Consider the following 114684-nt stretch of genomic DNA (forward strand, 5'->3'; position numbering starts at 1 on the left):
AGGTCCAGATAGTCGGCGGCGCTGGCCGGCTGGCCCTTGACAATGCGCACCAGCACGCGCGGATCGTATTGCTCGCGGTGTTTCTCGAGCAAAGGACGATGCCACGCATACGCTTCGATCGGCGAAAAGCCGAAGCGGTTGATGTCCGGCAGACGGTCGAGCGGTGCAAAGCGCACTTCGCTGACAATCGCTCCGGCCGCTTCGAGGTGCTTGAGCGCGGTGTCGACGGCCGCGGCGACCTCGGGCTCGACGCCGTCGGTCACGTAGTTGGTCAGCACGCCGAGGCGCACGCCTTCGAGCGGGCGCGCGGCCGGCACGCGCGGTTCGAGCCCGGCGAGCATCCGGTCCACCAGCGCGCAGCACGCCACCGACACGCCGATGGGGCCGAACGAATCGAGCGTCGGCGAAAGCGGCACGCCGCCTTGCTTCGGGATGCGCGCGGCGGTCGGCTTGAAGCCGGTCAAGCCGCACAGCGCGGACGGAATGCGAATCGAGCCGCCGGTGTCGGTGCCGAGCGCGACGGCGGCCATGCCGTCCGCGACGGAAGCCGCCGCGCCCGACGACGAGCCACCCGAGATCCGCTCGTCGCCCTTTACATCGCGCCGGTAGGGCGACAGCGGGTTGCCGTAGTGCGGATTGAGCCCGAGCCCGGAAAACGCGAATTCGCTCATATTGGTTCGTCCGACGATCACCGCGCCCGCCCGCTTCAGGCGCGCGACGGCGACGGCGTCTTCCCTGGCGGCGGGCGCGTCAGCAAGCACGGTCGAACCGGCGCGGGTCGGCTGGCCCTCGATGTCGAACAGGTCCTTCACCGAGACCGGAATGCCGGCAAGCGGCGAGAGTACCGTGCCGGCGGCGCGCAAACGGTCATGCGCGTCGGCGGCCTGGCGTGCGCCGTCTGCGTCGACGTGCATGAAGGCGACCGCGCCCTGGCCGGCAGGATCGGCGATCCGTTCGAGCGCGGTTTCGACGAGCGCGCGGCTCGTGGTGCGCCCCGCGGCGAGGTCGGCGGCGAGTTGGGCAAGCGGCGGGAAGGGCGTGAATTCAGTGGCCATGATGTCGTTCGATCCGGTTGGTCTGCGTGAAGCCGCTTACGTAACGGTTTTAAATGCGGTTGAAAAGCGTCGCGCGGAATGCCTCGATATGTTTCTGCACCGAGCGTTTCGCGCCTTCGGTGTCGCGCTCGCGCAGCAGGCGGAACAGTTCGAGGTGTTCTTCGTGCACGTCTTCGAGATGATGCGGCTCGGAGAGTGAAATGAACCAGAAGCGCAACGAGCGCTCATGCAGTCCGCGCAGGATGTCGGCGAGCACCGCGTTGCGCGAGGCGGCCGAAATGGCCAGATGGAACTCGCGGTCAATGTCCATCATGCCTTCTATGTCGTGCGCGGCGACGCACACGGCTGAGCGCTCCAGCAGCGCCTGCATCGCGTCGTAGTCGTGCTGCTGCGCGTGGCGCGCAGCCAGCTCGACGCAGTAGCTTTCGTTGACGAGGCGCACGTCGATGATCGCAAGCACGTCGTCGAGCGAAACCGGGCGCACCATGATGCCCTTGCGCGGCATGATGGTCAGCATCCCTTCGTGCACGAGCCGGTGCAGCGCCTGATGCACCGGCGTCCTGCCGATGCCGGTCAGCGCCATCAGCTCCGCTTCGTTGAGCACCTCGCTCGGCCGCAAACGCATCGTGATGATCTCGCGCTTGACGAACGCATAAGCCTGCTCGGCGAGACTCGCGTTGGCGGTCGCTCGGGTGGGCCGTGGAGGGCGGGCGGTCTGCAAAAGCGTCATGTGAAGAAGGAGCGGACTATGTCGTCCGCGCATTGTAGAGCAAGGTCGGGCGAGGTTTTCGCGGGCGCGTGGGCGAGGGCTTTGGTCCGATACGAGGTGTGTGAGCCTTGCTTGTCAAGGTGGCACGAGCCGCTGGACACGCCTCAGTGCGCTGAGGACGCTCAAGCCGCACGAGCCGCTCAAGCCAGCCAAGGCCACCCCAACTATTGATACCTCACGCACTCCCCGCCACCGCTGTCGCAGCGTGCTGGACCTTGACGCGCGGCATCATCAGCGTGACGAGGCCGCCCACGATCAGCGCGCCTGCTATCAGCACGAGCCCGAACGTCACGCTATGCGTCGCGTCTTTCACGATACCAAGCACATATGGGCTGACATAGCCGGCCAGGTTGGCGATCGAATTGATCACCGCAATGCCGGCGACCGCAGCGGTGCCTTGCAGGAAGCTCGTCGACATCGACCAGAAGATGCCGAAGCCCGCGAGAATGCCGATATACGCAATCGACAAACCGGTGACGGCAAGCGGAATCGAGTTCGTAACCGACGCGCTGCCGAGCAGGCCTGCCGCGCCGATGAAACAGCACACGGCGTAGTGCCAGCGGCGCTCGCCGGTCACATCCGACGAACGGCCGATCAGAATCATGCCGATACCGGCAGCCAGATACGGAATCGCGGTGACGAAGCCATTGGTCACGAGATTCGTCACGCCGAGGTCCTTGACGATCTGCGGCAGCCAGAACGAGAAACCCGCATTGCCGGTGACGAGGCAGAAGTAAATCAGCGTGAGCAGCCAGAAGCGGCCCGAACGCAACGCGACCGAGAGGCTATGTTCGGCGCCTTCTGCCGCAGCCGCGGCATTCTCGCCTGAGATGCGGGCGAGGATGACGCGTTTTTCGTCGTCGCTGAGCCACGGGGCCTCGGCGGGCGTGTTGCGCAACACGGCGAGCGCCCAGAACCCGGCGAGAATCGACGGAATGCCTTCGATCAGGAACATCCACTGCCAGCCGCGCAAACCGTGCGCTTCGTGCAGCGCCGACATCAGGAAACCCGACAACGGCGCGCCGATGATGCCCGCTACCGGAATCGCAGCCATGAACACGGCGACCATGCGCGCGCGGCGGTCGGACGGGAACCAGAACGTCAGATACAGCACGACGCCCGGCACCAGTCCCGCTTCAGCGACGCCGAGGAAAAAGCGCAGCAAATAGAACATGGTCTCGCTGCGCACGAACATCATCAGACACGACAGCAGGCCCCACAGCATCGTGATGCGGGCGATGGTGGCGCGCGCGCCGAACTTCTTCAATAGCAGATTGCTCGGCACCTCGAACACGAAATAGCCGAAGAAGAATATCCCCGCGCCGAGTCCGTACGCCGCGTTGGAAAGGCCGAGGTCGCCGGTGAACTGCAGCTTCGCATAACCGATGTTGACGCGATCCAGATACGACAGCACGTAGACGAGGAACAGGAACGGCATGATGCGCCATGTGATCTTGCGGATGGCGGCGGCTTCGAGCCAGGCGTCCGAGGACGCGCCGGCAGCGGATGGCGATTGGGTGCTCATGAATGCCTCATTCGACAATAGCTCATTCGACAATAGGTAAAGCCCGCACGCGATAGGCGCGGCGCAGCGTGCGGTTCAGGATAGGGTCGTGCAATTCGAGTTCGAGCGCGTCGCCGTCGTCCATGCCGACAATGCCGCCTTGCACCGGGAGCGTGCCGCAGAACATGGCCGCTCCTTGTGCGAGCGGTGCGCGCGCAAGCAGATCGGCGGCGGGGAGCAGAGAGGCGACGCTGCCTTGCTGATACACGCGGCGCTCGCCGTTCGCGACCGCATAGGCGCGCAGTTCGAGCTGATCCCAATGGTCGGCGACGTCCTCGAATCGCCACGCGTCGCGCGCGACCGGTTTCGGGCACACCTGTTTGGAGACGGTCACGCCGTAGGCTTCGACTTCGCGGTCGGTGTGATCGGAGCCCACGGTGACGAGCAGCCCCGCATTGGATTGCACCAGCACGCATTCCGCTTCGCCGCTCGACTTCGTGCCGACCACGTCGATCTGTTCGGCTTGCGTCAGCAGTTCGGAGCCGAGACGGTAAAAGCACGGCGTAGTGGACGGGCGCTTCACGCCGAGTTCGGCAAGCTCGGCAATGTGGTGTTCGATGGCGGCCTGGTCGCGGCCGGCCCAGCCGGCGATCGTGAGGCGGTTCACATCGATTGAAATGGCGCGCGCGGCGCCGGAACGGTCTACAACCTGAAAAGACACCTGCTGCATCTGGGGACTCCGAGAAAATATGCAGCAAATATTATTGTGATATTTCACAGGCGTCCAGCGTGTCAAAAACATTCCTACGAGGGGCGGGACCCGCGCCCGGCCGCGGCGCCGGGGACGGTTTGTTACACTGCGCCTCCTGGATATTACTTTTTGTAAGGGAAGGGCGCATGCACGAAGGCATCGGCTTCATTCAGGATCTGGCGGTCGTGATGGCGCTCGCCGGCGTCGTTACCGTGCTGTTCCATCGCCTGAAGCAGCCGGTGGTGCTCGGCTATATCGCCGCCGGCGTGATCATTGGGCCGTACACGCCGCCGTTTCAGCTGATCCACGACGAGCAGACCATCAAGACGCTGGGCGAACTGGGCGTTGTGTTCCTGATGTTTTCGCTCGGTCTCGAATTCAGTTTGCGAAAACTTTTCAAGGTGGGCGCGACGGCGATCGTCGCGGCGCTCTCCGAAATCGTGCTGATGTTGTGGCTAGGCTATGAGATTGGCAGCGCGTTCGGCTGGAGCCCGATGGATTCGTTATTCCTCGGCGCGATACTCGCCATTTCGTCGACGACCATCATCGTCAAGGCGTTGTCAGAGCTTGGCCTGAAGCGCGAGAGTTTCGCGCAGCTCGTATTCGGCATTCTGATCGTCGAAGACATTCTCGCCATCGCGATGCTCGTGCTGCTTTCCGGCATCGCGCAGACAGGGCAGTTGAGCGCGGGCGTTGCGGTTGTCACGCTGGGCAAGCTGTTGCTGTTCATGACGGTGTCGCTGGTGGTCGGCATTCTGGTCGTGCCGCGCGCGCTGAACTACGTGGCGCGTGCGCGCAGCGACGAGATGTTGCTCGTCGCCGTGCTCGGGTTCTGTTTCGGCTTCTGTCTGCTGGTGCTCAAGCTCGACTACAGCATTGCGCTCGGCGCGTTCCTGATCGGCGCGATCATGGCCGAATCGCGTCATCTGCATCGAATCGAGCATTTGATCGCACCGTTGCGCGACGCGTTTTCGGCGATCTTTTTCGTCACCATCGGCTTGATGCTGAATCCCGCGGTGCTCGTCGACTATGCATGGCCGATCGCGGTAATCACGGTCGCGGTAATCGTCGGCAAGATCGTCTCGTGCGGACTCGGCACCTTTCTCGCAGGCAAGGACGGCCGCACGGCGATGCGCGTCGGCATGACGGTTTCACAGATCGGCGAGTTCTCGTTCATCATCGCGTCGCTCGGTTTGACGCTGAAGGTGACGAGCGCGTTTCTCTATCCGATTGCGGTGGCCGTATCGGCTTTGACGACGCTCTTCACCCCTTATCTGATCCGCGCCGCCGATCCGCTCACGCGGCGTTTCGCCGACGCGATGCCGCGCACGCTCGTCAATGTGTTCGGCATGTATAGCCAGTGGTTGAGCAGCCTGAGCACAGGCAGCGGCGAGCCCACGCTTTTCAGCATGACGCGGCGAATCGTTCTGCAGATCGCGGTGAATCTTGCGTTGGTCGCCGCGATCTTTCTGATCGTGTCCTACGGCGCGCCTTACATCAGTACGGTGCTGACGCGCTGGGTCAGTTCCGAGCCGATGCAGCGCGTCGTGCTGTGGAGCGTAGCGTTGCTCGTGTCGATGCCGTTTCTGGTGGCGGTTTATCGCAAGACCAAGTCGCTCGCGTTGCTGCTCGCCGAGGTGAGCGTGCAGCCGGCGACGGCAGGGCGCTTCACGAGTGCGCTGCGTTATGCGATCTCCGATCTCGTGCCGGTGGTCTGCATGGTCGGCGTGTTCCTGCTCGTCGCGGCACTATCGGGCGGTATCCTGCCGCCGACCGGCCTGCTCGCCGCGGTGCTCATCTGCGCGGCGCTGCTGCTCGCGCTCGTATGGCGCTGGTGCGTGAAGATTCACGCGGCAATGCAGATTGCGCTGCGCGAAACTTTTGACGAACAGCCGGATCCCTAAGTTAGACGGAACTGCGCGGGGCGGCCCGACAATGTGAGCAATTGTGTGCTCGTTTGCCGGGTCAGGCACGCTGGCGGATAATCAGGGCATATTCATTCGTTCGCGTGAAAGGCGCCTGTCCAACAGTCATGAGCGAAAACAAACCCGAAAACGCCGGCCAACCCGGCAGTCCAACGCCGCCTGCGGCATCGCCGGAAATTTCCGGCCAAGCTCCGGCCGAACCGACCGCATCCATACCCCTCTCGCATGAAGATGCCATTCAGTCGCCCGTGAAGGATCCGGTCACGTCGACGGCGGCGCCGTCGTCCGGGGCATCGACGGCGACGGGAGCGTCTCTTCCGTCCGGGTCGTCCGTGCCGGTCACCGCATCGGTCTCGGCGCCGGCCGCTTCGTCGGAGGCGGCTGCGAGGTCGTCGACTGACGACCCCGAAAGCGCGTCCACTGTGACGCCAGTCGTCAAGCGCACGACCCAGCAACGCGACGCGGCCGAGGCGCGCAGTTCCGCCGCGGCTTCCACCGCGAAGCAGGTGGCCGCGGTCCATGAGCGCGACGCGCGCTCGGTTCGCGGGCGCGAAGTCCCGTCCGCGCCGTCTGCATCCTCCTCACGGACCCATAGCGCGACGCCGCTTACGAGTGAACCGATTCAAGGCGAACTCATCACTTCGGCCGACGACGCTCTCGCCGGCGAAGACGCCGCTGCCTCCACCGCGCGTCCTGCGGGTTCGCCGCCGCCGGGCTTCGGCGCCGCGCCCGATTTCACCGCGACCAACCCGCCGCCGCCGAATGCGTTGCCGCCGTCGCCACCGCGCTATCTGAAGCAGACGGACTCGGCGTGGTCCGTGTTTGGCCGGATCGTCGCGGCGCGCGCGCGCCAACTATTCGATCGTGCCGGTCAGCGGATCACGCAGCGCACGCTGCGCATCGGCGTATCGGCGCGAATCTTCCACCCGGAGCCGGGCGCGAAAGGGCTGCGCGGCAAGACGCTGCAATATCTCGAGGAGTCGATTGCGCACTGGGTGATGTCGCGCGACGTGCTCGTCTTCATGATTCCGACGGTCGGACATCAGGGCATGCTGCATCCGAGCAACATCCGTTTGCGCGACTATGCGAAGCATCTCGACGGCCTGTTGCTGCAAGGCGGCGCCGACGTTTCGCCGCAATCGTATGCGGAGGCGGCGACGAGGCCCGAATGGCCCGGCGACCGCGTGCGCGACATGTACGAGCTCGAGCTACTGCATGAATTCATCGAGTCCGGCAAGCCGGTGCTCGGCGTGTGCCGCGGTTGCCAGCTGATCAACGTGGCGTTCGGCGGGACCTTGTATCAGGATATCGCCACCGACGTGCCGACCGCCGGCGCGCACGTCAACGAAGATTACGATCAGCACCGGCACGCCATCCATTTCCCGGACGGCTCTACGCTCGCCAACATGTTCCCCGCCCGGCGCGATGCGATCGTCAACTCGATTCACCATCAGGCGGTCAAGACGCTCGGCCGCGATCTGAATATCGAGGCGGTGTCGGCGTCGGACGGCATCATCGAAGCCGTGCGCTACCGGCGCGCGCCTTTCGTGATGGGTGTGCAATGGCATCCCGAGTTCCACCGCGCGGGCGGTCCGGAGTTGCTCGATTGCACGCCGCTGCTCGATACATTCCTGCGAGTGGCGCGCGAAACGCGCTTCTAGGCAAGGGGTGGCGGGAGTTCGGGCTTGCGCGTTGATGGCGCGGCCCTGGCCAGAAAAAAGTGATTCGTTAGAGGCGCCACTATGTAAGTGGCGCCTCGTTTTTTTTTGCGCTCGTCGTTCTTCCTTGCGCGTGGTGTCCTGGTATTGTCTTCTCGATCGACGCCATATGACTTGCTGCGTTTCCGGCCTTATACAGATATGTTTCATTTCGCGATAGGCGGCCGTGTCGTGTATTTCGCATAACGTAGTTTTATCTCGATTTAATGTCCGTTTTTGCGACGCTTCAATGCTTCGCTTAAGCGCTAATCCGCGCGATAATCCAAGGCTGTTTTCTGTATTCGCATGGAGCATGCACGTATGAAGCATCCCTTATTTGTACGGCGCGCCATGCTGCTCGCGACTTCGTGTGCGCTGTTGCAGCATGGCGGGTTCGTGCTGGCCGCGCAAGGCGAAGAAGCCGCACCCATGGTCGGCACGCGGCCGGCCATGAATACTCTCACGCCGCAGCCTGTCGTCGCCGCGCTGCGCGACGCGGCGTCGGCGTCGGCGTCGTCCGCTCCCTCGCCTGCGTCGCTTTCGTTAGGTTCGTTACCTCCGTCAGCTTCGTCGTCCGAGTCACCAACTGCTGGCGAAGCGCAAGGCACCGTGGCCGAGTTGATGCAAATGATTCAGGACACGAAGCTCAACGAACTGCGCACCACTTACAACGGCAGTTATGGCGCGAGCCTTTTCTTCTATCCGCGCGAGATGACGTACTACGTCGCGTTGTTTCAGGACAAGCACTTCTGGCGTGTAATCAAGTCGGCGGACGCGGGCCGGGCTGAAGCGATCTACGCGGGCTTCGTGCAGCAAACCGCGCAACTGGCCGAGGTGGAGATTCACCGAACGCAGCTGCAGGCGCAGAAGGCGTATATCGAGGACATTATCGCGTTATCCGAAGACCGTGCGAAGCGCCTGCAAGCCGACCTCGAAGTCGCCCGCACCCAGCAGGCCAAGGTCAACGACTACCAGCGGCAAACGCAAAACGAAGCTGCCGCGTTACGCGAGGATAAGGAACGGGCGCAGGCACAACTGCGGCAGGTGCAAGGTCAGGTCATGCAGTTGCAACGGCAGACCGAAATGGGCTTGCCAAGGCAGAAGTAAAAGCGCTTGGAATACGGAGGAAGCCCGGCTTTGGTGCCGGGCTTTTTTTATGCCGCTGTTCGCGCGGCTACCTGATGAATTGATCCGGCACTTCCGTCACACGCCGGTGTGTGAGCCGGGTACTCCAATGTTGCCCGGCACTCGCGGACAGATTCAAGGATGATGCCGGCTGCGTCTGCTGCTGCGTCGCCTGCGTCTGCTGCATCTGCTGCGCCGGGCGCATCCCGCTGCCTTGGCGAGTGCTCGCGGACATGTCGACAAACGTGTAATCGCCCGTGCCTGGCTGCGTCGGCGCGGGCGGCGAGTATGAGCCCGCAACCGACGGTTTGGCGAACCTCCGCGTTACAGGCGGTGGCGTGGCGATGGTCGACGCGCCGTCGGCTGCATGCTGCCGATAGCTCACAGCGGCGGCTCTCGGGGAATGTCCATAGATGGTCCGGTGACCGTCGCTATTTCTCACGGCAAGCGGCGTGCGTGTGCGGACGATGGCCGCTGAGCGGTGCGGTTCAATCGACGCGGTTATCGGCGGGTGCAACGTTAAGCCGCCCTCAGCAACGGTCCGGGCAGTGCCGGACACCGGCGTGGCTTGCGCTTGCTGCGGCGCAGATACCGCGCTTGCCTGGTTCAGGCTTGTCGTTTCGGCGACCTTGTTCGACACACTAGAGGTATCGCGCTGCGGATTCTGCACGGCCGGCGCCTCGCGCTCGGCGACGGCTACATCAGCGCGCTTCGTGGGGTTGCCATTGCGCGGACCACGGACGTCGACATGACCGAACGCCGTCCATGCGAGCAGTGCGGCGCCACTCAACGCGCAGGCGCCGCCCGCCAGCGCCCACCGCGGCACGAGGGGTACGCGGGGCATGGGTCCGGCGACCTGCGCTTTCACTGGCGCAAAGGCATCCTGAAAAGGGCAGTCCTCAGTTGCAGCCGGATCGTCCGCCAAAGCGGAATCCGCCGAAGCCACGCCGCCCCGAAGTTGTAACGTCTCAGCCTCACGCTCGCCCATTGTGTGCGGCATCCTCGCGCCCGTCGCCGAGCCCATAATCGGCGCCGCGGTTGCGTCGGCAACCCGATGGTCCGGCGCCACCCATCGACAGAACGAGCGAATAGGCTGATCGCTTAAGTTCAACGTCTTGAGGACCGCGCCATAAAGCCCATGCGGCTCATTATTCAGGTGGTGGCTTGGCGCGAGCAATGCCCACCCGCGGCCGAAGGGCGCCGGCACATCATTGAGCGGGCGGGAGCGGGGCAACGCCATCGCGCCGTCAACTATGGTTAAAGGTGTGGTGGACATCGGTCTCTTCCAGCGCCTCGGGGACGGACGCCGCCTGGCGTCACGTAGGTCGGTGAGACGAAGGCCGGGGAGCAGTACGCGGGAAAACGCCTCACGCGCGTCCAGGCGCAAAAAGCGCAGGGGCGCGTATGAGCGCCCATGGATGCGTCAGCGCCTCAGCTGGAAAGCCATCGTCGGGAAGAAGCCATGATGCGCCCGAACGAAAGCTGCAACGCTCAGACGCTTCGCAACGTGGGTGCAGATGTGTCCTGGAGTGCAGCGCCCGGGACGCAGATCAAGCGCCCGACTTGTCCAGCCGGTAGACATAGCGCAGCGCAGTGATATCCACGCCGCCCATGTGGTCGGGTTCCGCGCCGACATACTGCCAGCCTTGCCGTTCATAGAAACCGATAGCCGGCAGATTGCCCTCCAGAGCGTACAGATAGAGTTGCGTCTCGCCCTGCGCGCGAGCCCAGTCTTCGGCTGCGCGCATCAGCAGCTTGCCTACGCCAATGCCCTGATACTCCGGCAGCGCATGAAGGTTATCCAGCAGCACGCCCCACGCGGAGTCCGGCTGACGCTCCACGCATACGAAGCCGATCGGCTCGCCGCCCAGTTCCGCAATCGCCACCATGCGACGCTCGCCGCCTGGCGCGCTCATGCGGGCTTCCCAATAGGCAGCGCGCTCCTGCGTGACTTCGCCGTCCAGAAAGGCGTCGGGCAACAGACCGCGATAAGCGGCGCGCCAACTCGTGCTGTGAATAGACGCAATAAGCGCTGCGTCGGCGACGGTGGCGGGGCGCAGCGAAGGGACAGAAGCGGTTGGCATGGGAGGGGCATCGACGGGAATGGCGAGTCGCAATTTTATCGGTCGCGAGCGGTGCAGCCGGTTGTAATGAAAATGTAGGGAATACGCAACAGCACTATCAACGGTAACATTATGCGGCGCGGCTTCCGGCGGACCCCGGCGTTTACCCTGATACCGCTTAGGTGCATTCAGCTGCAGAATGCAGCGCCCCCGGCGCGGCTCTCCCTTGCGGCCTACCGCGTTCTCACCGAGGGCGGATCGTTTCAACTGCCAGATCGCTGCCGGCTTGCGCGGCGTGGGCTTATCAGAGAATGTCATGTCAACAGCGTCACACGCTATCTCCTCGTCGCAAGAATCCAAATTCAAGACCGTGTTCCGCGTGGTCAGCGGCAACTTTCTTGAGATGTACGACTTCATGGTCTACGGCTACTACGCGTCCGCGATTGCCAAGACCTATTTTCCGAGCGGCAGCGAGTTTGCGTCGCTGATGCTTTCGCTGTCCGTGTTCGGCGCGGGCTTCCTGATGCGGCCGCTCGGCGCGATTGTCCTCGGCGCCTATATCGACCATCACGGCCGCCGCAAGGGCCTTATCCTCACCTTGGGCCTGATGGCGCTCGGCACGCTTACCGTGGCGTCCATTCCCGGATACGCGACGATCGGCCTGCTTGCGCCGGTGCTCGTGCTGCTGGGCCGCCTGTTGCAAGGTTTTTCCGCAGGCGTGGAACTGGGCGGCGTGTCGGTGTATCTGTCAGAGATCGCCACCAAGGGACACAAAGGCTTCTATTGCGCGTGGCAGTCAGGCAGCCAGCAGGTTGCCGTGGTGTTTGCCGCGCTGCTCGGCGTGATGCTCAACAAGATGCTGCCCGCCGACCAGATGAGCGCATGGGGCTGGCGCGTGCCGTTCCTGATCGGCTGCCTGATCGTGCCGTTTCTGTTCATGATTCGCCGCTCGTTGAAGGAAACCGAGGAGTTTTCGGCGCGCAAGCATCATCCGGGAATGGGCGAGATCATGAAGACCATGGCCGCGAACTGGGGCACCGTGCTGGGCGGCATGGGCATGGTGATCATGACCACCGTGTCCTTCTACATGATCACGGCCTACACGCCGACCTTCGGCAAGGAAGTGCTGAAGCTGTCGTCGATCGATACGCTTGTCGTTACCGTCTGCATCGGCCTGTCGAACCTGATGTGGCTGCCGCTCGCGGGTGCGCTGTCGGACCGCATCGGCCGTCGTCCGGTGCTGCTCGCTTTTACGGCGCTCACCATCGTCACCGCGTATCCGGCGCTGCAATGGCTCGTCGCCGAGCCGTCGTTTGCGCGCCTGCTCGCTGTCGAATTGTGGCTGTCGTTCCTGTACGGCAGCTATAACGGCGCGATGGTCGTGGCGCTGACCGAAGTCATGCCGGTCGAAGTGCGTACGGCAGGCTTCTCACTCGCATACAGCCTTGCCACGACGATCGGCGGTTTCACGCCGGCCATCTCCACGCTCCTGATTCATTCCACGGGCAACAAGGCGGCGCCGGGCCTCTTCCTCGGCGTGGCGGCGATCTGCGGGCTGATTGCGACGCTCGTGTTGTACCGCACGCCTGAATCGCGCGATCAATACAAAGCCGCGTGATTGGCAGCGCGTGCTGACGCCGCTCACGCGGCCAGTGCAACAAAAAAACCCCGCGCTCGGCAGACCGCGGGGTTTTTTGTTGCCGTAGCACCGACATGACCGAGCGGCTAGCCTCGGCGCAATTCGTTTGCGACCGCCTGCACGACCTCGCGCCATGCATCTGGCCGCGGCTGACGTACCAGGGTAGCGCTGGCGTACCAGGGGCTGCGCGTGTCGCCGGGACACCATCGCCAATCGGGCGCGAACGGCAGCATCAGCCAGAGCGGCTTGCGCAACGCGCCGGCGAGGTGGGCGATCGATGTATCGATCGACACCACCGCGTCGAGCCGCTCGATGATCGCCGCCGTATCCGCGAAGTCGCCGATACGCTTGTCGAACCGATGAATCGACCCGGCTCGCGGATGCGCGTTCAGCGCGGCGCATTCATCGGCACTGAGGTTGGGCTGCAACACGATCCAGTCGATGCCTTCGATCGCGAAAAGCGGGTCGAGCTCGGCGAGCGGCATGGAACGCGTTTCGTTCTGATGGATGCGCCCCGACCACGCGAGCCCGATCTTGCGCTTCGCCTGGCCGCCCAGCGAGCCGCGCCATTTTCGCCGGTACGCGGGCGGCACGCTCAGATAGGGCGTGCGCTCCGGAATAGTGTCCAACGTCGTGCCGAGCGCGAGCGGCAAGCTCAGCAACGGACATTGGAGATCGGCGGCGGGGCGCGGTGCGCCTCTCGGGATGAGCGTCACACGCCACGCCTGCGCGGCCGGCTCGAGCAGCAGCAGCAACTGCGGCTGCACTTCGAGCACCACACGCGCCGCGCGCTGTGCGGCCAGCGGGACGAAGCGCACGAATTGCAGCGTATCGCCGAAACCCTGTTCGGCGTGTATCAGCAGCGTGCGCTGTGAGACCGGCTCGCCGTGCCAGCGCGGCAAGGTTTCGATGGCCGGCTCGGCGACGGTTTGCAGACGCCATTCGTATTCGGGCAGCCCACGCGCGAAGTCGCCCAGCGCGAGCCACGCGAGCGCGCGGTTCATATGCGCGGACGCGAGATCCGGCTGCACGCGCAACGCCTGGTCGAATGCGCGTACGGCGGTGGCGTGCGCGCCGAGCGCCTGGTGCGCGGTGCCAAGGCTCAGCCACGCGAGCGCGAATTGCGGATCCAGTCCGACCGAGCGTTCGAGATACGGTATGGCCTGGGCGTGACGCCCGAGCGCAGCCAGCGCGTTGCCCATGCCGAAGATGACGGGCGGCAGGTTCGGCTGCAATGCGAGCGCCGCCTCGAACGAGGCGACGGCTTCCGCGTGACGGCCGGTGGCGTCGAACGTATTGGCGAGGTTGAAATGCGCGGCGACGAAGCGCGGCTCGGCGGCGAGTGCCGCCTGGAAGCATGGGATCGCTTCGCCGGCGCGGCCGAGCGCATTGAGCGACATGCCCATGTTGTTGAGCGCCCCGGCGTGGCCTGGCCGCAACTCGAGCGTGCGCCGGAACGAGGCGATCGCGTCCTCGTGACGCCCGAGCGCGTGCAATGCATTGCCCAGATTGTTATGCGACGAGGCGTCGTCCGGCTGCAGGCGCAACGAGCGGCGGAATGCGTCCGCGGCGTCTTCGTGACGACCTGCCGCGGTGTACGCGTTGCCGAGGTTGTAGTGCGCCATTGGGAACGACGGCGCAAGCGTAAGAGCGTTGCGGAACTGGTCGATGGCCTCGTCGATCTGGCCGAGCGCCTTCAGCGCATTGCCGAGGTTCAGTTGCAGCGCGGCGTCTTGCGGGCGCAGGTCTACCGCGCGCCGCACCAGTTCGGCGGCTTCGGCGTGCTGGCCCTGCTGGTGGCGCAGCACGCCCAGCAGGTGCAGCGCATCGACGTGCACGGGGTTGCCGTCGAGCGTCGCGCGATAGCCGCGTTCGGCGTCGTCGAGCCGGCCGTCACGATGCGCCGCGAAAGCGCGGTCAAATACAGGTTGCATGACGGGGATGGTAGTCGGGTGAGGCAAAGGCCGCATTTTCCCACACTCGCCGACCAGCACCCCGGTTTGACCCAGTGCGCCGGTGTAGCTAACATGTGAACACCTGTTCATATATGTGCCGCCCATGATTCCCGCTACGGCTTCGCCGCCATCGCCACCATCGCCGTCGAGTTTCGAACCGCGCCCGGCGGACACGATTGCGCCGCTCGCCGACCTGTTTCGCCTGCTAGGCGACCCGACGCGCTTGCGCATCGTCCTGGCTTGCGTCGACGAACGCCGCGCGGTGGGTGCGATCGCCGAGGAACTGAATTTGTCGCCGTCGCTCGTGAGCCATCATTTGCGGCTGCTGCGCGCGGCGCGAATCGTGCGGGCGCAGCGGCAGGGCAAGCAGGTGTTTTATCTCGCCGCCGACCGCCACATCAGCACGATGCTGGCCGGCATGCTGGAACACGTGGCCGAGCCCGCCCGTGATGACGCATTGGATCTGCCATGAAGAAAATCGAAGAAAGGGAAGACGAACACGCGCCCGTGTGGCTCGACGCGTCGGATAGCAACGACCTTGCGGACGAGCAAAGTCGCTTTGCCGGCGCGCATGTCCATGAGGACAGTGATCGCGCGGGTCAAGCGGGGGAGCGTTCCGCTCGTGAGCTTGAACAGGGTGGCGTTGCGGACAGTCGCGACATCGAGTTGGATGACGGAGTGAGCCAAGGGCGGGGGAAAGGCGAGCGCGAAGGCCAGGGCGGCGGCCATGGGCGAGCCCAGCTTCATGACCGCAACCTGGACCACGACCGCGCAGGTCAGCACCATGACGTGGATCACAGCCGCACTGGCCACGACCGCGATGGCGGCCATAGCCACGCCGGTCACGTCGACGGCGGCGGGCGTACCCACAGCCACAGCGACGGCGGCGATCACAGTCATGCCCCCGGCCACAGCGGCAGCGACGCCCACGAGCACAGCGACAACCGCGCCCACGGCCACACCAACGGCCACACCAACGGCCACACCAACGGCCACACCCACGACCACACCAACGGCCACGACCACACCCACGACCACACCCACGACCACAGTCACGCAGGTCACCACCACCACCATCACGCGCCCGTCGCGGGCCACGGCTTCGCGTTCGCGCTGGCTGTTGCGCTGAACGTCGCGATCGTCGTCATTCAGGCGCTGTATGGCGTGCTCGCGCACTCGACCGCGCTGCTCGCCGACGCCGGTCACAACCTGTCCGACGTACTCGGCCTGCTGCTCGCCTGGGGCGCGGCGTGGCTCACGACGCGCCGTCCTTCCGGACGCTACACGTTCGGCTACGGCAGCTCGTCGATTCTCGCGTCGCTGGCCAATGCGGCGCTCCTGCTGTTCGCGTGCGGCGTGATCGTCGCCGAGGCGATTGGCCGCCTGATGAATCCGGCGCCGGTCGCAGGGCTCGCCGTATTCGTCGTTGCGACCGTGGGCGTGGTCGTCAACGGGATTTCCGCGTGGCTCTTCATGCGCGGCCAGAAGGACGACCTCAACATCCGCGGCGCCTTTTTGCATATGGCAGCCGACGCCAGCGTGTCCGCTGCGGTGGCCATAAGCGGCCTCGTGATTCTCTACACCAACTGGACGTGGCTTGACCCGCTAATGAGCCTGCTGGTGGTCGCGGTCGTCGTTTACGGGACCTGGGGTTTGCTGCGCGATTCTGTGCGGCTCGCGCTCAATGCCGTGCCGTCAGGCGTCGATCTGCAAAGCATTCGGGACTATCTCGCCGATCAGCCCGGCGTCGAGGGCGTGCACGATCTGCATGTGTGGGCACTATCGACCACCGGCAACGCGCTCAGCGTGCACCTCGTGATGCCCGCCGGGCATCCTGGCGACGAGCGGCTCGACGGCATCGTGCTCGTGCTGCGCGAACGCTTTTCGATGCAACACGCGACGCTGCAAGTCGACCTCGGCACGACCGATCATCGTTGCGCGATGGATCACCCGGCAAAAGCGCACTGACACCTGCCGACGCACAGCCCGTTGACGCACTGACGCGCTCACAGCAACGCCTTGGAGCCGGTCTACGCCAAGCCCGGCTCTGTGCGCGATACACCTCGCAATTGATGCGCCGCGCCGTTCAGCCCGGGGGCTCGGGGGGTACACTAGTGCGCACTGTGCTCTGCGGAGTTTCGCATGGACGCTGCTGCAAATAATGCGTCGCCGGTTCTGATCGTCGGAGCGGGTCCGACCGGGCTCGCCGCTGCCATGAGCCTCGCGCGCGCTCATATTCCCGTGCGTCTGATCGACCGCGCGATGCAGCCGAACCCTTATTCGCGGGCAATCGGCATTCAGGCGCGCACACTCGAACTGCTGGAGCAGCATCGGCTCGTCGAGCGGTTTCTGGAACTGGGACATCGCGCCCGCGTCGCCAATCTGTTTTCGAACGGCATGCGCCTCGCGCAGCTCGACTTCGATCCGCTGCACACGCGCTATCCGTATCTGCTGTTTCTCGATCAGTCGGTGACCGAGCGTCTGCTGACCGAGCATCTGGCGACGCTCGGCGTCACGGTCGAGCGGGGCGTCGAACTCACGATGTTTACGCAAGGCTCGGCCGGCATTCAGGCGACGCTGAGGCGCGCCGACGGTCACACGCAAACTCTGCGTCCGTCTTACATGATCGCCGCCGACGGCGCGCACAGCATGATCCGCCATGGCCTCGGCCTGAGCTTCGAGGGCAAGACACTCGAGCAGACGTTCCTGCTAGCCGATCTGCACGCCGAAACGGATTGGGCCGAGGACGAGTTCCACATCTTCGCTTCGGGCGAGGGGCTCGTCGCGCTGTTTCCAATGGGTCACGGCCGGCATCGGCTGATCGCGGATCACGCAGTCGAGCCGGTCGCCGAAGCCGCGCCGCTGTCGCCGGTGGTGCTCGGCGAACCGCCGCTCAGTCGCGTGCCCGCACCGTCGCTCGACGAATGCAAGGCGCTGCTCGCAAGGCGCGTGCATGAACGTGTCGATGTGTCGGAGCTTGCGTGGTCCTCGTATTTTCACCTGAACAGCCGGATGGTCGAGCGGCTGCGCGTGGGGCGCGTCTTCCTTGCCGGCGACGCCGCTCACGTGCACAGTCCGGCCGGCGCCCAGGGAATGAACACCGGCATCCAGGAAGCGTTCAATCTCGGGTGGAAGCTCGCGCGCGTTTTGAAGGGCGCGGCGCCCGATCGCCTGCTCGACACCTACCATCTCGAGCGGCATCCCATAGAGCGCGACGTGCTGCGGCAAACCGGCTTTATCACGCAGATGGCCGAGGCGGATCATGGGCCGCTCAAGCTGCTGCGCGAGCGCGTGATGCCGGTTCTCGCCGCGCTCGGTCCGTTGCGCGACGCCGCGCGGCTCACGATCAGCGAGTTGTCGGTGCAATACCGGCGCAGTCCGCTCACGCTCGAACGCGTGCTCGACGGCGGCCCGCGTGCGGGCGAGCGCGCGCCGGATGCGGTGGTGCACGTGGTCGACGGTCCGCTCGGGCGCGCGCCCGGCATCGGCTGCATTTTCGATCTGCACGACCCCGCGTTCTTTTCGCTGTTTGTGCTCGTGCCGCCATTGCCCGTCGACGAAAAGCCGCTCGATCCCGATGCAAAGCACGAGCCGCCTCGCGACGCCGAGTTCGAGCGTCTCGTTGCCGACATGGAGAGATTGTTGCCAGGCGCGGTGCGTATCTGGCGCGTGACTGATACGACCGGCGACGGCGGTCCGTCGCTAGCCGAATCGTACGGACGAACGCGGCCGTCGTTCTATCTGCTGCGGCCCGACGGGTACATCAGCGCGCGCGGGCGCACCGGCTCGGACCTGAACGGCCTGTTGCGGCACTGCGAAGCGTGGTTCACCGTTGGCGGACAGATACCCGAGCAGACGGCCGTGTAAAGCTGCGGCAGGCGGCGCTCGCAGTTGGAGCCGCCGCCTGGCCGGTGCAGACCGTTCCGTTACATGTCGCCTCAGGCGATTGAGGGCTCCGCGGGCGTCAGGCGTTCGCGGTGTTTGACGAGCGCTTCCCTGACGATCGCCGACATCGCGATGCCGCTTGCGTCCGGGGCATCGAGCGACGCGAGCAACGCACGCCGCATGCGCGGCTCCCAGAAACGGCGGATATGGTCGGCGACGCCCGTAACCGCTTCTTCGCGATCCGGCATCGAATCGAAAAAGTCGCCGATGCGGTTCGCCATGTCGATCAGATTCTGTGTGTCCATGGCTTGCCTCACTTGCCCGCGGTCGCGTTGGTCAGCTCGCGCTGCTTCAGCAGTTCGAGTTGCTCCGCATTGAAGCGCGAATACTCTTTCTGCCATTGCGACGGCTGTTCGACCGGCATCACCTGCACCGCCGTCACCTTGTATTCCGGACAGTTGGTCGCCCAGTCCGAGCTATCGGTCGTGATCACGTTCGCGCCCGATTCGGGGAAATGGAACGTCGTATAGACGACGCCCGGCTGCATCCGCTCGGTGACCTTCGCACGCAGTACGGTCTGTCCCGCGCGCGATTCGATGCCGACCCAGTCGCCTGTCTTGATGCCGCGTTCTTCTGCGTCGTGCGGATGCAGTTCGAGGCGGTCCTCGTCGTGCCAGCGCGAGTTCTCGGTGCGGCGCGTTTGTGCGCCCACGTTGTACTGCGACAGGATGCGCCCGGTGGTGAGCAGCAGCGGAAATTTGCGTGTGACTTTTTCCGGCGACGCGATGAACTTCGTAATCACGAACTTGCCCTTGCCGCGCACGAACGTGTCGATGTGCATGGTCGGCGTGCCGTCGGGCGCCTCTTCGTTGCAAGGCCACTGAATACTGCCGAGCTCGTCGATCTTTTTGTACGACACACCGTGGAAGGTCGGCGTGAGACGCGCGATTTCGTCCATGATCTCGGACGGATGCGCGTAGTCCATTTCATAGCCGAGTGCGCGCGAGAGCAGCAGCGTGACTTCCCAGTCGGCGTAGCCCGGCACCGGCGGCATGACCTTGCGCACGCGCGAGATGCGGCGCTCCGCGTTCGTGAAGGTGCCGTCCTTTTCGAGGAAGGTCGAGCCGGGCAGCAGCACATGTGCATACTTCGCGGTCTCGTTCAGGAAAATATCCTGTACGACGATGCATTCCATCGACGACAACGCAGCGGCCACATGGTGCGTGTTCGGGTCCGACTGTACGATGTCCTCGCCCTGGCAATACAGGCCCATGAAGCTGCCGTCGAGTGCTGCGTCGAACATGTTCGGAATGCGCAAGCCCGGCTCGGTTTGCAGCGTGACATTCCACGCGTCCTCGAACTGCGAGCGCACGATCGTATCGCTGATGTGCCGATAGCCCGGCAGTTCGTGAGGGAACGAGCCCATGTCGCACGAACCCTGCACGTTGTTCTGGCCGCGCAGCGGATTGACGCCGACGCCTTCGCGGCCGATGTTGCCGGTGGCCATCGCGAGGTTCGCAATGCCCATCACCATCGTCGAGCCCTGCGCGTGTTCGGTGACGCCGAGGCCGTAGTAGATCGCGGCATTGCCGCCCGTCGCATAGATGCGCGCGGCTTCGCGCACGTCCTTGGCCGGCACGCCGGTCATCGCTTCCGTTGCTTCCGGCGCATTCTCCGGCAGCGCGACGAAATCGCGCCATTGCTCGAACGCGCGTCCCTCGCAGCGCTCCGCGATGAACGCTTCGTTCAGCAGCCCTTCGGTCACGATGACATGAGCGAGCGCATTGACTATCGCTACATTGGTGCCCGGGCGCAATTGCAGATGATGCGACGCCCTTACGTGCGGCGTATCGACGATGTCGATGCGCCGCGGATCGACGACGATCAGCTTCGCGCCTTCGCGCACGCGGCGCTTCAGACGCGAGCCGAACACCGGATGGCCGTCGGTCGGATTCGCGCCGATCACCATGATCACCTCGGCCTTATCGACCGAGGCGAAGGTCTGCGTGCCCGCCGATTCGCCGAGCGTCGTCTTCAGGCCATAGCCGGTCGGCGAATGGCACACGCGTGCGCAGGTGTCGACGTTGTTGTTGCCGAACGCGGCGCGCACGAGCTTCTGCACGAGATACGTTTCTTCGTTCGTACAACGCGACGAGGTAATCCCGCCGATCGAATCGCGCCCGTGCTTCGCCTGGATGCGGCGGAATTCGGAAGCTGCGTAATTGATCGCTTCTTCCCAGCTCACTTCGCGCCACGGGTCGGTGATCTTCGCGCGGATCATCGGCTTGGTGATGCGGTCCTTGTGCGTCGCATAGCCCCATGCAAAGCGGCCCTTCACGCATGCGTGGCCTTCATTCGCCTGACCGTTCTTGAACGGCACCATGCGTACGACCTGGTTGCCCTTCATCTCGGCCTTGAACGAGCAGCCGACGCCGCAATACGCGCAGGTGGTGACGACCGAATGTTCGGCCTGGCCGAGCATGACCACGGTCTTTTCCTGCAGCGTCGCGGTGGGGCACGCGGAGACGCACGCGCCACACGACACGCACTCCGATTCCATGAACGGCTGGTTTTCGCTGGCTGCCACGCGCGATTCGAAACCGCGCCCCGCGATGGTCAGCGCGAACGTACCTTGGGTTTCTTCGCATGCGCGCACGCAGCGATTGCACACGATGCATTTCGCCGGATCGTACGTGAAGTACGGATTCGATTCGTCCTTCTTGTCTTGCAGGTGATTTGCACCGTCGATCCCGTAGCGCACTTCGCGCAGTCCGGTGACCCCCGCCATGTCCTGCAACTCGCAGTCGCCGTTCGCGGGGCAGGTCAGGCAATCGAGCGGGTGATCGGAGATATACAGTTCCATCACGTTGCGGCGCAGCGATTGCAAACGATCGCTTTGCGTGCGCACCTTCATGCCGGCTTCGACCGGCGTCGTGCACGAGGCCGGATAGCCGCGCTTGCCTTCGATCTCGACGAGACACAAGCGGCACGAGCCGAACGGTTCGAGCGAATCGGTCGCGCAGAGCTTCGGCACATTCACGCCGGCTTCGATAGCGGCGCGCATCACCGATGTGCCGGCCGGCACCGTTATCGCCTGGCCGTCGATTTCCAGCGTCACGTCGACGTCGGAGTGACGCTCGGGCGTGCCGTAATCCGTGTCGTCGAAGTAGGAGCGCGGGGCGCGCGATTGTGCTTGCGCCTGTGATTTGCACGCGCAGTTGCCGGAGCCGCAGCCGCCGGCAGGAGTATTGAGCATGTCTGACATGGTTGGGCTCCTCGTTCAGGCCGCGGCTTTCGGTGCGTCGGCGCGAGCGTCGGCGAGACCGAAGTCTTCAGGAAAATGGTCGAGTGCGGACAGCACGGGGTAGGGTGTCATGCCGCCCATCGCACACAGTGAGCCGGACACCATCGTGTCGCAAAGATCGCGCAGCAACTGCACTTGCCGCGTGGACGTGTCGCCGTTACGGATCCGTGCGATCACTTCGACGCCGCGTGTGGAACCGATGCGGCACGGCGTGCACTTGCCGCACGATTCGAGCGCGCAGAAGTGCATCGCGTATTGCGCGAGTTCGGCCAGATTCGACGTGTCGTCGTGTACGACGAGACCGCCGTGACCGACCACGGCGCCGACCGCCGCATACGCTTCGTAATCCATCGGGATGTCCCACTGGCTTTCCGGCAGATAGGTGCCGAGCGGGCCGCCAACTTGCACGGCGCGCGCGGGCCGGCCGCTTGCCGTGCCGCCGCCGTAGTCGTGGATCAGTTCACGCAGTGTCACGCCGAATGCAAGTTCGACGAGGCCGCCTTGCTTGACGTTGCCTGCCAACTGGAACGGCAGCGTGCCGCGCGAACGGCCCATGCCGAAGTCTTTGTAGAACGCCGCGCCGCGCGCGAAGATGATCGGCACCGTGGCCAGCGTGATGACGTTGTTGATCACCGTCGGCTGGCCGTACAGGCCGACCAGCGCGGGCACCGGCGGCTTCGCGCGGACGATGCCGCGCTTGCCTTCGAGCGATTCGAGCAGCGCGGTTTCTTCGCCGCACACGTACGAGCCGGCGCCCTTCGCGACGAACAGCTCGAAGCGATGCGCGGAGCCGAGCACGCTGTCGCCGAGCCAGCCGGCGGCGCGCGCCTTTGCGATTGCGGCTTCGAGCGTCGCGATCGAATGCGGATATTCGCTGCGCACGTAGATATAGCCGGCCGTTGCGCCGGTCACGACGCCCGCGATGATCATGCCTTCGATCAGCACATAGGGGTCGCTTTCCATCACGAGGCGATCGGAGAACGTGCCGGAGTCGCCTTCGTCCGCATTGCAGACGATGTACTTTTGCGCTGCCTTTGCCGCGCGCACGGTGCGCCATTTGATGCCGGCGGGAAACGCCGCGCCGCCGCGTCCGCGCAAGCCCGATTCGATCAGCGCTTCGCATGCGGCGTCGCCGTCGGTTTGCAAAGCCTGGCGTAAGCCTTCGAGACCGCCGTGCGCGATGTAGTCGTCGGTGGAAAGCGGGTCGGTGATGCCGATGCGCGCGAACGTCAGGCGCTGTTGCTTCTTCAGATACGGAATCTCGTCGACCGCGCCGACACGGCGAGCATGCTCGCCACCGTCGATGAAGCCTGCGTCGAAGAGCGCGCCTACGTCACTTTCCTCGACGTTCGCGTAACCGACGCGGCCTTCGGCCGTTTGCACTTCGACGAGCGGTTCGAGCCACAGCAAGCCGCGCGAGCCGTTGCGGATCAACTCTATCGCGATGCCGCGGCGTGCGGCCTCGGCTTTGATCGCGTCGGCCAGCGCATCGGCGCCGAGTGCGAGCGCCGACGAATCGCGGGGAACATAGATGCGCGTCATGCCGTCACCTCCACGCATTTGCTGGCGGCCGCGAAAATCGCGTCGAATTTCTGCGGCGTAACCTTGGCATGCAGCGTGCCGTTCACCATCATCGCCGGCGACAGCGCGCATTGGCCAAGGCAGTACACCGACTCGAGTTCCACCGCGTCGCCGGTTTCATGCGCGGCATCGAAGCGGCAGCCCGTATGCGACTCGATGTGCTGCGCAAGCGCCTCGGTGCCCATGCTGCGGCAGGCTTCCGCGCGGCACAGTTGCACCGTGACGGGCGCCGCCGGCCGGGTGCGGAAATGGTGGTAGTAGGTGATGACGCCGTGCACTTCCGCGCGCGACAGGTTCATCACGCGAGCGAGCGATGGGACCGTGGCGGGCGGTACGTACCCGAGTTCGTCCTGAATCGCATGCAGCACCGCTATCAGCGACATGCCGGGCTGCGCGTGACGCTCTACGAGCTGTTCCGGCGCGAAGGCGATGAGATCGTCCAAGTGGGGGCTCCTCCAAAGTCATATATGCACTTGTTATTCCTAATGTGTGCACTTATGCTTCGTTTATTCAATATGGGATAGCCGAACGATAGGCGGGCGAAACGGCCTATGCAATAGGAGAAACCTGTACATATATGATCAGGATCGAGTGCCGCGCGCAACTGGTGTTGAAGGGCCCGGACGGTCGGGAGGCAAGCCTGTCGGACGTCGTGCCGTTGCTCGCTCTCGTGAACGAGTCGGGCAGCATTGCGCAGGCGGCGACGCTTAAGGGTTTGTCCTACCGTCACGCGTGGGGTTTGTTGCGTGGAATCGAGGAGCGCCTGGGTGGGCCGCTGATTGCGAAGGAGCGCGGCCGGGGTTCGGTGCTCTCGGAACTCGGGCACGCGGTGCTGCGTGCCCAGCGTTTATGCGGCGAGCGGCTCGACGGCAATATGCAGGCGCTGGCGAGCGAGGTGGCAAGCGACCTGAATCGTTGGCTCGCGCCGCCCGTCGATCACGTGCGCATTCATGCATCGCATGGCTATGCCGTGGCGGCGCTCGTGACCGCGCTCGTCGCCAATGAGTTGCCCGTCGAAATCAAATACCGCGACGGTGCCGACGCCGTGAGTGCGCTCGCGCGCGGCGAATGCGAACTGGCCGGCTTCCATTTGCCGCTCGGCGAGTTCCGCGAGGCGTGCGCCGATACCTACCGGCGCTGGCTCGATCCGCAACGCCATGTGCTCGTGCATCTGACGCGGCGCAAGCAGGGGCTTTTTCTCGGCAAGGGCAACCCCAAGACCATCGGCGGCTTGAGCGACCTCGCGCGCGACGACATTCGCTTCGTCAATCGTCAGCATGGCTCCGGCACGCGCATGCTGCTGGACCTGGCGCTTACAAAGCTCGGCATCGATCCGGATCGCGTGAATGGCTATGCGTCGGCCGAGCTTACGCATTCGGCGATCGCCGCATTCGTTGCAAGCGGCATGGCAGACGTGGGATTTGGCGTAGAACCGGCGGCGCATCATTTCGGTCTCGACTTCATTCCTGCCGTCGACGAGGACTATTACTTCGCATGCGACCGCGCGCGGCTCGATCGCGAACCGCTGTCCACGGTGATAGAGCTGTTGCGCGGCAGCGCGTTTCATCAGAGCGTCGATCAATTGCAGGGCTACGATCCGCGCGAGTGCGGCAAACTCGTGGACCTCGAAGCAGGATTGAGCGGAGCAGGCGCGTAAGCGGCCGTAAACATCGTGGGGCCTTCGACGCTGCGTATGGCTTTCGTTTGGGATACTCTCTAAGCTTCCGCTTTTGCCCAACCGCGCGGCCAGGCCGCGCCACGAATCGATATGAAAGTTCTTCTACATGCATGCGCCGCCGCAGCGTCGGCCGGCTTGCTCCTCGCGACTATTCCGGTCGCTTTCGCGCAGAACTCGCCCGGCGTGCCGGGCGGCATTCTGCAGGAGCAGTTTCGGCTCGCTGAACATCCGCAAATGCCGTTCGCGGCTTCTGCGCCGTCGGACAAATATCAGTCGGACAAGAAGTCGGCCATGCGCAAGCGCGGCGACCTGGGCGACCCGAACGGCTGCAATTTGCGGTGTCCGAAAGACGAGTAGGTTGCTGCTTCGTGCATTTCTTCTGATTGAGACGCCGGCGCCTTGCCGGCGTTTTTCGTTGGTTTTGCGCTTCGGCGCCGGTTACGGCTTCGCCGTGTGCCAGACGTCCTTGAAGCCGTCTCCTTTTGCGTCCCCCGCTTGCTTGTCCGCCGCGTAGCGATAGAGCGGATGACCTTTGTACGCCCATTGCTGCTTGCCGTCCGCCGACGGAATCAGTGTCCAGTCGCCGGACGGCTTGTCGGAGGGGCCCGCCACGGCAGCCGGCCAATAGCTCATGCAGCCGCCCGTGCAGGCGCTGACACCTGGCGTGGTGTCCTTGTCGAAGGTGTAGAGCGTCATGCCGTCCGCGGTAACGAAGCGGCCGTCCATCACCTTCGGAGGTTCGGCAAAAGCGGCCTGTTGCAGTGTCAGCAGGGCGAGGCAGAAGAGGGTTTTGCGCATGATGTCGGCTCCTGTTGTTTGTGATCGTATGAGTTAGCGCGCAAGGCGGCTCGCGTCCGCGCGTGAGGTATCAACGAACCAGCCGGTGGGTTTATTCCGGGCTTGTCGGATGTGTTTTCTATTCGCTTGCGGCCCAGCGGACTGAGACTACGCATGCCGCTTGCACTGTCAGAGTAGGCGACCTGTCGCGTTTAGCAAGCCGCCCTGAAAGAGCAAAAGGCGAGGGCGTGAATTAATTGCCGCTTCATCGAATTGAGCCAATTCCTATTCGACCTTAGGAGTATTTCTCGATGCATGTAGTATTAATAAATCATCCCGGTGAATGATTTGCAGATAAATCCGGTTGTGAATGAGGAATGGTTGAATAGTGTTTTTTGAGCATGTGTGCACATACCGGCGCTTAGACATGGAGTCAATCGATAACGACGACTGCCGGGGTTAATAGCGTAGGCAGGCTGGCCATGTGCTTTGCCGAGTAAACGTCATTCGGAATTTTCGGAGATTTAACAAAGAAAAACCCGACGAATCAGCATAATTGAAAAATTGCGTCAAGATTGCGTTTTGGGAAAATATCGGATGCTAGAATCGGCGCCGCTCGATGAGTAAAAACTCGCTCACGAGCTATTCATTGATTAAGTTAACTTAGGTAAATAAAAATGCAAAAGATCAATCGTAGTGAACTGGCCAAATCCGCTGTTGCTGGCGGCTGCTGCAAGAGCAGCTGCGCAAAGACGACGCAGACGACGCTGAAGAGCGCTGCTCCGGTCAAGCCGCGCGCCTAATGTTCGAACGTGCCGGGACCGCGCCCGCTGGCGCGGTCCCGGCACACGAAACAACGCCAAATGAAGAAGCCGTGGGTCGTCGGGTGGGGCTTGCTGACTTTCCTGCGCAACAGGTTCGCGAGTGCGAAGCGTGGCGTACAGGTCGTGTTCATTGCGCGCATGCCGCGTTCTGCAATTGAGACGCTGGCTGCCGTTTTATGGCGAATCTGTGGGGTTGTCGATGCGCGTACGCGCTGGGAAGGCATCTGCCGTTGCGAGATTGGCCGCGAGGTCCTGGACCTGGCGCTGCGCAACCCGGGCCGCGTTGCCGCCGGCCGCTTTCGGGAGCGCCTGATCGACCAGCGGATTTATTTCGGCCGGCTGTCGCGGGGCAGCGAAGCATGGCCCGACCTGCAGCAGGTCGCGAGTGCGCTCGCCAGGCAAATCGCGCAGTTGCAGGCAGATGAACCCGGGCGTCCGGTCATCGTGTCGCCGTTTCACTATGTATCGCAATACGCGAACATTTACGTTATCGACGAACTGCGGGCGCTGCTCGGACTCGAGTCGATCGCCGTGGTGTCCGGCGTGCCGCGAGATCTGTATGGCGATGACCATTCGCTCATACCGGGCGTGAACGTGCTGTACACCTACGGGGAAGACGATCGCAACGGCCTCGGCCTGCGTGTCGCGCGGGCGTTGAAGCGCAGTGGCGTCGTGGTGTTGTTTGCCGACGTGCCTCCGTTCGCGCTGCACCGTTATCCGATGGAGACGGTGAGCGTCTCCATGTTTGGGCGCAACGCGCGCATTCATAACGGTGTGTTTCGGCTGGGCGCGCAGTTCGACGCGATATTGTTGCCGTTCTATCTGCGCTTTCAGCGCGGCCGCTTCGGCGCCGAAATATTCGATCCGTTGCCGCTCGCCGGGACAGGCGCTGTTCAGCAAGTTGCAAGGTATATCGAAGCGGCCGCCGCGGACAACTATTCCGATTGGCTGGTTGCCGGACATCCGTCGATGTACTCGTTCGCGCCCGTTCGCTAAAGGTTTCCCTCCGGGTTTCCCGCCCGGCACGAGAGTCGCGGCGTCGCGTTCGTACCAAAAGCGCGCAGGCACAGAAATGCGTACAGACACAGCACCGGCTGGCATCCGCCAGCAACCAGGCTTATGGAACCGATCTATCTCCCACAATTCAGGGACGTCTCGTGGCGTTGGCTCGCCTATGTGGCGTCCACGTTCGTCATCGTCGCGGTCGTTTTCGCATTTGTTCACGACGTCGAGCTGAAACAGGACGTGCGCGCGGAAATCGTGTCGCCCTCCGAAATCAAGATCCAGGGGCTGACCGGCCTCGTCTCAGACATTTATGTTAGCCCCTCCGCGAGCGTCGGGCAGGGAGCACCGCTCTTCAGGCTGGAGCGCGATCTTTCGCTTGCGAGCGACGGTCGCCAGCGCCCTGCTTTTGACGCGCATGACCGCGACGAGCAGATCCGCACGAGCGAAGCGCAATACACGCAGCGCAAGGCGGACCTGAGCGCGCAGCTGGACGCCGCGCGTCTTGCCGCGCAAAGCCGTCGGGCGGAAATTCAGGCGCTTGATGAGCAATTGAGCCAGAACGAGCAGTTGGCGAACGAAGCGCAACGCACGGTGACGCGGCTCGAATCGGTGTCGGACTATGTCACCGCAGACCGCGTCGAACAGGCGAGGGCGGTGACGCATCAGGCGAAGGGATCCGTGGCGCAAAGCGCCGCGCGCCGTCAACAGTTGAACGCCGAACTCGGCGCGGCACTCGGCACGCAAACGGGATTCGGCGCGCAGCTGACCGAACTCGAAGCGCGGCATGCACGCGAACTCCAGGACATTCGTATGCGGTTCGAGCAGATCCGCCAGGACGCGACCATTTCCGCGCCGAAGGCAGGCGTCGTTACCTTTTCCGGCCTGGTTCCCGGCCGCACGCTCGCTGCGGACGACGTGGCACTCGTGATATCGACTGGCGAGAAGGGGCCGTTGCGCGCTGCGTTGCGTATTCCTTCGCGCCGGCGTGGCTTTATCCGCGAAGGGCAAGTTGTGCGGCTCAAGTTCGACGCGTTTCCCTATGCAAAATTCGGCAGCTACGCGGCGCGCATCGATTCGATCTCCCGCACCACCGTGCGATCAGGGATGTCACCGGCGGGCGCTTCGGAGCCGCGCAGTACGCAAGGCGACTACATGGCGTGGGCCACGTTAAGCGACGACCAGTTCAAGTTCGAACGGCAACGCTTCGACATTCTGCCCGGCATGAGCGCGACGGCGAGCATCGTGATCGAGCGTCGCACCATCGCCGAATGGGTGCTCGCGCCATTTTTCCGCATGCTGCGAGCCTAACGATGCGCGCCATCTATCAAAATGAAGTTGCCGAGTGCGGCTACGCGTGTCTGGCGATGGTCCTGTCGCACTTCGGCCGGGCCATCGAAGTGCGCGAGTTGCAGGCATTCAGACCGATCTCGGCCAACGGTTTGACGCTGATGGACCTGTACGATGTGGCGGTCGAATTCGGTCTCGCCGTTCAGGCATACCGGTTTGACGCCGGCGATCTGCCGAGCATCAAGCGCGGTTCGATCCTGCACTTCGGCGGCGCGCATTTCGTCGTTTTCGAGAATTGCGGGCGTGGCTATGTGCAAGTGATCGATCCGGCGAGCGGCCGGCGGCGCATCTCCATGGACACCTTTGTCGCGAATGTGTCCGGCTACCTGCTCGAATGCGCGCCGACGCCAGCCATGCCGCGTGTGCGCAACAAGTCGCGTGTGCCGGCAGCCCTGGCTCGCGTGCGTGCGCTGAACCCGCAACTCACCGCGCAGATCGCCAAGGTGATGTTCGTCGCGCTCGGCAGCCAGTTCGCGATTCTCGCCATGCCGTACCTCGGCAATCTGTTGCTCGACGACGTCGTCGCCGCCGACAACCTGAACCTGCTCAATGTGCTGATGCTGACGTTCGCCGGCATTTTTATCGTCGGTGCGTTGAGCCAGTATGTTCAGACATACCTCGTCGAGCTTTTGCACGGTTTAGTGCAGATGAACATGACCGAGGGAATCATGGCGCAACTGTTGCGCAATCCCATTCCGTACTTCGAGAAGCGTCACGTTGGCGATCTGTTTGCGCGCGTGAAGGCGCAAGACGAAATCAGCGCCTTCACCACGCGGACTACGATCTCGGTGCATCGACGTGGCGGTCGGCATGCTCGCACTCGCATTGATGCTGGTGCAAAGCAGGCAACCGACGGTGATCGCCGTGCTGATTTTCACGGTCTACGTGGCGGTGTCGTTTGCGCTGTTTTCGCGCATGCGCGACACGCATGCACTGGTGCTGGAAGAGTCGGCGCGCTGCGACGACACGCTTATCGAAACGATCCGCGCGGCTTCGTTGATCAAGCTGTCGCAGGGCGAGGCGCGGCGCACGGCGATCTTCATGGCGAAATATCGCGCGTATATCGCGGCGTTGGTGCGCAACAGCCGCCTGGGGAGCGCACGCGACGCGATCCTCAAGCTTGTCGACTACGCGGACATGATCGCGGTGAGCTGGTTCGCCGCGCGTCTGATGCTGAGCGGCACGATTTCGGTGGGCGTGTTCTATTCGTTTCTGATCTACAAGTCGCTGCTGTCCGAGCGCTTTGCGCGAGCCGTCAACGCAGCCTTCGAGCATTTCATGCTGAGCGTTCCGGTTGCACGCGTGGGCGATATCGTCGATGGCGAAGCGGAACGGTACACGGCGCCCGGCGAGATGCATAAGGCCGTCGAGGTGCGAACTTTCGAGCGCATCGATGTGCGCGGTGTCAGCTTTCGCTACGGCGTTTCGGATCAACCGGTGCTCAAGGACGCGAACATCGTCATCCGGCGGGGCGACAAGGTCGTGATTACCGGCGCATCCGGAAGCGGCAAGTCGACGCTCTTCAAGCTGCTTGCGGCTGCCGAGCCGCTGCAGGACGGCGAGATCACGCTAAACGGGATCGCCTGGCCAAATCTCAGCGTCGATGAAATCCGCCGACATGGTGTTCATATGCGGCAGGGCGACCTGATCCTGCACGGCTCGATTGCCGACAACGTCTCACTTTTCGCGGGCAATCCGGACGAGGCGCGCATTCACGCATTGCTGGATGACGTCGGTTTGCTGCCCGATGTCATGCGCCTGCCGATGCGCACGCGAACGGTGATTAGCGACACGATCGCGAATATTTCGGCGGGCCAGCGGCAACGTTTGTTGCTCGCGCGAGCGTTGTATCAGCAACGAGAACTGCTGCTGCTCGATGAGGCGACTTCGAATCTCGACCCCGCGTCCGTACGGCATGTCGTCGACTTGTTGCTGCGTCTGGAGCGCACGGTGGTGGTCATTACGCATGACATGTCGCTCGCTTCGGCGTTCGACACGCGCTATCGATTGGTCGATGGTGAACTGCTATGCGAGCCTCGCGAGGGAGTTATGGTGGATGAATAAGCGCACGATGGCGGGCGCACTGCTTGTGTTCACCGGTGTGGCTTACGCGGGCGCCGCAGCGGCGGTCGATTTGCTCACCGTGGTGGAGCAGAGCACCGATCGCGACGCGGATCTGGCGGCGTTTCGCGCGGGCTCGAGAGCCGCGGGCGAGGCCGTGCCGAAAGCCCGCGCGGCGCTGCTGCCGCAACTGGAAGCCGGTTGGGGGCGGGCGTACAACAGCACAGTTACGGAGGGCCTTCCGAACACCCACTACTGGCAGAACGGGTGGACTGTCGCGCTGACGCAGCCGGTTTTCGACTGGAGCAGATGGACCACCTATAAGCAGGCGGACTTCGTTCAGGCGCGGGGCGCGGTGGATCTGGCGCGTGCGCAGCAATCGGCCATTTTGCGAGCCGTGCAAACGTACTTCGACGAACTCGCAGCCGAGGACGAACTGACACGCGCCAACGACTACACGGCGGCGCTAGATGTGCACCTGGACGAACTGCGGCGTCGACGGCGGGCCGGCGAGGCCACGGTGATCGATGTGCAGGAAGCCGAGGCGGCGCGCGAACAGGCGCAGTCGCAGCAACTGGATGCCCGCGACGACTTGCAGTTGAAACGGCTCGCGCTGGAACACATCACGGGGCAGCGGTTTGCAGGGCTGTCGCGCTTGTCGGACGCCGCGGTCATGCCAGGATTGCACCCGGACGACGTGGAAAGCTGGGCCTCGCAAGCCGAGGCACACGACTACACGGTGCAACTGAAGCAGATCGACCGGCGCATTGCCGAACTCGAGGTCGAGAAGGCTCGCGCCGCGCGGTTGCCGGTCGTGAATCTGACGGCGAGCCATACGCCGGCCGGCGCAGCGTCCGGCTACATCCGCCCGACGACGACAACGACGGCGATGCTGTCGGTGAGCATTCCCATTTTCGAAGGCGGTGCAACGAGCGCGAATATCGACGAAAAGCTGGCACTCGAAGATAGGGCGCAGGACGAACTGGTTGCGGCGACCCGTTTGGCCGGAGCGAGTGCGCGGGAATATTGGTCGCGATTTCTCGCCGGCGTCGCGCGGATCGAAGCGCTGTCGCGATTGGTGCAGAGTTCTCGCGCCGCGCTCAACGCGACGCAGGTCGGCTACCGGGTGGGCAGTCGCGGTAGCACGGATGTGCTGCGGGCATCTGACTCGTTTTTCGCGAATCGCCGTGATCTCATTCGGGCACGGTATGCAACAATCGTTGGGCTTCTTCAGCTGAAGGCGGCAACGGCAAGCCTGAATCTCGACGAGGTCGCGCGTGTCAATGAACTGGTGCTGAACGGTGAGGACCGTCAGGCGGTGGCTCACGTGGATGCGCAACACGCGGCGGTTGATGCAAAGGTGGAGCGGGCGGCGGTTGGGGCGAAGATGGGGCGGCCTGCGGTGGGCACTGAGATGCCGCGGGCGCTGGTTAGGGCGGAGCCGCCACAAGGGGTAATCTTGACGGATCTGCACCCTGCGGCGATTGACGCGGCCGTGCAGCGCGCGCTGGCTTCCATCCACCAGCAATAAGGCCGACGCAAATCTGCGCCGCACAAGTTGCGGCGGGTAGAGGCGCCATGCCGAAACATCGGCGATCTAAAGACAAAAAACCCCGAGCGGCTAGCGCCGTCGGGGTATTCGTTGAGGCATTGCCATTTGCCTGAAAGGTGTCTGGTGGAGGCGGCGGGAATCGAACCCGCGTCCAGAAGCACTCTACGACCAGTTCTACATGTTTAGTTCTGTCATTTGATTTAACCATAGTGACGCGGACGAACACGCTGCACTACGGCGATTCACTAGATTTTCGACCCGGACGTCGTGACTCCGTCAAGGCTTAACTGACGTATATGACCTCTGTCGGTATTGCTACCGGTCTTGCGACTCTAGCCCGTCAGTGAACTAGGCAGAGGACGGCGGCCCTTAGGCTGCCAGTGCGAACGTATCGTCGTTTGCAGTTACGTTTTTCCCATTGATTAACGAGGTGACGGGTCCTCGACATGCCCTAGCCGCTTCGCAACCCCTGTCGAAACCAGGTCGCCCCCGCGGTTCGTTGCTCGGAACTTCGAGCCAACGTATATTTTACAATAGTTTGACGGCCGTGTCTTGGCTCATTCCCGGCTCATGTCGGGCTGCCGGTTTCGGGCGCGTGCTGTGGCCCGTTGTCAATTAATGTCGCGAAGCAGCTGCTGCAGTTCGGCCGGCGACTGCACGACATGCTGCGCATGCCATTGCGTCGGCGGAATGTCGTCGCCGCAGTAGCCGTAGGCCGCAGCTACCGTCTTCATGCCGGCAGCAAAGCCCGCCTGCACGTCGCGCAAATCGTCGCCGACGTAGACGATGCGCTCCGGCGCCACGTCGAGTTCGCGAGCCGCGTGCAGCAACGGCGCCGGATGAGGCTTCGAATGCGGTGTCGTATCGCCGCTGACCACGCAGCCCGCCCGCTCTTCCAGACCCAGTTGCGCGACCAGCGGTTCCGTGAGCCGCGCGACCTTGTTCGTGACGATGCCCCAGCGCACGCCTCGCGCGTCGAGTTCATCCAGCAATTCGGGGATGCCGGGAAAGAGCGTGGTTTCGATGCAAAGATCCGCTTCGTAATTGGCGAGGAATTCCTCGCGCATCGACGCAAACTCGTGGTTATCCGGCCCAATGCCGAACGCCCCGCCGATTAGCCCTCGCGCGCCAGCCGACGCGAGCGGCCGTAGTCTTTCGAGCGGGACCATATCCAGCCCGCGATCATGGCGCATTTTGTTGACGGCGGCGGCAAGGTCTGGCGCCGTGTCGGCCAGCGTGCCGTCCAGGTCGAACAGCACGGCTTGGCAAAGACCAAGTGCATCTTCGTGGTCTTCGCGTTGGGGCAGGGGCGTAGGATCGCTCATCGATTGGATTTTGTCGGCGTTCGGTCGGATCAGAAGTCGCGGCGGCAGGCGAGCATGTAGTTCACACTCGTGTCTGCGGAAAGGGCGAAGTGCTTGCTGAGTGGGTGATAGACGATACCTTTGATGTCCCCTGTGCGCAGGCCGGCGGCTCGCACGAAGCCCGCGAGTTCCGACGGACGGATAAAACGCGCATAGTCGTGTGTGCCTTTGGGCAGCATCCGCGCGATGTATTCGGCGCCGATAACCGCAAACAGGTATGACTTCACGTTGCGGTTGAGCGTGGAAAAGAACACCCAGCCGCCCGGCTTGACCAGCGTCCTGCATGCCTCGACGATCGCAGCGGGCCGCGGCACGTGTTCGAGCATTTCCATGCAGGTGACCACGTCGTAGGTGCCCGGCTCACGTGCGGCGAGCGCCTCGGCGGCGATCTCCTCGTAATTAACGGTTACACCACTTTCAAGGCTGTGAAGATCGGCGACCCCGAGTGCTTCGCTCGACAGGTCGATTCCTTTGACGTGCGCGCCCAAGCCAGCCATTGACTCGGACAAAATGCCGCCGCCGCAACCGATGTCCAGCACATGTTTGCCGGCCAGATGTGCGTGGGCGTCTATCCAGTTCAAGCGAACGGGGTTGAGTTCATGCAGCGGTTTGAACTCGGCGTTTGGGTCCCACCAACGATGCGCAAGGTCGCTGAATTTCTGCAGTTCGTGGGGATCGGCGTTGGTCATGGCGAAGCTGCCTCGATGAGAGCGGTGAGCGGGCGCTCGAGGATAAACCCGGAGTATATAGGCGAGGGGCCGGGGCGGCAAAATGCCACCCGCTTGCGCAAGAGGTCTGGCGGCGCTCGCCTGGCCTGGCCGGCAATCCGCCGGTCTGCGCATAAAAAAAGCCCCGCCGAAGCGGGGCTTTTCGTACTGCGGTGTTTGTAGCTTACTGCTTCGAAGTACCGACAACTTCGACTTCCACGCGACGATCCGGTGCGAGGCAGGCGATGAGTTGCTTGCGGTTCTTCTGGTTGCAGCCGGTCGTGACCGGGTTGCGCTTGCCCTTGCCTTCCGTGTAGATACGGTTGGATTCGATGCCCTTGCTGACGAGGTATGCCTTGACAGCTTGAGCGCGACGCAGCGACAGACGGTCGTTGTACTTGTCCGAACCGATGCGGTCGGTGTAACCCGTTGCGACGACGACTTCGAGGTTCAGGCCCTGGATCTTCGATGCCAGATCGTCCAGCTTTTCCTTGCCAGCCGGCTTCAGGATAGCCTTGTCGAAGTCGAACAGTGCGTCAGCCTGATACGTGATCTTTTGGCTGGTGATGGCCGGTGCCGGTGCGACCGGAGCCGGCGGCGTCGGAGCCTGGGCAACCAGTGCGCCGTCGCACTTTGCGTTAGCCGTTGCCGGCGTCCAGAATGCATCGCGCCAGCAAAGCTCGTTCGTGCCGTTCATCCACACGTATTCGCCAGTACCATTCACCCAGTTGTCATTGGTAGCTTGTCGCGACGCCGGCACCGACTGTGCCATTGCGGATGCAGCCATAACTGCGGTAGCTGCAATGAACGCGAGCTTTGAAAGTTTATTCATATTTCTCCTCTCGAATTTGAGATTACCGCAGGTTTACTGCGAGCCTGTTGACGAAGACAAGTCATACATTGCTCGAAGTATAACATCGGTGCCAAACAAAAAACGTTGTGTGTAGACTTCGAGCAGTGTCTGACTCTTTGTGCGTTGGCATTTTGCCATATCGTTCCCTTCCGACGATAAAAAAATCCGCCCCCGATCAAATCACCTTGCAATTGTGGTGCATGCGCAACAGAACCAATCGCCCGGAGCGTCCCGCCAGTCATGGCTGAGCGCGGAATTGCCCCACGCATGAATCGAGCCTGATCGGCCCGGATCTGGGGCATGCGAGCGCCGCTCTGGCGCCTCTCACTGGCACCCGCTAATAGGTATACGTGCGACCGCCGGGCCCGGATGACCGGCATGTTAGAATCGCGTGATGCGTTGCGCCTGCAATGCTTACGCGAAGGCGCCGTCTTCCCGTCGCCTTCGCACGTAAAAGATACGGATAATGGATCAATTCGCCAAAGAGACTCTGCCAATCTCCCTAGAGGAGGAAATGCGCCGTTCGTATCTCGATTACGCGATGAGCGTGATCGTAGGGCGTGCGCTTCCCGACGTTCGCGATGGCCTGAAGCCGGTGCACCGGCGCGTGCTGTACGCGATGCACGAACTGAACAACGACTGGAACCGCGCGTACAAGAAGTCGGCGCGTATCGTCGGCGACGTCATCGGTAAGTACCACCCGCACGGCGACACGGCTGTTTACGACACGATCGTCCGGATGGCGCAGGACTTCTCGCTGCGCTACATGCTGGTGGACGGCCAGGGCAACTTCGGTTCGGTCGACGGCGACAACGCCGCAGCCATGCGATACACCGAAATCCGCATGGCCAAGATCGGCCACGAACTGCTCGCAGACATCGACAAGGAAACGGTCGACTTCACGCCGAACTACGACGGCAGCGAGAACGAGCCGGCCATTCTGCCCGCGCGCATTCCCAATCTCCTGATCAACGGCTCGTCGGGTATCGCGGTCGGCATGGCGACCAACATCCCGCCGCACAACCTGAACGAGGTTGTCGACGCGTGCCAGCACTTGCTCAGGAATCCGGAAGCCACGATCGACGAGTTGATCGAGATCGTTCCGGCCCCCGATTTCCCGACCGCCGGCATCATCTACGGCGTGGCCGGCGTGCGCGACGGCTATCGCACCGGCCGTGGCCGCGTGGTGATGCGCGCGCTCACGCACTTCGAAGAGATCGATCGCGGCCAGCGCATGTCGATCATCGTCGACGAATTGCCGTATCAGGTGAACAAGCGCTCGCTTCTCGAGCGTATTGCCGAACTGGTCAACGAGAAGAAGCTGGAAGGCATTTCCGACATCCGCGACGAGTCCGACAAGAGCGGTATGCGCGTCGTGATCGAATTGAAGCGCGGCGAAGTGCCGGAAGTCGTCCTGAACAATCTGTATAAGGCGACCCAGCTTCAGGACACTTTCGGCATGAACATGGTCGCGCTGGTCGACGGCCAGCCGAAGCTGCTGAATCTGAAGGAAATGTTGTCGTGCTTCCTGTCGCATCGCCGGGAAGTGCTGACGCGGCGCACTGTATACGAACTGCGCAAAGCTCGCGAACGTGGGCATGTGCTCGAGGGGCTGGCCGTTGCGCTCGCCAATATCGACGAGTTCATCGCGATCATCAAAGCCGCGCCGACTCCGCCCATCGCAAAGCAGGAATTGATGGCGCGTCCGTGGGATTCCTCCCTCGTGCGGGAAATGTTGTCGCGCGCCGAGACGGAAAACGCGTCGGCCGGTGGCCGTGAAGCCTATCGTCCTGACGGATTGAATCCGTCCTTCGGTATGCAGACGGACGGCCTCTACCGCTTGTCCGACACCCAGGCTCAGGAAATTCTGCAGATGCGTCTGCAACGCCTGACCGGCCTGGAGCAGGACAAGATCATTGGCGAGTATCGCGACGTCATGGCGCAGATTGCCGACCTGCTGGACATCCTGGCGCGCCCGGAGCGGATTACGGCGATCATCGTCGACGAACTTACGTCGATCAAGTCGGAATTCGGCGACGCGCGCCGCTCGAAGATCGAGCTGAACGCAACCGAGCTGAACACCGAAGACCTGATCACGCCGCAAGAAATGGTCGTGACCATGTCGCACGCCGGCTACGTGAAATCGCAGCCGTTGTCCGAATATCGCGCCCAGAAGCGTGGCGGTCGCGGCAAGCAGGCGACTTCCATGAAGGAAGACGACTGGATCGACACGCTGTTCATCGCGAACACGCACGACCATATTCTGTGCTTCTCCAACCGTGGCCGCGTGTATTGGGTCAAGGTCTACGAAGTGCCGCAAGGCTCGCGGAACTCGCGGGGTCGTCCGATCGTCAACATGTTCCCGTTGCTGGAAGGCGAGAAGATCACGGTTGTGCTGCCGGTCAAGGAATTTTCCGCGGACAAGTTCGTGTTCATGGCAACCGCGTTAGGAACGGTAAAGAAGACGCCGCTCGAAGCCTTCAGCCGGCCGTTGCGCAAGGGTATTATTGCGGTCGGTCTCGATGACGGCGATTACCTGATCGGCGCCGCTATCACAGACGGTCAGCACGACGTGATGCTGTTCTCCGATTCGGGCAAGGCAGTTCGCTTCGACGAAAATGACGTGCGGCCAATGGGACGCGAGGCTCGCGGCGTGCGCGGCATGCAGCTCGAAGACGGCCAGAACGTGATCGCGTTGCTGGTGGCCGGCGACGAGCAGCAATCAGTGCTCACCGCCACGGAAAACGGCTTCGGCAAACGCACGCCGATCACCGAGTACACCCGTCACGGCCGCGGCACGAAGGGCATGATCGCGATCCAGACGTCGGAGCGTAACGGCAAGGTCGTTGCCGCCACGCTGGTCGATCAGGAAGCGCAGATCATGTTGATCACCAATACGGGCGTTCTGATTCGTACGCGCGTGTCGGAAATTCGAGAAATGGGCCGTGCAACCCAAGGTGTTACACTCATCAGCCTTGACGAAGGGACCAAGCTTTCAGGTCTGCAACAGGTTGCCGAGGCAGAAGCAGACGTCGATCTGGAAGGCGACGCCGAAGGTCCCGCTGACGGCAACAACGGCGTCGAAGACGGCGGTGCGGCCTGACCTGCGTCGCGGCTTGCGCATTCGTTAACCGGTTGAAAGCCGCGCAGGAAACAATAGTGTGTCGGGCCGACATACTTCCGCGCGGCAAGCAGTTCAAGTCAATTTCTATTAGGGAGTAATGATGCAGAAACGATTTAAACAACTGGCGTTGCTGGCTGCCCTCGTGCCGACGTTTGCCATGGCTCAAGCGCTTCAGAGCCAGCCTCCGTCGGCTCCGGCTGCTGCCGCAGCACCGGTTGATCCGGCCAAGCAGGCTGCAATCAAGGACCTGCTGGACGCAATCGACGCGCAGAAGCTCGTCGGCGCAATCGGCAACAGCGCGCAAATGCAAGCAAAGCAACTGGTCCCGGCTATCCTCTCGGACGCGCTGAGCGAGAACAAGACGATGACGGACAAGCAGAAGCAGGCTTCCGTCCCGACGCTGCAAAAGAATGCGGTGCCGAAGCTGGTTGACGGCGCAGGCCAGGTCTTCGCGACGGACAGCTTCCGCCAGGACGCAATGCAAGCTCAGTACGATGCGTACGCCAAGTACTACAGCACGTCGGAAATCAAAGATCTGACCACGTTCTACAAGAGCCCGACGGGCCGCAAGTTCATCCAGGTTCAAGACCAGGTTGGCCGCGACGTCGTGAACGGCTTGATGCAAAAGTACATGCCGCAATCGATCAAGGCGACGCGTGACCAGGCTGACAAGGAAGTCGCTTCGGTCAAGCCGGCTAAGTAAAGCCTCAGGCGAAGACTGCGCTCGCGCGCCAGTGGCGGCCGCCCTTGCAGGGCGGCCGGGTTTGGCGGGTTCGCGGGGACAGTGCGATAATGGCCGTTTGCGCGTGTGCGCAAATGGCCATTATTTTTTGGCGCGAGATTGTCGAGCCTGCTGCGGTCTGATCGCCCCGTTGCTGATCAACACAGCGATTCTCGTCGGCCAATAGATTTAGTCAGTTTGCAGCAACTTATTTTCGCGGCGGCCACTTCGCCGACTCGTGCGCGATCTTTCGTTTTCGCGCCGCTTTCAGGATCTCACGATGCGCGTCTTTAATTTCTCCGCCGGCCCAGCGGCCATGCCCGAAGAAGTGCTGCGTCAGGCAGCCGACGAGATGCTCGACTGGCAAGGCAGCGGCATGAGCGTGATGGAAATGAGCCATCGTGGGAAAGAGTTCATGTCGATCCACGAGGAAGCGCTCCTCGATCTGCGGGAGTTGCTGGCCGTGCCGGCGAGCCACCGCATCCTGTTTCTGCAAGGCGGCGGTCTCGGGGAAAACGCAATCGTGCCGATGAACCTGCTCGGTGCGAAACCGCGCGCCGATTTCGTCGTCACGGGTTCGTGGTCGCAAAAGTCACTGAAGGAAGCGCAGAAGTACGGCACCGTGCACGTTGCTGCAAGCGGCGAGACGGCTGACGGTTTCACGCGCGCGCCCGCATTTTCCGAATGGCAAATGTCGGACGATCCGGCCTACGTGCATTTGTGCACGAACGAAACGATCCACGGCGTCGAGACATTCGAGATTCCCGATCTCGGCAACATACCGCTGGTGGCGGACGCGTCCTCTCACATCCTGTCGCGTCCCATGGACATCGCCAAATACGGCGTGCTGTTCGGCGGCGCGCAGAAGAATATCGGCATGGCCGGCGTGACGGTGGTGATCGTGCGCGAGGACATGCTGGATCGCGCGCAGGCCATTTGCCCCTCGGCGTTCGAATGGAAGACCGTCGCCGAAAACAATTCCATGTACAACACGCCGCCCACGTATGCCATCTACATCGCGGGACTGGTGTTCAAGTGGTTGAAGAAGCAGGGCGGCCTCGCTGCAATCGAAGCGCGTAATCTCGAGAAATCGAAGCTGTTGTACGACACGATCGACTCGAGCAGCTTCTATCTGAACAAGGTCGAGCGTCGCTCGCGTTCGCGGATGAACGTACCGTTCTTCCTCGCCGACGAGTCGCGCAACGAAGAATTTCTCGCCGGCGCGAAAGCGCGGGGAATGGTGCAGCTAAAGGGCCACAAGTCCGTCGGCGGCATGCGGGCGTCGATTTACAACGCCGTTCCGCTCGAAGGCGTCAAAGCGCTTGTCGAATACATGAAGGAATTTGAACGGCGCAGCGCCTGAGTGCTTCGGCATTCGGTGCGCGCATCCTTTCCAGCACGCTTTTTTCCAGCAGCTATCGGCAGGACCGTTTTCACGCATGGACGACGAACTCAATAACCGACTCAAACCTCTTCGCGAACGCATCGATGCGCTCGACGCGCAGCTGATCGCGCTTCTCAATCAGCGCGCCGCGGTGGCGCTCGAAGTCGGCGAGGTCAAGAAGCATTTCAACGCGCCGGTGTTTCGCCCGGAGCGCGAGCAGCAGGTGATCGCGCGTCTGCAGAACATGAGCGAGGGGCCACTGGCGAGCGAGCATATCAGCGCGATCTGGCGCGAGATCATGGCGGCCAGCCGGGCGCTCGAGAAGACAATCAAGGCGGCTTATCTCGGGCCGGTGGGCACCTACAGCGAGCAGGCCATGCACGAGTACTTCGGTCAATCGATCGAGGGGCTGCCGTGTCCGTCGATCGACGAAGTATTCCGCTCGGTTGAAGCAGGCGCCGCCGAATTCGGTGTCGTGCCGGTCGAAAATTCAACGGAAGGCGCGGTATCGCGCACGCTGGATCTGTTGCTGCAAACCCAGTTGGCCATTGGCGGCGAACTGGCGTTGCCGATTCATCACAATCTGTTGACGCTGAATGGCGACCTAGCCGGCGTCACGCGCGTTTGCGCGCACGCTCAGGCGCTCGCGCAATGTCAGCGCTGGCTCGCGACAAATGCGCCGCATCTGGAGCGCCAGGCGGTGTCGAGCAACGCGGAAGCCGCGCGCATGGCGGCCGAAGATCCGACCGTCGCGGCGATTGCCGGCGACCGCGCTGCGACCCACTATGGCTTGCAGGTTGCATATGCGCTGATCCAGGACGACCCGCACAACCGCACTCGCTTCGTAATGATCGGCAAGGAGCGCACGGGCGTGAGCGGACACGATCAGACGTCGCTGATCGTGTCGGTGGCTAATGAGCCGGGCGCCGTGTTCAAGCTGCTGGAGCCGCTCGCGCGTCATAGCGTCTCGATGACCCGCTTCGAATCGCGGCCCGCGCGCGTGGGCACGTGGGAGTACTACTTCTATATCGACGTCGAGGGCCACCGCGACGATCCGGCTGTAGCCGCCGCGCTTACCGAGCTGGGCGAGAAGGCAGCATTCCTTAAGATTCTGGGCTCGTATCCGCGTGCGCGCTAACGGCCATCAGTCGGCGAGTAAGCTCAATCAGACAGTAGGCCGGCGCGCGCGCCGCGACTTTTCTAATAATCGTTCGGAGATTTCATGACAACGTCCTTCGGTCCTTCTTATGTGCGCGCTATAGCGCCCTACATTGCCGGTAAGCCCATTTCTGAAGTGGCGCGCGAGTTCGGGCTGAACGAAGCGAACATCGTGAAGCTCGCGTCGAACGAGAACCCGCTCGGCATGCCGGAGTCGGCTAAACGTGCGATGGCGCAAGCCGCGAGCGAGTTGGGCCGCTATCCCGATGCGAATGCATTCGAACTGAAGGCCGCACTGAGCGAGCGCTATGGCGTGCCGTCGGACTGGATCACGCTCGGCAATGGCAGCAACGACATTCTCGAGATAGCCGCGCACGCGTTCGTCGAGAAAGGGCAGTCGATCATTTACGCGCAGTACTCGTTCGCCGTCTACGCGCTCGCCACGCAAGGGCTCGGCGCGCGTGCGATCGTGGTGCCGGCTGTCAAGTACGGACACGATCTCGACGCAATGCTGGCCGCGATCGCCGACGACACGCGGCTGATCTTCGTCGCCAATCCGAACAACCCGACCGGTACGTTCATCGAAGGTTCGAAGCTCGAAGCGTTTCTCGACAAGGTGCCGCGCAACGTGGCAGTGGTCCTGGACGAGGCGTACACGGAGTATCTGCCCGCGGAAAAGCGCTACGACTCCATAGAGTGGGTGCGCCGTTATCCGAACCTGCTCGTGTCGCGCACGTTTTCAAAGGCGTTCGGTCTCGCGGGCTTGCGTGTCGGATTTGCGATCGCTCAACCGGAGTTGACCGACTTGCTGAACCGTCTGCGCCAGCCGTTCAATGTGAACACGCTCGCGCAAGCTGCAGCCATCGCCGCGCTCAACGACCAGGCGTTTCTGGAGAAAAGCGCGGCGTTGAACGCGCAGGGTTATCGCCGCCTGACCGAAGCGTTCGAGAAGCTCGGCCTCGAATACGTACCGTCTGACGGCAACTTCGTGCTGGTGCGGGTCGGCAATGACGAGGCGGCCGGCACTCGCGTGAACATCGAATTGCTGAAGCAGGGTGTGATCGTGCGTCCAGTCGGCAACTACGGATTACCGCAGTGGCTGCGCGTCACGATCGGGCTGCCGGAAGAAAACGAAGCGTTCATCGCCGCGCTCGAAAAAACCCTCGCAGCCGTCCAGGCGGCGAACCTTGACCCACGCGCCTCGTCGATATGAAAGGCGCGCTTTTTGTGTGACCGACGTGGCCGCGTTCTCTTTTAACAAGCTGGTGATTTTTGGTGTCGGCCTGATCGGCGGATCGCTTGCGCGCGCACTGCGCGAGCGCGGCGAAGCGGATGGGGCGCGCACGGTAATCGGCGTGGGCCGCTCGGCTGCGTCGACCGGGCGCGCGGTCGAACTCGGCGTAATCGATAGTGCGACGGCATTGACCGACGACGCTGCCTTGCGCGAAGCGCTCGCCGGCGCCGACGTCGTGCTGCTCGCGGCGCCTGTCGCGCAGACTCAGCCGCTCCTTGAACGCATTGCGCCATTTCTCGGCGCAGATACGATCGTGACCGACGCCGGCAGCACCAAATCCGACGTTGTCGCCGCCGCCCGTGCCGCACTGGGCGCGCGCATCGGCCAGTTCGTGCCGGGGCATCCCATTGCCGGCCGCGAGGCGAGCGGCGTCGAGGCCGCGTTGCCCGACCTGTACGTCGGCCGCAATGTCGTGCTGTGCCCGTTGCCGGAGAATGCGCCGCGTACCGTCGAGCGCATCGCGGCGATGTGGCGCGCGACCGGCGCGCTCGTGCGCGACATGGCGCCCGAGCAGCACGACCGCGTGTTCGCATCGGTCAGTCATTTGCCGCACGTACTGTCGTTCGCGCTCGTCGAACAGATTCTCAATTCGCCCGATGCCGCACTCAAATTTTCCTTCGCCGCGGGCGGCTTTCGAGACTTCACGCGGATTGCCGCGTCGAGCCCGGAAATGTGGCGCGACGTCTGCGTCGCCAATCGCGTTGCGCTGCTCGACGAACTCGACGCCTACTCTGCGGTGCTAGCGCGCCTGCGCACGGCCATTGACGCCGCCGACGGCGCCGCGCTCGAAGCCGTGTTCGCGCGCTCACGCGTGGCGCGCACCGAATGGCAGGAGCAGCGCGCGGGCGGCGGCGCGCCGGGCGACGCGTCCAAATAACCGGAAACTGGACACAATCATGGAATTTCTCGATCTCGGACCATTTTCTCGTGCGTCCGGCACGGTTCGTTTGCCTGGCTCGAAGAGCATTTCGAATCGGGTACTGCTGCTCGCGGCGCTCGCCGAAGGCGAAACGACGATCACGAACCTGCTCGACTCCGACGACACCCGCGTGATGCTCGATGCGCTCGAAAAGCTCGGCGTGCGTCTGAAGCGCGACGGCGATACCTGCGTCGTGACCGGCACGCGCGGCGCTTTCACGGCGCGCACGGCCGATCTGTTCCTGGGCAATGCCGGTACGGCGGTCCGTCCGCTGACCGCGGCACTCGCGGTGAATGGCGGCGACTATCGCATTCACGGCGTGCCGCGTATGCACGAGCGGCCGATCGGCGATCTGGTCGATGGATTGCGGCAGATCGGCGCGAGAATCGATTACGAGGAAAACGAGGGCTTTCCGCCGCTGCGAATCCGTCCGGCGCAGATTTCCGCCGAGGCGCCGATCCGCGTGCGCGGCGACGTATCGAGCCAATTCCTCACGTCGCTGCTGATGACACTGCCGCTTCTGCGCACCGGGAGCGGCGTGAGCACCGTTCAGGTCGACGGCGAACTCATCTCCAAGCCGTATATCGAGATCACGATCAAGCTGATGGCGCGTTTCGGCATCGACGTCGAACGTAATGGCTGGCATCAGTTCGTGGTGCCGGCGGGGCAGCGTTATCAATCGCCGGGCACGATCATGGTGGAGGGCGACGCGTCGTCGGCGTCCTATTTCCTCGCTGCGGGAGCGCTCGGCGGCGGGCCGCTGAAGGTGGAGGGCGTCGGCCGTTCCAGCATTCAGGGCGACGTCGGCTTCGCGGATGCGCTTATCAAGATGGGCGCGAATCTGCAAATGGGCGAGGACTGGATCGAAGTGCGCGGCGTCGGTCACGACAGCGGCAAGCTCGAGCCGATCGACATGGACTTCAATCTGATTCCCGACGCCGCGATGACCATAGCGGTTGCCGCGTTGTTCGCCGACGGCACGACGACGCTGCGCAACATTGCGAGCTGGCGCGTGAAAGAGACGGACCGGATCGCGGCGATGGCCACCGAACTTCGCAAGGTCGGCGCGAAGGTGCAGGAGGGCGAAGACTTCCTCGTGGTTACGCCGCCTGAGAAGCTGATTCCAAACGCGTCGATCGACACCTACGACGATCACCGCATGGCCATGTGTTTTTCGCTCGTGAGTCTCGGCGGCGTGCCTGTCCGGATCAACGACCCGAAGTGCGTCGGCAAGACATTTCCCGATTATTTCGAGCGCTTCACCGCGCTTGCCCAACCCTGATTCCTGTACGAATCGCCTGACGTGCGACTTTTTCGATGAAACCGATCCGTCCCTTTCACCAGACGCCCGTCATTACAATCGACGGCCCGAGTGCTTCCGGCAAAGGCACCGTGGCCGCGCTGGTTGCCGCGAGCCTCGGCTTCCACCTGCTCGACAGCGGCGCGCTGTACCGGCTCGCCGCGCTCGCCAGTATTCGCTACGACCTGGCGGCGGACGACGTCGACGCCCTTGTAAAGTTGATCGACGATCTGCATATCACGTTTCGCGAAGGCCTCGCGCAACTCGACGGAGTGGACGTTTCGGCGGACATTCGCGCCGAGGAAGTGGGCAGCCGCGCTTCGGCGATTGCCGTGCATGCCCCCGTGCGGACCGCGCTGGTGGCGCGCCAGCGGGCGTTTCGCAAGGAGCCGGGGCTCGTCGCGGACGGTCGCGACATGGGCACGGTCATCTTCCAGGACGCCGTCCTCAAGGTGTTCATGACGGCCAGCGTGGAAGCCCGCGCGGCGCGGCGGCATAAGCAATTGATACAAAAAGGCTTTTCTGCTAATATAGATGACTTGCTCCGGGATTTGCGTGAGCGCGACGAGCGTGACAGTCAGCGCGCAGCCGCGCCGCTAAAGCCCGCAGCGGATGCAAAGCTGCTCGATACGTCCGCCTTATCGGTCGATCAGGCGGTCGAGCAGGTAGTGCAATGGTACGAAGCCCTGGTTCCGCAGGCGTGACTGGAATGCGCATCGAGCATCGGTCGCACATGAATGCGCGGTCGCAGTCGTAGTCCCATTGTGTGTTGGTGCTTCGCGGTGGTCGCGAAGCGTTGTATTAACCCTTTAACCCCGCGTGGCATTCGCATTCTTGCCGTAGTTGCTGACCGTCCGGCCAGCCGGGCAGCGCGAGAACCATGCAAATTTCGATTTTTATGTCCGACCTGCAAACCTCTACCCCGAATACCGAATCTTTTGCGGCTCTGTTCGAAGAGTCGCTGACCAAGCAAGACATGCGCGCCGGCGAAGTGATTTCCGCCGAAGTCGTGCGTGTCGACCACAACTTCGTGGTCGTCAACGCTGGTCTCAAGTCCGAAGCCTACATCCCGCTCGAAGAGTTCCTGAATGACGCGGGCGAGGTAGAAGTGCAGGCGGGCGACTTCGTTTCCGTCGCGATCGACGCGCTGGAAAACGGCTATGGCGACACGATCCTGTCGCGCGACAAGGCGAAGCGTCTGGCTTCGTGGCTTTCGCTGGAAAAGGCTCTCGACAACAACGAACTCGTAACCGGCACGATCACGGGCAAGGTCAAGGGCGGCATGACCGTGATGGTCAACGGCATCCGCGCGTTCCTGCCGGGTTCGCTGGTCGACACGCGTCCGGTCAAGGACACGACCCCGTACGAAGGCAAGACGCTCGAATTCCGCGTCATCAAGCTCGACCGCAAGCGTAACAACGTCGTGCTGTCGCGCCGTGCCGTGATCGAAGCAACCCAAGGCGAAGAGCGCGCAAAGCTGCTCGAAACGCTGAAGGAAGGCGCGATCGTGGAAGGCGTGGTCAAGAACATTACCGATTACGGCGCGTTCGTGGACCTCGGCGGTATCGACGGCCTGCTGCACATCACGGACATCGCATGGCGTCGTGTGCGTCACCCGAGCGAAGTGCTGTCGGTTGGCCAGGAAGTCACCGCGAAGATCCTCAAGTTCGACCAGGAGAAGAACCGCGTCTCGCTGGGCATCAAGCAACTCGGCGACGATCCGTGGGAAGGCATTTCCCGCCGTTACCCGTCGGGCACGCGTCTGTTCGGTAAGGTCACGAACATCACCGACTACGGCGCATTCGTCGAAGTGGAATCGGGCATCGAAGGTCTCGTCCACGTGTCGGAAATGGACTGGACAAACAAGAACGTTGCACCGTCGAAGGTTGTGCAACTGGGTGACGAAGTCGAAGTCATGGTTCTCGAAATCGACGAAGACCGCCGCCGTATCAGCCTCGGCATGAAGCAGTGCAAGCCGAACCCGTGGGACGACTTCAGCCGCAACTTCAAGAAGGGCGACAAGCTGCAAGGCGCAATCAAGTCGATCACCGACTTCGGCGTATTCATCGGTCTGCCGGGCGGCATCGACGGTCTGGTTCACCTGTCGGACCTGTCGTGGTCGGAAACGGGCGAAGAAGCTGTTCGCAAGTACAAGAAGGGCGACGAAGTGGAAGCGATCGTTCTCGGCATCGACGTCGAGAAGGAGCGCATTTCGCTGGGTATCAAGCAGCTCGAAGGCGACCCGTTCAGCAACTTCGTTGCAATGAACGACAAGGGTTCGATCGTCGACGGCGTGGTCAAGACGGTGGACGCGAAGGGTGCAGTGGTTCAGCTGTCGGCTGAAGTCGAAGGCTACCTGCGCGCTTCCGAAATCGCACAAGACCGCGTGGAAGATGCTCGCAACGTGCTGAAGGAAGGCGACAAGGTCAACGCGATGATCATCAACATCGATCGCAAGTCGCGTGGCATCAACCTGTCGATCAAGGCGAAGGACTCGGCTGAGCAACAGGAAGCGATCCGCGGCCTGGCTTCGTCGGATTCCAGCGCGGCTGCTACCGGCACGACCAACCTCGGCGCACTGCTGAAGGCCAAGCTCGACGGTCAGAACCAGTAATTGAGGAACGCCCCCAAACCTGCCACCTTTACGCGGCAGGTATCCCTTTGCGGGGAAAACCTGGGGGCGGCTCGGCGTTTTCTTGAGAGGTCTGCTGCAGTATGACCAAATCGGAATTGGTCGCCCAACTGGCTACGCGGTTTCCGCAGCTTGTACTAAAAGATGCGGATTTCGCGGTGAAGACGATGCTTGATGCGATGTCGGAGGCGCTTGCCAAAGGTCATCGCATCGAAATTCGAGGTTTCGGCAGCTTCGGCCTGAACCGCCGTCCTTCCCGCGTCGGGCGCAATCCGAAGTCGGGCGAAAAAGTGCTGGTGCCTGAGAAGTACGTGCCGCACTTCAAGCCGGGCAAGGAATTGCGCGAGCGGGTCGATCGTCGCGCGGGTGAGCCGTTGAAGGCTGAAGAGCCGGACGACGATCTGTAAAATGCTCCGCTTTACGCTGTGCACTTCGCAGCGTGGCTTTGGTGGCGTCAGCGGCCAGTGCCAGTCGGCAAATAGAAGAAATGCGCCTCCGGGCGCTTTTTTTTCGCCCGCGCATTTTGGGCCGCCTCGGCGGCCACGCCGATCGCGCCCATGCCGGCTGAGTGGTCAGCCGCGATGCCAAGCGGGTCCTCAGCCGCGTTACAAGCCCGCGTGTCAGCCGCGCTCTGAGCCGAACTCTGAGCCGAATTCTGAGCCGAATTCCGAGCCGCGGTCTCAGCCTCAATTCCAGCCGCATTTTCAACCGCGATTCCAGCCGCATTCCAACCGCACTGAGGTCGCAACGGTCGCGCTTCAGTCGAACTCCCGTCCGCATCCATCGTCAGCACTTTTCTGTAAGCGCAGGATCCGCCAGTTCCTGCCCAGCCGCGAGGGCTTCAATTACAATACGGGTCACTTCGGCGCGGGCAACACCGTGGCGCGACGCGTCATCAGGCCGGCGTCACCCCGCAACTGCCGTCAAGAGATCTATTCATGAAATTTATCGTCTGGCTGATCCGTGTACTGGTGTTCGTGCTGCTGCTGGTGCTCGCACTCTCCAATACGCAACCTGCTACGCTGAATTTCCTCGCTGGCTACGCGTGGTCGGCGCCGCTCATCCTGATTGGCCTCGCGTTCTTCGGGGTCGGCCTGCTCGCCGGTCTCGTTTCGTCGATGCCGGCTGTTGTCCGCCTGCGCATGGAGAATGGCCGCCTCAAGCGAGAACTGCGTGTGGCGCGCGAGGCGCCGGTCGTCGTTGAACAGCCGCCCATGCCGCCGCTGATCTGATTTTGTCGTTCGCCGCGCACATGAGGCGCGGCATTCCCTTTTCCGCCTTCAGGCTCATTTGCATTCATCGCATGGATCTAGACTTCTGGTGGCTGCTTGTCATACCCGTCGCTTTTGCGTTCGGCTGGATGGCTGCGCGCTACGACCTCAAGACGCTGCTCTCAGAAAGCGCCAACCTTCCGCGCTCCTATTTCCGCGGGCTAAACTTTCTGCTCAACGAGCAGCCGGACAAGGCGATCGACGCGTTCATCGAAGTCGTCAAGCTCGATCCTGAAACTGTCGAACTTCACTTTGCGCTGGGCAACCTCTTCCGGCGCCGAGGAGAAACGGACCGCGCGATTCGCGTGCATCAGAATCTCCTGAGCCGCGCCGATCTACCGGTCAGCGAGCGCGATCACGCGCTCTTCGAACTCGGGCAGGACTTCCTGAAAGCGGGCCTGCTGGACCGCGCGGAAGAAACCTTCCGTTCGCTCGAAACCGGCGACTACGCGTTGGGCGCGCAGCGCGCGCTGCTTACCATCTACGAAATCGAGAAAGACTGGATCAAATCGATCGACACCGCGCGTCATCTGGAAACAATGGGCGCCGAATCTCTCGACAAGGAAATCGCGCAGTTCCACTGCGAACTCGCGCAGGAAGCGCTGCAACAGAAAAAGCCCGAGGAAGCACGCCGGCAACTGGGATTCGCGCTGAAGGCGAACCCTACCAACGTGCGCGCCACGATTCTGTTTGGCGACGTCGACGCGGCCGGCGGTGCGCAAGAAGCGGCGATCGGGCAGTGGCGGCGTGTCGAGGAACAGAACCCGGCCTATCTGCCGCTCGTCGCCGAGAAGGTGATGAAGGCGTACGAAGCGCTCGGCCGAGCGCAGGAAGGCGCCGATCTGCTCACCACGTGGGTCGACCGCTATCCGAGCAATGATTTGCTCGACGTCGCGTATCAGCACGTCGCGTCGCTGCGCGGGCCGGATGCGGCGCACGCGCTCGCACGCTCGCAGATGCAGAAGTCGCCAAACCTCGCGGGTATGACGCGGCTGCTCGAAGCGCAGCAGGCCGTCGCGGAAGAGCCGCGGCGCAGCGAACTCGAACTGATGCGCACGCTGATCCGCCAGCGCACCAAAAATCTGCCGCGCTATACGTGCCAGAATTGCGGCTTCAGGGCGCGGCTTTTCTACTGGCAGTGCCCGGGTTGCAGCGGTTGGGAAACCTATGCGCCGCGCCGGGTCGAACCGATCACCGCGACGAACTGAGTTCGCGGACGGATTTGACATCGTGTTGATGACCGGCTTCTTCACAGCCGGGAATCATCACCGGAACCTTCAACCGGAAAGCGTATGAAAATCACCATTATCGGCACCGGCTATGTCGGCCTCGTCACTGGCGCGTGCCTCGCTGAAATCGGCAACGACGTGTTCTGTCTCGACGTCGATCCGCGCAAAATCGAAATCCTCAACAACGGTGGCGTGCCCATTCACGAGCCGGGCTTGCAGGAAATCATCGCGCGTACGCGCGCGGCCGGCCGCATCACGTTTTCGACGGACATCGAAGCGAGCGTCGCTCACGGCGACGTGCAATTCATCGCGGTCGGCACGCCGCCCGACGAAGACGGCTCGGCCGACCTGCAATATGTTCTGGAAGCCGCGCGCAACATTGGCCGCACGATGAACGGCTTCAAGGTGATCGTCGACAAGTCGACGGTGCCGGTCGGCACTGCACAGCGCGTGCGCGCCGTGATCGACGAAGAACTGGCGAAGCGCGGGCTCGCGGGTAGCGGACAACACCGCTTCTCGGTGGTGTCGAATCCCGAATTTCTGAAGGAAGGCGCGGCAGTAGACGACTTCATGCGGCCCGACCGCATCGTGCTCGGCAGCGACGAAGACGAAGCCGGCTCGCGCGCGCGTGAACTCATGAAGCGCTTGTACGCGCCGTTTAACCGCAATCACGAACGCACGTTGTACATGGACGTGCGCTCGGCGGAATTCACCAAGTACGCAGCCAACGCGATGCTCGCCACGCGCATCTCGTTCATGAACGAGATGTCCAATCTCGCGGACCGTGTCGGAGCCGACATCGAGGCGGTGCGCCGCGGCATCGGCTCGGACCCGCGGATCGGCTACCACTTCCTGTATGCCGGTTGCGGCTACGGCGGCTCGTGCTTCCCGAAAGACGTGCAGGCGCTGATTCGCACTGCCAGCGAAAGCGGCCACAACCTGCGCATTCTCGAGGCCGTCGAGGAAGTGAACTACTCGCAGAAAGACGTGCTCGTGCAAAAGATCACGCACAAGTGGGGCAACGACCTCACCGGCCGCACCTTCGCCGTATGGGGTCTCGCGTTCAAGCCGAACACCGACGACATGCGCGAAGCGCCGAGCCGCCGCGTCATCGCGGAACTGCTGGCGCGCGGCGCTAACGTGCGCGCGTACGATCCGGTCGCCGTGGCGGAAGCGCGGCGCGTTATCGCGATGGATCTGCATGATTCGCCGGAACAACTCGCGCGTCTTACTTTCACGAGTACGCAGGACGAAACGCTCACAGGCGCCGACGCGCTCGTGATCGTCACCGAATGGAAGGAGTTCAAGAGCCCCGACTTCGCGTATCTGAAATCCGTGCTCAAGTCGCCGGTGATTTTCGACGGCCGCAATCTCTACGAGCCGGATGCCATGAACGAACTCGGCATCGACTATCACTCGATTGGACGTCCTTATGCCCAACCCTCCAAACGTGCGGCCGATGCCTGAGATCATGCCCGGATCCGCCACGTCCACGCCCTCCGCCGCACTTACCGTCGTGCCGCGCGCGCAACTCGCTGCCGCGCGCGTCCTTGTGGTCGGCGACGTGATGCTCGACCGCTACTGGTTCGGCGACGTCAACCGTATCTCGCCGGAAGCGCCGGTGCCCGTCGTGCACGTGCAGCGTCAGGAAGACCGGCTTGGCGGCGCGGCGAACGTCGCGCGCAATGCTGCGGCGCTCGGGGCGCAAGCGGGCCTCCTGTGCGTCGTCGGACATGATGAACCGGGCGAGCGCATCGTGCAGTTGCTCGGCGAGAGCGGCGTGAACCCGCATCTCGAACGCGATCCCGCGCTTCTCACGACCATCAAGCTGCGTGTGCTGTCGCGTCAGCAACAGCTGCTGCGCGTCGATTTTGAGAATTCGCCGGCGCATGAAGTGCTGCTCGCGGGTCTCGCGCGCTTCGACGAATTGCTGCCTTTGCACGACGTGATCCTGATGTCCGACTACGCGAAGGGCGGCCTGACGCACGTCACGGAGATGATCGCGAGAGCGCATGCTGCGGGCAAGCCGGTGCTGGTCGATCCGAAGGGCGACGACTGGGAACGTTATCGCGGCGCCACGTTGATCACGCCGAACCGCGCCGAGTTGCGCGAGGTGATCGGCCAGTGGAAATCGGAAGAAGACCTGACCGAGCGCGTGAGCAAGCTGCGCGCGGATCTTCAGTTCGAGGCTTTGCTGCTCACGCGTTCGGAAGAAGGCATGACGCTCTTTTCCAACGACGGCATCCTGCACACATCGGCTGTCGCACGTGAAGTGTATGATGTTTCCGGCGCGGGCGACACGGTGATCGCCACGCTCGCGGCCATGCTGGGCGCGGGTCTCACGCTGGTCGAAGCGGTTGGTCTCGCCAATCGCGCGGCCGGCATCGTGGTCGGCAAACTCGGCACGGCCACCGTCGACTACGACGAACTCTTTCAATGACGCGGCCCGCCAGATCCGTCGCCGCACGCCTTCGGGCTGCACGCAAAAAGGATAGGCGGGACGTCGACTGAACCTGTCGATTGGCGTTGGCGCCTGAGCGCTCACGCCAATCCCTACAAGGCTCATTACCGCGGGACCATCATGACCCTCATCGTCACCGGCGCTGCCGGTTTTATCGGCAGCAACCTCGTGAAAGCGCTCAACGAGCGCGGCGAACAACGCATCATCGCCGTGGACAATCTGACACGCGCTGACAAGTTCAAAAACCTCGTCGACTGCGAAATCGACGACTACCTGGACAAGACCGAATTCGTCGAACGCTTCAAGCGTGGCGACTTTGGCAAAGTGCGCGCAATTTTTCACGAAGGCGCCTGTTCGGACACAATGGAAACCGACGGCCGCTACATGATGGACAACAACTTCCGCTACAGCCGCGACGTGCTCGATGTCTGCCTCGCGCAGAACATCCAGTTCCTGTACGCGTCCTCGGCGGCAACGTATGGCGGCTCGAGCCGTTTCGTCGAAGAGCGCGAAGTCGAGCAGCCGTTGAATGTGTACGGCTATTCGAAGTTCCTGTTCGATCAGGTCATTCGCCGCGTGCTGCCGACTGCCAGAAGCCAGATCGCCGGATTTCGCTACTTCAACGTCTACGGCCCGCGCGAAACGCATAAGGCGCGCATGGCGTCCGTGGCGTTCCATAACTTCAACCAGTTCCGCGCCGAGGGCAAGGTCAAGCTGTTCGGCGAATACAACGGCTACGCCGCGGGCGAGCAGACCCGCGATTTCGTCTCCGTCGAAGACGTGGTGAAGGTCAACCTGTTCTTCTTCGACAACCCCGACAAGTCGGGCATCTTCAATCTGGGCAGTGGGCGCGCACAGCCGTTCAACGACATTGCGAGCACGGTGGTCAACACGCTGCGATCGCTGAACAACGAGCCGCCGCTCTCGCTCGCAGATCAGGTGCAACGCGGGCTGATCGAGTACATTCCGTTTCCTGACGAATTGCGCGGCAAATACCAGTGCTTCACGCAAGCGGACCTGACGAAGCTGCGGGCGGCCGGGTACGACGCGCCGTTCCTGAGCGTGCAGGAAGGTGTCGATCGCTATGTGCGTTGGCTATTCGGCCAGGTGTAAATAATTCGGATACCTCTTTAAACTGGAATCTCCCGGTTGGTGATGTCGCCAACCGGTTGTACGAGGGAGATTCCATATGTTTCGAAAAATTCTGGTTACCGCGGCCATGCTCGCCGCTTTCGGTCACGCGTATGCGTCGGTCGACGTCAACACGGCTAACGAGGACGCACTGCGCGGCATCAAAGGCATCGGTCCTGCCAAAGCGAAAGCCATTCTCGAAGAGCGTTCAGCGCATGGTCCGTTCAAGGACCCGAGCGACCTCAGCAAGCGCGTCAAGGGCATGGGCGGGCATACCGTCGAGCGCCTGCAGGCGGAGGGTCTCGCTGTCGGTCCGGCTGGCGCGGCTGCTGGCTCGCAGATTGCGGCGTCTTCACAGACCAGGGGCGCGACCGTTCCGGCCAATACGCCTAAAGGCGGCGCCACAGTGGCGGTGAAGAAATAGTCTGATGCGAGTCGGGCGCGCGGCATCGGTTGCGCCGCGCGCGATTCGCCATCGTATTCCCTTCATGGTCAGAGCCGGCAACAGCGCTCCTTAAGCTGTCGTTCGCATGACTGGCTCCCGCGGTACTCAGCCGCGGGCTTTTTGCGTGGTGAGAGGTTGCATCCATGCGGGCAGAAGGGCCGCGCGGCAACGGTGGGCACCGTGGTTTAGAATCAATGGATTGAAGACTTCGCGCATCGACAGCACCAGAACCTATATGGCTTACAAAACGATTGAAGACACGATTGGCAATACGCCGCTCGTGCAACTCGTCCGGCTCCCCGACGACGAGATCCGCAGCCGCAACAACGTGGTCCTCGCCAAGCTCGAGGGTAACAACCCTGCCGGCTCGGTGAAGGATCGCCCCGCGTTGTCGATGATCATAAAAGCGGAAGCGCGCGGCCGTATCAAACCTGGCGACACGTTGATCGAATCGACAAGCGGCAACACCGGCATCGCGCTCGCCATGGCAGCGGCGATCCGCGGCTACAAGATGGTTCTGATCATGCCGGAAGACCTGTCGGTAGAGCGCCGTCAAAGCATGGCCGCATACGGCGCGCAGATCATCCTCACGCCGGTAACGGGCGGCATGGAATACGCGCGTGATCTGGCCGAACAGATGCAGCGCGACGGCAAGGGCATCATCCTCGATCAATTTGCGAATCCGGACAATCCGGCGTCGCATATCGAAGGCACTGGCCCGGAAATCTGGCGCGATACCGAAGGGCGCATCACGCACTTCGTGTCGTCAATGGGCACGACCGGCACGATCATGGGCGTGTCCACTTATCTGAAGCAGCAGAACCAGGCGATTGAAATTGTCGGCGCGCAGCCGGAGGAAGGCTCGCGCATTCCCGGCATCCGTAAATGGCCGGAGGCTTATATGCCGAAGATCTTCGACCGTAGCCGGGTCGACCGCGTCGAGAACGTGAGTCAGGCCGCCGCCGAAGCGATGGCGCGCCGTTTGGCGTCCGTCGAAGGCATTTTCGCGGGCATTTCGTCGGGCGGTGCGTGCGAGGTGGCGTTGCGCGTCGCGCGCCAGGTCGAGAATGCGACCATCGTGTTCATCGTCTGCGACCGCGGCGACCGTTACTTGTCCACCGGCGTGTTTCCCGCGTAAGCGGCCCGTGCCGTTCAGGCGCGATACGCAGTAGGCAGTAGCGTCAGTCGAAAAAAAAGCGCCAGCAGGCGCTTTTACTACATCTGGCACGCGAGAGACCGGCCTGCGGTCCGAGCCATGAACTATTGCGAAGCCGCGCTTGGCGGCGCCGCGTTGTTTTGAGCATTGGCCGGATTCGCTGCGTCGCTTGCCTGCATCTGCGACTTGATGCGCTCGCCCAACTGATAAACCGCGAGCGCATAAAAGAAGCTGCGGTTATAGCGCGTGAGCACGTAGAAGTTTTTCAGGCCCAGCATATATTCCGTGCCGCGGCCCGGCGACGGCAGGTCGACCACCGTGACAGGCGTTCCCGCTTCCGACGCGATATTCACGCTCGGCTCATCGAGCAGCAGCCCCGCGCGCAACAACTGGTCGAGCGGCCAATGCGGCTCCGGCGCACCGTCGGCGGCGGCTTGCGCGACGCCCAGACTGCCGGCGTCCTTACCGATTTTCCATACCACTGGCCGGCCATTTTCCCAGCCGTTCTGCCGTAAATAGTTCGCTACACTGCCGATCGCATCCGCCTGGCTCGTGCGCAGGTCGATTTCCTTGTTGCCGTCGTAGCTCACCGCGTACTGCGTGATGCTGCTCGGCAGGAACTGCGGAATGCCGATCGCGCCTGTGTACGAGCCGAGCACCGTGGTCGGGTCGATCTGCGAATCGCGCGTCCACACCAGGTAGTCTTCGAGATTCTTGCGGAACGTTGCCTGACGGTCGGCGCGATTAGGCGTGTTCGGGTAGTCGAAACTCAGCGTGGTCAGCGCATCGAGGACGCGGAAGTTGCCCATGAAACGCCCATAGATCGTTTCCACGCCGAGAATGCCGACGATCACCTCCGGCGGCACGCCAAACTCCTCGTACGCACGCTGCAGCGTGGCCTGATTCGCGCGCCAGAAACGGATGCCCGCGTTGATGCGGATCTGATCGAGAAAGCGCGACTGATATGCGCGCCAGTTCTTCACCGAAGGCGAGGGCGACGGCGTCACCAGCTTGACCGCGGTCGCCGAATAGCTCACGCCGGCAAAAAGCGAATGCAGCGACGACTCGTCGAAGTCGTAGCGCGCCACCATATCGTTGATGAACACATCGACATTCGCGTTGTTCGCGTAGCGCTGCGGAATGATTTCTTCTTCGAAGGTTTGCCCTTGCGGCACCGCTGGTTGCGGTTGTGCCTGAGCGAGCAGCGACGGTGGTTTTTTGCCGGCGGTCTGCGCAAGAGCCGGAGTGGTTGCCATGAACATGCACGATGCGATGGAGAGTGCGGCGGCGATGGTTTGGGTGCTGAGCCGGTTTCGTGCAGACAGAGCAAGCTTGACGGTCATAGTGAGCTGGGGCGCAGTGCGAAAGGACGAAGACAGGAGGAAAACGAATCGGGGCAGTATACCCGAGGCCTCCCGCGAAACTGTGCCGGACGCGTTACAGCCACGTCGTGTGGTAACTTGACGATGTTGGCGCGCCGCGGGCGCGCGCCCCTGGATGGAGACGCGCCGCGCACGCTTCGAAGGCGGCGCGCCGCAGAAGAAAATCATGACAACAGGCTTCTATTCTCACGCCGACTGTCTGCTGCACGACATGGGGCAATGGCATCCCGAGTGCCCTGCACGGCTGCAGGCAATCGAAGATCAATTGATCGCGAGCCGCATCGATGCGTTGATCGAGCGCGAGTCGCCGCCGCTCGCCGACGAAGCGGCGCTACTACGCGTGCACACGCAAGCGCACGTCGATTACATCCGCAGCCGTTCGCCCGCCGAGGGCATGGCTGAAATCGACCCCGACACGTCGATGAATCCGCATACCTTGCAGGCAGCGTTACGCGCAGCCGGCGCCGCGGTGGCCGCCACCGACGCGGTCATCGAAGGCCGCTTCGACAACGCCTTCTGCAGTGTGCGCCCGCCCGGTCATCACGCGGAGCCCGCGCGTGCGATGGGCTTCTGCTTCTTCAACAATGTCGCGATCGCCGCGCGTCATGCGCTGGAGGTGCATGGCTTGCAGCGTGTCGCGATCATCGACTTCGACGTGCACCACGGCAACGGCACCGAGGCGGCGTTTTCCGGCGACTCGCGCGTGCTGATGTGCAGCATCTTCCAGCATCCGTTCTATCCGTTCACCGGCGCCGACAATCAGGCGCCCAATATGTGCAACGTGCCGATGCCCGCGCGCTCGAAAGGCATGGCAGTGCGCGAGGCGGTGGACATGCTGTGGCTGCCTCGTCTGAATGAATTCAAGCCTGAAATGCTGTTCATTTCCGCAGGCTTCGACGCGCATCGCGAGGACGATCTCGGCAACATGGGTCTCGTCGAAGACGACTACGTGTGGATCACCGAGCAGATGCGCGACCTCGCGAACCGCCATGCACGCGGGCGGATCGTGAGTTGCCTCGAAGGGGGCTACAACCTGTCCGCGCTTGGGCGCAGCGTGGTCGCACACGTGCGCGCGCTCGCCGGAATCTGACGAGCCGCCGCGCCGCACACGCTGCGGTCGCTGGACACTGAAATGGAGCGAGCCATGAATGCCGATGCGCTGAGCGCTTCGCTGATCGAGACGCAAGCCGGCGCGTATGGCGTGCCGGGCGTCGTCCAACTGACGATGAACCGGCCGGACGCGTTCAACGCACTCTCGGAGTCATTGCTCGACGCATTGCAGGACGCGTTGAACGCACTCGCTGTGTCGCAAGCGCGCGTGGTGGTGATTGCCGGCGCGGGGCGCGCGTTCTGCGCGGGACACGACCTGAAGGAGATGCGCGCCGCGCCGTCGCTTACGTATTACCAGGCGCTGTTCGCACGCTGCACGAAACTCATGATGACGATCCAGCGCTTGCCTCAGCCGGTGATCGCGCGTGTCCACGGGATCGCGACGGCGGCCGGCTGCCAGCTCGTCGCGATGTGCGATCTGGCCGTGGCTTCGGATACCGCGCGCTTTGCCGTTTCGGGCGTGAACCTCGGCCTGTTTTGCGCGACGCCCTCTGTGCCGCTGTCGCGCAACCTCTCGCGCAAGGCCGCGCTCGAAATGCTGTTGACCGGCGATTTCATCGATGCCGCAGAGGCGAAGCAGCAGGGCCTCGTCAATCGCGTGGTGCCAGCGGACTCCCTGGATGCGGAGGTGACAAGGCTTGCCGTCAGCATCTGCGCAAAGCCCGTCGAAGCCGTGACTGCCGGCAAGGGTCTGTTCTACCGGCAGGTTGAAATGGGCATCGAAGCCGCGTATCAGCTTGCGGGCCAGACGATGGCCTGCAACATGATGGACGGCTCCGCACTCGAAGGCGTGCAGGCGTTCATCGACAAACGCCCGCCGGACTGGAAGCGCTAGCGCATGCGCTCCGCTCGCTGATAGATCCACTCGATCAGTTCGCCGATAACGCGCTCGCTGTCCAGATCGTTCATCGCCTCGTGAAAGCTGCCTTCGTAGAGCCGCAGCGTCTTGTCCGGCGATCCGGCGTGGTGGCTAAAGTCGCGGCTCCCTTCGGGCTCGGTGAGCTTGTCGGCGGTGCCGTGATAGACGAGGAGCGGCAAGCGCAGCGCCGCGCGGCCCGCTTCGATGCGTGCCATCGCCAGCAGCAACTCCGCGCCCGTGCGCGCGGGGATCGGGCCGTGATACACAAGCCGGTCATTGCGGTTCGCGTCCACCACGGCAGGCACGCGCGAGAGCAGGGCAGCGTCGATTTTCATCGCCGGGAAGCTCGGCCAGACACGGCTGATCACCTGGCTCAGTTTGAGCATCCAGCCGGGCACATCGCGGCCTGGCGCGAGCGCGGGGCTCGACAGGATCAGACCGCTCACGCGTCTGCCGAGGTCGTCGCGGGCGTCGCCGGGACGCCCGATCGCGTAAAGCGCGGCCACGGCGCCTCCCATGCTATGGCCCATCAGAAAAAGCGGCGCATGCGGTTGTGCGTGTGCCGCGGCATCGAGCAAAGCCTGGGCGTCCAGCAGGTAATCGTCGAATCGTTCGACATATGCGCGCTTGCCGGGTGCTCTGCCATGGCCGCGCAAGTCGATTGCCAGCAGCTCGACGCCGACCGCGTTGAGGCTCGCGGCCAGCGCCGAATAGCGGCCCGCGTGCTCGGCGAGTCCGTGGATCAGTGCAACCGTTGCGCGCGGCATTCCTATGACAGGCCAGCGGTACAGCGGCAATTCCACGTCGTCGGCTGTAGTGACTGACGAGCGTAAAGGCTCGGCGCTTTCTGCGCCGTTCGGGTCGGCGGGAGCGATTCTGTTTTGGGAAGTCCCCATGACGGCGCGTCCGTTGGTTCTGGTTCGGCGAGATCATAGACCGCCCGCATGCCGCCGGGCGAAATCGCCGCTTTGGCGCTGCGTTAATGTCAATTAGTTATGAAAGAATCGTAATTGATTATTAAAGGGAATGACTTCGCCTACGGTAGAATCGCGGGCTCAAATCCCAATAAAAGTGACGGCGGACGCTTGGTCGGGGAGCGCATGACGCTCGTCGACAAACCCCGCCGTTTCGTTTTTCCATGATCGAAATACGCAATATCTCTCAGCGGTTCGCGGGACCACGGGGCTGGGTCGAGGCACTGCACAACGTCAATCTGTCGATTCCGGCGGGCGAAGTGTTCGGCATCATCGGCCGCAGTGGCGCGGGCAAGAGCACGCTTGTGCGCACCATCAACCTGCTGACGCGTCCATCGGAAGGCAACATCGTCGTCGACGGCCGCGATCTGACCACGCTGCCCGCCTCGCAATTGCGCGAGGCACGCCGCGAAATCGGCATGATCTTCCAGCACTTCAACCTGCTGTCGTCGCGCACCGTCTACGAGAACGTCGCGCTTCCGCTCGAACTCGCCGGCATGAAGCGCGACGAGATCGAGGCGCACGTGCTGCCGCTGCTTGAACTCGTGGGCTTGTCCGCGCAGAAGGACCGCTACCCGGCGCAAATCAGCGGCGGACAGAAGCAACGGGTGGGCATCGCGCGAGCGCTCGCCAGCAAGCCGAAGGTGCTGCTCTCCGACGAAGCGACGTCCGCGCTCGATCCCGAAACCACCCGCGCGATCCTTGAACTGCTCAAGCGGATCAATCGCGAACTGAATCTGACCATCGTGTTGATCACGCATCAGATGGACGTGATCAAGCAGGTTTGCGACCGCGTCGCCGTGCTCGACGCGGGCCGCGTCGTCGAAGAGGGCAAGGTGATCGACGTGTTCCTGCAACCGCATCACGAAGTCACGCGCGCGCTGATCGGCGATGTGATCGCGCAAGAACTTCCGCCCGCGATGAAGGCCCGCGTGGCCGAGCGTCTGAAGACCGGCAGCGGTCATCTGCTGCGCCTCGCGTTCACGGGTTCGGGCGTCGATCAGCCGATTCTCTCGGAGACGATTCGCCGCTACGAGCTCGACTTCAACATCCTGCACGGCCAGATCGACGAGATCCAGGGGCAGGCGTTCGGCTCGCTCGCGGTGCTCGCGGGCGGCGAGCCGGCGAAAGTGGCGCAGGCGCTCACGTATCTGCGCGAACAGGGTGTGGTGGTGGAGGAGCTCTCGTATGTTGAGTGAAATGTTCGATATGTTCGTCCAGTCGTTCTGGGAAACGCTCGTCATGGTGGGCATTTCCGGACTGGTCGGCGCGCTGGTAGGTTTGCCGCTCGGCGTGCTGCTTTATCTGACGGACCGTCAAGGCGTATTGCAGAACGTCGCGGTGAATCGTGCGATGGGCGTGGTCGTAAATGCCGTTCGCTCTACGCCGTTCATCATCCTGCTCGTGGCGGTGATTCCGTTCACGCGCCTCGTGGTCGGCTCGTCGATCGGCACGGCTGCGGCCGTTGTGCCGCTGACCATTGCCGCGGCGCCGTTCATCGCGCGTCTCGTCGAGACGGCGCTGCGCGAAGTCGATCGCGGCCTGATCGAGGCGGCGCAAGCAATGGGCGCGACCACCAGCCAGATCGTATTCAAGGTGTTGTTGCCGGAATCGCTGCCGGGCGTCGTCGCCGGGTTGACGATCACGTTCGTCTCGCTGGTCGGCTATTCGGCGATGGCGGGCGCGATCGGCGGCGGCGGTCTCGGCGACCTGGGCATTCGCTACGGGTATCAGCGTTTCCTGCCGGAAGTGATGTTGACGGTCGTCGTGATTCTGATCGTCTTCGTGCAGTTGGTGCAGTCGTTCGGGGATTGGCTCGTGCGTCGTCTGAGCCATAAATAATTAAAAGGTCCATCATGCAACGTCGTTTCATTCTCAAGCTCGCCGCGACACTCGGTGCCGTATCGATGTTCGCCGCCAACGCGGCTCATGCCGAAGACGCGATCAAGGTCGGCGTCACCGGCGGTCCGCACGCGCAGATCATGGAAGTCGTGAAGACTGTCGCGGCGAAGAACGGTCTGAACATCAAGATCGTCGAATTCTCCGACTACGTGCAGCCGAACGCGGCGCTCGCCGGCGGCGACCTCGACGCGAACAGCTATCAGCACGACCCGTATTTGCAGGCGCAGGTGAAGGACCGCGGCTACAAGCTGATTCGTGTCGCCGATACGGTCACGTATCCAATGGGTATCTATTCGAAGAAAGTGAAGACGCTGGCCGAGCTGCAGCCGGGCGCGAAGATCGCGGTGCCGAACGATCCGACCAACGGCGGCCGCGCGCTGCTGCTGCTGCAAAAGCAGGGACTCCTGAAGTTGCGCGCCGAGGCGGGTCTGAAGGCTACGCCGCTCGACATCGTCGACAATCCCCGGAAGCTGAAGATCGTCGAACTCGACGCCGCGCAGATTCCGCGCTCGCTCAACGATGTGGATGCTGCGGCGATCAACACCAACTTCGCCATGGAAGCGGGCCTGAAGCCGAAGCAGGACGCGATCGCGATCGAAGACCCGAAGGGTCCGTACGTGAACATCATCGCGATCCGCGAGGCCGACAGGAATAAGCCGTGGGTCGCCAAGCTGGTGGCCGCCTACCATTCGCCGGAAGTGAAGCAGTTTGTCGAGGGCAAGTTCGGCGGCGCTGTGATCACGGCCTGGTGAGTTGGTCAGCTTCAGATACAGCAGGACACGTCGGCGATATGAGAATTAGAGTCGTAAGTGGGAACCCGGGGTTGTCGCCCGGGTTTTTTTGCGATTAAAATAGAACGATCGTTCGATATTGCCGTCACGCCGCTGGGGAGCGATATCCTCCTGCTAGAGCGCCCGCGACAAGGCTGCCGTGAGGCAGTCGCTATAATGTTCGTTGGGTTGACGTATTCGTAACTTTGGAGCGTGTGCATGAAAATCCTGGTGCCAGTCAAGAGAGTGGTCGATTACAACGTGAAGGTTCGAGTCAAGTCGGACGGCACGGGCGTCGACATTGCCAACGTGAAGATGTCGATGAATCCGTTCGACGAAATCGCGGTTGAAGAAGCTGTGCGTCTGAAGGAAGCCGGCGTGGCGACCGAGGTGATCGCGGTGTCGGCCGGGGTCACGCAATCGCAGGAAACGCTGCGCACGGCGCTTGCCATCGGCGCGGACCGCGCGATCCTGATCGAGTCGGCGGAAGAATTGCAGCCGCTGGCGGTCGCCAAGCTGCTCAAGGCGCTGGTCGACAAGGAGCAGCCGCAACTGGTGATTCTCGGCAAGCAGGCGATTGACGACGATTCGAACCAGACCGGTCAGATGCTGGCCGCACTGGCTGGCCTGCCGCAGGCAACGTTTGCGTCGAAGGTTGTCGTGGCCGACGGCAAGGCAACGGTTTCGCGCGAGGTGGATGGCGGTGCGGAAACGCTGTCGCTCACGCTGCCCGCCGTGGTCACCACCGACCTGCGCCTGAACGAGCCGCGCTACGTGACGCTGCCGAACATCATGAAGGCGAAGAAAAAGCCGCTCGAAACGATCAAGCCTGAGGACCTGGGCGTCGATGTCACGCCGCGTCTGAAAACGCTGAAGGTTGTCGAGCCGCCCAAGCGCTCTGCCGGTGTGAAGGTGCCGGATGTGAAGACGCTGGTCGAGAAGCTGAAGACCGAAGCCAAGGTGCTGTGAGCGGCACACGGAGACGAACGAAATGACGAATCTTGTGAATCTTGTAATAGCAGAACACGACAACGCGTCGATCAAGGCCGCGACGCTGCATACGATTGCGGCCGCGCAGAAAGTCGGCGGCGATATTCATGTGCTGGTCGCAGGTCAGAATGCGCAGGCTGCAGCGGATGCGGCGGCGAAGATCGCCGGTGTTTCCAAAGTGCTGCTGGCCGACGCGCCGCAACTGGCCGAAGGGCTCGCTGAAAACATCGAGGCAACGGTGCTGAACATTGCGAAGGACTACTCGCACATCTTCGCGCCGGCCACCGCCTACGGCAAGAACATCGCGCCGCGCATTGCCGCGAAGCTCGACGTCGCGCAGATCAGCGATATCACCGCGGTCGATTCCGCTGACACGTTCGAGCGCCCGATCTACGCGGGTAACGCCATTGCCACGGTGCAGTCGGCTGATCCAATCAAGGTCATCACAGTACGCACGACGGGCTTCGATGCAGTAGCCGCCGAAGGCGGCAGCGCGACGGTGGAGAAGATCGAAGCCGCCGCGGACGCGGGCATCTCGCAGTTCGTCAGCCGTGAAGTGACGAAGCTGGATCGTCCTGAACTGACGTCGGCGAAGATCATCGTTTCGGGCGGGCGCGGCCTGGGCAACGGCGAGAACTACACGAAGGTTCTCGAGCCGCTGGCTGACAAGCTGAACGCGGCGCTGGGTGCATCGCGTGCGGCGGTGGACGCGGGCTTCGTGCCGAACGACTATCAGGTCGGCCAGACCGGCAAGATCGTCGCGCCGCAACTGTACGTGGCCGTCGGCATCTCGGGCGCGATTCAGCATCTCGCGGGCATGAAGGACAGCAAGGTGATCGTCGCGATCAACAAGGATCCGGAAGCGCCGATTTTCAGCGTCGCCGATTACGGTCTCGTGGGTGATCTGTTCACGCTGGTGCCCGAACTAGTCAGCGAACTCGGCTAAGCGTCCGAGCGCCATATAAAAGCCATTTAAAGGCGTTTGGCGACATACGAAGGGCGCGGGACCAACAAGTCCGGCGCCCTTTTTCCATCAAGGCAGGAGGAGAACAAAATGAGCTATACGGCGCCCATCAAGGACATGCTGTTCGTGATGAAGGAACTGGCGGATCTCGAACAGATCGCGACGCTGCCGGGCTTCGAGGACGCGAATTCGGACACCGCCCAAGCCGTGCTGGAAGAGTCGGCGAAACTGTGCGGCGAAGTGCTGGCTCCGCTGAACGTCGAAGGCGATCGGAATCCGAGCAGTTGGAAAGACGGCGTAGTCACCGCGACGCCGGGCTTCAAGGAAGCGTTCCGCCAGTTTGCCGAAGGCGGCTGGCAGGGCGTGCAGCATCCCGTCGACTATGAAGGTCAGGGTCTGCCCAAGCTGATCGCGACCGGGTGCATCGAAATGCTGAACGCGTCGAATCTGTCGTTCGCGCTCTGTCCGTTGTTGACCGACGGCGCGATCGAAGCGCTGCTGACCGCCGGCACCGACGCGCAGAAACAGACCTATGTGCCCAAGCTGGTTTCCGGCGAATGGACCGGCACGATGAACCTCACCGAGCCGCAGGCCGGCTCCGACCTTTCGCTCGTGCGCACGCGCGCCGAGCCGCAAGGCGACGGTTCGTTCAAGCTGTTCGGCACGAAAATTTTCATCACGTGGGGCGAGCACGACATGGCGAAGAACATCGCGCACCTCGTGCTGGCGCGCACGCCGAACGCGCCTGAAGGCGTGAAGGGCATTTCGCTCTTTATCGTTCCAAAGTTTCTCGTCAATGAAGACGGTTCGCTCGGCGAGCGTAACGACGTGCATTGCGTATCGATCGAACACAAGCTCGGCATCAAGGCGAGCCCGACCGCCGTGCTGCAATTCGGCGACCACGGCGGCGCGGTTGGCCATCTGATCGGCGAGGAAAATCGCGGCCTCGAGTACATGTTCATCATGATGAACGCGGCTCGTTTTGCCGTGGGCATGCAGGGCGTCGGCGTGTCGGATCGCGCGTATCAGAAGGCGGTGGCGTATGCGAAGGACCGCGTGCAAAGCCGTCCCGTCGACGGCTCCGCAAAACAGCCGGTCGCGATCATTCAGCATCCGGACGTGCGCCGCATGCTGTCGACAATGCGCGCGCTCACGGAAGCGTCGCGCGCACTCGCTTACGTCGCGGCGGGGCATTGCGACATCGCGCATCGTCATCCGGACGAAGCGACGCGTGCGGGGCACCAGGCCATCTACGAATTCCTCGTGCCGATCGTAAAGGGCTGGAGCACCGAGTTGTCGATCGACGTGGCGAGCCTCGGCGTGCAGGTGCATGGCGGCATGGGTTTCATCGAGGAAACGGGTGCCGCGCAGTATTACCGCGATGCCCGCATCCTGCCGATCTACGAAGGTACGACCGCGATACAGGCCAATGATCTGATCGGCCGCAAGACGGTGCGCGACGGCGGCAAGCTCGCGAAGTCGCTGCTTGCGGGCGTCGCTGAGACCGTCGAATCGCTCGGCGGGCAGCAAGGCCCGGCGTTCGAGTCGATGAAGAAGTATCTCGGGCAGGGACAGCGGTCGTTGAGCGCCGCGGTCGATTTCGTCGTCGCGAACACGAAAGACGATCCGAACGCCGTGTTTGCCGGCAGCGTGCCTTATCTGAAGCTCGCCGGGATTGTGCTCGGCGGTTGGCAGATGGCGCGCGCATTGCTCGTCGCCACTCAGAAGCGCGACCAAGACCCGGCGTTCTACGGCGCGAAAATCGCGACCGCGCAATTTTATGCAGAGCATGTGTTGCCGCTCGCGTCCGCGCTCGAAGCGTCGATTGTCAACGCGAAGGGCGGCGAGGGCGTGCTGGCTTTGTCGGCGGACCAGTTCTGACGCGGTCTGACGTTAGACATTGCTCTGCAAATGCAAACGGCGCCTTGTAGCAAGGCGCCGTTTGTCTTTTGGCGAGCCGCTTCATGCAATCACGAACCGACCGGCGACGCGCTATGCGTCAAGTCTCGCATGCTCTCACGGTCGCGCTTCACGCATAAGCCGGACGATGCGCGCCGCCGGTGTCGCCGAGATAGCGATGCACCGACAAATCGTCTGCCTTGATGGCGGGCTGCTTGCCCGAGATAACGTCGGCGAGCAATTGACCCGAACCGCACGACATTGTCCAGCCGAGCGTGCCGTGGCCTGTGTTCAGGAACAGATTTGCCACAGGCGTGCGACCGACGATCGGTGTGCCGTCCGGCGTCATGGGCCGCAGCCCGGTCCAGAAGCTCGCCTTTGACGTATCGCCGCCACCCGGGAACAGGTCGTTCACGCACAGTTCCAGCGTTTCGCGGCGCGCCTGGCGCAACGACTTGTCGAAGCCGACGATCTCAGCCATGCCGCCCACGCGAATCCGGTTGTCGAAACGGGTGATCGCGATCTTGTACGTTTCGTCCAGCACCGTGGAAACCGGCGCGGCTGCTTCATTGACGATGGGCGCCGTGATCGAGTAGCCCTTCAGCGGATACACCGGAATCTTCACGAGACCGGACAGAAATTTCGTCGAATAGGAACCCAGCGCGACGACAAATGAATCGGCGCGAACCAGTTCGTTCCCGCATTGCACTCCGGCAATGCGGTCTCCGGCCATGACGAGTGCGTCGATCGGCGTGTTGTAGCGGAATTTGACACCCAGTTGCTCGGCCAGCGCGGCAAGGCGCGTGGTGAACATCTGACAGTCGCCGGTTTCGTCGCCGGGCAGGCGCAGACCGCCGGTCAGCTTGTGGGAGACGGCGGCGAGCGCCGGTTCCGCCTGCGCCAGTTCGGCTGCCGACAGCAGTTCATACGCCACATTGGCTTCGCGCAGCACCGCGATGTCTTTGGCCGCGCCGTCGAATTGCTGCTGCGTGCGGAACACCTGCAGTGTGCCGCCAGTGCGGCCTTCATACTGGATGCCGGTCTCCGCCCGCAGCGCCTGCAGGCAATCGCGGCTGTATTCGGCAAGACGGACCATGCGGCCTTTGTTGACCGCATAGCGTGACTCGGTGCAGTTCTGCAGCATCTGCCACATCCATTGCAGCTGGAACTGCGTGCCGTCGAGGCGGATTGCGAGCGGTGCGTGTTTCTGGAACATCCACTTGACGGCTTTCAGCGGCACGCCAGGTGCGGCCCAGGGCGACGCATAACCCGGCGAGATCTGACCGGCGTTGGCAAAACTTGTTTCGAGCGCCGGGCCGGCTTCCCGATCGATAACGGTCACTTCATGACCCGCTCGCGCGAGGTAATACGCGCTTGTCACGCCGACGACGCCACTGCCCAAAACGACGACTCGCATAGCTGCTCCGGAAAATTCGCAAGATTCGCGGGCGGTGCGCTCGTTCATTCGTGTGAGTTCGTGCGATTAACGAGGTGTAACGCGGTGCGCCCAGTGTTAACCGCTATACTATGGTCGAACTAGTAGGTTTTGTTATTGTATTTTTGCGATTTTTAGAAGAAACACTATGCGCACGCAACGCCAGCCGGTCCGAGCGCTCGACAAGCTCGATCACAAGATTCTTCGTCTGCTGCAGCAGGACGGCCGCATGGCCATGAAAGACCTCGCGGAGCAGGTCGGGCTGTCGGTCACGCCGTGTATCGAGCGCGTCAAGCGCATGGAGCGCGACGGCGTCATTACCGGGTACTACGCGCGCGTGAATCCGGCGGAACTGGGCGCGGCACTGCTCGTGTTCGTGGAGATCACTCTGGATCACAAAAGCGGCAACATGTTCGACCAGTTTCGGCGTGAAGTGCAGAAAATCCCGGAGGTGCTCGAATGTCACCTCGTGTCGGGCGACTTCGATTATCTGATCAAGGCGCGTATCGGCGAAATGGCCGACTACCGCAAGCTGCTGGGCGACATCTTGCTGCAGCTTCCCGGCGCGGTGCAGTCGAAAAGCTATGTCGTCATGGAAGAGATCAAGGAAACGCTGACGATTCCGGTGGGGGACGAAGGCGCGCGCTAGTTTTTCGCGGGGCTCGACAAACGGCGTAAACACTGTATATTTATACAGGTGTTTTGCGCCGTTTTTCGTTCGTCTCTCGCTAGCCGTGACCAGACCTGACAACCCTTCCGCCCGCGAGTTTCCAATCGCACCGCCAGCGCCTCGCAAAGGGCGCGGTGCAGTAACGAATTTGCAGGGCCGCTATGAAGTCGACCACCGCGAAGCGGTAGACGACGGCTGGCTGGCAGTCCCAGACGAAGAGGGAGGGCCGAAGGTTCTGCGCACGCAGGTTTTCGAGGAAAGGGCTAAGAGCATCCTCACGCGCAATAGCTCGCCGGATATTCCGTTCGGCGTGTCGCTGAATCCGTACCGTGGTTGCGAGCACGGGTGTATCTATTGTTTCGCCCGGCCCACGCATAGCTATCTGGGGCTCTCGCCAGGACTCGACTTCGAAAGCCGGATCTATGCGAAGGTCAATGCGCCTGAATTGCTGGAGCGCGAACTCTCAAAGAAATCCTATGAGCCCGAGCCCATCGCACTCGGCGTGAATACCGACGCCTGGCAACCCGCGGAACGCGATTGGCGACTCACGCGGCGCGTGGTCGAGGTGCTCAGCGAGCGCAATCATCCGTTTGCAGCCATTACGAAGTCGTCGCTGATCGAGCGCGATCTGGATCTGCTGGCGCCCATGGCGGCTCGTGGCCAGTTCATGGCAGCCATCACGATCACTACGCTAGACGCCGATATCGCCCGTACGCTGGAGCCGCGCGCGGCTACGCCGTCGCGGCGGCTTCGCACCATCCGCACATTGAGCGAGGCCGGCATTCCGGTCGGCGTGAGCATTGCGCCCGTCATTCCGTTTGTCACCGAGCCCGACATGGAGCGCGTGCTCGAGGCGTGCGCGGAAGCCGGCGCCTGCAACGCGAGTTATATCGTGCTTCGGTTACCGTGGGAGGTCGCTCCGCTTTTCAAAGACTGGCTCGCCGCGCATTTTCCCGATCGCGCTGAGCGGGTCATGGCGCGCGTACGCGATATGCGCGGTGGTAAAGACTACGACTCGTCTTTTTCTGCCCGCATGAAGGGCGAAGGTTTATGGGCCGATCTGCTCAAGCAGCGTTTCCAGAAAGCGGTGCGCCGTTTAGGACTGAACCAGCGCGACCGGGGCATTCTGGATATGTCGCACTTCCTGCGAAACGAGGCGCAGCGCGTTCCGGCGGCACTTCCGGACAACCCGCAACTCGATCTTTTCTAGCGCATTGCGCGGCGCGCCGCAGTTATTGCGAAAGCGCTTTGGCCGCCTGCACTTGCCCCTCGAAGTAGGTCTGGAAGGAAATGGCGAGACCGGTCATCAACAGGAAGGCCCCGATCAGCAGCGAAAAGATCACCACGAAAATTACGGTCCAGCCCGAGCGGCTGGTGCGCTGCGTGTGCGCGTTGAACTGCCTGTCCCACTTTTCGTCGGGGCGCAAGCCGTAGACGATCGCGGCAAGGAATGCAGCAAGAAGCGAAACTGCGCCAGGAAACGCCAGGACCCAGCCGAGCATTGAAGTGCGTTCGCTGGCTACCAGCAACATCGCGCCTGGAATGCCGGTCAGCGTGCCGATCACGTGAGCCCAGCCGTAAATGTCGCGCGGTCCGTACAGGTAAAAGCGATGCGCGCCGAGGGTGCCCAGGAAAAACGCCAGTGCGGCAGTGATGGTTTTGGATCGAAAGTAAGTCGAGGTCGAATCAGGCTTGGACATGTAGGCGAGGGCAGAGTAACGGGCGGTCAGTAACGCGGGCCGAAGAGTGTGGCCAAGGGCGCGGCGCGCCGTTGCCGCGGACCGTCGCGCATTCTACGCCGCTCGCATGCGACCGGTCACGCGACGTGCGGCCCCAGGGAGCGCGGCCGGTAGCCCTCTGCCTTGCTGGCTCCCGTGTTGTGGGCACCGCCGGATCAGATTGACTGCTGGCCCACTGAAATGCGCAGCAGCCGAACGGGCGTTCAAGGCGCAGAGTAAGTGACGCGATAGATAGCGCCGGCGTAGTCGTCGCTGATAAGGAGTGACCCGTCGGGCAGCGGCAGCACATCGGCCGGGCGACCCCAAACGGTTTCTCCCGGCTGCAGCCATCCCTCGGCGAACACTTCCTGACGCGCATGGCTGCCGTCCGGCTCCGTGACGACACGCACCACACGGTAGCCGGACTTCTTGCTTCGGTTCCAGGAACCGTGCTCAGCGATGAAAATGTTGGCGCGATAGTCGGGCGGGAACATGGAGCCGCTATAGAAACGCATGCCGAGCGCGGCGACATGCGCACCTAGCTTGGCGACGGGCGGCGTGAACGCGCTGCATGGGTGGCCCTCGCCATATTCCGAGTCGGGTATGACGCCGGCGTGGCAGTACGGAAAGCCGAAGTCCATGCCGACGCGCGGGGCGCGGTTGAGTTCGTCATCGGGTGCGTCGTCGCCCAGCAGGTCGCGGCCGTTATCGGTGAACCATAGTTCGTGCGTCGCCGGATGCCAGGCAAACCCGACCGTATTGCGCACGCCGCGCGCCATGACTTCGTAATGGCTGCCGTCAGGGTCCATGCGGCCGATCATCGCGTAGCGGTCGCGGTCTTTCGCGCAGACGTTGCAGGGCGCGCCTTGCGGCACGTAAAGCTTGTCGTCCGGTCCGAAAGCAATGAATTTTGCGCCATGATGAGTCTCGCCCGGCAGTTTGTCCGTCACCACGACTGGCTTGGGCGGCGCGTTGAGGCGCGTGTCTATCGAGTCGAAGCGTAAAATCTTCGACACCGCGGAGACGTACAGCGCACCGTTGTGCCAGGCCACGCCGACTGGAGTCTCCAGGCCCGAGGCCACCACATGGCGCGCGGTTGCGCGTCCGTCCTGCAGCTGGAGCGCGTACACGTGGCCGTCGAGACTGCCTATATATAGAACGCCCTTCGGCGACAACGTCATGGCGCGAGCGCTCGGAACGGCGTCCGACAAAACCTCTATGCGAAATCCGGCCGGAAGCTTGATGCGTTCGACGGGCGGCGCGGCGAACATATTGCACGCAAAGGAAGCCAGGAGCCCCGCCGCTACGGTGCGAAAACCGCGAGAGAGCGGAGCGTTCGCGATCCGACGGGCGAAAAAGAGGAGTATGAGAGCGGCTCGCGGCAGTGATTCCACAGGGGATTCCGTCAGGTTCTTCGGGCGTCCGGGCGAGCTTGCCCGCCCGCGCTGTATGGGCGGCGCAACCGCGCTGCTCAGTTTATCCCGGTAAGTGTTTGTTATGGCGTCAGTTTCCCGCTATAATCGCGTGTTTCAGTCGTTCCGAACCCCGGTTTTCAAGGATTCTAGTATGGTCATCATCCGCTTGGCTCGTGGCGGCTCCAAGAAGCGCCCGTTCTACAACATCGTCGCAACCGACTCGCGTAACCGTCGTGACGGCCGCTTCATCGAGCGCGTTGGCTTTTACAACCCGGTCGCTACGAAGGGCGAAGCCCTGCGTATCGCTCAAGATCGCCTGACGTACTGGCAAGGCGTTGGCGCACAACTGTCGCCGACCGTCGAGCGTCTCGTGAAAGAAGCGCAAAAGGCGCAGCCGGCTGCTTAATGGTAGCTCGCATGCGGATCGTCGTCGGTTTGGCTGGCGGCTCGCGCAACTTGCATGAGCAGTCCGATACGCAAGATGTTTTGCCGAAGCAGGCGTCGAAGTTCGTGGTGAGGCTCAATCATGTCTGAGCGTGATTCCGGAAGTTCAGGTCGCGTAAAGGCCAAAGAGCCGACACAAGAGCTGCCGAAAGGTGCGAGCTCACGTGCGAAGACGTCTGGTCAGGCGCCATTCGGTGCATTCGTCCGCAAGCCGGTCGAACGGGCCGAAGGCAAGGCGAAAGCCAATGTTACAAACGCCGGTTCCGAGGCAGCAGCAATGCGCGCGGAAACGGCGGAGAGTTGGCCGGCCGACGCAGTGGAGGTCGGCGCAATCGTCGACGCTTACGGTCTCAAAGGCTGGGTCAAGGTAGCCGCTCATGCGGATGCCGGTCATGGCGGCGACGCTTTGCTCGGTGCAAAGCGATGGTGGCTGATGAAAGGCCGCGAGCGGAAGTCGGCGCCGTCATTGCAGGCGAAAACGCATAGCGACAGTGTGGTGGCCCATCTGGGCGGCGTCACTGACCGTGATGCGGCGTTGTCACTGCGCGGCTCTCGCGTCTATATCAGCCGCAGCGAATTTCCGGCGCTGGAAGCCGACGAATTCTATTGGGTCGACCTGCTCGGCCTGGATGTGGTGAACCTTGCCGGCGTCAACTTGGGCAAGGTGGCAGACATGATCGACAACGGTGCGCATTCGGTTTTGCGTGTCGAATATTCGGCAGCCGACAAAACCGGCAAGCCGGTCATTGCGGAGCGTTTGATCCCGTTCGTCGGTGTGTTCGTCAAAACGGTCGACCAGGCGGCAAAGCAGATCATCGTCGACTGGGAAGCTGATTATTGACAGTTCAGCAAATCGAGTTCGCTAAAACGGAGAGAGCGATGCAGTTCGATGTCGTCACGCTCTTTCCCGAAATGTTTCGTGCACTGACCGACTGGGGCATTACCAGCCGGGCAGCAAAGCAGGAGCGCTATGGGTTGCGCACGTGGAATCCGCGTGATTTCACAACCGACAACTACCGCACAATCGACGATCGCCCATACGGCGGCGGCCCCGGCATGGTTATGCTGGCCAAGCCTCTGGAAGACGCGATTGGTGCAGCAAAGGCGGCGCAGGCGGAGCAGGGCATCGGCGCGCCGCGCGTGGTCATGATGTCGCCGCAAGGCGCCACGTTGAATCACGAGCGTGTCATGAAATTCGCCGCGCAGCCGGGGCTCATTCTGCTGTGCGGGCGCTACGAAGCGATCGATCAGCGCCTGCTCGACCGCGTTGTCGACGAAGAAGTCAGTCTTGGCGACTTCGTGCTGTCGGGCGGAGAGTTACCCGCCATGGCCTTGATGGATGCGGTCGTGCGCCAGCTGCCGGGCGTGCTCAATGATTCGCAGTCGGCGGTGCAGGACAGTTTTGTCGACGTGCTGCTCGATTGTCCGCACTACACGCGGCCCGAGGAATATCAAGGTGTGCGCGTGCCTGATGTGCTGCTTGGTGGCCATCACGCGGAGATCGAAGCGTGGCGTCGGCGCGAGGCGTTGCGAAACACGTGGCACAAGCGGCCTGACCTGATCGTCAAGGCTAGAAAGAACAAAATGTTGAGCCGTGCCGACGAGGCATGGCTTGCAAGTCTCGCGAAGGAAGAGCCGAAGGCGTAAAGCCCCGGTCTTTCAAGCGGACACCAGGCGGCGCCGCACATGTGTGTACGGCGCCTGATGTGAACCCATCCTCTATCGGGGCCGTAGCCGGGCATTTTCATGCGAGGCAGGTACGAACGCCGACAAGATGGACTTAGGAGTCAGTGATGAATCTGATTGCAAAACTCGAGCAGGAAGAAATTGCGCGCGCCCTCGGCGAAAAGACCATTCCCGAATTCGCTCCTGGCGATACGGTGATCGTCAGCGTGAACGTGGTTGAAGGTACGCGTAAGCGTGTTCAGGCTTACGAAGGCGTCGTGATCGCCAAGCGTAACCGTGGTCTGAATTCGTCGTTCATCGTCCGTAAGATTTCGTCGGGCGAAGGCGTCGAGCGTACGTTCCAGACGTACTCGCCGCTGCTGGCAAGCATCGTCGTGAAGCGTCGTGGCGATGTGCGTCGTGCGAAGCTGTACTACCTGCGCGACCGTTCGGGCAAGTCGGCTCGAATCAAGGAAAAGCTGGTCTCGAAAGACCGCGCTGCTTCCCAGGCGTAAATGCTGTAAGGAAAAGCACCCCTCGCGGGTGCTTTTTTGTTTGCCAGGTCAAAATAGCGGCATCGCCTCTACCGCTCATTCGAGAGATCCGTTGATCCGCCCCGTCTTTGAACCTGAAACTCTGCCTGTCGAAGCGACCGGCGCCCACTTGCCGCCGGTACCCGCGGAGCGTCTTACGCCCGATGGTCTGCGCCGTCGTTTCAAGCAACATCTTTGCTGGACACCCGAGCCAATCGTCGAGGCGCCGTGGCGCAATACGCAGGGCGACCCACGTGTCGCCTCTGTACTGGTGCCGCTCGTGATCCGCGCGAATGGTCTGACGGTGCTGCTCACGCAGCGCGCCGATCATCTTAACGACCACGCGGGCCAAGTGAGCTTTCCCGGTGGCCGGCAGGAACCGTTCGATGCCGACGCCACAGCCACTGCTTTGCGCGAAGCGCAGGAAGAAGTGGGCCTTGCGCCGTCGCGCGTGGAAGTGCTGGGCGCGCTGCCCGATTATCTGACCGGCACTGGTTTTCGCGTCACGCCGGTAATCGGCCTCGTGCATCCGCCGTTCGCATTGACAGCGGATGCGCTGGAGGTCGCGGAAGTATTCGAAGTGCCGCTCGCATTTCTGATGAACCCGGCGCACCACGAAGAGCGCGTGTTCCGGTACGAAGGAGGCGAACGGCGCTTCTTCGCTATGCCGTATCCGCGCGGCGCGTCACTGGAGGCGGCTGAAAAAGACGACGGCACGGGCAGTCACTATTTCATCTGGGGCGCGACGGCCGCCATGCTGCGCAATTTCTATCGCTTTCTGACGGCTTGAGGCGAGGCGTCGCTCGGGGTCGTGGGGGTGTTTGGCAACGTCCTCGCTCAGCGGCATCCGACCCTGTGCTATCGTTATGAAACAATCGTAAAACTCGAAAAGCACGGCGCATCGCATGACTTTTTTTTCCGTATTGCTGGCTCTGATCATAGAACAGGTGCGCGCGCTGTCGCCGAACAATCCGGTATCCGCGCTGCTTCAATACCACGCGGAGTCGGCGGCGCACGGATTCGATGCGGGCAAGCCCAAGCACGGCCTTCTTGCGTGGCTCGTCGTAGTGGTGCCGTGGACGCTCGCCGTCGCGCTCGTCTACTACGTTCTGTACAACATTCATTTCGCGCTGGCGTTTCTGTGGAACGTCGCGGTGCTGTACTTCACACTCGGCTTTCGCCAGTTCAGCCATTACTTTACGGACATTCACCTCGCGCTCAATAACGACGATGTGCCGCGCGCCCGTGAAATTCTGAACGAATGGACCGGCCTCGACACGCTCGACATGCCGGTGAGCGAGATCGTGCGCCATACGCTGATTCACGCAGTCGTCGCGTCGCATCGCCACGTTTTCGGCGTGTTTTTCTGGTTTCTGATTCCTGTCGGGCCGGCGGGCGCGGTGCTGTATCGCATCGCCGAATATCTGTCGCGTACCTGGGCGCGACCGGTCGACGACCGTACCATCGCGTTTTCGAGTTTCGCGCAGCGCGCATTTTTCGTGATCGACTGGGTGCCGGCGCGGCTTACGTCGCTGGGTTTTGCGATTGTCGGGAATTTTGAAGACGCGATCTATGCATGGCGTAACCATGCGCGTCAGTGGCCGGATGCGAATGACGGCGTGTTGCTGGCCGCCGGCAGCGGCGCGCTTGGCGCGCGTCTGAGCGGGCCGCTCGCGGAGCCGTCGAGTCTGGATGCGCTCGCCACCGGCGACGGCGGTCCCATGCAAGTCGGCGACGACTGCACGCCGCGCACGCTGCAATCGGCGGTGGGGCTGGTTTGGCGCGCAGTCGTGCTGTGGATGATCCTGTTACTCATGCTGACGATCGCCGTGTGGCTCGCTTGATCTAACGGGCATGCGAACGCAAAAAAGCCGGGATTGCCCCGGCTTTTTTACGTCCTTCTCCGGGCTTGAGGCGCTTTAGAGCTCTGGTCCGCTGAGGCAGAACATTAACCACGCCGCGTCAGTCTGAACGGCATCGCATGAAGCGCATCAGCGCATGTTCGTGCGACTGAGGCGAGCGTCACCCGTCCGACGGATCGCGCACCGTACCGCACTGCCAGCACACGGTGAATTGCGCCTCCAGCCTCTCACCGCACTGGCGGCACTGCCAGCCAGGCGAACCGGCCGCCGGACCTTGCGACGCGGCATCGATCAAGCGCCGCGCCACCGCTTCGTCGCGGTCGTCCACGAGCCAAAGTTCAGGCGCGCACTGATCGGCGGGAATATCGCCGAGCGCGCCGTTCAGATAGCGGTTGTGCAACTCGCACGCGATGCCGGCCGCGGCCAGCACATTGACCCAATGCTGTCCGATGATCAGGTTAGGCGCGCGCATCAGCTTCATGTCAGCGAACGATCTGGCTGGCTTCGTGCACGAGTTGCGCGTACAGCGCATGGCGCTCGCGGCGGATACGGCCATCGGCAACCGCCTCGAGAATCGCGCAGCCGGGCTCTTGCAAGTGATGGCAGTTGTAAAAGCGGCAGTTAGGCAAGAGCGGCCGGAACTCCGGAAACGCGCGTTCGAGCCGGCCTTCTGTCAAATGATGCAGGCCGAATTCCTGGAAGCCCGGCGAGTCGATCAGCGCGCCGACTTCGCCGGCCACGCTGCGAGTGTCGCTCGCGGTGTGCGCTGTGTCATTGCGGGCGAAATTCGGCAGCGGATAGAGACGCGTGAACGTCGTCGTATGGCGGCCGCTATTCAACGCCGTCGAAATCTCGCGCGTGGCGACTTCGGCGTCGGGAATCAGCAGATTCACGAGCGTGGACTTGCCCATGCCGGACTGGCCGAGCAATAGCGTCGAGTGACCGCGCAAGTGTTCGATGAGCGCGGTGCGGGCGGCCTCGGGTTGCGCCTTGATCGACACTTCCACGACCGTGTAGCCGAGCGCGCGATACGGCTCCAGCCGTTTGCGGGCGCCTTCGAGCGCATCGGTCACGTCGATCTTGTTCAGCACGATCAGCGGTTTCAGCTCGTTGGCTTCCGCTGCGACGAGCGCGCGGCCGAGCAGGTCTTCGCTGAAATGCGGTTCGGTCGCGAGCACGATCAGCAACTGGTCGAGATTCGCGGCGAACAGCTTCGACTTGTACTGATCCGAACGATAGAGCAGATTGCGCCGCTCGCCGATTTCGACGATCACGCCCTGGTCCGCGGAAGTCGGCTCGTAAATCACGCGGTCGCCCACTGCCACCTCGCTGCGCTTGCCGCGTGGGAAGCATTGGAGCATCGGGCCGCCGTCTTCGGGCGCGACCAGGTAGTGGCGGCCATGCGCGGCCACCACCAGGCCGCCTACGCGCGTGCTGGACGGCGCGCGCGGCGCTTTCTGAGAGCGGCCGCTCATGCGTGGCGCAACAGTCGGTCGATCCGCTGCGACGCCGGCGGATGCGAGTAATAGAACGCGGTGTAGAGCGGATCGGGCGTCAGCGTGGACGCATTGTCTTCATACAGCTTGACGAGGGCGTTGACGAGGTCTTGTGCGTGGGTTTGGGTGGCGGCGAATGCATCGGCCTCGAACTCGTGCTTGCGCGAGGTGAGACTGCCGAGCGGCGTCACAAAGAACACGAACACCGGCAGTGCGAGGAAGAACAGCACGAGCGCGAGACCGCTATTGCCGCCGACTAGCGACGGCCGCACGCCCAGCCCTTCGTAGAACCACACGCACTGCGTGAGCCAGCCGAGCAAGGCGAGCATGGCGAGGCTGATCGCGAACGTGACCAGCATCCGCTTGATCACGTGACGGCGCTTGAAGTGGCCGAGTTCGTGCGCAAGCACGGCTTCGATCTCGCTGCCCGACAGGCGCGCTAGCAGCGTGTCGAAGAAGACGATTCGCTTCGCCGCGCCGAAGCCGGTGAAATACGCGTTGCCGTGCGCTGAGCGGCGGCTGCCGTCCATCACGAAGAGGCCTTTGGCCGCAAACCCGCAGCGCTTCATCAGCGCCTCGATGCGGCTTTTCAGCGCTTCGTCCTTGAGCGGTTCGAACTTGTTGAAAAGCGGTGCGATAAACGACGGGTACAGCACCAGCACGAGCATCTGGAAGACGACCCAGACGATCCACGTCCACAACCACCAGAAACTGCCGGCCTGGCTCATCAGCCACAGCACGACGAACAGCAACGGCAGACCAAACGCGGCGCCGAGCAACACGCCCTTCAACCGGTCGACGATGAAAATGCGCTTGCTCATCCGGTTAAAGCCGAAGCGTTGCTCGATCACGAATTGCCGGAAGTAATCGAACGGCAGGTCGATCGCGCTGGTAATCGCGATCACGGCCGCGACGAGTGCGATCTGCCCGACGTAGCCGCGGCCTAGCCAGTCCGTGATCGCGAGATCGAGCGCCTGCACGCCGCCGAGCAGTGTCAGGCCGATCAGCACGGCGGCGCCGACGACGATCTCGATCATCGTGAGACGCGTGCGCTCGACGGTGTAGTCCGCGGCGCGTTGGTGAGCGCTCAGCGCGATGGTGCCGGCAAACTGGCTCGGCACCTGCTCGCGATGGCCAGCGACGAAGCGGATCTGCCGCGACGCGAGCCAGAGTTTGGTGCCGACCATCGCCACGACGGCGACGACGAACAGAACGGTGAAGTACAGGGTAGGCATCCGTGGATTCCGTGGTATCTATGCGAGAATTATATGTTTCTTCCCGCCTCGCAGCGGGGACATGCTCGAACCATCTCAAACGATCAACCGCCGCAGCAACGGGGCTTCCCGCAAGCTTCCTGCCCGGCCATCAGGGCTTCCTTCATGACTGACATTCTCGAATCCGCGCAACCGCTGCCTCTCGTGCGCAGCGACATGAATCTCATCTGGCTGGACATGGAAATGACCGGACTCGACCCGGATTCGGACCGCATCATCGAAATCGCGGTGGTGGTGACGAATTCGACGCTCGACAGAATGGTGGAGGGCCCGGTTCTCGCGATTCATCAGAGCGACGAGACGCTCGCCAGGATGGACCAGTGGAATCAGAACACACACGGCCGGTCGGGACTGATCGACCGCGTGAAGGCATCCACGGTGAGCGAAGCCGATGCTACCGAACAGATTCGCAATTTTCTCAGCGCTCATGTACCGCCCGGCAAATCGCCGATGTGCGGCAACTCGATCTGCCAGGATCGCCGCTTCATGGCGCGCTGGATGCCGGAACTGGAGAGCTTCTTCCATTACCGCAATCTCGACGTCAGCACGCTCAAGGAACTGTGCCGACGCTGGCAGCCGGAAATTTACAGGGGTTTTCAGAAGCGCGCGCTGCACACGGCGCTTGCCGACATTCATGAGTCGATCGACGAACTGAAGTACTACCGCGAGCACTTCCTGATTCCGCCGGCGCCGGACGCCTCCCTCAACGCGGAATAAGCTAAGCCGGCCGCGGAGCGCGCACCGCGCTCTTCGGCCGGAACGCTTTCACGACTTCCGCGTTGGTCTCCACGTATGGCCCGCCGATCAGGTCGATGCAGTAGGGGACCGCCGCAAAGATGCCGGGCACCTTCGCCGCGCCGCCGGCTTGGGCATCGCGCAAGCCTTCGAGCGTTTCCTTGATCGACTTCGGCTGACCCGGCAGATTGATGATCAGCGCCGCGTGATCCGCCGTTTCGCGGATTACCGCGACCTGACGCGACAGGATTGCGGTCGGCACGAAATTCAGGCTGATCTGCCGCATCTGTTCGCCGAATCCCGGCATTTCCTTCGTAGCCACCGCGAGCGTGGCTTCGGGCGTCACGTCGCGCCGCGACGGGCCCGTGCCGCCAGTAGTCAGCACGAGATCGCAGCCGACTTCATCGACGAGTTCGGTAAGCGTTGCCGAGATGGTGGGCGCGTCGTCCCGAATGAGGCGCGTGACCACTTGCCACGGCGAAGTCAACGCGGCGCCGAGCCACTCCTGCAACGCCGGAATGCCTTTGTCCTCGTAGACGCCGGTGGATGCGCGATCGCTGATCGACACGAGGCCGATCACGATCTCGTCGGGGTGATTGCGCTTTAGCTTGGTGTCAGGCGTCGCGGTTGTCATCGTCGTCTTCCAGGGCGTCGTCGGCATCGGAATCGCTCGCGGCTGCGGGTCCGTCCGCGTTCTTGATCCACTGGAACAACTCGCGGAAGTAACGCGGCGGCTTGTTCTGCTCGGCTTCCTTGCGGGCGTTGCGGATCAGCGTGCGGCCTTGCTGCGGGTCGGCATTCGGATGCTGGCGGATGAAATCGGTCAGCGCGGCGTCGTCGGCAAGCAGTTTTTCGCGAGTGCGCTCGATCCAGTGCAGCTTGGCCGTTTCCGCCTTGTTGACACCGTTATACGTGTCGAGCGCGGTGCGCAGCGCGGCGGTTTCCTCGTCCAGCAACGAGCGCATCACGCGTCCGACGTATTGCACCTGGCGGCGCTTGCCTTCGTGATCGGTGATACGGCGCGCCTCGCGCACGGCGTCGTCGAGCTTTTCGGGCATCGGCATGCGCTTGAGCGCGTCTTTGGGCAGCGCGATCAGCGCCGAGCCCAGTTCCTGCAGCTCGTGCATTTCGCGCTTGAGCTGCGACTTGCTCGGACGGTCGTAGCCGTTTTCGTCGACTTCCGGCTCGGCGGATTCGATGGGTTGAATGCGGGTTTTGCGTGTCATGCCGATATTGTAGCGTGCCAGGCCCGGGGAACCGGCTGCGCCGCCGTGCACGGTAGCGGACATCGCTCGAAGCGGGCAGCGAATGCCAGGTACGGCAGCGCTTAGCTTGATATGATCGCGGGATGCGTTAGTGCGCTTGAACGCACGGCAAACGCAGATTGACGCGCATACGAGCATCGCATATGCGGCGCACGGAATGGCGCGGCATGTGCGAACACCCAAGGGCCGCTCGGCCCCGAACAGGACGGCAACCACAATGGCAGCAGACATGGACGTCAAGCAGCGCTTTTTTCCGCATACCCAGGATGAACTGAAGGAAATCGCCTCGGACATCCTTCGTCACGCGAAGTCGCTCGGCGGCACCGACGCGGCAACCGAAATTTCCGAAGGCGACGGCCTGTCCGTCTCCGTGCGGCGCGGCGAAGTCGAGACGATCGAACATAACCGCGACAAGATGGTCGGCGTGACCGTGTTCATCGGCAACAAGCGCGGCAACGCGAGTACTTCCGACTTCTCGTCGCAAGCGCTGAAGGACACGGTTGCGGCCGCGTACAACATTGCCCGCTTCACGGCGGAAGACGATTGTGCAGGTCTAGCCGAAGCAGAGCTGCTCGAGAACGAGCCGCGCGACCTCGATCTCTACCACCCGTGGAATCTGTCCGCCGACGAAGCGGTCGAAATCGCCCGTCGCGCCGAAGACGCCGCGTTCGCCACCGATCCGCAAATCAAGAACTCCGAAGGCGCGAGCGTCTCGGCGCAGCACTCGCAGTTCGTGCTTGCCACGTCGCGCGGTTTCCTTGCTGGCTATCCGTACTCGCGTCACTACATCGCATGCGCGCCGATTGCCGGCAGCGGCCGCAACATGCAGCGCGACGACTGGTACACGTCTACGCGTAGGGCGGAGCAACTGGCCGACCCTGAAGCGGTTGGTCGTTACGCGGCGCAGCGCGCGCTTGCGCGCATCGGCGCGCGCGGCCTCGACACGCGCAAAGTGCCGGTGCTGTTCGAAGCGCCGCTCGCCGCGGGTCTGCTCGGTGCATTCGTGCAGGCTACGAGTGGCGGCGCGCTGTACCGCAAGACGTCGTTTCTCGTCGACAGTCTCGGCAAGCCGGTGTTCGCGCCGCATGTGCAGATCGTCGAAGATCCGCACGTGCCGCGCGCCATGGGCAGCGCCCCGTTCGACGAAGAAGGCGTGCGCACGCGGCAGCGCTCGGTCGTGAAAGACGGCGTCGTGGAAGGCTATTTCCTCTCGACCTATTCGGCGCGCAAGCTCGGCATGCAGACTACCGGCAACGCGGGCGGCTCGCACAACCTGTCAATGCTCAGCTCGAACACGCGTGCGGAAGACGACTTCGAAGAAATGCTGAGGAAACTCGGTACGGGCCTGCTGCTGACCGAACTGATGGGCCAGGGTGTCAACTACGTGACGGGCGATTATTCGCGCGGCGCGTCCGGCTTCTGGGTCGAGAACGGCAAGATTCAGTATCCGGTCGAGGAGATCACCGTCGCTAGCACCTTGCAGGAGATGTTCCGCCATGTCGTGGCGATCGGCGCGGACACGATCACGCGGGGCACCAAGCAGACCGGCTCCGTTCTCATTGAACGGATGACGATCGCGGGGCAATAAGCGATTTCCCAGCGTTGTCGCGGTACAGACGAAAACGCCACGCAAGTTTGCGTGGCGTTCTGCTTTTGACGGCGCGCTTCATTGCGCTCGCGGCGGTTCACATCACCGGCTTTTGCGCTTGTATGTGACGAACGCATAGTCGAAATCGTTCGGTGCGTCCGCGCGATGCGTTTCGTGTGCGACTTCTTCCCACTCGTTCGGATCGACTGCGGGGAATGTCGCGTCGCCGTCGAAATCGGCGGAAATTTCCGTGACGATCAGCTTGTCTGCGAGACGCAGACCTTCCACATACAACTGCGCACCGCCGATCAGAAACGCTTCGGGCGCCTGGTCCTGCGCGGCGAGCTTGAGCGCTTCGTGGAGCGTGGTGGCCGCGTCACAACCCTGGAAGCGCCGCCCAACATCGCGTGTCACGACAATGTTGCGGCGTCCCGGCAACGGCCTGCCGATCGACTCATGCGTCTTGCGGCCCATGATGATGGGCGCGCCCATGGTGGTCCGCTTGAAAAACGCGAGGTCTTCGGGGAGTCGCCAGGGCAACTGGTTGTTGCGGCCGATCACGCCATTATTGGCGCGAGCGACGATCAGGGTGAGCGTCGTCATCAAATGGAAGGGGGAACGTAACCTGCCTGATTCTACCTGACGCACACGCTCCGGCCGCCGCTTCGGCGTGGTCCATTGAGCGGGAACTCCCCATCGCACCGGCCGGAACGAGGCCCGGCCTCGCCGCGAGTGCGAGTGACCGGCGAGCGTCGTTCGACCGACATGAAGTGCGCCGCGCCGTTCCGCAAGTGGCGAACGGAGCGCCGGCCGAAAAAAATGCCGCGCACAGTGCAACATCGGCCGAATCCGCGCGCAATAAACCCGCTCGTGTGATGAGTCTCCGGTGCATAGCGATTAGCGAACATGTGGCGCCAGTCGCGATCCATTGGTGCAAATGGTCACAACGTGCCCGTCGCCAATCAGATAAAGTAGTGCCGCAGGAAACGTCGCAGCGTTGAACCCACGAGAAGAAAATACCTATTAGGTGTTAATTCAAACGGTACGAACTACCTGCGCCCCCCTTGTATGAGAAAAGCGCTTCCACAATTCGTAATTCGTAAGTTGATTACTTAGTTATCGGCGCGAACGCCTTGCTGGGCAAGGGCGGGCGGATTAAATTCGCATAATTGTTTTCCAAGCCGGGCGCGTATAGTAAGCTCTCGGAAAGAGCTTCAATTTTAAAAAAAGCCCGCTAACGGGCCGTCTGAAACACACACGCCGCTTTCTGGGGATCAGCTGTCCGCACGGAATGGAATGGCCGTTCGGTTTTTGCTATTTGCGAATCCCGAACGTGCCAGCGTGTCTGAATTGCGGTTCAGGTGCGTGCATCATCCTTAACGTTCGTTGACGAGAGGATCTGAATAATGGAACCCGCAACGCGGCAACTGATTTACGTTTCGCGAGAGCCAAGCGCGGAACTGAACACCCGCTTCCACCAGCGTGGCTGGCATGTTGAAGTGGTGGGATCGGCGCGCGATGCGCGCCGGGCCGTACGCGCCGGTTCGGCAGCGGGTGGTCTGCTCGATTTATCGAGTCATTTCCAGCCGCATGAAATTGCTGCATTCGAATCCTGCCTGACCATGCCGAACGTCGGCTGGGTCGCCGCGACCATGCCTGGGCAACTCCAGGATGCGGCGCTGCGCCGCCTCGTACGCGACTATTGTTTCGACTATGTGACCGTGCCTTACTCCGGCGACCGGATAGTCGATTCCGTCGGTCACGCATACGGCATGATCTCGCTCGGCGAACCCGCTTCGAACGATGCGTCGCAGGGCGCCGAAGGCGAAATGGTCGGGTCGTGCGACGCGATGCTGGCGCTGTTCCGCTCTATCCGCAAAGTCGCAATGACTGATGCGCCGGTGTTTATCTCGGGCGAGTCAGGCACGGGCAAGGAACTGACGGCGGTTGCGATTCACGAACGCTCGGCGCGACGCAACGCGCCGTTCGTACCGATCAACTGCGGCGCGATTCCGCCGCATCTGCTGCAGTCCGAGCTGTTCGGCTACGAACGCGGCGCCTTCACCGGTGCTAATCAGCGCAAGATCGGCCGCGTGGAAGCGGCCAACGGCGGCACGCTTTTCCTCGACGAAATCGGCGATCTGCCGCTTGAAAGCCAGGCGAGCCTGCTGCGCTTCCTGCAGGAGCGCAAAGTCGAGCGGCTGGGCGGCCATAGCGCGATCGACGTCGACGTACGGATCATTTCCGCAACGCACGTGGATATGACGGCTGCCATGATCGAAGGGCGTTTCCGCTCGGACCTGTATCACCGCCTGTGCGTGCTGCAAATCGACGAACCGCCGCTGCGCGCGCGCGGCAAGGACATTGAACTGCTCGCGCGTCACATGCTGGAACGTTTCAAGAAAGACGCGAGCCGGCGCCTGCGCGGCTTCGCACCCGACGCAATCGCGGCTTTGCACAATTACGGCTGGCCGGGCAACGTGCGTGAGCTCATCAACCGCGTGCGCCGTGCGATCGTGATGTCCGAAGGACGCGCTATCACGGCGCGCGATCTCGAGCTCGCCGAGTACGTCGAGATCGTGCCGGTGTCGCTCGCGCAGGCGCGCGAAGCGGCCGAGCGCCAGGCGATCGAGCTTGCGCTGTTGCGTCACCGTGGGCGTCTTGGCGACGCTGCGCAGGAGCTCGGCATTTCGCGTGTCACGCTGTACCGGCTGCTGTGCTCGCACGGTATGCGTCATATGGAAAGCGAGCCGCTTGCGTCGCCGCACGGCACGTTGCCGGCATCGGTGCCGCATCTCTGAGATGCGGCGCATACGATCGTTGTAAACCGGCCGCCACGCAGCGGCCTGTAAACCGAAGAGGCCGCGACGCGTCCGCCTCGGGGCATGGTTCCGTGCCGTGCGCGTCTGACTAACCCGCCTTCCTTCGATACGTCTCTCGCAAGCGGTCGGCGCTGGCCGGCCGCGCTTGGTAAAATCGGGTTTTCCGCTCACTCTCGCGGTGCACCGCTTCCGGGCCGCGCCGCGTCGAAGGAACCCGCATGAAACAATACCTGGACCTCGTCCGCACGATTCTCGACACTGGCACGTGGCAGGAGAATCGCACCGGCATCCGTACCATCAGCATGCCGGGCGCCATGTTGCGCTTCGATCTCCAGCAGGGATTCCCGGCGGTCACGACGAAAAAGCTGGCATTCAAGTCGGCCGTGGGCGAACTGGTCGGTTTCCTGCGCGCGTCGCGCAGCGCGGCGGATTTTCGCGACCTCGGCTGCAAGGTATGGGACGCGAACGCCAACCAGAATCCGCAATGGCTCGCCAATCCGTATCGCGAGGGCCCCGACGACCTGGGCGACGTGTACGGCGTGCAGTGGCGGCAGTGGCCGGCCTACAAGGTGCTCGATGCCAGTGCGAGCGCGCAGCTTGCCGACGCGACCGCGCGCGGTTTCCAGGTGATCACTGAATTCGACGAAGACGGCAGCCGCAAGGTGTTGCTATACAAGGCAATCGATCAATTGCGGCAGTGCCTGGACACCATCATGCAGAATCCGTCGGACCGGCGAATTCTGTTTCATGCGTGGAATCCTGCCGTTCTGGATCAGATCGCGTTGCCGGCTTGCCATCTGCTTTATCAATTCCTGCCGAACGTGGCGCGGCGCGAAATCTCGCTGTGCTTGTACATCCGCAGCAACGATGTCGGGCTCGGCACGCCGTTCAATCTGACCGAAGGCGCGGCCTTGCTGCATCTGGTGGGACGCTTGACGGGCTACACGCCGCGGTGGTTCACCTACTTCATCGGCGATGCGCACATCTACGAGAACCAGCTAGACATGCTGAAGCAGCAGCTCACGCGCGAGCCCTATGAAAGCCCCAAGCTCGTGATTTCCGACCGCGTGCCGGACTACGCGAAGACCCACGTGTACGAACCGGAATGGCTGGAAAAGATCGAGCCGTCGGATTTCTCGCTGGTCGGCTACCGGCACCACGAGCCGCTGACGGCGCCCATGGCTGTCTGACGCGCCGGGCCTGACCAAAAAGCCTCCGCGATGCGAATCGCGGAGGCTTTTTATTTGTGCCGACGAGAGGCTACTTACGAAGGAGAGGGCGCTTAGCCCTTGTGATGCTCGTCGTGGCCACCGGCCGAACGCTGCTCACCGTGTTGCTGCGGCTGAGGGCGGGGCTGCTGCGGCTGCGGCTCAGGACGCGGCTGCGCCTGCTGCGGATGAAACTCCTGACGCGGCGCCTGCTGGGCTTGCGGTTGCGGACGCAGTTCAGGACGCGGCTGCGCCTGCTGCGAATGAAACTCCTGACGCGGCGCCTGCTGAGCTTGCGGTTGCGGACGCGGTTCAGGACGCGGCTGCGCCTGCTGCGGATGGAACTCCTGACGCGGCGCCTGCAGAGCTTGCGGTTGCGGACGCGGTTCTGAACGCTGCTGCGCCTGCTGCGGATGAAACTCCTGACGCGGTGCTTGCGGTTGCTGACGCGGCGCAGGTCCCGACTGCGCCACCTGCGCATGCACATCCTGACGCGGCTGCTGTTGGACCTGCGGCCCTTCGGCCGCTTCGGCGCCCCGCGCGTTCTGCCGTTGATCTTGCGCCGCGCGCGGCTGTTGCCCGATCGCCGGATTCTCCCTAGGGCGCGGCACCTCGCGCGGCTGCATCGCTGTGTTCGGCTGACCGCCTGGCTGCTGCGCCCACCCCGACCTTGGCGCCTGCGGCTCTTCACCGCCTCGATGGCGGCCCTGCTGCGCTTGCTGGGCAGGCGTATGCGGCTGCGTCCATGAAGGCTCGTGGCGGCCATCCGCGGCAACTGGCTGGCCTTGCTGATGAGCCGGTTGCTGTGCGGGTTGCTGTGCCATCCCACGCTGTGGCGCTAAGCCCAGGTTGCCTCCGTTTGACTGCGGTGGCCGCGGCACGCCGTTCGGCGGGGCACCTGCTGCGCCCGCCTGCTGCCCGTTCCACCTCAAGGGCATGCCGGGCCGCTCCGGCTCTGCGCCTGCGCGCCCCGGCTGACCGGCGACCGGCACGTCGCCTGGCTGGCGCCCAGCCTGTCGCCCGCCGTTCTGAGCAGCACCCGCGGCGCCCGGCGCGGCCTGCCCGCCGAGCCCCGGCTGAAGAGTGGGTGCTCCCGCCGCCGCGCCCGGCATTCGTCCCGGAAGATGCGACTGCACGACACGCACGTTCTGCACCGGCAACGCACCGGGCCCGCCCGCCATGCGCGCCGGGACCGACGTCCGCACGATCGGCTGCCCCGCGCCCGGCACGCGTCCACCGGTTTGCGCGAAACGCTGCGCGAGGCCATCGCGGTAAGCGGGCGGCATCGATGGACTGCGCGTCGCGACGACCGGACGCGTCATCGCCCCCGCAGGCGGCCGGTAATTCGCATTGCGCTGACCCGGCCCGTAACTCTCGCGCACCGGCGCGATGCCCGGAGCGCCCGGGTTGATCCGCGCATTGCGCCACTGCGCGGGATCCACCTTCTGCGCAAAGCGTCCCACTGGCTGTCCATGCACGAAAGCTGTCGCCGGAACCGCCGTTACAGCGCGCGGCGCCCGGTAGTTGATGTACGTGTTGTGGACGTTGGTGATATTGCGGTCGTAGTTATTGATGACCGTCGTCTGATTGACGCGTTCGTAATAGCGCGGGCTCCAATGATCGCGGTCGCCCCAGTGCGGATGCCACCGTTCGCCCGGTCCGAGCGGGAACCACGCGACGCCCGCCGCCACCGCGCCGCCAATCGCCAGGTTGACGCCCCAGTCGACTCCACCCCCGCCCCCGCCGACGAAAGCCACCAGCGCCGGCGCATAGACCGGCGGCGCGCTGACCGCGACCGGGCCCGGCACCCATGCCCAGGAGTCGTCGACGTAGGCCCAGCGGCCGTAGTGATACGGCGCGAAGCCCCACGGCGCGTCGTCGACCCAGGTCCAGCCCCACGGCGCCTGCCATACCCAATGACCGTCGCGGTACGGCGCCCAGCCGACGGGCATCGCGCGCGGCACCCATACCTCGCCGTACTGCGGGCTGCTGCGCCACGTACCGTTGGCGTCGAGGTCCTGATAACCGGGGATTTCACGCGACACATACCGCGCCGATATTGAGCGGTTCTCAGCGGCGTCACGGCTCGCGGTCCATTGATCGAAGCCGTCGGGGCCCGGCGCACCCTCGTCGGCGAGCGTTTGCAAAGAAGTGCCGGCAAAGCGGATTTGCTGCCCGGCCGTGATCGGCACCTGTGCGCCGTCGCCATAAGCCGTCGCAGTGCCGTTGCGGACCGTGACGGTGGTGCTGCTGCCGTCCGGCGCAACGTCGACGCGGTAGTCGCCTGGACCATTCAGGCCGAGCGCGAGATTCGGCGTGTCGATTTCATACGACGACCCCGGCGGCAGTTCCCGCACATGCGCCGACAACGTCCCTTGCGCGACCTTCAACTGCGCGCTGTTGTCGTCGAGACCGAGGAGGTCCAGGCTCGTCGACTGGCCGAGACGCACGGCCGTCGAACCGATATGCAGCTCCGAGCGCGCGTTCTGATCGTTCCATAACTGGTCGCCGGTTGTAAGCGGCCGGTTGATCTGCGCGTACGACCAGTCGGCGGCCCCGGCGGGCTCGGTGGTCACGGTTCCGGCCATGTAGTTCAGCCGCGCAACGCGCCCCGGCGGATCGCTATTCTCCGTAGCGACGCCCTGTGGCGCCGGAGCGGCTTGCTGCGCGAGCGCAGCCTGCGCGGCGAACACGAAAGCGGCTGCGGCGATCAACGAATAGCCGATCGTGCGATGGAACGACGGTGGTGGTGAGGTCGTGATTCTCATGTTTGTTCTCCGACGGACGATGCACGTGCAGCATCCGTGAACCACTGTACCCGCGCCGTTTGTTTCAAGACGCCCACTTTTGTAAGGCCTGCTGGCGACTGGTAACAAAAGGTCTCGATCCCGTGGGACAGCGGCTTGCGCGCGCTGCGTCGCTTACTCGGCCAGAAAGGCGTCGAAATGCTGGTGCCCGGCCGGCGTGATGCGCAGGATTCGCGGCCGTTCGGTCCGTTCGACCCAGCCGTGCGCGGCCCACGAGTCGAGCAAGGCCGCGCCGAGCGCGCCGCCGAGATGCGGGCGGCGTTCGCTCCAGTCGGGGCAGGTGCACGCAAAGCGGCGCCGGCGACTGCGCTGCGCCGACAGGTCGATGCCCCAGTCGGAGAAGCGGGCGGCGCCGTCCGCGGTGGCTTCGAGCGACGCACCGTCCAAAGCCAGCAGTCCGCGTCCGGTGAGCCGCTCGAACACGCGTACGGACAACTCGCCGGCCATATGGTCGTAGCAGGTACGTGCGTAGCGCATGTCGGTCGGCACGGTGCGCACGGGGCGCGGCACCGGACGCTGCGGCGCGCTGACTTGCGCGACGTTGGCGAGCGCTTCGATGGACGCCGCGATGTCGGCGGACGCAATGCGGAAATAGCGATGCCGGCCGCGCACTTCGAGCGCGAGCAGGCCGCCGTCGGTCAGGCGCGCGAGGTGAGCGCTGGCCGCCGATGGCGAGAGTCCCGCGATCATCGTCAGTTCGCCGGCGGGGCGGGCGCTGCCGTCCATCAACGCCCACAACATGGCTGCGCGGCCGGGATCGGCGAGCAGCGCGCCAATGCGGCTCAAGCCGGGAAAATGATTGTGTTCGTCTGCGAGGATGGCGGACATGACGCGTCTCCGTATTCTGCCGGTCTACGATGCGCGGGCCGCGCAACGTGGGATACAGCCACTTTACCTAGCCAATGCATTCGATGTTTCAGCTTAGCGTGAACGATGGATTGCAGCAGATAGTGCCAGCCCTGTCGGCCGCGCCCGAACGCGGCGGCTTGCTCGCGCATGCGCTTGAAGCGCCAGGCTAGAATCGACGCCTGTCTTAGCAGGAAACGCAGTCATGAAAACAGTTCTGGGCGTTCTCGTTTGTATTGCCTTGCTGGGCGCTTGCGCTCAAGGCGGTTCCGGTTCGGCATCGGGCGCGGGCACCGGCAGCGTCACCATGTACGGCACCATCGACGAAGGCATCACCTTCCACAAATAAAGGTGTCGCCCGCGTGGTCGCCCCTATCCGCAAGAGTCGAATTGGCAGAAACTGATGCATCGTTGTCATTGCTGCCACGCGCAGCTATGTGACGATGTGTCTTGCGCCACGTGCGCCACGTGCGCCACGCGCGCCACGTTCGCCACTCGGCGGCTCAGCTCAGTCAGGCCAGGCAGGCTACTCAGGCCGTCGAGGCGACTCGGGCCCGCTCGTGCCACATCGACCACTTTCGCCGCCGGGACTGACCTATGCCGCCTGCCGCACCAGCTTCGTCCGCTCGTTCCTCTGCTTCATCCGCTTCATCGGTTTTCCTTGACGATTCCGCGGACCGGCGCGGCTCCGGACCGCATGGCCGTCGCGCCGTGCGTGTGCTGGCTGTATGCCAGGCGTTGTACACATCGTCGGTGTCGATCGATCTCACGCTAACCGGCCTCGTCGGCTACACGCTCGCCGACGACAAGGCGCTAGCCACGCTGCCTTTCTCGCTGATCACGGTGGCTGCGGCGCTCACGACGATCTTCGCGTCGTTTCTGATGGCGCGCATCGGCCGTCGCGCGGGTTTTGTGCTGGGCGCGAGCGTCGGCGCGCTGGGCGGCGCGGTTTCCGTGTGGGCGATCTTTCATCACGACTTCTGGGCTTTTTGCGCGGGCACCGCGACGGTCGGCGTGTTCCAGGCGTTCGCGCAGTACTACAGGCTCGCCGCAGCCGACGCCGTCGGCCTCGAAGCCAAGAGCCGCGCCATTTCGACGGTTCTCACGGGCGGCGTGGTCGCGGCCGTGTGCGGCCCGCTTCTCGCCGCGTGGAGCAAAGACTGGCTCGCGCCGGTGACCTTCGCCGGCTCCTACGCGCTTGTCACCGGACTCGGACTCGCGTCGATTGTCCTGTTGATGCTGCTCTATCGCGACATGGCACCTGCGCCGGCCGTGGCCGGTACCCATGACGCCGCACGGCCGCTCGGCGAGATCGTGCGGCAGCCGATCTTCGCGGCGGCGCTCGCCAACAACGCGCTCGGCTATGCCGTGATGATGTTCGTGATGACCGCCACGCCGATCGCGGCGGTTGCGTGCGGGCACAGCATCGGCGACGGCGCGGCGATCATCCAGTGGCATCTGGTCGGCATGTTTGCGCCGTCTCTGTTTTCCGCGCGGCTCATCAAGCGTTTCGGCGTGCTGCCGGTGATCGGCGCGGGCATTGCGCTCTCGGCACTGTGCGGTGTGTTCGCATTGCGTTCGACCGATCTGCCGCACTTCTACGCGGCGCTCGCGTGTCTCGGCGTGGGCTGGAATTTCATGTTCGTCGGCGGCTCGACGCTGCTCGCGCAGTCGTACAGGCCGTCGGAACGGGCCAAGACGCAGGCCACCAGCGAATTTACGACGTTAGCGTGCTCCGCGCTCGGGTCGCTGTTTGCAGGGCAATTGCTGGCGCGCTTCGTCTGGGCGACGATCAATGCGGCGATCTTTCCGCTGCTTGCCGCAGCGGCGCTCGCCACGCTCGCCTATGCGCGGTCGTCCAGACGGCGCGCGGCGGGAGGGATTGCGTGATGAGCGTGCGTCATATCGTGTTTGCCGTCGCACCTGATCTGGTGTTGCTCGACGCGTGCGGCCCGCTGGAAGCCTTCTGGCGCGCCGAACTGACGATGGCCGCTGCGGCGGGTGCGGGCCGCCCGATCGTCTATCGCACGACAGTCGCCTCGATCGACGGCGGTGTCTTGCAGACATTTCCGGGCCTGCCGGTCGTGACCGAACGACTCGATTCACTCGACGCCGAGCCGATCGACACGCTGATCGTCCCCGGCGTTCCGGTCGATCAGCACTGCACGCTGCAGCCGGAACTGGTCGCGTGGATCAGGCGCAATGCGCCGCGCGCGCGACGCGTATGCTCGGTATGCACGGGCGCGTTCTATCTGGCGGCGGCCGGTCTGCTGGACGGCCGCCGCGCGACCACACACTGGCGGGACGCACCGCATCTCGCGCGCCGTTTTCCCAATGTTCACGTCGACGCCGATCCGATCTTTATCCGCGACGCGGGCCCTGACGAAGCCCGAAGTGACGGCGAACGCGTGGTCTGGACGTCGGCGGGCGTGACGGCGGGCATCGATCTCGCGCTCGCGCTGATCGAAGAAGACCTCGGCCACGCCGTCGCGATGCAAGCCGCACGGCGCCTCGTCGTTTTCATGAAGCGGCCCGGCGGGCAGTCGCAATTCAGCGCGGCACTCGCGGCTCAGGCGTCGGCGGGAGGGCCGTTCGAGGCCTTGCATAGCTGGATGGTCGGCCATTTGCGCGAAGACCTCACGGTCGAGCGGCTCGCCGAGCACGCGCGGATGACGCCGCGGACCTTCGCGCGCCGCTACGTCGACGAAGTCGGGCGCACGCCGGCGAGAACTGTCTCCGCATTGCGCCTCGAAGCGGCTTCGCGGGCACTGGCGGAATCGCGCAGGCCGCTCAAGCGCATCGCGCTCGATTGCGGTTTCGGCAGCGAGCAGAACTTGCGGCGCGCGTTCGTGCGGCGCTTCGGCGTGCTGCCGCTCGAGTATCGTGAACGGTTCATGTCCGCGACCGCGCCTTCGTCCGCGAGCCATAGCGGGGCGGCCGCCCGCGCGGGCGAAGAGGCGCGCTGAACGGCACCGCGTGTAGCGCAGTCAAAGCCTGAGAACAGGCCAGCGCCGCGGTACTGGATGAGCTTGCAGGGGCCACAGCGGTGAACCGGCTGAATCGCAGCGCGCGCCAAAACGCGCTGCGTGCAAGGACAATTGCGCACGGTTCGGCCCGATAAGTGGCGACGCAGTCAATATTGCGCTCGTATAATCGCCTCCTTTCAATGCATCCGATTGACCGGAGTCAAGATGAGCAGCCATCTCTCAGCGCCGCTGGAACGTTCGGAAACCACGTTCCGCTTTCTCGCCGAACCCAGCTCGGTCAACTTCGGCGGCAAGGTGCACGGCGGCGCGCTGATGAAGTGGATCGACGAAACCGCGTATGCGTGCTCGGCGGTGTGGTCCGGGCGTTACTGCGTGACGGTCAGTGTCGGCAATATTCGTTTCCGTCGACCGATTCTGGTGGGCAACCTCGTCGAATTGCGCGCGCGCGTGGTGGCGACAGGGCGCACCAGCATGCACATCCATGTGTCGGTGCAGGCTGGCGACCCGAAGGGCGGCGAGTTGCTGCAAACCACGGATTGTCTCGTCGTGATGGTTGCGGTCAACGAAAACGGGCACCCGGTGCAGGTGCCGTCGTTCGTGCCGGAAACCGACGAGCAGAAGCGCCTCGCGAAGTACGCGATGGACGTGAAGGAAGCGCTCGACGCGATCGTCGAGCTGAAGCCGGAAGAAGTGGCACAGGGCAAGGTTTGAACGACGCTTGCTGGCGTTGACCTGGGCGCCGGCAAAACTGCAGGCAGCGAGCCACCGGCGGCGGGCTTTTGCCGCTTAAGCATCCGCTTTCCCATCCCGGCTAATCTGGATCAAACCAGCATCGAATCAAACCGGGCGACTCACCGCGAGTCGCCCAGCGCGTAAAGCGCGCGAGCGGCGAGGCGCCAATCACGGCGCCGAATGGCCCACCATATCGCCCGGCCGCACCCATTCGTCGAACTGCTGCTCAGTGACATAGCCGAGCGCGAGCGCCGCGGCCTTCAGCGTGGTGCCCTCCTTGTGCGCCTTCTTCGCGATCTGCGCGGCCTTGTCGTAGCCGATGTGCGGATTGAGCGCCGTCACGAGCATCAGCGATTGGTTGAGCAGCGCGTCGATCCGCTCGCGATTCGGCTCGATGCCGACCGCGCAGTTTTCGTTGAAACTGAGAGCGCCGTCGGCGAGCAGGCGGATGGATTGCAGCACGTTGTGCGCGATCATCGGCCGGAATACGTTCAACTCGAAGTTGCCGCTCGCGCCGCCGATGTTCACCGCGACGTCATTGCCGAGCACTTGCGCGCACAGCATTGTCAAGGCTTCGGACTGCGTGGGATTGACCTTGCCCGGCATGATCGAGCTGCCCGGTTCGTTCTCCGGAATCGACAGTTCGCCCAAGCCGCAGCGCGGACCACTCGCGAGCCAGCGGATGTCGTTGGCGATCTTGTTCAGGCTCGCGGCCACCGTCTTCAGCGCGCCATGCGCGAAGACGAGCGCATCGGCTGCGGCCATCACCTCGAATTTGTTGGGCGCGGAAACGAACGGCACGCCGGTGAGCCGCGCGATTGCAGCCGCGACCTTGTCGGCGAATTGCGGATGCGCATTCAAACCGGTGCCGACAGCCGTGCCGCCCTGCGCGAGTTCATACAGATGCGGCAACGTCGATTCAACATGACGGATGCCATGGTCGAGCTGCGCGACATAGCCCGAGAACTCCTGACCGAGCGTGAGCGGCGTTGCGTCCTGCAAGTGCGTGCGGCCGATCTTTACTATGCCGGCAAACGCTTTCGCCTTGCCGTCGAGCGTGTCGCGCAACGTCTTGAGCGCAGGCAGCAGATGCTTGACGATGCCATGCGCTGCGGCCACGTGCATGGCCGTGGGGAAGACGTCGTTCGACGACTGGCCGCGATTCACGTCGTCGTTCGGATGCACTTTGCGCGCTTCGCCGCGCTCGCCGCCGAGCAGTTCGCTCGCGCGATTCGCGATCACTTCGTTCAGGTTCATGTTCGTTTGCGTACCGGAGCCGGTTTGCCAGACCGCGAGCGGAAATTCTTCCGGATGCTTGCCTTCGATAATCTCGTCGGCCGCCTGCATGATCGCGTGCGCCTTCGTCTCGTCCAGCACGCCGAGGCCCAGGTTCACCTCGGCGGCGGCGCGCTTGATCACGGCGAGCGCGGTGATCAGTTCGGGCGATTGCTTCTCGGTGGAAATGCGGAAATTCTGCAGCGAGCGCTGCGTTTGCGCGCCCCACAGATGAGCGTTCGGCACAGCGATTTCACCGAACGTGTCGCGCTCCATTCGTACGTCTTCAGTCATGGTTGAGCTCCGCTTTTAAAGTTCTGCGTTGACCGGCAATAGGGAGAATAGCCCCGTTAGCGCGTTCCGGTATAACCCTGCCTGCGGGTCGAAAATATAGGTGCGGCGCGTGCCGTCTTCGACATCGGTCCACACGAGCGGGGACAGCGGCGCGCCGATCGAACGGAGATAGGCGAGCTGCGCGTCGTCGGCGAGCGTCACGCGATAGCTTCGCTCGGGCGCCGTGGCGCCGTCGAAGATATCGGCGACCTGCGCAGCAAGTTGCGGGCTGTGGATCACCAGCGCGAGTTCGGTATTCAGATGCGCGGAGCGCGGATCGAGGTTCATCGAGCCGATCACCAGAATCCTGCGGTCGATCACATAAGTCTTCGCATGCAGACTCGCGCGCGAACGCGACCCGGCGATTCCCGCCGTGGGCGTGTCCTGGCGTGGCTTGAACTCGTATAACTCGACGCCCTGTTGCAGGAGCGGCACGCGAAACGGGCTGTAGCCCGCTTGCACGGCGACCGCGTCGGTGGCGGCGAGCGAATTCGTCAGGATCGCTACACGCACGCCTCGGTGCGTGAGTGCGCCGAGCGCCGTCACGCCGGTTTCGTGCGGAACGAAGTAGGGCGACACGACGAGGAAATCCTTGCTCGCGTCCTTCATCAGCTCGCCAAGCCGCTTCATCGGTGGACTGACGTAGTCGGGCGACGGGCTCTCGATCTTCTCCGGCTGGTCCGCCTGAAACTCCGCGTGCGCCCAGGTCAGGCCGAGTTGCTTGCCCGAAATCTGCGTGGCGAGCGGCGTCGCGTTCAAGGGCTTCGCGTTGTACGGATCGGCGTTGGTGCGCCAGTGCTGGCGAAGGTCGTCGCGCGTCTGATCGAGTTCCCCGCGATCGAATTTCTGCTTGTTCAGCACGCCCAGCGGATACGCGACGCTGCTGTTCCAGTAGTCGTCGAAGCTCGCCGAGACATCGGCGGTGATCGGGCCGGCGGCGAGCACGTCGATGTCGCGAAACTGCAGGACTTCGCTCGCGCTGAAGTATTCGTCGCCGAGATTGCGGCCGCCGACAATCGCCAACTGGTTGTCTGCGATCATCGCCTTGTTGTGCATGCGGCGCGTGAAGTGGCCGATCTGCGTGAAGACATTCGTGGTGCGCTCGAACATGCCTTCACGCGCGCTACCGAACGGGTTGAAGACGCGAATCTCGATGTTGTTGTGCGAATTCAAGCCCGCCATGATGCGGTCGATGTCCTTGAAGTTCAGGTCGTCGACCAGCATGCGCACGCGCACGCCGTGATCCGCCGCGTACAGCGCCGCGCCGAGCAGCAGCTTGCCGGTGGTGTCCTCGTTCGCGATGTAGTACTGCATGTCGAGCGTTTTTGTCGCCGCACGGGCGAGCGCGATGCGCATCTGCAATGCGTCGGTGCCGCTCGAGAGCACACGAAAACCCGATTCCCCCGGATGAGCGGCTTCAAGCGGTTCTAGCGCCGCACGAAGCGGCGTGGTTTCGGTCGGGGCTAACGCGTGAGTGACCGGGCGATCGAACGCGGTGGCGGGAGGTTTGCTCGCGCACGCAGTCAGAAATGCCGACGTGCAGCACAGCAAGAAAAAATGTCTGGCGGCGCCGATCGCGCGCTTGCGTTGCGTCGCGGTCTGCTTTTGTTCTATATGCCACTGCACGCTTTTTCCCCTTGTTGTTCAGGCTTTTCGTGACGGCAGCGCAGATGCTTCAGCCGCGCTGCCGAGAAATCCATTCTAAGGGGAATCGCGCCGCCGGACTGTGCATCGCGGCACGCCGGCGGCGCGTGGGACCGTTATGAGCGGTGGTCCGAAGCCGTCAGACGCGTTCGGTGTTCAGCTCGCGCTCGCCTTCGGCATACGTCGAGCCCTTCGCCGGACGCCCTGCCCAGAAACCCGCGAGCAGCGACCCCGACAGGTTGTGCCAGACCGAGAACAACGCGCCGGGCAACGCGGCAATTGGCGTGAAGTACAGCTTGCCGAGCGTCGCGGCGAGGCCCGAGTTCTGCATGCCGACTTCGATTGCAAGCGTGCGGCAAACGGCTTCGTCGAAACCCAGCAGACGGCCGCCCCAATAGCCGCCGAGAAGACCGATGCCGTTATGCAGCACCACGCCGAACATCACCACGAGGCCGACGGATGCAATGCTCTTTTGCGTGCCGCCCACCACCGCACCGATGATCAGCAGAATCGCGACCATCGAAACGAGCGGCAGCACCGGCTCGATCTTGCGAACGGCCTTGCTCAACAGATGATTCACCACGAGGCCGATCACGATCGGCAGCGCGACGATTTGCAGGATGCTCATCAGCATGCCGTGGACGTCCACGGCGATAGACGCATCCACGTAGAGGCGCGTGAGAAGCGGCGTCGCAAAGACGCCGACGAGCGTGGACAACGCACTGATCGTCACCGACAGCGCGACGTCGCCGCGCGCCAGATAGATCATCACGTTGGACGCGGTGCCGCTCGCCACGCTGCCCACCAGCACCATGCCGGCGGTCAGATCGGGCGGCATGCGCAAAGCTTTCGCGATTACCCAGGCGGCGAGCGGCATCACGAGGTAATGCAGCACGATGCCTGCGATCACCGGCGCCGGCCGTGTGAAGACGCGCTGAAAGTCGGCAACGGAAAGCGTGACGCCCATCGCCAGCATGATGATGGTCAGAAGCGTGGTGACGTGCGGAGCGATGCCGGCGAACGAAGCCGGCGAGAAGTACGCCGCAACCGAAACGAGCACGGCCCAAACGGGAAAAAGACGGGTGATGCGGGCAAGCATGGGGCAAGGTCCTTGGTTATGTTTTATGGCGAGAAGAGGGGGTTGCTTGTTCGCAAGCGAGCGCGGCGCTGAAGGCCGCGACGGTCTGCGGGGCGGCGGCGCCTCACGGATTGCAGCGCGCGCCTATGGGCACGTCGCGCCGTACGTCGCGGGTTGCTGCGGTTACGTCGCGAGAGAACGGCAGGTTGTCAGCGGATGGTGGACCTGCCGGCGGCGCGGTCCTTTGTGAGGCGCGCAAGCGGAGCTTCGGTGGATGGACGCGGGTTCGCGACAGGCATCGAAGAAGTCATGCATTTTAACGTTGTGGGCGCGAGCTTGCTGACTCTCTGGTTGCGCGTGTAACGAGTTCGCGGGGACGTTGTCTTGCTGTGCCGTAGTTCCCTTGTGCGGCAAGACCGCCCGCCCGCCATGGCCGCGCGGCTCTACCACGCACAGCGGGCGTGCTTCAAACGACGAGTCCGTTCGCGGCGCTCAAACCGATGCGGCAGGCGGCGCATCTTTCGCGACCGGCACGCGCCGCAAGCTTAGCTTGTGAAAGCGCAGCGTCATCAGCAGCGCGACGCTCGCGAGGCCGGCCGCGAGTCCCCACCATAAACCGCGAGCGCCCAGCCCGGCATGAAACGCAAGCGTATAGCCGGTCGGAAAACCGATCACCCAGTAGCCGAACGCGGCGGCGATCATCGGTATGCGGGTGTCTTTCAGACCGCGCAGGCAACCTGATCCAACGGTTTGCATGCCGTCGACGATCTGAAAAATCGCCGCCACGCCGAGGAGCGAACTCGCGAGCGTCACGGTCACCGCATTGGCCGGATCGTCCAGGTGCAGATAGAGGCCCACTATCCAGTGCGGCGCGGCGATCAGCACGATTCCCGATAGCGTCATGAAGCCGACGCCGAGCGCCAGCGCGACGAAGCCCGCGTGGCGCGCGGCGAGCGGCTGCCCGGCGCCGGACCAGAAGCCGACTCTCACGTTGGCCGCCTGGCCGATGGCGAGCGGCACCATGAACGCCACCGACGCGACGTTCAGCGCGATCTGGTGCGCGGCCAGTTGCGACTCGCCGAGCAGCCCGACCATCAGACCGGTCGCGAGAAAGAGCGTCGATTCCACGCCGTAGGTGATCGCTACGGGCCAGCCGATACCGAACAGTTCGCCCATCAGCGGGACGTTGGGGCGCGTGGCGACCACGAAATGGCGATAGCGCGGCCGTAGGTGCAGGAGCGCCATCAGCACGAGCGCGGTCAGCCAGACGGTGATGGACGTCGCAGCGGCCGAGCCGAGAAAGCCGAGCCGCGGCAGCCCGTAGGCGCCGTGAATCAGTCCGTAGTTGAGAAATCCGTTCACGCCGACGCTGATCAGCGACACCCACAGGAGCCGCCGCGCCGCGCCGATCGCCGGCAGGAAAGAGCGCATCAGACCGACGCCGATCAGACTGCCCAGAGCGCCCCAGCGCAGCACCGCCGCATATTCGCCGACGTTGTGCGCGAGCAGCGCCGGTTCGCCGAACGCAAGCAGGATGGGCGTCGCGAAGGATAGCAGCGCGAACGCCGGCACCGACAGCAGCACCGACAACACAAAACCGGTCCAGTAGATGTGCGGCACGCGGCTTTCTTCCTGCGCGCCGCGCGCATGCGAAACGCTTACGCTGACGGACGTCAGCACGCCCTGCAGCAGCGTCACGACGACGAAGAACAGGTTGGCGCCCAGACCGCCGGCCGCGAGCGCGTCCGGCCCGAGAGAGCCGAGCAGGATCGTGTCGGTGACGCCCATGGCCATTTGCGACAGTTGCGCGATGGCGAGCGGCGCGGCGAGCCGTGCGGTGTCGGCGGCGTGGCGGGAAAGGGTCGGCGGACGGGTTGCTACCCGGGTGAGGCCGGATTGAGTCATGGAGCGCGTGAAAGTTTGACGGAATGACGACGCCGTGACCGCCGGCGACAGCGGCCCCGGAAGCACCCGCGGCACTGAAGGCACGCAATGCACGAGAGACGCGCGGGCCCACGGTCGCATGACGGCTCACGGGCCCCGCGATGACGCCCGTCAGCGCGGCTCCACGCGGTTTCCCGGAGGGCCCAGCAGCCGGCGATGTCAGCGGGGCGGCTCGTCTAGCGAAACCAACAGCTTATTGCGTGACCGCTGCAAAGTCGATGGACGAAGCACGTTTTTGGTGCGCGAGTTTGCTGCGGAATCTCGTGGTTCGACCGGGCAGCAGCCGTCAGGCTTCGTGGACCGCGATCCGCGTGTCGCCGAGCAGCACCACCTGACCCGCGCGGATCTTGCACGTTTTACGCGTTTCGACTCGGCCGTCCACCGTCACGGCTCCGTCCGCCACCATCATTTTTGCCGAGCCGCCGCTGTCCGCGAGCCCCGTGATCTTCAGCAGATTGTGAAGTTCGACGTAGTCGCCGGTGAGCGTGAAATCGAGGTTGGGCATGGGCATTGCACCTTCAGGCAAGGGGTTCGCATCATAAGCCACAAGCTTGCCCCGAAGAAGTCGCGTTGTCTCGCGCAGTGTTTCGTGAACGCATCGCAAGCAAATGCAAGCAGATGTTATCCGCTTGTCGGAAAGTGAAACGTCGCGTAACACCGGTCGCCACGATTGAACTTCACTCGTAAAGTGCATCTCAGCAGGAAAGCTTGCCGGATCTAGTTCGGCTATGAGCAGACCGGGAAGGTGTCCAGCGCGCCCAGCGCGATGCAGGATAGCTCCACCCGGCCACAACAACTCTAGAGAGGAATTTGCCATGACCCAGATTCGTACGCTCCTGATCGGAACCGCCATGACCGCATTCGCCGCTACCGCAGCGGTGGCGCAGACCACGCAGCCCGTTCAACCGGTCGCGGGCGTGAATACGCAGGCACAGCTCCAGACGCCAGGCGCCGACGTCGCGCCGGCCGCGCCCGCTGCTCAGGGCATCCAGCCGGTGACACCGGCACCGACGCGCCTGACGGCCTCGGGCTCCCCAGATCCGCTGGTGCAAAAGCGCGAAGCGAACGCGAAGGCTAATGCGGAGTACCGCGCGTCGAAGAAGGCGTCGAAGGCCGAGTTGAAGGAACAGCAGAAGGCTGCCAAGTCCGAATACAAGGAGCAAGTGCGCGACGCGAAGATCAACAAGAAAGCGGACAAGCAGGCCGCCGACAACGAAATGAAGATGAACCTGCAAAGTCAGGCGGGCGTGCAGCCTGACGGCGGCGAGGTTAAGCACTAATAGCAGGTCGAGCCGCGGGCTTAGTAAGCCCGCGGCGTCGAACCTGGTTTAAGCCGCTGTAGTTGATTTGATGAGCCTGGTAAGGAGGTATCGCATGAGCAACACTCAATCTACGAAGTCCGCAAAATTTCTCACGGGACGGCTTTGCGCGCTGCTGATCGCGGGCTGCCTGTCGTCGGCCGCATTCGCGCAGGCAAGCGATCCGGCCGCAGCGCCGGTCACGCACGCCGATCAGAAGGCGGCGAAGCAGCAGGCCAAGGCGGACAAGAAGGCGGCTGTCGCGCAAGCCAAGGCGGACAAGGAAAAGACCGAAGCTCAGGCCGACGCCGACAAGGCGCATGCCGAGGCCACTCTGAAGGACGCGAAAAAGCAGTAGGCTTTCTGCTCCCGGATGAGCAGACGCGTCTTGCTCGACGAAACGGCCCGTCTCCGAGAAGCAGACGGGCCGTTGTTTTTCGCCGGCGCGGGAAACGTGCGTGCGATGCGACGCGGCGCTCGTGTGACTGCCCAGCAGCCATGCGAAAAAAGGGCGCTTGTGCGCGCGGGTTGTATGGATATACAGTATGCGTCGCCGTTTCCATCCATCGAACGCCTTGAAAAACACCGTGCTTGCCGTCGCAGAAACGCCGCCGCCGTCCAATACCGCCGCCTGGCTTGCCAAGCTCAACGACGCGCAGCGCGAGGCCGTCGAATTCGGCGCGGCTACGCCTCATGCACCGCCGGGCGCCTTGCTGGTGATTGCGGGCGCGGGCTCCGGCAAGACCAGCACGCTTGCACACCGCGTGGCCAATCTGATGGTGAAGGGCGCCGATCCGCGCAGAATCCTGCTGCTGACGTTTTCGCGCCGCGCGGCGCTCGAAATGACACGCCGCGTCACGCGCATCGCCACGACGGCGCTCGGCACGCGCGCCGCGCTCGCGCAAGGGCTGACATGGGCGGGCACCTTCCATAGCGTCGGTGCGCGGCTTCTGCGCGAATATGCCGAACTGATCGGTCTCGCACCGGCTTTCACGATCAACGACCGTGAGGATTCCGCCGACCTGATGAATCTGGTGCGGCATGAACGGGGCCTATCCGCGAAGGAACGGCGTTTTCCGGCCAAGGGAACCTGCTTCGCCATTTACTCGCGCGTCGTGAACACCGGCGCGTCGCTCGGGCAGGTGCTCGACAGCGCGTTCCCGTGGTGTCGCGAGTGGGAAGCCGATCTGCGCATGCTGTTCGCCGCCTACGTCGACGCCAAGCAGAAGCAGAGCGTGCTCGATTACGACGACCTGTTGCTCTACTGGTCGCATATGGCCGCGGAGCCGGCGATTGCCGCGGATATGTCGGCGCGCTTCGATCACGTGCTGGTCGACGAATATCAGGACACCAACCGCCTGCAGGCGTCGATCCTGCTCGCGCTGAAGCCGGACGGACGCGGCCTGACCGTGGTCGGCGACGACGCACAGTCGATCTATTCGTTTCGCGGCGCCACCGTGCGCAACATTCTCGATTTCCCGGCGCATTTCGATCCACCCGCGGCGCAGGTCACGCTCGAACGCAATTACCGCTCGACCGAGCCGATTCTTGCCGCGTCGAATGCGGTGATCGAACTGGCGAGCGAGCGCTATACCAAGAACCTGTGGACCGACAAGGCGTCGGCGCAGCGTCCCCGGCTCGTCACTGTTGCGGACGAGGCCGACCAGGCCCGCTATATCGTCGAGCAGGTGCTCGAGGCGCGCGAGCAGGGCATGACGCTGAAGTCGCAGGCGGTGCTGTTTCGCGCCGCGCATCACAGCGCCGCGCTCGAGATCGAACTTACGCGGCGCAACATTCCGTTCGTGAAGTTCGGCGGCCTGAAGTTTCTCGATTCCGTGCACGTCAAGGACGTACTCGCGGTGCTGCGCTGGGCCGAGAATCCGCGCGACCGTGTGGCCGGTTTTCGCGTCGTGCAGTTGTTGCCCGGCGTGGGGCCGGCCACGGCCGCCAGAGTGCTCGACAAAATCGTCGCGCGCGCCGGCGTGGGCAATCCCGCCGACACCGCGGGGGGCACGCTCGCCGCGTTTGCGCCGCCGCCTCGCGCGCAGGAGGACTGGCATCCGTTCGTCAAGCTGATGTCGACCGTGTATGGGCGGCAGACGCCATGGCCTGCGGAGTTCGAGATGGTGCGGCGCTGGTACGAGCCGCATCTGGAGCGCAATCATGAAGACGCCGCGATCCGTCATGCCGATGTGTTGCAGATGGAGAGCATTGCGGGCACGTATGCATCGCGCGAGCGCTTTCTGACCGAGTTGACGCTCGATCCGCCCGATGCCACAAGCGACGAATCGGGCGTGCCGCTCATCGACGAAGACTATCTGATCCTGTCCACCATCCATTCGGCAAAGGGACAGGAGTGGCGCAACGTGTTCGTGCTAAATGGGGTCGACGGTTGCATTCCGTCCGATCTGGGCACCGGCAGCGAAGAGGAAATCGACGAAGAGCGCCGCCTGCTCTACGTGGCGATGACGCGTGCAAAGGAAGACCTGCATATCGTCGTGCCACAGCGCTTTTACGTGCACAACCAGACGCATATGGGCGATCGTCACGTGTGGGCGTCGCGCACGCGTTTTATCCCCACGCACCTGATGCCCCTGTTCGACGCGTACGCGTGGCCGCGCGTGCCGATGCCCAGTGCACCGACGGCCGCGGGGCTTGCCGCGGCGGCGCAGGCGAAGGTAGAAATCGGAGCAAGGCTGAGGAAGATGTGGGACTGAGCCGTGCGCTGGTGGGCGGTCGGGCGGGTCGATGCCGGGCAGGCTGCTGTAGCTGCTCGGGGAGCTTCCCCGTAGCCTCCCGGTAGCAGCCAGCTAGCTCCACACGCTGGCTGCCGCTTGGTAAAGCTAGCGCGACTGCCGTTGCTGCTGTTGCGGTGCCGGACGCGGCGGCACGAAGAAGTTGCGCAGCCACGCCGCCATTCGCGAAAACACGTCGTAGGGTTCCTCGACGAAGATTTCCGGCTTCAGCAGGCGCAGATATTCCATGATCTGTTGCGCTTCCTGCTTCTGGAACGAACCGTGCGAAATGCCGAGCCGCAACAGCCCGCGCAGTTCGCCCAGCTTTTCGCGCGCGGTGCTGCCCACGCTCGTTTCGCACGCCACCTTCGCTTCATACACACGCTGACGCAGCGATTCCACGAGCCGCCATGCAGGCGTCTGCATGATTTCCTCGAGCGCCTGAATGTCTTGCACCGCGCCCTTGATCTGCGCCGACAGCGGGTCGACCAGCACGGCGTCGCCTTCGGCTTCCTTGACGATCGCCGCCGCCCAGTCGCGACATTGCTTGGCCAACTCTTCCGGCGTCCACTCCGAGCGCGCCGCAAAGCCGAAACCGAATTCGCCGGCCTGCCGCATCAGAATCGCGACGACGTCCGGAAATTCCTTGTCCAGCGTGCGTTTCGCCCATGCATACTGGCCGCCCTGCAACATCCGCTGAACTGCATGTTCGGTCAGCGGCACCATGTTGTCGAGCAGCTTGGCTCGCAGAAAGTCCTCGAACGAAGGCGTCGCGAACTGCGGATCGAGCTTCAGCGATACGCGCAGAAATGCATCGAAATCCTTGCGCAGCGTCGCAATGGTCTCGTCTTTGAGCGTGAGGGTAATTTGACCCATGTGTCTATCCCGTTTGGTCCTGCCGCGCGGCCTCGTCGTGTTTTTCCGGTCGCAAGCGGACCCGGAAGACTGGACGTGCAATGGCTGCGCGTTTGATTCCTGCCTGTTGCCGCGTCATTGGCGGGACGTATCCCGACGAGCGGACCTCGACTGCATATCGGCGGATCGACGGGAAACTTAAGGGTTTTGTCGGATTTGAGGCGGGCTCGGTAGCGATGCCGGAGAGGTTTTGCGGCTCTCGATCAAAGTCGGCGGTGAAGGCGGAAGCCGCCACCGCCGGCTGCTTCCGCGTGAGTGAGCCCTTACTTGTTGGACCCCATGCGCGTTATCGCAGCACCACGCATTGCCAGACAAAAAACACCGTGAGGCCCACCGCGATGGTAACGAGCGGCCGCCGTGTCAGTGCGCTCACGAGGACAGCGGCCAGTGCACCGACCAGTTGCGGATTGCGCCACGTCAGCTCAGCGCCGGTGTCGGCGCCATGCGGCGAGACGGCCATCGGCACGATGATTGCCGTTAGCACGGTGACCGGCACGAAGCCGAGCGCGGTGCGCACCAGAGGCGGAAACACCAGCCGGTCGCCGAGCACGAAGACGGCGGCGCGGATCACCCCCGTGATGAGCGCCATGCCGAGTATCAATACGACGTAGTTCATCGCGATCCCTCCGCCGACCTGCGCGCACGCCGCAAGCCGAAGCCCGATGTGGAAAGCAGTACGCCGACCACGACGCCCGCGAAGACGGCGGCGAGCAGGCCGAGCTTGTACGGCCACGCTTGCCAGAAGAAGGCCAGCGTGCCCGCGGTCACCGCGGCCGCGATATAGCGCAACGCGATGAGCTGCGGCACGACGATCGCGACGAAAGTGGCGACCATCGCGAAGTCGAGTCCGAGCGATTGAAGCCCGGGGAAGGCCGCGCCGAACAGCAGGCCGGCGATTGTCCAGAGCTGCCAGTTCAGGTACATCGCGAGACCGGCGCCGAAGAAATAGTGCGGGCCGACGGTGCCCGGCTCGCGGTTCCGATAGTGCTCCCACGCAACTGCGAATACTTCGTCAGTGAGGAGCGCGCCAAGAGCCCAGCGCCAGCGCGCCGGAAGATGCGCGACGTGCGGTGCGAGTGTCGCGCTATACAGAACATGACGCAGATTGACCACGAGCGTGGTCGCCCAGATCACCGCGAAACTAGCGTGGCCCGCGATCAGCCCAAGCGCGATGAATTGCGCCGAGCCCGCGAATACCACGAGCGACATCAACTGGCCCTGCCACAGATGTAGCGGCCCGGACGCGACGAGCGTGCCGAAAATGACGCCGAAAGGCGCCGAGCCGACCATCATCGGGATGATGTCGCGCGCGCCCGCCGTGACTTCCCTTAAACGGACTGAGTGGGTCAAAACTTGCCTCCTTTGAGTCGGGAAGCATAACGGGCGGGGCAGAGCCGGGCTTGTACGTTCTTGCGGACGATCACTGTCCCTGCCAGCGTCCGGGCGGCACGCCGAACATGCGCCGGAAATGCCGCGTGAAATGGCTTTGATCGGTAAAGCCGCTGGCGGCCGCGACGTCTGTTACGGGGACGCCGGCGCGCAACGGCGCGAGCGCGCGTTGCAGGCGTACCTGATTGCGCCAGGCGTGGGGCGGCAGACCTGTCGCGCGGTTGAAAAGGCGCGCCGCGTGAAACGGCGAGAGTCCGGCCGCCTGCGCCACTTCGGCGAGCATGACCGGTTCGAGCAGGTCGCCTGCCAGGCGTTCTTTCATGACGGCGACGCGGGCGTCGTCGACGGCCACGCGCGAAGGCTCGGGCAGCGTCTGCGAATAGCGCACGAGCAGCGTGGAGAGCGCGTCGAGCATCGCGGTTTCGGCTGCCAGCGCGTCGCTGCCCGTTTCCAGCATGCAGTGCGCGTTCGCGAGCCGCGCGGCAAGGTCGGGATCGCGAATCACGCCGGGTGCGAACCACGGCAAAGGCTGCGGTTTGCCGGCGACTTGATCGGCGAGTTCGTGAATGAATTGCACCGGCGCGTACATTACGCGATACCGCCAGCCTGCTTCGACCGCCTTCGAGCCGGTGTGCAGTTCGCCCGGATTAATGATCGGCACGCCCCCGGCTTCGGCGACATAGTCTGAACCGCGATACCGATAGCCTTCGGCGCCCGCGACGATCACGGGAATGGTGAACGCATCGTGCCAGTGCGGCGCGAACTCGTGGTCGTGATATTCAGCCGTGAGCAGGTCCGCGCCGGGCAGAAGCGGCGTGCGCCAGTAACGGGCTGAATTCTGGAAACGATGGACGGCGGTCATTGCATGGCTCTCGCACGGCCAGTCAGTTTAGCGCGGAGAGGCGGCTGCGGGCGCAACGGCGAGCGTCGTTCGGCGGCGCGCACCGTGCGCTTTTTCGTAGGACGTCGCTCGCGCTGACCTGCGAGGTCGGTCACTTCAGGGGGATTGTGGTGCCGGCCGGCATCGGCACGGCGCTCACGCTGTTTTTCGCGCTGCCGCTGACGACCCGGTCGCTGTAAGTGAGATACACGAGCGCGTTGCGCTTCGTGTCGACCACGCGTACCACATGCAACGCCTTGAAGATCAACGACATGCTCACAGAGAACACATCGGCTTGCTGCTTCAGCGGACCAGTGAAATGAATTGCACCGACCTGACGGCAGGCGATCGACGCCTCCGTGGGATCTTCCGCGATGCCGAGCGTGCCCTTCACGCCACCTGTGCGCGCGCGTGACACATAACAGGTCACGCCTTGAACGAGAGGATCGTCATAGGCCTCGACGACGACCCGATCGGAACCGGTGATGTGAAAGTTCGTATTGACGCTGCCGACTTCTTCGCCGTGCGCGACAGGCAAAGCGACGGCGGCAGCGACTGCAAGCGCGATGTGCAACGTGGTGATTTTCATGAGATGGCCGGATTGAGCAGGGAGCGTTGGAGGCGTGGTGTGCGCCGCAAAGCTGTCATCGTATACCGCCGGAAGATTGGCGAGACGATCGGCAAAACCTCGCCAGACGAGCCTTGGAAAAACCGCCGTGAATGATTGGTGGAGAACGACGCGCCGACCGCGAATGAGGCGCCTGTCTTGAAGGAAGAGCAAAACAAAAAGGCCCGCACGGATGCGGGCCTTTGAAATTTTGGCTCCTCGACCTGGGCTCGAACCAGGGACCTACGGATTAACAGTCCGGCGCTCTACCGACTGAGCTATCGAGGAACAGCAGCACAACTTGATCTACATAAAAAAGCCCGTCTTGGTTAACGGGCTTTTGCAATTCTTGGCTCCTCGACCTGGGCTCGAACCAGGGACCTACGGATTAACAGTCCGGCGCTCTACCGACTGAGCTATCGAGGAACAGAAAAACAACAGCAGAGAAACGAAATTGTAGGAGGAGCGTTGGCGCCTGTCAATACCTTGCGTTCATCTCAATTTGATCCGAACTGTCAGGACGTGTGACGGGCTCAGAAACGCTCACCGCGCGAGCAGGGCGAGCTTTTCCTTGACGTCCTTGAACTCGTCGGCTTCCGGCAACGGCGCCTTGGTCTTGGTGATGCTCGGCCAGTTCTTGGCGAGATCGGCATTCAGCTCGATGAAGTTCTGCTGGTCGCCCGGCACGTCTTCTTCGGCATAAATGGCGTTCACCGGGCATTCGGCCACGCACACTGCGCAGTCGATGCATTCATCGGGGTCGATCGCGAGGAAGTTGGGACCTTCGCGAAAGCAGTCCACCGGGCACACATCGACGCAGTCGGTATAGCGGCACTTGATGCAGCTTTCGGTCACAACGTGAGTCATTCAGGCAGCTCCTGCATGCGGAATCAGGGAAGGCGCAAACGCCAAAAGCGGTATTGTAACGTAACGTCAAGAGGCGCATGCAGCATCGCACAGCGCCTTTTATATGTTTTCGTGATTAGTTTATTGCCTGCGCAAAGAGTAACGGCTCGCGGTCAGCGGTGCGAGGCGGGCGGCGCGCCCCGAGCCTGAATGACGGCGCATTCGGGTAACATGCGTCAAGCCGGCGCGCACGAGGCGCGTCCTATGCATGGGTTGAGTCAGGCCTTCCGTACTTCCTGCGGTCCAGTTCGCACCATCATGATTATTACTTCGCTGCTCGACACCGATCTGTACAAGTTCACGATGATGCAGGTGGTTCTGCATCATTTCCCCGCGGCCAACGTCGAGTACGGCTTCCGTTGCCGCACGCCGAACGTCGACCTCGTGCCGTACATCGGCGAAATACGTGACGAAGTGCGCAAGCTCTGCCAGCTGCGCTTTACCGACGAGGAGCTCGACTACCTCCGGCGCATGCGCTTTATCAAGGGCGACTTCATCGAGTTCCTCGCGCTCTTTCATCTGAACGAGAAGTACATTTCGATCGAGCCGTCGCCGAAGAACAACGGCGAGATCGACATTGAGATCAAAGGCCCGTGGCTGCACACGATCCTGTTCGAGATCCCGATGCTCGCAATCGTCAACGAGGTCTACTTCCGTAATACGCAGCAGGAACCGGACTACAGCGAAGGCCGCGGGCGTCTCGTCGACAAGATGAAACTTCTGGGCGCGCGGCCGGAATTCGCCGACTGCAAGATTGCCGACTACGGCACGCGTCGCCGCTTTTCCAAGCAATGGCATGAAGAAGTGATCCTCACGCTGAAAGACGGCCTTGGCGAGCAGTTCGCCGGCACGAGCAACGTGTTCTACGCAATGAAGCACAGCCTGACGCCGCTCGGCACCATGGCGCACGAGTATCTGCAGGCGTGCCAGGCGCTCGGTCCGCGGCTGCGCGATTCGCAGATCTTCGGCTTTGAAATGTGGGCGAAGGAATATCGCGGCGACCTTGGTATTGCGCTGTCGGATGTCTATGGCATGCAGGCGTTTCTGCGCGACTTCGACATGTACTTTTGCAAGCTGTTCGACGGCGCGCGCCACGATTCGGGCGACCCGTTCGATTGGGGCGAGCGCCTGCTCAAGCACTACGAGGCGAACCGTTGCGATCCGCGCACGAAGATTCTGGTGTTCTCCGACGCGCTCGACATTCCGAAGGTGCTGCAACTCTACGAGCGCTTCCGCGGCCGCTGCAAGCTCGCATTCGGGGTGGGCACGAATCTGACCAACGACCTCGGCTACAACCCGCTGCAGATCGTGATCAAGATGGTTCGCTGCAACGGGCAGCCCGTGGCGAAGCTGTCCGATTCGCCGGGCAAGAACATGTGCGAGGACAAGGCGTATCTCGCCTATCTGCGGCAGGTCTTCGGCATCGCGCAGCCAGAAGAAGAGTCCGCGAAGTAACGGCTTTGTCACGCGTGTTTTCGCGCGTCCGATGTGTTCCTATGCCGTTCGGCCAGGGTGTTTGCGCGGAGGGTGGCCGGTATAATCTCCGGCATATCGCACGGCTGTCGACACGAGGACTTTCGCATATGGACACATCGATTGCCCGCCGCAACATTCTGGCGCGCATCCGCGCGGCGCAAGGCCGGGAGCCCGAGCCGTCCGCGTCCGAGCGCGAGGCAGCGGCGGACTATCTGGCGCGCCATCCGCCTGGCCCGCGCCCGGATATGCCTGCGGACCTGACCGGGCGCTTCATTGAAGAAGCGCAGAAAATGGCGACCACCGTAGACACGGTAGCGTCGCTGAGCGACGTGCCGGCCGCGGCGTATCGCTATCTCGCGGAACACGCGTTGCCGTTGCAGGCCATTGCCTGGCGCACGCTGGAGGATCTGCGCTGGACCGAAGCGGGCCTCACGGTCGAATTTCGCAAACCGAAAGACGGTGACGTGGTGGGCCTGACCGGCTGCTTCTGTGCGACTGCCGAAACGGGCTCGCTCGTGCTGCTCTCCGGGCCGGACACTTATGCGTCAGCCGGTCTGCTGCCGGAAACGCACATTGCAATCGTGCCGGCTTCGCGCATCGTGGCGGGACACGAAGAAGCATTCGCATTGATCCGCAGTGAGCGGGGCGAGCTTCCGCGTGCGGTCAACTTCATTTCGGGGCCTTCGCGCACCGGCGATATCGAACAGACCATCGTGCTCGGCGCGCATGGGCCGTATCGCGTGCATGTGATCGTCGTACTCGGCGCCTGAGTGAAAGCCACGCTTCTCTTCACGCGTGGGTAACTGCGCGGTGTTCAAGTTATTCCAAATAAGAAGGACCTCCAGCATATGACTAGACGTGCCGTGCCGATGCGCATGGTGCTCGTGGCTGCATTGACGCTGACGAGCTGGCCTCAGCTCGCCTGCGCCGCCACACTCGAAGGCGCATCGCTTTCCGCGCTCTGGGGATTGCCGTTCGCGGGCATGCTGCTCTCCATTGCCGTGTTTCCGCTCGTCGCGCCGGCTTTCTGGCATCACCATTTTGGCAAGGTCGCGGCGGTGTGGGCGATGGTGTTTCTCGTGCCGTTCGCGTTTGCGTTCGGCGGGGGCGCTGCGTTCGGCACGCTAGTCCATGCATTGCTCGAAGAATACATTCCGTTCATCGTGTTGCTGACCGCGCTGTACACGGTTGCGGGCGGCATCTGCGTGCGCGGCAATCTGCACGGCACGCCGCGCCTGAACACAACGATTCTCGCGCTCGGCACGTTGCTGGCGAGCGTGATGGGCACGACCGGCGCAGCGATGCTGCTCATCCGTCCGTTGCTGCGCGCGAATGACAATCGCCAGCATGTTGTGCACGTGGTCGTGTTCTTCATCTTTCTGGTCGCGAATGCGGGTGGCTCCCTGTCGCCGCTGGGCGATCCGCCGCTCTTCCTGGGCTTCCTGCAGGGCGTCAACTTCTTCTGGACCACCACGCATCTCGCGCTGCCCATGTTGTTCGTTTGCGGTGTTCTACTGACAGCGTTCTATTGCCTCGACTCGTACTTTTTCCATCGGCGTGAAGAAGAGCGCTCGCGTTTTCTCGATCCCACGCCCGACTCGCCGCCGCTCGGCACCGACGGCAAGGTTAATTTCATGTTGCTCGGCGCGGTTGTCGCGCTCGTGCTCATGAGCGGGCTGTGGAAGCCCGGCGTGAGCTTCGACATACTCGGCACTCATGTGGCTTTGCAAAACGCCGTGCGCGATGTCGCGCTCGTCGGCGTCACGTTGCTTTCGCTCGCATTGACGCCGCGTGCGGCTCGCGCGGGCAACGACTTCAACTGGGCGCCGATCGAAGAGGTGGCGAAGTTGTTCGCGGGCATCTTCGTGACGATTGCACCCGTCATCACGATACTGCGTGCGGGCGAAGCCGGCGCGTTTGCCGGCGTGGTTCACCTCGTCACCGATTCCGCGGGACAGCCGCACGACGCGATGTACTTCTGGGCGACGGGCCTGCTATCTTCGTTTCTGGACAACGCGCCCACGTACCTCGTGTTCTTCAACCTGGCCGGCGGCGACGCTTCGTCGCTCATGACAACCGGCGCCACCACGCTCGCGGCCATTTCGGCGGGCGCCGTGTTCATGGGCGCAAACAGTTACATCGGCAATGCGCCGAACTTCATGGTAAAGGCGATTGCGGAGTCGCGCGGCGTTCGCATGCCGAGCTTTTTCGCCTATCTGGGCTGGTCCGGTGCGGTGTTGCTGCCGCTTTTTCTCGTCACCGGATGGCTGTTTTTCTGACACTGAGCTTGACGCCGAGGCCGTCGAACTCGACACGCTATACGGAGAATTGCAATGCAGAAGATACTCGTCGCCCGTCCGATTTTTCCCGATGTGATCGAACGGCTCAAACAGTATTTCGACGTCGACTGGAATCAGGGCGACGTGCTATCCGCGGAAGAACTGAAGCGCCGTCTCGTTGACAAGGACGGCGCACTGACCGCGGGCGATCCTGTCGGCGCGGAGGTTCTCGCGGCCGCGCCGCGCCTTCGCGTGGTGTCGAATATGGCGGTGGGTTACAACAACTTCGACATGGCGGCGTTCAACGCAGCCAACGTGCTCGGCACCAATACGCCGGACGTGTTGAACGAGTCGACCGCGGACTTCGGCTGGGCGCTGATGATGGCTGCGGCTCGGCGCATCGCGGAGTCGGAGCACTGGCTGCGCGCCGGCAAGTGGCAGAAGTGGGCGTATGACGGCTTTCTCGGTGGCGATATCCACGGCTCGACGTTGGGCGTGATCGGTATGGGCCGGATCGGCCAGGCGCTCGCACGGCGCGCGCGAGGCTTCAATATGCAGGTCATTTATCACAACCGCTCGCGGGTCGCGCCCGACATCGAAGCCGAACTGAATGCCGAATATGTGTCGAAGCAGGACCTGCTCCGGCGCGCCGATCACGTGGTGCTCGTGCTGCCGTACACGAAGGAGAACCATCACACGATCGGCGCTGCCGAACTCGCGCTGATGAAGCCGACTGCGACGCTGACCAACATCGCGCGCGGCGGCATCGTCGACGACGCGGCGCTCGGCGAGGCGCTGCGCTCCAGGCAGATCGCCGCGGCCGGCCTCGACGTTTTCGAGGGCGAGCCGAATCTGAATCCCGATCTGCTGAGCGTGCCGAACATCGTGTTGACGCCGCATATTGCGAGCGCAACCGAGGCGACGCGCCGCGCAATGGCCAACCTCGCCGCGGACAATCTGATTGCCGGCCTTGGCCAAGGTCCGCGCGCCGGTCAGCCGCCCAACCCGATCAATGCCGAAGTTATCGGCCGGGCGCGTGCATGACGATGATTCTTATCGCGGCCGTCGCAGTGCTGGCGGTTGCGCTCGTGCTTACCGTGGTCTTGCTGATGCGAGTCCACGGTCGCGCTAGTGAGCACGAGCAGTTTGAAATGCTGAACGAACGCATCGATACCGCAGCCGACGCGCAGGCTCATGCATATGAGCGCCTCGAGCGGCAATTGCGCAATGACATCACCGAGACCGCGCGCGTGTCGCGTACCGAGCAGAGCAGCGGCTTCGCGCATTTCCAGCAAACGCTGGCCGCGCAATTCAGCAGCATGACGACCGTGCAGGGCGGCAAGATCGACGGATTCGCGCAGCAACTCGACGCGGTGCGTCACAGCCTTCAGCAGCAGGCGCAGCAGGCGCGTGACGAACAGGGGCGCTCACTCAAGCAGTTCGGCGATACCCTCAGCCTGCAGCTCGGGCAACTCACGGAGGTCAATGATCGCCGCTTCGCCGAGATTCGCGCGACCATCGAACAACGGCTGAAGGACATCGAGGCGAACAATGCCAGCAAGCTGGATGAAATGCGCCGTACCGTCGACGAAAAACTGCATGCCACGCTCGAACAACGCCTTGGCGAGTCGTTCAAGCTCGTGTCGGACCGGCTCGAACAGGTACATCGCGGCCTTGGCGAAATGCAGACGCTCGCGGCCGGCGTGGGCGATCTGAAGAAGGTGCTGACGAACGTGAAAACGCGCGGCACCTGGGGCGAAGTGCAGCTTGAAGCGTTGCTCGAGCAGCTGCTCACCGCCGACCAATACGCGAAGAACGTGGCCACCGTGCCGAAGAGCGCGGATCGCGTCGAGTTCGCTATCCGCTTGCCTGGACGGGTCGAGGCGGGCGGTGCGGCCGCGCCGGTATGGCTGCCTATCGACGCCAA

The 114684-nt window shown here is 63.2% G+C and carries 100 protein-coding genes, 2 tRNA genes, 1 other RNA gene and 1 pseudogene (2 of these 104 cut by a window edge); 62 read left to right on the forward strand and 42 right to left on the reverse strand.

What is annotated here, in order from left to right; genetic code table 11:
• From RW095_RS23180 to RW095_RS23195, 4 genes are all read right to left on the reverse strand, one after another.
• Positions 1–1055, reverse strand: partial view of an amidase gene (locus RW095_RS23180; RefSeq protein WP_317021329.1) — the 5' portion only. The gene continues 325 nt to the left of window position 1, outside the view; 1055 of the gene's 1380 nt are visible here — the first part of the coding sequence; the start codon lies at positions 1053–1055; its stop codon lies off the left edge, out of view.
• Positions 1056–1104: 49 nt separating this feature from the next.
• The gene (locus tag RW095_RS23185; protein WP_317021330.1) at positions 1105–1785 is read right to left on the reverse strand and encodes a GntR family transcriptional regulator; all 681 of its coding nucleotides are present in this window, start codon (positions 1783–1785) and stop codon (positions 1105–1107) included.
• Positions 1786–1999: 214 nt separating this feature from the next.
• Complete coding sequence (locus RW095_RS23190) at positions 2000–3349, reverse strand: MFS transporter (RefSeq protein WP_317021331.1); 1350 nt, start codon at positions 3347–3349, stop codon at positions 2000–2002.
• A gap of 22 nt (positions 3350–3371) precedes the next feature.
• On the reverse strand, positions 3372–4058 hold the full coding sequence (locus RW095_RS23195) for a DUF2848 domain-containing protein (RefSeq protein ID WP_317021332.1): 687 nt from the start codon (positions 4056–4058) through the stop codon (positions 3372–3374).
• A gap of 167 nt (positions 4059–4225) precedes the next feature.
• Here RW095_RS23195 and RW095_RS23200 point away from each other — a divergent pair, with 167 nt between their 5' ends.
• The 3 genes from RW095_RS23200 (at position 4226) to RW095_RS23215 (ending at position 8808) form a co-directional block, all read left to right on the forward strand.
• Positions 4226–5983, forward strand: a complete 1758-nt coding sequence (locus RW095_RS23200; RefSeq protein ID WP_317021333.1) for a cation:proton antiporter — start codon at positions 4226–4228, stop codon at positions 5981–5983.
• A 128-nt stretch (positions 5984–6111) separates the two neighbouring features.
• Positions 6112–7665: a gamma-glutamyl-gamma-aminobutyrate hydrolase family protein gene (locus RW095_RS23210; protein WP_394365185.1), complete on the forward strand. Its 1554-nt coding sequence runs from the start codon at positions 6112–6114 to the stop codon at positions 7663–7665.
• Between the two features lie 357 nt (positions 7666–8022).
• Positions 8023–8808, forward strand: a complete 786-nt coding sequence (locus RW095_RS23215) for a DUF2968 domain-containing protein (protein WP_317021334.1) — start codon at positions 8023–8025, stop codon at positions 8806–8808.
• Positions 8809–8875: 67 nt separating this feature from the next.
• On the opposite strand, the gene RW095_RS23220 is transcribed toward RW095_RS23215, so the two are convergent.
• Both RW095_RS23220 and RW095_RS23225 read right to left on the reverse strand, forming a co-directional pair.
• Positions 8876–9670 carry a hypothetical protein gene (locus RW095_RS23220; protein WP_317021335.1) on the reverse strand — a complete coding sequence of 265 codons (795 nt, stop codon included), beginning with the start codon at positions 9668–9670 and terminating at the stop codon, positions 8876–8878.
• Positions 9671–10376: 706 nt separating this feature from the next.
• Positions 10377–10910: a GNAT family N-acetyltransferase gene (locus RW095_RS23225; protein ID WP_317021336.1), complete on the reverse strand. Its 534-nt coding sequence runs from the start codon at positions 10908–10910 to the stop codon at positions 10377–10379.
• Between the two features lie 295 nt (positions 10911–11205).
• On the opposite strand from RW095_RS23225, the gene tcuC reads away from it, so the two are divergent.
• The gene (gene tcuC, locus RW095_RS23230; protein ID WP_317021337.1) at positions 11206–12507 is read left to right on the forward strand and encodes an MFS transporter; all 1302 of its coding nucleotides are present in this window, start codon (positions 11206–11208) and stop codon (positions 12505–12507) included.
• Between the two features lie 107 nt (positions 12508–12614).
• Here tcuC and RW095_RS23235 read toward each other — a convergent pair whose 3' ends face one another.
• Positions 12615–14462, reverse strand: coding sequence for a tetratricopeptide repeat protein (locus RW095_RS23235; protein ID WP_317021338.1), 1848 nt, complete (start codon positions 14460–14462; stop codon positions 12615–12617).
• A 124-nt stretch (positions 14463–14586) separates the two neighbouring features.
• Between RW095_RS23235 and RW095_RS23240 the strand changes: the two genes are divergently transcribed.
• The 3 genes from RW095_RS23240 (at position 14587) to RW095_RS23250 (ending at position 18350) form a co-directional block, all read left to right on the forward strand.
• Positions 14587–14955, forward strand: coding sequence for an ArsR/SmtB family transcription factor (locus tag RW095_RS23240; protein WP_317021339.1), 369 nt, complete (start codon positions 14587–14589; stop codon positions 14953–14955).
• Between the two features lie 284 nt (positions 14956–15239).
• On the forward strand, positions 15240–16451 hold the full coding sequence (locus tag RW095_RS23245) for a cation diffusion facilitator family transporter (protein ID WP_394365214.1): 1212 nt from the start codon (positions 15240–15242) through the stop codon (positions 16449–16451).
• Between the two features lie 174 nt (positions 16452–16625).
• Positions 16626–18350, forward strand: a complete 1725-nt coding sequence (locus RW095_RS23250; protein WP_317021340.1) for an FAD-dependent monooxygenase — start codon at positions 16626–16628, stop codon at positions 18348–18350.
• A gap of 71 nt (positions 18351–18421) precedes the next feature.
• On the opposite strand, the gene RW095_RS23255 is transcribed toward RW095_RS23250, so the two are convergent.
• Genes RW095_RS23255 through RW095_RS23270 form a run of 4 tightly spaced genes read right to left on the reverse strand, consistent with a single transcriptional unit; the run spans position 18422 to position 23696 of the window.
• Positions 18422–18673, reverse strand: a complete 252-nt coding sequence (locus RW095_RS23255) for a formate dehydrogenase subunit delta (protein ID WP_317021341.1) — start codon at positions 18671–18673, stop codon at positions 18422–18424.
• 8 nt (positions 18674–18681) lie between these two features.
• Positions 18682–21633 carry a formate dehydrogenase subunit alpha gene (gene fdhF / locus RW095_RS23260; protein ID WP_317021342.1) on the reverse strand — a complete coding sequence of 984 codons (2952 nt, stop codon included), beginning with the start codon at positions 21631–21633 and terminating at the stop codon, positions 18682–18684.
• Between the two features lie 15 nt (positions 21634–21648).
• Positions 21649–23214, reverse strand: coding sequence for a formate dehydrogenase beta subunit (locus RW095_RS23265; RefSeq protein WP_317021343.1), 1566 nt, complete (start codon positions 23212–23214; stop codon positions 21649–21651).
• Positions 23211–23696: an NAD(P)H-dependent oxidoreductase subunit E gene (locus tag RW095_RS23270; protein WP_128595646.1), complete on the reverse strand. Its 486-nt coding sequence runs from the start codon at positions 23694–23696 to the stop codon at positions 23211–23213. The genes RW095_RS23265 and RW095_RS23270 overlap by 4 nt, the downstream gene beginning before the upstream one ends.
• A 134-nt stretch (positions 23697–23830) precedes the next feature.
• Here RW095_RS23270 and RW095_RS23275 point away from each other — a divergent pair, with 134 nt between their 5' ends.
• Together RW095_RS23275 and RW095_RS23280 are read left to right on the forward strand one after the other, a co-directional pair.
• Complete coding sequence (locus RW095_RS23275; RefSeq protein ID WP_317021344.1) at positions 23831–24910, forward strand: substrate-binding domain-containing protein; 1080 nt, start codon at positions 23831–23833, stop codon at positions 24908–24910.
• 111 nt (positions 24911–25021) lie between these two features.
• Complete coding sequence (locus RW095_RS23280) at positions 25022–25288, forward strand: hypothetical protein (RefSeq protein WP_317021345.1); 267 nt, start codon at positions 25022–25024, stop codon at positions 25286–25288.
• Between the two features lie 81 nt (positions 25289–25369).
• Here the strand turns inward: RW095_RS23280 and RW095_RS23285 are convergent, their stop codons facing one another.
• Complete coding sequence (locus tag RW095_RS23285) at positions 25370–25729, reverse strand: COG4315 family predicted lipoprotein (RefSeq protein ID WP_317021346.1); 360 nt, start codon at positions 25727–25729, stop codon at positions 25370–25372.
• Between the two features lie 842 nt (positions 25730–26571).
• Here RW095_RS23285 and RW095_RS23290 point away from each other — a divergent pair.
• The 4 genes and pseudogenes from RW095_RS23290 (at position 26572) to RW095_RS23305 (ending at position 32476) form a co-directional block, all read left to right on the forward strand.
• Positions 26572–27528, forward strand: coding sequence for a lysophospholipid acyltransferase family protein (locus RW095_RS23290; protein ID WP_317021347.1), 957 nt, complete (start codon positions 26572–26574; stop codon positions 27526–27528).
• Positions 27529–27651: 123 nt separating this feature from the next.
• Positions 27652–28845 (forward strand): HlyD family secretion protein, encoded by a 1194-nt coding sequence (locus RW095_RS23295; protein WP_317021348.1) that lies wholly within the window; start codon positions 27652–27654, stop codon positions 28843–28845.
• Positions 28846–28847: 2 nt separating this feature from the next.
• Positions 28848–30948, forward strand: a pseudogene (locus tag RW095_RS23300) (peptidase domain-containing ABC transporter).
• Positions 30941–32476, forward strand: coding sequence for a TolC family outer membrane protein (locus RW095_RS23305; RefSeq protein WP_317021349.1), 1536 nt, complete (start codon positions 30941–30943; stop codon positions 32474–32476). The pseudogene RW095_RS23300 and the gene RW095_RS23305 overlap by 8 nt, the downstream one beginning before the upstream one ends.
• Before the next feature lie 142 nt (positions 32477–32618).
• Here the strand turns inward: RW095_RS23305 and ssrA are convergent.
• From ssrA to ompA, 4 genes are all read right to left on the reverse strand, one after another.
• Positions 32619–32988: a transfer-messenger RNA gene (ssrA, locus tag RW095_RS23310) on the reverse strand.
• 120 nt (positions 32989–33108) lie between these two features.
• Positions 33109–33822 carry a phosphoglycolate phosphatase gene (gene gph / locus RW095_RS23315; protein WP_128595640.1) on the reverse strand — a complete coding sequence of 238 codons (714 nt, stop codon included), beginning with the start codon at positions 33820–33822 and terminating at the stop codon, positions 33109–33111.
• Between the two features lie 29 nt (positions 33823–33851).
• Complete coding sequence (gene ubiG, locus RW095_RS23320) at positions 33852–34550, reverse strand: bifunctional 2-polyprenyl-6-hydroxyphenol methylase/3-demethylubiquinol 3-O-methyltransferase UbiG (protein ID WP_317021350.1); 699 nt, start codon at positions 34548–34550, stop codon at positions 33852–33854.
• Between the two features lie 202 nt (positions 34551–34752).
• The gene (gene ompA, locus RW095_RS23325; RefSeq protein WP_013340148.1) at positions 34753–35400 is read right to left on the reverse strand and encodes an outer membrane protein OmpA; all 648 of its coding nucleotides are present in this window, start codon (positions 35398–35400) and stop codon (positions 34753–34755) included.
• Positions 35401–35887: 487 nt separating this feature from the next.
• Here ompA and gyrA point away from each other — a divergent pair, with 487 nt between their 5' ends.
• The 17 genes from gyrA (at position 35888) to cysM (ending at position 55628) form a co-directional block, all read left to right on the forward strand.
• Entirely contained in the window at positions 35888–38524 is a 2637-nt protein-coding gene (gene gyrA, locus RW095_RS23330) for a DNA gyrase subunit A (RefSeq protein ID WP_128585221.1), read from the forward strand.
• Positions 38525–38645: 121 nt separating this feature from the next.
• The gene (locus RW095_RS23335; RefSeq protein ID WP_317021351.1) at positions 38646–39248 is read left to right on the forward strand and encodes a DUF2059 domain-containing protein; all 603 of its coding nucleotides are present in this window, start codon (positions 38646–38648) and stop codon (positions 39246–39248) included.
• A 298-nt stretch (positions 39249–39546) separates the two neighbouring features.
• Positions 39547–40629 (forward strand): 3-phosphoserine/phosphohydroxythreonine transaminase, encoded by a 1083-nt coding sequence (serC, locus tag RW095_RS23340; protein WP_317021352.1) that lies wholly within the window; start codon positions 39547–39549, stop codon positions 40627–40629.
• Between the two features lie 76 nt (positions 40630–40705).
• Entirely contained in the window at positions 40706–41788 is a 1083-nt protein-coding gene (gene pheA, locus RW095_RS23345; RefSeq protein ID WP_317021353.1) for a prephenate dehydratase, read from the forward strand.
• An 84-nt stretch (positions 41789–41872) separates the two neighbouring features.
• Entirely contained in the window at positions 41873–43021 is a 1149-nt protein-coding gene (gene hisC / locus RW095_RS23350) for a histidinol-phosphate transaminase (RefSeq protein ID WP_317021354.1), read from the forward strand.
• Positions 43022–43037: 16 nt separating this feature from the next.
• Complete coding sequence (locus tag RW095_RS23355; RefSeq protein ID WP_317021355.1) at positions 43038–43979, forward strand: prephenate dehydrogenase; 942 nt, start codon at positions 43038–43040, stop codon at positions 43977–43979.
• A gap of 19 nt (positions 43980–43998) precedes the next feature.
• Positions 43999–45303, forward strand: a complete 1305-nt coding sequence (gene aroA, locus RW095_RS23360; RefSeq protein WP_317021356.1) for a 3-phosphoshikimate 1-carboxyvinyltransferase — start codon at positions 43999–44001, stop codon at positions 45301–45303.
• 35 nt (positions 45304–45338) lie between these two features.
• The gene (cmk, locus tag RW095_RS23365; RefSeq protein ID WP_317021357.1) at positions 45339–46025 is read left to right on the forward strand and encodes a (d)CMP kinase; all 687 of its coding nucleotides are present in this window, start codon (positions 45339–45341) and stop codon (positions 46023–46025) included.
• Positions 46026–46201: 176 nt separating this feature from the next.
• Entirely contained in the window at positions 46202–47935 is a 1734-nt protein-coding gene (gene rpsA / locus RW095_RS23370) for a 30S ribosomal protein S1 (RefSeq protein WP_020068971.1), read from the forward strand.
• Between the two features lie 101 nt (positions 47936–48036).
• Positions 48037–48360 (forward strand): integration host factor subunit beta, encoded by a 324-nt coding sequence (locus tag RW095_RS23375; RefSeq protein WP_006050255.1) that lies wholly within the window; start codon positions 48037–48039, stop codon positions 48358–48360.
• A gap of 531 nt (positions 48361–48891) precedes the next feature.
• Entirely contained in the window at positions 48892–49185 is a 294-nt protein-coding gene (locus RW095_RS23380) for a LapA family protein (RefSeq protein ID WP_020068970.1), read from the forward strand.
• 71 nt (positions 49186–49256) lie between these two features.
• Positions 49257–50432: a lipopolysaccharide assembly protein LapB gene (lapB, locus tag RW095_RS23385; RefSeq protein WP_317021358.1), complete on the forward strand. Its 1176-nt coding sequence runs from the start codon at positions 49257–49259 to the stop codon at positions 50430–50432.
• 84 nt (positions 50433–50516) lie between these two features.
• Positions 50517–51920 carry a UDP-glucose dehydrogenase family protein gene (locus RW095_RS23390; RefSeq protein WP_317021359.1) on the forward strand — a complete coding sequence of 468 codons (1404 nt, stop codon included), beginning with the start codon at positions 50517–50519 and terminating at the stop codon, positions 51918–51920.
• The gene (rfaE1, locus tag RW095_RS23395; protein ID WP_317021360.1) at positions 51886–52893 is read left to right on the forward strand and encodes a D-glycero-beta-D-manno-heptose-7-phosphate kinase; all 1008 of its coding nucleotides are present in this window, start codon (positions 51886–51888) and stop codon (positions 52891–52893) included. Before RW095_RS23390 ends, rfaE1 begins: the two co-directional genes overlap by 35 nt.
• 141 nt (positions 52894–53034) lie before the next feature.
• Positions 53035–54027: an ADP-glyceromanno-heptose 6-epimerase gene (gene rfaD, locus RW095_RS23400; RefSeq protein ID WP_317021361.1), complete on the forward strand. Its 993-nt coding sequence runs from the start codon at positions 53035–53037 to the stop codon at positions 54025–54027.
• Between the two features lie 76 nt (positions 54028–54103).
• Positions 54104–54469, forward strand: coding sequence for a ComEA family DNA-binding protein (locus tag RW095_RS23405; RefSeq protein WP_317021362.1), 366 nt, complete (start codon positions 54104–54106; stop codon positions 54467–54469).
• Between the two features lie 256 nt (positions 54470–54725).
• A complete protein-coding gene (cysM, locus tag RW095_RS23410) occupies positions 54726–55628 on the forward strand; it encodes a cysteine synthase CysM (protein ID WP_128589284.1) in 903 nt (300 codons plus the stop codon).
• A gap of 122 nt (positions 55629–55750) precedes the next feature.
• Here the strand turns inward: cysM and mltB are convergent, their stop codons facing one another.
• Positions 55751–56908: a lytic murein transglycosylase B gene (mltB, locus tag RW095_RS23415; protein ID WP_317021363.1), complete on the reverse strand. Its 1158-nt coding sequence runs from the start codon at positions 56906–56908 to the stop codon at positions 55751–55753.
• A 286-nt stretch (positions 56909–57194) separates the two neighbouring features.
• On the opposite strand from mltB, the gene RW095_RS23420 reads away from it, so the two are divergent.
• On the forward strand, positions 57195–58118 hold the full coding sequence (locus RW095_RS23420; protein WP_317021364.1) for a histone deacetylase family protein: 924 nt from the start codon (positions 57195–57197) through the stop codon (positions 58116–58118).
• 54 nt (positions 58119–58172) lie between these two features.
• Positions 58173–58973 (forward strand): enoyl-CoA hydratase, encoded by an 801-nt coding sequence (locus RW095_RS23425; protein ID WP_317021365.1) that lies wholly within the window; start codon positions 58173–58175, stop codon positions 58971–58973.
• Here the strand turns inward: RW095_RS23425 and RW095_RS23430 are convergent.
• Positions 58970–59893, reverse strand: coding sequence for an alpha/beta hydrolase (locus RW095_RS23430; RefSeq protein ID WP_317021366.1), 924 nt, complete (start codon positions 59891–59893; stop codon positions 58970–58972). The two genes, RW095_RS23425 and RW095_RS23430, sit on opposite strands and share 4 nt — an antisense overlap.
• A gap of 242 nt (positions 59894–60135) precedes the next feature.
• Between RW095_RS23430 and RW095_RS23435 the strand changes: the two genes are divergently transcribed.
• The 6 genes from RW095_RS23435 to RW095_RS23460 all read left to right on the forward strand — a co-directional run bounded on the left by RW095_RS23435 (position 60136) and on the right by RW095_RS23460 (position 66478).
• Positions 60136–61170, forward strand: coding sequence for a methionine ABC transporter ATP-binding protein (locus RW095_RS23435; RefSeq protein ID WP_128595629.1), 1035 nt, complete (start codon positions 60136–60138; stop codon positions 61168–61170).
• The gene (locus tag RW095_RS23440) at positions 61160–61813 is read left to right on the forward strand and encodes a methionine ABC transporter permease (protein ID WP_020068958.1); all 654 of its coding nucleotides are present in this window, start codon (positions 61160–61162) and stop codon (positions 61811–61813) included. The genes RW095_RS23435 and RW095_RS23440 overlap by 11 nt, the downstream gene beginning before the upstream one ends.
• Before the next feature lie 14 nt (positions 61814–61827).
• Positions 61828–62625 carry a MetQ/NlpA family ABC transporter substrate-binding protein gene (locus tag RW095_RS23445; RefSeq protein WP_128589288.1) on the forward strand — a complete coding sequence of 266 codons (798 nt, stop codon included), beginning with the start codon at positions 61828–61830 and terminating at the stop codon, positions 62623–62625.
• 237 nt (positions 62626–62862) lie between these two features.
• On the forward strand, positions 62863–63612 hold the full coding sequence (locus tag RW095_RS23450; RefSeq protein WP_317021367.1) for an electron transfer flavoprotein subunit beta/FixA family protein: 750 nt from the start codon (positions 62863–62865) through the stop codon (positions 63610–63612).
• Between the two features lie 22 nt (positions 63613–63634).
• Complete coding sequence (locus RW095_RS23455) at positions 63635–64579, forward strand: electron transfer flavoprotein subunit alpha/FixB family protein (protein ID WP_317021368.1); 945 nt, start codon at positions 63635–63637, stop codon at positions 64577–64579.
• 108 nt (positions 64580–64687) lie between these two features.
• Complete coding sequence (locus tag RW095_RS23460; RefSeq protein ID WP_317021369.1) at positions 64688–66478, forward strand: acyl-CoA dehydrogenase; 1791 nt, start codon at positions 64688–64690, stop codon at positions 66476–66478.
• A gap of 148 nt (positions 66479–66626) precedes the next feature.
• Here the strand turns inward: RW095_RS23460 and RW095_RS23465 are convergent, their stop codons facing one another.
• Complete coding sequence (locus RW095_RS23465; RefSeq protein WP_317021370.1) at positions 66627–67913, reverse strand: D-amino acid dehydrogenase; 1287 nt, start codon at positions 67911–67913, stop codon at positions 66627–66629.
• A gap of 166 nt (positions 67914–68079) precedes the next feature.
• Between RW095_RS23465 and RW095_RS23470 the strand changes: the two genes are divergently transcribed.
• Together RW095_RS23470 and RW095_RS23475 are read left to right on the forward strand one after the other, a co-directional pair.
• Positions 68080–68580: an Lrp/AsnC ligand binding domain-containing protein gene (locus RW095_RS23470; RefSeq protein WP_128588432.1), complete on the forward strand. Its 501-nt coding sequence runs from the start codon at positions 68080–68082 to the stop codon at positions 68578–68580.
• A gap of 85 nt (positions 68581–68665) precedes the next feature.
• Positions 68666–69811, forward strand: a complete 1146-nt coding sequence (locus RW095_RS23475) for a PA0069 family radical SAM protein (RefSeq protein WP_317021371.1) — start codon at positions 68666–68668, stop codon at positions 69809–69811.
• Between the two features lie 22 nt (positions 69812–69833).
• Here RW095_RS23475 and RW095_RS23480 read toward each other — a convergent pair whose 3' ends face one another.
• Together RW095_RS23480 and RW095_RS23485 are read right to left on the reverse strand one after the other, a co-directional pair.
• Complete coding sequence (locus RW095_RS23480; protein WP_317021372.1) at positions 69834–70301, reverse strand: NINE protein; 468 nt, start codon at positions 70299–70301, stop codon at positions 69834–69836.
• A gap of 242 nt (positions 70302–70543) precedes the next feature.
• Positions 70544–71713, reverse strand: coding sequence for a PQQ-dependent sugar dehydrogenase (locus RW095_RS23485; RefSeq protein WP_394365186.1), 1170 nt, complete (start codon positions 71711–71713; stop codon positions 70544–70546).
• 172 nt (positions 71714–71885) lie between these two features.
• On the opposite strand from RW095_RS23485, the gene rpsP reads away from it, so the two are divergent.
• From rpsP to RW095_RS23515, 6 genes are all read left to right on the forward strand, one after another.
• On the forward strand, positions 71886–72140 hold the full coding sequence (rpsP, locus tag RW095_RS23490) for a 30S ribosomal protein S16 (protein ID WP_025600315.1): 255 nt from the start codon (positions 71886–71888) through the stop codon (positions 72138–72140).
• Positions 72141–72260: 120 nt separating this feature from the next.
• Positions 72261–73019: a ribosome maturation factor RimM gene (gene rimM, locus RW095_RS23495; protein WP_317021374.1), complete on the forward strand. Its 759-nt coding sequence runs from the start codon at positions 72261–72263 to the stop codon at positions 73017–73019.
• A 38-nt stretch (positions 73020–73057) separates the two neighbouring features.
• Positions 73058–73825: a tRNA (guanosine(37)-N1)-methyltransferase TrmD gene (gene trmD, locus RW095_RS23500; RefSeq protein ID WP_317021375.1), complete on the forward strand. Its 768-nt coding sequence runs from the start codon at positions 73058–73060 to the stop codon at positions 73823–73825.
• Between the two features lie 146 nt (positions 73826–73971).
• Positions 73972–74358, forward strand: coding sequence for a 50S ribosomal protein L19 (gene rplS, locus RW095_RS23505; protein WP_020069334.1), 387 nt, complete (start codon positions 73972–73974; stop codon positions 74356–74358).
• A gap of 91 nt (positions 74359–74449) precedes the next feature.
• Positions 74450–75166, forward strand: coding sequence for a CoA pyrophosphatase (locus tag RW095_RS23510; protein ID WP_317021376.1), 717 nt, complete (start codon positions 74450–74452; stop codon positions 75164–75166).
• A gap of 115 nt (positions 75167–75281) precedes the next feature.
• Entirely contained in the window at positions 75282–76220 is a 939-nt protein-coding gene (locus RW095_RS23515; RefSeq protein WP_317021377.1) for a CobD/CbiB family protein, read from the forward strand.
• A 178-nt stretch (positions 76221–76398) separates the two neighbouring features.
• Here the strand turns inward: RW095_RS23515 and RW095_RS23520 are convergent, their stop codons facing one another.
• From RW095_RS23520 to RW095_RS23530, 3 genes are read right to left on the reverse strand one after another with little or no spacing between them, the layout of a single operon-like run.
• A complete protein-coding gene (locus tag RW095_RS23520) occupies positions 76399–76719 on the reverse strand; it encodes a putative signal transducing protein (RefSeq protein ID WP_317021378.1) in 321 nt (106 codons plus the stop codon).
• Between the two features lies 1 nt (position 76720).
• Positions 76721–77713 (reverse strand): ribosome small subunit-dependent GTPase A, encoded by a 993-nt coding sequence (gene rsgA, locus RW095_RS23525; RefSeq protein WP_317021379.1) that lies wholly within the window; start codon positions 77711–77713, stop codon positions 76721–76723.
• On the reverse strand, positions 77710–78969 hold the full coding sequence (locus RW095_RS23530; RefSeq protein WP_317021380.1) for a M48 family metallopeptidase: 1260 nt from the start codon (positions 78967–78969) through the stop codon (positions 77710–77712). Before RW095_RS23530 ends, rsgA begins: the two co-directional genes overlap by 4 nt.
• A gap of 144 nt (positions 78970–79113) precedes the next feature.
• Between RW095_RS23530 and orn the strand changes: the two genes are divergently transcribed.
• Positions 79114–79725 carry an oligoribonuclease gene (gene orn / locus RW095_RS23535; protein WP_128590191.1) on the forward strand — a complete coding sequence of 204 codons (612 nt, stop codon included), beginning with the start codon at positions 79114–79116 and terminating at the stop codon, positions 79723–79725.
• Between the two features lies 1 nt (position 79726).
• Here orn and mog read toward each other — a convergent pair whose 3' ends face one another.
• Together mog and yjgA are read right to left on the reverse strand one after the other, a co-directional pair.
• Positions 79727–80377, reverse strand: coding sequence for a molybdopterin adenylyltransferase (gene mog / locus RW095_RS23540; RefSeq protein ID WP_317021381.1), 651 nt, complete (start codon positions 80375–80377; stop codon positions 79727–79729).
• Positions 80358–80969: a ribosome biogenesis factor YjgA gene (yjgA, locus tag RW095_RS23545; RefSeq protein ID WP_204522267.1), complete on the reverse strand. Its 612-nt coding sequence runs from the start codon at positions 80967–80969 to the stop codon at positions 80358–80360. The genes mog and yjgA overlap by 20 nt, the downstream gene beginning before the upstream one ends.
• A 256-nt stretch (positions 80970–81225) precedes the next feature.
• Between yjgA and pmbA the strand changes: the two genes are divergently transcribed.
• Positions 81226–82596 carry a metalloprotease PmbA gene (pmbA, locus tag RW095_RS23550; protein ID WP_317021382.1) on the forward strand — a complete coding sequence of 457 codons (1371 nt, stop codon included), beginning with the start codon at positions 81226–81228 and terminating at the stop codon, positions 82594–82596.
• A 102-nt stretch (positions 82597–82698) separates the two neighbouring features.
• On the opposite strand, the gene RW095_RS23555 is transcribed toward pmbA, so the two are convergent.
• Positions 82699–83199 carry a dihydrofolate reductase gene (locus RW095_RS23555; protein ID WP_317021383.1) on the reverse strand — a complete coding sequence of 167 codons (501 nt, stop codon included), beginning with the start codon at positions 83197–83199 and terminating at the stop codon, positions 82699–82701.
• An 803-nt stretch (positions 83200–84002) separates the two neighbouring features.
• Here RW095_RS23555 and RW095_RS23560 point away from each other — a divergent pair.
• Together RW095_RS23560 and RW095_RS23565 are read left to right on the forward strand one after the other, a co-directional pair.
• On the forward strand, positions 84003–85397 hold the full coding sequence (locus RW095_RS23560) for a sigma-54 dependent transcriptional regulator (protein ID WP_027804039.1): 1395 nt from the start codon (positions 84003–84005) through the stop codon (positions 85395–85397).
• A gap of 239 nt (positions 85398–85636) precedes the next feature.
• Positions 85637–86608: a thymidylate synthase gene (locus RW095_RS23565; RefSeq protein ID WP_317021384.1), complete on the forward strand. Its 972-nt coding sequence runs from the start codon at positions 85637–85639 to the stop codon at positions 86606–86608.
• Between the two features lie 92 nt (positions 86609–86700).
• Here RW095_RS23565 and RW095_RS23570 read toward each other — a convergent pair whose 3' ends face one another.
• Positions 86701–89394 (reverse strand): DUF6600 domain-containing protein, encoded by a 2694-nt coding sequence (locus tag RW095_RS23570; protein ID WP_317021385.1) that lies wholly within the window; start codon positions 89392–89394, stop codon positions 86701–86703.
• Between the two features lie 153 nt (positions 89395–89547).
• On the reverse strand, positions 89548–90261 hold the full coding sequence (locus tag RW095_RS23575) for an ArsR/SmtB family transcription factor (RefSeq protein ID WP_317021386.1): 714 nt from the start codon (positions 90259–90261) through the stop codon (positions 89548–89550).
• A gap of 223 nt (positions 90262–90484) precedes the next feature.
• Between RW095_RS23575 and RW095_RS23580 the strand changes: the two genes are divergently transcribed.
• From RW095_RS23580 to RW095_RS23595, 4 genes are all read left to right on the forward strand, one after another.
• A complete protein-coding gene (locus RW095_RS23580; RefSeq protein WP_164862540.1) occupies positions 90485–90628 on the forward strand; it encodes a hypothetical protein in 144 nt (47 codons plus the stop codon).
• Positions 90629–90876: 248 nt separating this feature from the next.
• Entirely contained in the window at positions 90877–92169 is a 1293-nt protein-coding gene (locus tag RW095_RS23585; protein WP_317021387.1) for an MFS transporter, read from the forward strand.
• A complete protein-coding gene (locus tag RW095_RS23590) occupies positions 92169–93245 on the forward strand; it encodes a GlxA family transcriptional regulator (protein ID WP_317021388.1) in 1077 nt (358 codons plus the stop codon). Before RW095_RS23585 ends, RW095_RS23590 begins: the two co-directional genes overlap by 1 nt.
• 225 nt (positions 93246–93470) lie before the next feature.
• Positions 93471–93977, forward strand: a complete 507-nt coding sequence (locus tag RW095_RS23595; RefSeq protein ID WP_128585448.1) for an acyl-CoA thioesterase — start codon at positions 93471–93473, stop codon at positions 93975–93977.
• A gap of 189 nt (positions 93978–94166) precedes the next feature.
• Here the strand turns inward: RW095_RS23595 and fumC are convergent, their stop codons facing one another.
• The 5 genes from fumC to RW095_RS23620 all read right to left on the reverse strand — a co-directional run bounded on the left by fumC (position 94167) and on the right by RW095_RS23620 (position 100777).
• Positions 94167–95567, reverse strand: coding sequence for a class II fumarate hydratase (fumC, locus tag RW095_RS23600; RefSeq protein ID WP_317021389.1), 1401 nt, complete (start codon positions 95565–95567; stop codon positions 94167–94169).
• A gap of 15 nt (positions 95568–95582) precedes the next feature.
• Positions 95583–97232: a phospholipase D family protein gene (locus RW095_RS23605; RefSeq protein ID WP_317021390.1), complete on the reverse strand. Its 1650-nt coding sequence runs from the start codon at positions 97230–97232 to the stop codon at positions 95583–95585.
• 157 nt (positions 97233–97389) lie between these two features.
• On the reverse strand, positions 97390–98349 hold the full coding sequence (gene panS / locus RW095_RS23610; RefSeq protein WP_317021391.1) for a ketopantoate/pantoate/pantothenate transporter PanS: 960 nt from the start codon (positions 98347–98349) through the stop codon (positions 97390–97392).
• Between the two features lie 471 nt (positions 98350–98820).
• On the reverse strand, positions 98821–100233 hold the full coding sequence (locus RW095_RS23615) for an MATE family efflux transporter (RefSeq protein WP_317021392.1): 1413 nt from the start codon (positions 100231–100233) through the stop codon (positions 98821–98823).
• Positions 100234–100558: 325 nt separating this feature from the next.
• A complete protein-coding gene (locus RW095_RS23620) occupies positions 100559–100777 on the reverse strand; it encodes an RNA-binding S4 domain-containing protein (RefSeq protein WP_011489423.1) in 219 nt (72 codons plus the stop codon).
• A gap of 310 nt (positions 100778–101087) precedes the next feature.
• Between RW095_RS23620 and RW095_RS23625 the strand changes: the two genes are divergently transcribed.
• The 3 genes from RW095_RS23625 (at position 101088) to RW095_RS23635 (ending at position 104287) form a co-directional block, all read left to right on the forward strand.
• Positions 101088–101552 (forward strand): hypothetical protein, encoded by a 465-nt coding sequence (locus tag RW095_RS23625; protein ID WP_317021393.1) that lies wholly within the window; start codon positions 101088–101090, stop codon positions 101550–101552.
• A 94-nt stretch (positions 101553–101646) separates the two neighbouring features.
• Positions 101647–101928 (forward strand): hypothetical protein, encoded by a 282-nt coding sequence (locus tag RW095_RS23630; protein ID WP_317021394.1) that lies wholly within the window; start codon positions 101647–101649, stop codon positions 101926–101928.
• 229 nt (positions 101929–102157) lie between these two features.
• On the forward strand, positions 102158–104287 hold the full coding sequence (locus RW095_RS23635; protein WP_317022653.1) for an ATP-dependent helicase: 2130 nt from the start codon (positions 102158–102160) through the stop codon (positions 104285–104287).
• A gap of 126 nt (positions 104288–104413) precedes the next feature.
• Here RW095_RS23635 and RW095_RS23640 read toward each other — a convergent pair whose 3' ends face one another.
• The 8 genes from RW095_RS23640 to fdxA all read right to left on the reverse strand — a co-directional run bounded on the left by RW095_RS23640 (position 104414) and on the right by fdxA (position 108963).
• Positions 104414–105181, reverse strand: coding sequence for a DUF4088 family protein (locus tag RW095_RS23640; RefSeq protein ID WP_110404864.1), 768 nt, complete (start codon positions 105179–105181; stop codon positions 104414–104416).
• Positions 105182–105506: 325 nt separating this feature from the next.
• Complete coding sequence (locus RW095_RS23645; protein ID WP_317021395.1) at positions 105507–105836, reverse strand: AzlD domain-containing protein; 330 nt, start codon at positions 105834–105836, stop codon at positions 105507–105509.
• Positions 105833–106513, reverse strand: coding sequence for an AzlC family ABC transporter permease (locus tag RW095_RS23650; protein WP_317022654.1), 681 nt, complete (start codon positions 106511–106513; stop codon positions 105833–105835). Before RW095_RS23650 ends, RW095_RS23645 begins: the two co-directional genes overlap by 4 nt.
• Positions 106514–106640: 127 nt before the next feature.
• Positions 106641–107471 (reverse strand): helix-turn-helix transcriptional regulator, encoded by an 831-nt coding sequence (locus RW095_RS23655; protein WP_317021396.1) that lies wholly within the window; start codon positions 107469–107471, stop codon positions 106641–106643.
• Positions 107472–107601: 130 nt separating this feature from the next.
• Positions 107602–108078, reverse strand: a complete 477-nt coding sequence (locus RW095_RS23660; protein WP_317021397.1) for a CreA family protein — start codon at positions 108076–108078, stop codon at positions 107602–107604.
• 230 nt (positions 108079–108308) lie between these two features.
• Positions 108309–108384, reverse strand: a tRNA-Asn gene (locus RW095_RS23665).
• Between the two features lie 62 nt (positions 108385–108446).
• A tRNA-Asn gene (locus tag RW095_RS23670) sits at positions 108447–108522 on the reverse strand.
• 117 nt (positions 108523–108639) lie between these two features.
• Positions 108640–108963, reverse strand: coding sequence for a ferredoxin FdxA (gene fdxA / locus RW095_RS23675; RefSeq protein WP_020069367.1), 324 nt, complete (start codon positions 108961–108963; stop codon positions 108640–108642).
• 297 nt (positions 108964–109260) lie between these two features.
• Between fdxA and pncB the strand changes: the two genes are divergently transcribed.
• From pncB to rmuC, 5 genes are all read left to right on the forward strand, one after another.
• A complete protein-coding gene (gene pncB / locus RW095_RS23680) occupies positions 109261–110457 on the forward strand; it encodes a nicotinate phosphoribosyltransferase (protein WP_128585460.1) in 1197 nt (398 codons plus the stop codon).
• A gap of 128 nt (positions 110458–110585) precedes the next feature.
• Positions 110586–111248: a LutC/YkgG family protein gene (locus RW095_RS23685; RefSeq protein ID WP_317021398.1), complete on the forward strand. Its 663-nt coding sequence runs from the start codon at positions 110586–110588 to the stop codon at positions 111246–111248.
• 78 nt (positions 111249–111326) lie between these two features.
• Positions 111327–112757 carry a sodium:proton antiporter gene (locus tag RW095_RS23690; protein ID WP_394365187.1) on the forward strand — a complete coding sequence of 477 codons (1431 nt, stop codon included), beginning with the start codon at positions 111327–111329 and terminating at the stop codon, positions 112755–112757.
• A 54-nt stretch (positions 112758–112811) separates the two neighbouring features.
• Entirely contained in the window at positions 112812–113801 is a 990-nt protein-coding gene (locus RW095_RS23695) for a 2-hydroxyacid dehydrogenase (protein ID WP_317021399.1), read from the forward strand.
• On the forward strand, positions 113798–114684 hold the 5' portion of the coding sequence (gene rmuC / locus RW095_RS23700; protein WP_317021400.1) for a DNA recombination protein RmuC. It continues 562 nt past the right edge of the window; 887 of the gene's 1449 nt are visible here — the first part of the coding sequence; it begins with the start codon at positions 113798–113800; the stop codon falls past the right edge of the window. The genes RW095_RS23695 and rmuC overlap by 4 nt, the downstream gene beginning before the upstream one ends.

This window comes from Paraburkholderia kirstenboschensis, assembly GCF_032806925.1.
GTDB lineage: Bacteria > Pseudomonadota > Gammaproteobacteria > Burkholderiales > Burkholderiaceae > Paraburkholderia > Paraburkholderia kirstenboschensis.

What these genes read in the sequence shown, in the direction of transcription:
- RW095_RS23250 (WP_317021340.1), top strand. Translation starts at nt 16,626, where the DNA reads ATGGACGCTGCTGCAAATAATGCGTCGCCGGTTCTGATCGTCGGAGCG.
- RW095_RS23620 (WP_011489423.1), bottom strand. Translation starts at nt 100,777, where the DNA reads ATGCCCAACCTCGATTTCACGCTCACCGGCGACTACGTCGAACTTCAC.
- cysM (WP_128589284.1), top strand. Translation starts at nt 54,726, where the DNA reads ATGGCTTACAAAACGATTGAAGACACGATTGGCAATACGCCGCTCGTG.
- lapB (WP_317021358.1), top strand. Translation starts at nt 49,257, where the DNA reads ATGGATCTAGACTTCTGGTGGCTGCTTGTCATACCCGTCGCTTTTGCG.
- mog (WP_317021381.1), bottom strand. Translation starts at nt 80,377, where the DNA reads ATGACAACCGCGACGCCTGACACCAAGCTAAAGCGCAATCACCCCGAC.
- RW095_RS23530 (WP_317021380.1), bottom strand. Translation starts at nt 78,969, where the DNA reads ATGCCTACCCTGTACTTCACCGTTCTGTTCGTCGTCGCCGTCGTGGCG.
- RW095_RS23470 (WP_128588432.1), top strand. Translation starts at nt 68,080, where the DNA reads ATGCGCACGCAACGCCAGCCGGTCCGAGCGCTCGACAAGCTCGATCAC.
- panS (WP_317021391.1), bottom strand. Translation starts at nt 98,349, where the DNA reads ATGCTTGCCCGCATCACCCGTCTTTTTCCCGTTTGGGCCGTGCTCGTT.
- RW095_RS23555 (WP_317021383.1), bottom strand. Translation starts at nt 83,199, where the DNA reads ATGACGACGCTCACCCTGATCGTCGCTCGCGCCAATAATGGCGTGATC.
- RW095_RS23335 (WP_317021351.1), top strand. Translation starts at nt 38,646, where the DNA reads ATGCAGAAACGATTTAAACAACTGGCGTTGCTGGCTGCCCTCGTGCCG.
- RW095_RS23430 (WP_317021366.1), bottom strand. Translation starts at nt 59,893, where the DNA reads ATGGGGACTTCCCAAAACAGAATCGCTCCCGCCGACCCGAACGGCGCA.
- RW095_RS23435 (WP_128595629.1), top strand. Translation starts at nt 60,136, where the DNA reads ATGATCGAAATACGCAATATCTCTCAGCGGTTCGCGGGACCACGGGGC.
- rsgA (WP_317021379.1), bottom strand. Translation starts at nt 77,713, where the DNA reads ATGAGCGGCCGCTCTCAGAAAGCGCCGCGCGCGCCGTCCAGCACGCGC.
- RW095_RS23425 (WP_317021365.1), top strand. Translation starts at nt 58,173, where the DNA reads ATGAATGCCGATGCGCTGAGCGCTTCGCTGATCGAGACGCAAGCCGGC.
- RW095_RS23655 (WP_317021396.1), bottom strand. Translation starts at nt 107,471, where the DNA reads ATGACCGCCGTCCATCGTTTCCAGAATTCAGCCCGTTACTGGCGCACG.
- RW095_RS23185 (WP_317021330.1), bottom strand. Translation starts at nt 1,785, where the DNA reads ATGACGCTTTTGCAGACCGCCCGCCCTCCACGGCCCACCCGAGCGACC.
- fdxA (WP_020069367.1), bottom strand. Translation starts at nt 108,963, where the DNA reads ATGACTCACGTTGTGACCGAAAGCTGCATCAAGTGCCGCTATACCGAC.
- RW095_RS23255 (WP_317021341.1), bottom strand. Translation starts at nt 18,673, where the DNA reads ATGGACACACAGAATCTGATCGACATGGCGAACCGCATCGGCGACTTT.
- RW095_RS23240 (WP_317021339.1), top strand. Translation starts at nt 14,587, where the DNA reads ATGATTCCCGCTACGGCTTCGCCGCCATCGCCACCATCGCCGTCGAGT.
- RW095_RS23225 (WP_317021336.1), bottom strand. Translation starts at nt 10,910, where the DNA reads ATGCCAACCGCTTCTGTCCCTTCGCTGCGCCCCGCCACCGTCGCCGAC.
- ompA (WP_013340148.1), bottom strand. Translation starts at nt 35,400, where the DNA reads ATGAATAAACTTTCAAAGCTCGCGTTCATTGCAGCTACCGCAGTTATG.
- RW095_RS23405 (WP_317021362.1), top strand. Translation starts at nt 54,104, where the DNA reads ATGTTTCGAAAAATTCTGGTTACCGCGGCCATGCTCGCCGCTTTCGGT.
- RW095_RS23450 (WP_317021367.1), top strand. Translation starts at nt 62,863, where the DNA reads ATGAAAATCCTGGTGCCAGTCAAGAGAGTGGTCGATTACAACGTGAAG.
- RW095_RS23560 (WP_027804039.1), top strand. Translation starts at nt 84,003, where the DNA reads ATGGAACCCGCAACGCGGCAACTGATTTACGTTTCGCGAGAGCCAAGC.
- pncB (WP_128585460.1), top strand. Translation starts at nt 109,261, where the DNA reads ATGATTATTACTTCGCTGCTCGACACCGATCTGTACAAGTTCACGATG.
- rpsP (WP_025600315.1), top strand. Translation starts at nt 71,886, where the DNA reads ATGGTCATCATCCGCTTGGCTCGTGGCGGCTCCAAGAAGCGCCCGTTC.
- pmbA (WP_317021382.1), top strand. Translation starts at nt 81,226, where the DNA reads ATGGCAGCAGACATGGACGTCAAGCAGCGCTTTTTTCCGCATACCCAG.
- RW095_RS23685 (WP_317021398.1), top strand. Translation starts at nt 110,586, where the DNA reads ATGGACACATCGATTGCCCGCCGCAACATTCTGGCGCGCATCCGCGCG.
- RW095_RS23220 (WP_317021335.1), bottom strand. Translation starts at nt 9,670, where the DNA reads ATGCCCCGCGTACCCCTCGTGCCGCGGTGGGCGCTGGCGGGCGGCGCC.
- RW095_RS23515 (WP_317021377.1), top strand. Translation starts at nt 75,282, where the DNA reads ATGACTTTTTTTTCCGTATTGCTGGCTCTGATCATAGAACAGGTGCGC.
- RW095_RS23235 (WP_317021338.1), bottom strand. Translation starts at nt 14,462, where the DNA reads ATGCAACCTGTATTTGACCGCGCTTTCGCGGCGCATCGTGACGGCCGG.
- RW095_RS23660 (WP_317021397.1), bottom strand. Translation starts at nt 108,078, where the DNA reads ATGAAAATCACCACGTTGCACATCGCGCTTGCAGTCGCTGCCGCCGTC.
- fumC (WP_317021389.1), bottom strand. Translation starts at nt 95,567, where the DNA reads ATGACTGAAGACGTACGAATGGAGCGCGACACGTTCGGTGAAATCGCT.
- RW095_RS23645 (WP_317021395.1), bottom strand. Translation starts at nt 105,836, where the DNA reads ATGAACTACGTCGTATTGATACTCGGCATGGCGCTCATCACGGGGGTG.
- RW095_RS23445 (WP_128589288.1), top strand. Translation starts at nt 61,828, where the DNA reads ATGCAACGTCGTTTCATTCTCAAGCTCGCCGCGACACTCGGTGCCGTA.
- RW095_RS23615 (WP_317021392.1), bottom strand. Translation starts at nt 100,233, where the DNA reads ATGACTCAATCCGGCCTCACCCGGGTAGCAACCCGTCCGCCGACCCTT.
- RW095_RS23460 (WP_317021369.1), top strand. Translation starts at nt 64,688, where the DNA reads ATGAGCTATACGGCGCCCATCAAGGACATGCTGTTCGTGATGAAGGAA.
- rpsA (WP_020068971.1), top strand. Translation starts at nt 46,202, where the DNA reads ATGCAAATTTCGATTTTTATGTCCGACCTGCAAACCTCTACCCCGAAT.
- RW095_RS23210 (WP_394365185.1), top strand. Translation starts at nt 6,112, where the DNA reads ATGAGCGAAAACAAACCCGAAAACGCCGGCCAACCCGGCAGTCCAACG.
- yjgA (WP_204522267.1), bottom strand. Translation starts at nt 80,969, where the DNA reads ATGACACGCAAAACCCGCATTCAACCCATCGAATCCGCCGAGCCGGAA.
- RW095_RS23265 (WP_317021343.1), bottom strand. Translation starts at nt 23,214, where the DNA reads ATGACGCGCATCTATGTTCCCCGCGATTCGTCGGCGCTCGCACTCGGC.
- RW095_RS23215 (WP_317021334.1), top strand. Translation starts at nt 8,023, where the DNA reads ATGAAGCATCCCTTATTTGTACGGCGCGCCATGCTGCTCGCGACTTCG.
- RW095_RS23630 (WP_317021394.1), top strand. Translation starts at nt 101,647, where the DNA reads ATGAGCAACACTCAATCTACGAAGTCCGCAAAATTTCTCACGGGACGG.
- RW095_RS23695 (WP_317021399.1), top strand. Translation starts at nt 112,812, where the DNA reads ATGCAGAAGATACTCGTCGCCCGTCCGATTTTTCCCGATGTGATCGAA.
- RW095_RS23565 (WP_317021384.1), top strand. Translation starts at nt 85,637, where the DNA reads ATGAAACAATACCTGGACCTCGTCCGCACGATTCTCGACACTGGCACG.
- rfaE1 (WP_317021360.1), top strand. Translation starts at nt 51,886, where the DNA reads ATGCCCAACCCTCCAAACGTGCGGCCGATGCCTGAGATCATGCCCGGA.
- pheA (WP_317021353.1), top strand. Translation starts at nt 40,706, where the DNA reads ATGGACGACGAACTCAATAACCGACTCAAACCTCTTCGCGAACGCATC.
- RW095_RS23200 (WP_317021333.1), top strand. Translation starts at nt 4,226, where the DNA reads ATGCACGAAGGCATCGGCTTCATTCAGGATCTGGCGGTCGTGATGGCG.
- RW095_RS23295 (WP_317021348.1), top strand. Translation starts at nt 27,652, where the DNA reads ATGGAACCGATCTATCTCCCACAATTCAGGGACGTCTCGTGGCGTTGG.
- RW095_RS23420 (WP_317021364.1), top strand. Translation starts at nt 57,195, where the DNA reads ATGACAACAGGCTTCTATTCTCACGCCGACTGTCTGCTGCACGACATG.
- RW095_RS23595 (WP_128585448.1), top strand. Translation starts at nt 93,471, where the DNA reads ATGAGCAGCCATCTCTCAGCGCCGCTGGAACGTTCGGAAACCACGTTC.
- RW095_RS23375 (WP_006050255.1), top strand. Translation starts at nt 48,037, where the DNA reads ATGACCAAATCGGAATTGGTCGCCCAACTGGCTACGCGGTTTCCGCAG.
- RW095_RS23380 (WP_020068970.1), top strand. Translation starts at nt 48,892, where the DNA reads ATGAAATTTATCGTCTGGCTGATCCGTGTACTGGTGTTCGTGCTGCTG.
- RW095_RS23580 (WP_164862540.1), top strand. Translation starts at nt 90,485, where the DNA reads ATGAAAACAGTTCTGGGCGTTCTCGTTTGTATTGCCTTGCTGGGCGCT.
- aroA (WP_317021356.1), top strand. Translation starts at nt 43,999, where the DNA reads ATGGAATTTCTCGATCTCGGACCATTTTCTCGTGCGTCCGGCACGGTT.
- RW095_RS23305 (WP_317021349.1), top strand. Translation starts at nt 30,941, where the DNA reads ATGAATAAGCGCACGATGGCGGGCGCACTGCTTGTGTTCACCGGTGTG.
- rimM (WP_317021374.1), top strand. Translation starts at nt 72,261, where the DNA reads ATGTCTGAGCGTGATTCCGGAAGTTCAGGTCGCGTAAAGGCCAAAGAG.
- RW095_RS23650 (WP_317022654.1), bottom strand. Translation starts at nt 106,513, where the DNA reads ATGATGGTCGGCTCGGCGCCTTTCGGCGTCATTTTCGGCACGCTCGTC.
- fdhF (WP_317021342.1), bottom strand. Translation starts at nt 21,633, where the DNA reads ATGTCAGACATGCTCAATACTCCTGCCGGCGGCTGCGGCTCCGGCAAC.
- tcuC (WP_317021337.1), top strand. Translation starts at nt 11,206, where the DNA reads ATGTCAACAGCGTCACACGCTATCTCCTCGTCGCAAGAATCCAAATTC.
- RW095_RS23640 (WP_110404864.1), bottom strand. Translation starts at nt 105,181, where the DNA reads ATGGGTCAAATTACCCTCACGCTCAAAGACGAGACCATTGCGACGCTG.
- ubiG (WP_317021350.1), bottom strand. Translation starts at nt 34,550, where the DNA reads ATGACCAACGCCGATCCCCACGAACTGCAGAAATTCAGCGACCTTGCG.
- gph (WP_128595640.1), bottom strand. Translation starts at nt 33,822, where the DNA reads ATGAGCGATCCTACGCCCCTGCCCCAACGCGAAGACCACGAAGATGCA.
- RW095_RS23190 (WP_317021331.1), bottom strand. Translation starts at nt 3,349, where the DNA reads ATGAGCACCCAATCGCCATCCGCTGCCGGCGCGTCCTCGGACGCCTGG.
- RW095_RS23275 (WP_317021344.1), top strand. Translation starts at nt 23,831, where the DNA reads ATGATCAGGATCGAGTGCCGCGCGCAACTGGTGTTGAAGGGCCCGGAC.
- RW095_RS23465 (WP_317021370.1), bottom strand. Translation starts at nt 67,913, where the DNA reads ATGCGAGTCGTCGTTTTGGGCAGTGGCGTCGTCGGCGTGACAAGCGCG.
- RW095_RS23520 (WP_317021378.1), bottom strand. Translation starts at nt 76,719, where the DNA reads ATGAAGCTGATGCGCGCGCCTAACCTGATCATCGGACAGCATTGGGTC.
- RW095_RS23590 (WP_317021388.1), top strand. Translation starts at nt 92,169, where the DNA reads ATGAGCGTGCGTCATATCGTGTTTGCCGTCGCACCTGATCTGGTGTTG.
- cmk (WP_317021357.1), top strand. Translation starts at nt 45,339, where the DNA reads ATGAAACCGATCCGTCCCTTTCACCAGACGCCCGTCATTACAATCGAC.
- RW095_RS23625 (WP_317021393.1), top strand. Translation starts at nt 101,088, where the DNA reads ATGACCCAGATTCGTACGCTCCTGATCGGAACCGCCATGACCGCATTC.
- RW095_RS23440 (WP_020068958.1), top strand. Translation starts at nt 61,160, where the DNA reads ATGTTGAGTGAAATGTTCGATATGTTCGTCCAGTCGTTCTGGGAAACG.
- RW095_RS23280 (WP_317021345.1), top strand. Translation starts at nt 25,022, where the DNA reads ATGAAAGTTCTTCTACATGCATGCGCCGCCGCAGCGTCGGCCGGCTTG.
- mltB (WP_317021363.1), bottom strand. Translation starts at nt 56,908, where the DNA reads ATGTTCATGGCAACCACTCCGGCTCTTGCGCAGACCGCCGGCAAAAAA.
- RW095_RS23480 (WP_317021372.1), bottom strand. Translation starts at nt 70,301, where the DNA reads ATGTCCAAGCCTGATTCGACCTCGACTTACTTTCGATCCAAAACCATC.
- hisC (WP_317021354.1), top strand. Translation starts at nt 41,873, where the DNA reads ATGACAACGTCCTTCGGTCCTTCTTATGTGCGCGCTATAGCGCCCTAC.
- rplS (WP_020069334.1), top strand. Translation starts at nt 73,972, where the DNA reads ATGAATCTGATTGCAAAACTCGAGCAGGAAGAAATTGCGCGCGCCCTC.
- gyrA (WP_128585221.1), top strand. Translation starts at nt 35,888, where the DNA reads ATGGATCAATTCGCCAAAGAGACTCTGCCAATCTCCCTAGAGGAGGAA.
- RW095_RS23575 (WP_317021386.1), bottom strand. Translation starts at nt 90,261, where the DNA reads ATGTCCGCCATCCTCGCAGACGAACACAATCATTTTCCCGGCTTGAGC.
- RW095_RS23690 (WP_394365187.1), top strand. Translation starts at nt 111,327, where the DNA reads ATGACTAGACGTGCCGTGCCGATGCGCATGGTGCTCGTGGCTGCATTG.
- RW095_RS23195 (WP_317021332.1), bottom strand. Translation starts at nt 4,058, where the DNA reads ATGCAGCAGGTGTCTTTTCAGGTTGTAGACCGTTCCGGCGCCGCGCGC.
- rfaD (WP_317021361.1), top strand. Translation starts at nt 53,035, where the DNA reads ATGACCCTCATCGTCACCGGCGCTGCCGGTTTTATCGGCAGCAACCTC.
- RW095_RS23285 (WP_317021346.1), bottom strand. Translation starts at nt 25,729, where the DNA reads ATGCGCAAAACCCTCTTCTGCCTCGCCCTGCTGACACTGCAACAGGCC.
- RW095_RS23290 (WP_317021347.1), top strand. Translation starts at nt 26,572, where the DNA reads ATGAAGAAGCCGTGGGTCGTCGGGTGGGGCTTGCTGACTTTCCTGCGC.
- RW095_RS23570 (WP_317021385.1), bottom strand. Translation starts at nt 89,394, where the DNA reads ATGAGAATCACGACCTCACCACCACCGTCGTTCCATCGCACGATCGGC.
- trmD (WP_317021375.1), top strand. Translation starts at nt 73,058, where the DNA reads ATGCAGTTCGATGTCGTCACGCTCTTTCCCGAAATGTTTCGTGCACTG.
- orn (WP_128590191.1), top strand. Translation starts at nt 79,114, where the DNA reads ATGACTGACATTCTCGAATCCGCGCAACCGCTGCCTCTCGTGCGCAGC.
- RW095_RS23455 (WP_317021368.1), top strand. Translation starts at nt 63,635, where the DNA reads ATGACGAATCTTGTGAATCTTGTAATAGCAGAACACGACAACGCGTCG.
- RW095_RS23390 (WP_317021359.1), top strand. Translation starts at nt 50,517, where the DNA reads ATGAAAATCACCATTATCGGCACCGGCTATGTCGGCCTCGTCACTGGC.
- serC (WP_317021352.1), top strand. Translation starts at nt 39,547, where the DNA reads ATGCGCGTCTTTAATTTCTCCGCCGGCCCAGCGGCCATGCCCGAAGAA.
- RW095_RS23585 (WP_317021387.1), top strand. Translation starts at nt 90,877, where the DNA reads ATGCCGCCTGCCGCACCAGCTTCGTCCGCTCGTTCCTCTGCTTCATCC.